This window comes from Bradyrhizobium sp. ORS 111 (assembly GCF_045571485.1).
Classification (GTDB): Bacteria; Pseudomonadota; Alphaproteobacteria; order Rhizobiales; family Xanthobacteraceae; genus Bradyrhizobium.
Genome location: NZ_CP120701.1, coordinates 170834 through 283147 on the forward strand (window position 1 = coordinate 170834; position 112314 = coordinate 283147).

110 protein-coding genes, 1 tRNA gene and 1 pseudogene (2 of these 112 only partly in view) are annotated in these 112314 nt (G+C 64.4%); 51 read left to right on the forward strand and 61 right to left on the reverse strand.

The features are described 5' to 3' along the window. From pyrF to dnaK, 5 genes are all read right to left on the reverse strand, one after another. Positions 1-28, reverse strand: the 5' portion of a protein-coding gene (gene pyrF, locus P6U30_RS00775; protein WP_407167685.1) for an orotidine-5'-phosphate decarboxylase. The gene continues 683 nt to the left of window position 1, outside the view; 28 of the gene's 711 nt are visible here — the first part of the coding sequence; its start codon is at positions 26-28; its stop codon lies beyond the left edge, outside the window. 6 nt (positions 29-34) lie between these two features. Beyond that, positions 35-613: an NADPH-dependent FMN reductase gene (locus P6U30_RS00780; protein WP_407167686.1), complete on the reverse strand. Its 579-nt coding sequence runs from the start codon at positions 611-613 to the stop codon at positions 35-37. A gap of 130 nt (positions 614-743) precedes the next feature. Beyond that, complete coding sequence (locus P6U30_RS00785; protein WP_407167687.1) at positions 744-1346, reverse strand: class I SAM-dependent methyltransferase; 603 nt, start codon at positions 1344-1346, stop codon at positions 744-746. Positions 1347-1437: 91 nt separating this feature from the next. After that, positions 1438-2574, reverse strand: a complete 1137-nt coding sequence (gene dnaJ, locus P6U30_RS00790) for a molecular chaperone DnaJ (protein WP_407167688.1) — start codon at positions 2572-2574, stop codon at positions 1438-1440. 144 nt (positions 2575-2718) lie between these two features. Further along, positions 2719-4620, reverse strand: a complete 1902-nt coding sequence (gene dnaK / locus P6U30_RS00795) for a molecular chaperone DnaK (protein ID WP_407167689.1) — start codon at positions 4618-4620, stop codon at positions 2719-2721. A 578-nt stretch (positions 4621-5198) separates the two neighbouring features. Here dnaK and P6U30_RS00800 point away from each other — a divergent pair. The 4 genes from P6U30_RS00800 (at position 5199) to P6U30_RS00815 (ending at position 8323) form a co-directional block, all read left to right on the forward strand. Then, the gene (locus P6U30_RS00800) at positions 5199-6137 is read left to right on the forward strand and encodes a hypothetical protein (protein WP_407167690.1); all 939 of its coding nucleotides are present in this window, start codon (positions 5199-5201) and stop codon (positions 6135-6137) included. Positions 6138-6238: 101 nt separating this feature from the next. Beyond that, entirely contained in the window at positions 6239-6949 is a 711-nt protein-coding gene (pncA, locus tag P6U30_RS00805; RefSeq protein WP_407167691.1) for a bifunctional nicotinamidase/pyrazinamidase, read from the forward strand. 21 nt (positions 6950-6970) lie between these two features. Further along, positions 6971-7825: a helix-turn-helix domain-containing protein gene (locus P6U30_RS00810; RefSeq protein WP_407167692.1), complete on the forward strand. Its 855-nt coding sequence runs from the start codon at positions 6971-6973 to the stop codon at positions 7823-7825. Positions 7826-7900: 75 nt separating this feature from the next. Further along, positions 7901-8323: a VOC family protein gene (locus tag P6U30_RS00815; RefSeq protein WP_407167693.1), complete on the forward strand. Its 423-nt coding sequence runs from the start codon at positions 7901-7903 to the stop codon at positions 8321-8323. Positions 8324-8644: 321 nt separating this feature from the next. On the opposite strand, the gene grpE is transcribed toward P6U30_RS00815, so the two are convergent. Both grpE and hrcA read right to left on the reverse strand, forming a co-directional pair. Beyond that, entirely contained in the window at positions 8645-9250 is a 606-nt protein-coding gene (gene grpE, locus P6U30_RS00820) for a nucleotide exchange factor GrpE (protein ID WP_407167694.1), read from the reverse strand. 102 nt (positions 9251-9352) lie between these two features. Next, positions 9353-10441: a heat-inducible transcriptional repressor HrcA gene (hrcA, locus tag P6U30_RS00825; protein ID WP_407152717.1), complete on the reverse strand. Its 1089-nt coding sequence runs from the start codon at positions 10439-10441 to the stop codon at positions 9353-9355. A 169-nt stretch (positions 10442-10610) separates the two neighbouring features. Here hrcA and rph point away from each other — a divergent pair, with 169 nt between their 5' ends. Genes rph through hemW form a run of 3 tightly spaced genes read left to right on the forward strand, consistent with a single transcriptional unit; the run spans position 10611 to position 13115 of the window. Continuing rightward, positions 10611-11324 (forward strand): ribonuclease PH, encoded by a 714-nt coding sequence (gene rph / locus P6U30_RS00830; protein WP_407149547.1) that lies wholly within the window; start codon positions 10611-10613, stop codon positions 11322-11324. A gap of 11 nt (positions 11325-11335) precedes the next feature. After that, entirely contained in the window at positions 11336-11971 is a 636-nt protein-coding gene (gene rdgB / locus P6U30_RS00835) for an RdgB/HAM1 family non-canonical purine NTP pyrophosphatase (RefSeq protein ID WP_407149548.1), read from the forward strand. Next, positions 11958-13115: a radical SAM family heme chaperone HemW gene (gene hemW, locus P6U30_RS00840; RefSeq protein WP_407167695.1), complete on the forward strand. Its 1158-nt coding sequence runs from the start codon at positions 11958-11960 to the stop codon at positions 13113-13115. The genes rdgB and hemW overlap by 14 nt, the downstream gene beginning before the upstream one ends. Before the next feature lie 207 nt (positions 13116-13322). Here the strand turns inward: hemW and P6U30_RS00845 are convergent, their stop codons facing one another. Next, the gene (locus tag P6U30_RS00845; RefSeq protein ID WP_407167696.1) at positions 13323-14522 is read right to left on the reverse strand and encodes a penicillin-binding protein activator; all 1200 of its coding nucleotides are present in this window, start codon (positions 14520-14522) and stop codon (positions 13323-13325) included. A gap of 220 nt (positions 14523-14742) precedes the next feature. On the opposite strand from P6U30_RS00845, the gene rsmI reads away from it, so the two are divergent. The 4 genes from rsmI (at position 14743) to P6U30_RS00865 (ending at position 18206) form a co-directional block, all read left to right on the forward strand. Continuing rightward, a complete protein-coding gene (rsmI, locus tag P6U30_RS00850) occupies positions 14743-15696 on the forward strand; it encodes a 16S rRNA (cytidine(1402)-2'-O)-methyltransferase (RefSeq protein ID WP_407167697.1) in 954 nt (317 codons plus the stop codon). Beyond that, entirely contained in the window at positions 15683-16066 is a 384-nt protein-coding gene (locus tag P6U30_RS00855; RefSeq protein ID WP_407167698.1) for a YraN family protein, read from the forward strand. Before rsmI ends, P6U30_RS00855 begins: the two co-directional genes overlap by 14 nt. A gap of 30 nt (positions 16067-16096) precedes the next feature. Continuing rightward, complete coding sequence (gshB, locus tag P6U30_RS00860) at positions 16097-17044, forward strand: glutathione synthase (protein ID WP_407167699.1); 948 nt, start codon at positions 16097-16099, stop codon at positions 17042-17044. A 190-nt stretch (positions 17045-17234) separates the two neighbouring features. Then, the gene (locus tag P6U30_RS00865) at positions 17235-18206 is read left to right on the forward strand and encodes an MBL fold metallo-hydrolase (RefSeq protein WP_407167700.1); all 972 of its coding nucleotides are present in this window, start codon (positions 17235-17237) and stop codon (positions 18204-18206) included. Positions 18207-18291: 85 nt separating this feature from the next. Here the strand turns inward: P6U30_RS00865 and fsrB are convergent, their stop codons facing one another. After that, positions 18292-19578 (reverse strand): siderophore utilization protein FsrB, encoded by a 1287-nt coding sequence (gene fsrB / locus P6U30_RS00870; RefSeq protein WP_407167701.1) that lies wholly within the window; start codon positions 19576-19578, stop codon positions 18292-18294. Between the two features lie 5 nt (positions 19579-19583). Beyond that, positions 19584-21575, reverse strand: coding sequence for a TonB-dependent siderophore receptor (locus P6U30_RS00875; protein WP_407167702.1), 1992 nt, complete (start codon positions 21573-21575; stop codon positions 19584-19586). A 701-nt stretch (positions 21576-22276) separates the two neighbouring features. Here P6U30_RS00875 and P6U30_RS00880 point away from each other — a divergent pair. The 4 genes from P6U30_RS00880 (at position 22277) to P6U30_RS00895 (ending at position 28381) form a co-directional block, all read left to right on the forward strand. After that, positions 22277-23815 (forward strand): YifB family Mg chelatase-like AAA ATPase, encoded by a 1539-nt coding sequence (locus P6U30_RS00880; protein WP_407167703.1) that lies wholly within the window; start codon positions 22277-22279, stop codon positions 23813-23815. 120 nt (positions 23816-23935) lie between these two features. Next, positions 23936-24403 (forward strand): hypothetical protein, encoded by a 468-nt coding sequence (locus P6U30_RS00885; protein ID WP_407167704.1) that lies wholly within the window; start codon positions 23936-23938, stop codon positions 24401-24403. A gap of 135 nt (positions 24404-24538) precedes the next feature. Continuing rightward, a complete protein-coding gene (locus tag P6U30_RS00890; protein WP_407167705.1) occupies positions 24539-26779 on the forward strand; it encodes a response regulator in 2241 nt (746 codons plus the stop codon). 387 nt (positions 26780-27166) lie between these two features. Continuing rightward, positions 27167-28381, forward strand: coding sequence for an IS4 family transposase (locus tag P6U30_RS00895; RefSeq protein ID WP_407167706.1), 1215 nt, complete (start codon positions 27167-27169; stop codon positions 28379-28381). A gap of 59 nt (positions 28382-28440) precedes the next feature. On the opposite strand, the gene coaA is transcribed toward P6U30_RS00895, so the two are convergent. The 7 genes from coaA to hisB all read right to left on the reverse strand — a co-directional run bounded on the left by coaA (position 28441) and on the right by hisB (position 33358). Further along, positions 28441-29397 (reverse strand): type I pantothenate kinase, encoded by a 957-nt coding sequence (coaA, locus tag P6U30_RS00900; protein WP_407149561.1) that lies wholly within the window; start codon positions 29395-29397, stop codon positions 28441-28443. 15 nt (positions 29398-29412) lie between these two features. Next, positions 29413-29736, reverse strand: a complete 324-nt coding sequence (locus tag P6U30_RS00905; protein WP_407149562.1) for a phosphoribosyl-ATP diphosphatase — start codon at positions 29734-29736, stop codon at positions 29413-29415. Between the two features lie 93 nt (positions 29737-29829). Next, positions 29830-30606: an imidazole glycerol phosphate synthase subunit HisF gene (hisF, locus tag P6U30_RS00910; RefSeq protein ID WP_407167707.1), complete on the reverse strand. Its 777-nt coding sequence runs from the start codon at positions 30604-30606 to the stop codon at positions 29830-29832. A gap of 9 nt (positions 30607-30615) precedes the next feature. After that, a complete protein-coding gene (gene hisA, locus P6U30_RS00915; protein WP_407167708.1) occupies positions 30616-31356 on the reverse strand; it encodes a 1-(5-phosphoribosyl)-5-[(5-phosphoribosylamino)methylideneamino]imidazole-4-carboxamide isomerase in 741 nt (246 codons plus the stop codon). A 145-nt stretch (positions 31357-31501) separates the two neighbouring features. After that, on the reverse strand, positions 31502-32152 hold the full coding sequence (gene hisH / locus P6U30_RS00920; RefSeq protein WP_407167709.1) for an imidazole glycerol phosphate synthase subunit HisH: 651 nt from the start codon (positions 32150-32152) through the stop codon (positions 31502-31504). Then, positions 32149-32679, reverse strand: a complete 531-nt coding sequence (locus P6U30_RS00925; protein WP_407167710.1) for a DUF2628 domain-containing protein — start codon at positions 32677-32679, stop codon at positions 32149-32151. The genes hisH and P6U30_RS00925 overlap by 4 nt, the downstream gene beginning before the upstream one ends. Before the next feature lie 85 nt (positions 32680-32764). Beyond that, on the reverse strand, positions 32765-33358 hold the full coding sequence (gene hisB, locus P6U30_RS00930; protein WP_407149567.1) for an imidazoleglycerol-phosphate dehydratase HisB: 594 nt from the start codon (positions 33356-33358) through the stop codon (positions 32765-32767). A gap of 181 nt (positions 33359-33539) precedes the next feature. Between hisB and hslV the strand changes: the two genes are divergently transcribed. The 4 genes from hslV (at position 33540) to P6U30_RS00950 (ending at position 37232) form a co-directional block, all read left to right on the forward strand. Next, positions 33540-34097 carry an ATP-dependent protease subunit HslV gene (hslV, locus tag P6U30_RS00935; RefSeq protein WP_407167711.1) on the forward strand — a complete coding sequence of 186 codons (558 nt, stop codon included), beginning with the start codon at positions 33540-33542 and terminating at the stop codon, positions 34095-34097. A 2-nt stretch (positions 34098-34099) separates the two neighbouring features. Continuing rightward, positions 34100-34585, forward strand: coding sequence for a GNAT family N-acetyltransferase (locus P6U30_RS00940; protein ID WP_407167712.1), 486 nt, complete (start codon positions 34100-34102; stop codon positions 34583-34585). A gap of 63 nt (positions 34586-34648) precedes the next feature. After that, positions 34649-35953: an ATP-dependent protease ATPase subunit HslU gene (gene hslU, locus P6U30_RS00945; protein WP_407167713.1), complete on the forward strand. Its 1305-nt coding sequence runs from the start codon at positions 34649-34651 to the stop codon at positions 35951-35953. 154 nt (positions 35954-36107) lie between these two features. Continuing rightward, a complete protein-coding gene (locus tag P6U30_RS00950; protein WP_407170650.1) occupies positions 36108-37232 on the forward strand; it encodes a hypothetical protein in 1125 nt (374 codons plus the stop codon). A 43-nt stretch (positions 37233-37275) separates the two neighbouring features. On the opposite strand, the gene P6U30_RS00955 is transcribed toward P6U30_RS00950, so the two are convergent. The 3 genes from P6U30_RS00955 to P6U30_RS00965 form a co-directional block, all read right to left on the reverse strand. Continuing rightward, on the reverse strand, positions 37276-37866 hold the full coding sequence (locus P6U30_RS00955; protein WP_407167714.1) for a Smr/MutS family protein: 591 nt from the start codon (positions 37864-37866) through the stop codon (positions 37276-37278). Then, entirely contained in the window at positions 37863-39338 is a 1476-nt protein-coding gene (locus tag P6U30_RS00960) for an MltA domain-containing protein (RefSeq protein WP_407170651.1), read from the reverse strand. The genes P6U30_RS00955 and P6U30_RS00960 overlap by 4 nt, the downstream gene beginning before the upstream one ends. 148 nt (positions 39339-39486) lie before the next feature. Beyond that, on the reverse strand, positions 39487-40191 hold the full coding sequence (locus P6U30_RS00965; RefSeq protein ID WP_407167715.1) for a Tim44/TimA family putative adaptor protein: 705 nt from the start codon (positions 40189-40191) through the stop codon (positions 39487-39489). A 410-nt stretch (positions 40192-40601) separates the two neighbouring features. Here P6U30_RS00965 and secB point away from each other — a divergent pair, with 410 nt between their 5' ends. After that, the gene (gene secB, locus P6U30_RS00970) at positions 40602-41090 is read left to right on the forward strand and encodes a protein-export chaperone SecB (RefSeq protein WP_407149573.1); all 489 of its coding nucleotides are present in this window, start codon (positions 40602-40604) and stop codon (positions 41088-41090) included. 69 nt (positions 41091-41159) lie between these two features. Here the strand turns inward: secB and dnaQ are convergent, their stop codons facing one another. The 4 genes from dnaQ to P6U30_RS00990 are packed head-to-tail and all read right to left on the reverse strand — an operon-like array spanning position 41160 to position 44005. Next, positions 41160-41879, reverse strand: a complete 720-nt coding sequence (dnaQ, locus tag P6U30_RS00975) for a DNA polymerase III subunit epsilon (RefSeq protein ID WP_407167716.1) — start codon at positions 41877-41879, stop codon at positions 41160-41162. A 29-nt stretch (positions 41880-41908) separates the two neighbouring features. Then, positions 41909-42508, reverse strand: a complete 600-nt coding sequence (coaE, locus tag P6U30_RS00980) for a dephospho-CoA kinase (protein ID WP_407167717.1) — start codon at positions 42506-42508, stop codon at positions 41909-41911. A 41-nt stretch (positions 42509-42549) separates the two neighbouring features. Next, the gene (locus P6U30_RS00985) at positions 42550-43158 is read right to left on the reverse strand and encodes a Maf family protein (protein WP_407167718.1); all 609 of its coding nucleotides are present in this window, start codon (positions 43156-43158) and stop codon (positions 42550-42552) included. Positions 43159-43168: 10 nt separating this feature from the next. After that, the gene (locus P6U30_RS00990; protein ID WP_407167719.1) at positions 43169-44005 is read right to left on the reverse strand and encodes a pyruvate, water dikinase regulatory protein; all 837 of its coding nucleotides are present in this window, start codon (positions 44003-44005) and stop codon (positions 43169-43171) included. A 445-nt stretch (positions 44006-44450) separates the two neighbouring features. On the opposite strand from P6U30_RS00990, the gene hemJ reads away from it, so the two are divergent. The 7 genes from hemJ (at position 44451) to P6U30_RS01025 (ending at position 52739) form a co-directional block, all read left to right on the forward strand. Next, positions 44451-44873: a protoporphyrinogen oxidase HemJ gene (hemJ, locus tag P6U30_RS00995; RefSeq protein WP_407170652.1), complete on the forward strand. Its 423-nt coding sequence runs from the start codon at positions 44451-44453 to the stop codon at positions 44871-44873. Positions 44874-45123: 250 nt separating this feature from the next. After that, positions 45124-46389 carry a transcription termination factor Rho gene (rho, locus tag P6U30_RS01000; RefSeq protein ID WP_407149578.1) on the forward strand — a complete coding sequence of 422 codons (1266 nt, stop codon included), beginning with the start codon at positions 45124-45126 and terminating at the stop codon, positions 46387-46389. Between the two features lie 289 nt (positions 46390-46678). Further along, positions 46679-48010 carry a tRNA uridine-5-carboxymethylaminomethyl(34) synthesis GTPase MnmE gene (mnmE, locus tag P6U30_RS01005; protein WP_407167720.1) on the forward strand — a complete coding sequence of 444 codons (1332 nt, stop codon included), beginning with the start codon at positions 46679-46681 and terminating at the stop codon, positions 48008-48010. A 178-nt stretch (positions 48011-48188) separates the two neighbouring features. Continuing rightward, on the forward strand, positions 48189-50072 hold the full coding sequence (mnmG, locus tag P6U30_RS01010; protein WP_407167721.1) for a tRNA uridine-5-carboxymethylaminomethyl(34) synthesis enzyme MnmG: 1884 nt from the start codon (positions 48189-48191) through the stop codon (positions 50070-50072). Positions 50073-50141: 69 nt separating this feature from the next. Then, entirely contained in the window at positions 50142-50807 is a 666-nt protein-coding gene (rsmG, locus tag P6U30_RS01015) for a 16S rRNA (guanine(527)-N(7))-methyltransferase RsmG (RefSeq protein WP_407167722.1), read from the forward strand. A 31-nt stretch (positions 50808-50838) separates the two neighbouring features. Beyond that, positions 50839-51690, forward strand: coding sequence for a ParA family protein (locus P6U30_RS01020; protein WP_407167723.1), 852 nt, complete (start codon positions 50839-50841; stop codon positions 51688-51690). A gap of 161 nt (positions 51691-51851) precedes the next feature. Continuing rightward, a complete protein-coding gene (locus tag P6U30_RS01025) occupies positions 51852-52739 on the forward strand; it encodes a ParB/RepB/Spo0J family partition protein (protein ID WP_407149583.1) in 888 nt (295 codons plus the stop codon). Positions 52740-52796: 57 nt separating this feature from the next. Here the strand turns inward: P6U30_RS01025 and holA are convergent, their stop codons facing one another. The 4 genes from holA to P6U30_RS01045 form a co-directional block, all read right to left on the reverse strand. Further along, entirely contained in the window at positions 52797-53825 is a 1029-nt protein-coding gene (holA, locus tag P6U30_RS01030; RefSeq protein WP_407167724.1) for a DNA polymerase III subunit delta, read from the reverse strand. A 114-nt stretch (positions 53826-53939) separates the two neighbouring features. After that, a complete protein-coding gene (gene lptE / locus P6U30_RS01035; protein WP_407149585.1) occupies positions 53940-54491 on the reverse strand; it encodes an LPS assembly lipoprotein LptE in 552 nt (183 codons plus the stop codon). Further along, on the reverse strand, positions 54478-57102 hold the full coding sequence (leuS, locus tag P6U30_RS01040; protein ID WP_407167725.1) for a leucine--tRNA ligase: 2625 nt from the start codon (positions 57100-57102) through the stop codon (positions 54478-54480). Before leuS ends, lptE begins: the two co-directional genes overlap by 14 nt. 313 nt (positions 57103-57415) lie before the next feature. After that, entirely contained in the window at positions 57416-59107 is a 1692-nt protein-coding gene (locus P6U30_RS01045) for a diguanylate cyclase domain-containing protein (RefSeq protein ID WP_407167726.1), read from the reverse strand. A 106-nt stretch (positions 59108-59213) separates the two neighbouring features. On the opposite strand from P6U30_RS01045, the gene P6U30_RS01050 reads away from it, so the two are divergent. Next, positions 59214-59918 (forward strand): YggS family pyridoxal phosphate-dependent enzyme, encoded by a 705-nt coding sequence (locus tag P6U30_RS01050; protein ID WP_407167727.1) that lies wholly within the window; start codon positions 59214-59216, stop codon positions 59916-59918. A gap of 135 nt (positions 59919-60053) precedes the next feature. Here P6U30_RS01050 and P6U30_RS01055 read toward each other — a convergent pair whose 3' ends face one another. Both P6U30_RS01055 and P6U30_RS01060 read right to left on the reverse strand, forming a co-directional pair. Continuing rightward, on the reverse strand, positions 60054-60839 hold the full coding sequence (locus P6U30_RS01055; protein ID WP_407167728.1) for a 2-keto-4-pentenoate hydratase: 786 nt from the start codon (positions 60837-60839) through the stop codon (positions 60054-60056). A 149-nt stretch (positions 60840-60988) separates the two neighbouring features. Beyond that, positions 60989-61528, reverse strand: a complete 540-nt coding sequence (locus tag P6U30_RS01060) for a L,D-transpeptidase (RefSeq protein ID WP_407167729.1) — start codon at positions 61526-61528, stop codon at positions 60989-60991. Between the two features lie 244 nt (positions 61529-61772). Here P6U30_RS01060 and P6U30_RS01065 point away from each other — a divergent pair, with 244 nt between their 5' ends. Together P6U30_RS01065 and P6U30_RS01070 are read left to right on the forward strand one after the other, a co-directional pair. Then, positions 61773-62459, forward strand: a complete 687-nt coding sequence (locus tag P6U30_RS01065; protein ID WP_280974802.1) for a response regulator transcription factor — start codon at positions 61773-61775, stop codon at positions 62457-62459. 57 nt (positions 62460-62516) lie between these two features. Beyond that, positions 62517-62957, forward strand: a complete 441-nt coding sequence (locus tag P6U30_RS01070; RefSeq protein ID WP_407167730.1) for a cyclic nucleotide-binding domain-containing protein — start codon at positions 62517-62519, stop codon at positions 62955-62957. Positions 62958-63012: 55 nt separating this feature from the next. Here the strand turns inward: P6U30_RS01070 and P6U30_RS01075 are convergent, their stop codons facing one another. From P6U30_RS01075 to P6U30_RS01090, 4 genes are all read right to left on the reverse strand, one after another. Continuing rightward, on the reverse strand, positions 63013-63828 hold the full coding sequence (locus P6U30_RS01075; protein WP_407149592.1) for an exodeoxyribonuclease III: 816 nt from the start codon (positions 63826-63828) through the stop codon (positions 63013-63015). 172 nt (positions 63829-64000) lie between these two features. Further along, a complete protein-coding gene (locus P6U30_RS01080) occupies positions 64001-64813 on the reverse strand; it encodes an outer membrane lipoprotein carrier protein LolA (RefSeq protein ID WP_407149593.1) in 813 nt (270 codons plus the stop codon). A 96-nt stretch (positions 64814-64909) separates the two neighbouring features. Then, on the reverse strand, positions 64910-67393 hold the full coding sequence (locus P6U30_RS01085; protein ID WP_407167731.1) for a DNA translocase FtsK: 2484 nt from the start codon (positions 67391-67393) through the stop codon (positions 64910-64912). A gap of 16 nt (positions 67394-67409) precedes the next feature. Then, the gene (locus tag P6U30_RS01090; RefSeq protein WP_407167732.1) at positions 67410-68636 is read right to left on the reverse strand and encodes an aminotransferase class I/II-fold pyridoxal phosphate-dependent enzyme; all 1227 of its coding nucleotides are present in this window, start codon (positions 68634-68636) and stop codon (positions 67410-67412) included. A 370-nt stretch (positions 68637-69006) separates the two neighbouring features. On the opposite strand from P6U30_RS01090, the gene P6U30_RS01095 reads away from it, so the two are divergent. After that, positions 69007-69684 (forward strand): GGDEF domain-containing protein, encoded by a 678-nt coding sequence (locus P6U30_RS01095; RefSeq protein WP_407167733.1) that lies wholly within the window; start codon positions 69007-69009, stop codon positions 69682-69684. Positions 69685-69926: 242 nt separating this feature from the next. On the opposite strand, the gene P6U30_RS01100 is transcribed toward P6U30_RS01095, so the two are convergent. The 8 genes from P6U30_RS01100 to P6U30_RS01135 all read right to left on the reverse strand — a co-directional run bounded on the left by P6U30_RS01100 (position 69927) and on the right by P6U30_RS01135 (position 76034). After that, positions 69927-70331: a GFA family protein gene (locus tag P6U30_RS01100; RefSeq protein ID WP_407167734.1), complete on the reverse strand. Its 405-nt coding sequence runs from the start codon at positions 70329-70331 to the stop codon at positions 69927-69929. 210 nt (positions 70332-70541) lie between these two features. Next, positions 70542-71990: an ammonium transporter gene (locus P6U30_RS01105; protein WP_407167735.1), complete on the reverse strand. Its 1449-nt coding sequence runs from the start codon at positions 71988-71990 to the stop codon at positions 70542-70544. Between the two features lie 39 nt (positions 71991-72029). Next, a complete protein-coding gene (locus tag P6U30_RS01110) occupies positions 72030-72368 on the reverse strand; it encodes a P-II family nitrogen regulator (RefSeq protein WP_407149599.1) in 339 nt (112 codons plus the stop codon). Between the two features lie 530 nt (positions 72369-72898). Further along, complete coding sequence (locus tag P6U30_RS01115) at positions 72899-73501, reverse strand: ATP-dependent Clp protease proteolytic subunit (RefSeq protein WP_407167736.1); 603 nt, start codon at positions 73499-73501, stop codon at positions 72899-72901. Positions 73502-73541: 40 nt separating this feature from the next. Next, complete coding sequence (locus P6U30_RS01120; protein ID WP_407167737.1) at positions 73542-73898, reverse strand: SRPBCC domain-containing protein; 357 nt, start codon at positions 73896-73898, stop codon at positions 73542-73544. Beyond that, a complete protein-coding gene (locus P6U30_RS01125; protein WP_407149603.1) occupies positions 73895-74209 on the reverse strand; it encodes an ArsR/SmtB family transcription factor in 315 nt (104 codons plus the stop codon). Before P6U30_RS01125 ends, P6U30_RS01120 begins: the two co-directional genes overlap by 4 nt. Positions 74210-74307: 98 nt before the next feature. Then, entirely contained in the window at positions 74308-75624 is a 1317-nt protein-coding gene (locus P6U30_RS01130; RefSeq protein WP_407167738.1) for an ammonium transporter, read from the reverse strand. A gap of 71 nt (positions 75625-75695) precedes the next feature. Further along, the gene (locus P6U30_RS01135) at positions 75696-76034 is read right to left on the reverse strand and encodes a P-II family nitrogen regulator (protein WP_407149605.1); all 339 of its coding nucleotides are present in this window, start codon (positions 76032-76034) and stop codon (positions 75696-75698) included. A 274-nt stretch (positions 76035-76308) separates the two neighbouring features. Between P6U30_RS01135 and P6U30_RS01140 the strand changes: the two genes are divergently transcribed. Beyond that, entirely contained in the window at positions 76309-77196 is an 888-nt protein-coding gene (locus P6U30_RS01140; protein ID WP_407167739.1) for a DUF4339 domain-containing protein, read from the forward strand. Between the two features lie 112 nt (positions 77197-77308). Here P6U30_RS01140 and tesB read toward each other — a convergent pair whose 3' ends face one another. After that, entirely contained in the window at positions 77309-78172 is an 864-nt protein-coding gene (tesB, locus tag P6U30_RS01145; RefSeq protein WP_407149607.1) for an acyl-CoA thioesterase II, read from the reverse strand. Between the two features lie 200 nt (positions 78173-78372). Between tesB and P6U30_RS01150 the strand changes: the two genes are divergently transcribed. Next, complete coding sequence (locus tag P6U30_RS01150; RefSeq protein WP_407167740.1) at positions 78373-79593, forward strand: ubiquinone biosynthesis hydroxylase; 1221 nt, start codon at positions 78373-78375, stop codon at positions 79591-79593. 63 nt (positions 79594-79656) lie between these two features. On the opposite strand, the gene P6U30_RS01155 is transcribed toward P6U30_RS01150, so the two are convergent. The 3 genes from P6U30_RS01155 to P6U30_RS01165 are packed head-to-tail and all read right to left on the reverse strand — an operon-like array spanning position 79657 to position 81367. Next, entirely contained in the window at positions 79657-80571 is a 915-nt protein-coding gene (locus P6U30_RS01155; RefSeq protein WP_407167741.1) for an alpha/beta hydrolase family protein, read from the reverse strand. A 9-nt stretch (positions 80572-80580) separates the two neighbouring features. After that, a complete protein-coding gene (locus tag P6U30_RS01160) occupies positions 80581-80778 on the reverse strand; it encodes a Trm112 family protein (protein WP_044586449.1) in 198 nt (65 codons plus the stop codon). A 46-nt stretch (positions 80779-80824) separates the two neighbouring features. Then, positions 80825-81367, reverse strand: a complete 543-nt coding sequence (locus P6U30_RS01165; protein WP_407167742.1) for a TetR/AcrR family transcriptional regulator — start codon at positions 81365-81367, stop codon at positions 80825-80827. A 99-nt stretch (positions 81368-81466) separates the two neighbouring features. On the opposite strand from P6U30_RS01165, the gene P6U30_RS01170 reads away from it, so the two are divergent. The 11 genes from P6U30_RS01170 (at position 81467) to P6U30_RS01220 (ending at position 91395) form a co-directional block, all read left to right on the forward strand. Further along, the gene (locus P6U30_RS01170) at positions 81467-81817 is read left to right on the forward strand and encodes a hypothetical protein (RefSeq protein WP_407167743.1); all 351 of its coding nucleotides are present in this window, start codon (positions 81467-81469) and stop codon (positions 81815-81817) included. A gap of 16 nt (positions 81818-81833) precedes the next feature. Next, the gene (locus tag P6U30_RS01175; RefSeq protein WP_407167744.1) at positions 81834-82637 is read left to right on the forward strand and encodes a crotonase/enoyl-CoA hydratase family protein; all 804 of its coding nucleotides are present in this window, start codon (positions 81834-81836) and stop codon (positions 82635-82637) included. After that, on the forward strand, positions 82634-83056 hold the full coding sequence (locus P6U30_RS01180) for a PaaI family thioesterase (RefSeq protein WP_407167745.1): 423 nt from the start codon (positions 82634-82636) through the stop codon (positions 83054-83056). Before P6U30_RS01175 ends, P6U30_RS01180 begins: the two co-directional genes overlap by 4 nt. A 44-nt stretch (positions 83057-83100) precedes the next feature. Continuing rightward, entirely contained in the window at positions 83101-83910 is an 810-nt protein-coding gene (locus P6U30_RS01185; RefSeq protein ID WP_407167746.1) for an SDR family oxidoreductase, read from the forward strand. A gap of 196 nt (positions 83911-84106) precedes the next feature. Continuing rightward, positions 84107-86644 carry an EAL domain-containing protein gene (locus P6U30_RS01190; protein ID WP_407167747.1) on the forward strand — a complete coding sequence of 846 codons (2538 nt, stop codon included), beginning with the start codon at positions 84107-84109 and terminating at the stop codon, positions 86642-86644. Positions 86645-86870: 226 nt separating this feature from the next. Beyond that, on the forward strand, positions 86871-87149 hold the full coding sequence (locus P6U30_RS01195) for a PepSY domain-containing protein (protein ID WP_407167748.1): 279 nt from the start codon (positions 86871-86873) through the stop codon (positions 87147-87149). A 10-nt stretch (positions 87150-87159) separates the two neighbouring features. Continuing rightward, positions 87160-87735, forward strand: a complete 576-nt coding sequence (locus P6U30_RS01200) for a cytochrome b/b6 domain-containing protein (protein ID WP_407167749.1) — start codon at positions 87160-87162, stop codon at positions 87733-87735. Between the two features lie 179 nt (positions 87736-87914). Then, complete coding sequence (locus P6U30_RS01205; protein WP_407167750.1) at positions 87915-89558, forward strand: hypothetical protein; 1644 nt, start codon at positions 87915-87917, stop codon at positions 89556-89558. Positions 89559-89623: 65 nt separating this feature from the next. Next, positions 89624-90094: an FMN-binding protein gene (locus P6U30_RS01210; RefSeq protein ID WP_407167751.1), complete on the forward strand. Its 471-nt coding sequence runs from the start codon at positions 89624-89626 to the stop codon at positions 90092-90094. Beyond that, entirely contained in the window at positions 90075-90986 is a 912-nt protein-coding gene (locus P6U30_RS01215; RefSeq protein WP_407167752.1) for an FAD:protein FMN transferase, read from the forward strand. Before P6U30_RS01210 ends, P6U30_RS01215 begins: the two co-directional genes overlap by 20 nt. Before the next feature lie 37 nt (positions 90987-91023). Continuing rightward, positions 91024-91395, forward strand: a complete 372-nt coding sequence (locus tag P6U30_RS01220; protein WP_407167753.1) for a hypothetical protein — start codon at positions 91024-91026, stop codon at positions 91393-91395. Between the two features lie 6 nt (positions 91396-91401). On the opposite strand, the gene P6U30_RS01225 is transcribed toward P6U30_RS01220, so the two are convergent. Both P6U30_RS01225 and trxA read right to left on the reverse strand, forming a co-directional pair. Continuing rightward, entirely contained in the window at positions 91402-92076 is a 675-nt protein-coding gene (locus P6U30_RS01225) for an LON peptidase substrate-binding domain-containing protein (RefSeq protein WP_407167754.1), read from the reverse strand. A 112-nt stretch (positions 92077-92188) separates the two neighbouring features. Next, complete coding sequence (trxA, locus tag P6U30_RS01230) at positions 92189-93109, reverse strand: thioredoxin (RefSeq protein WP_407149625.1); 921 nt, start codon at positions 93107-93109, stop codon at positions 92189-92191. 212 nt (positions 93110-93321) lie between these two features. On the opposite strand from trxA, the gene P6U30_RS01235 reads away from it, so the two are divergent. Together P6U30_RS01235 and P6U30_RS01240 are read left to right on the forward strand one after the other, a co-directional pair. Beyond that, positions 93322-93756 (forward strand): SRPBCC family protein, encoded by a 435-nt coding sequence (locus P6U30_RS01235; protein WP_407167755.1) that lies wholly within the window; start codon positions 93322-93324, stop codon positions 93754-93756. A gap of 183 nt (positions 93757-93939) precedes the next feature. Beyond that, a tRNA-Gly gene (locus P6U30_RS01240) sits at positions 93940-94014 on the forward strand. Positions 94015-94160: 146 nt separating this feature from the next. Here the strand turns inward: P6U30_RS01240 and P6U30_RS01245 are convergent. Next, on the reverse strand, positions 94161-94406 hold the full coding sequence (locus P6U30_RS01245; RefSeq protein ID WP_407167756.1) for a hypothetical protein: 246 nt from the start codon (positions 94404-94406) through the stop codon (positions 94161-94163). A gap of 406 nt (positions 94407-94812) precedes the next feature. On the opposite strand from P6U30_RS01245, the gene P6U30_RS01250 reads away from it, so the two are divergent. Beyond that, positions 94813-96090: a PQQ-dependent sugar dehydrogenase gene (locus P6U30_RS01250; RefSeq protein ID WP_407167757.1), complete on the forward strand. Its 1278-nt coding sequence runs from the start codon at positions 94813-94815 to the stop codon at positions 96088-96090. A 175-nt stretch (positions 96091-96265) separates the two neighbouring features. Continuing rightward, positions 96266-96844, forward strand: coding sequence for a c-type cytochrome (locus tag P6U30_RS01255; RefSeq protein ID WP_407167758.1), 579 nt, complete (start codon positions 96266-96268; stop codon positions 96842-96844). A gap of 603 nt (positions 96845-97447) precedes the next feature. On the opposite strand, the gene panE is transcribed toward P6U30_RS01255, so the two are convergent. The 4 genes from panE to P6U30_RS01275 all read right to left on the reverse strand — a co-directional run bounded on the left by panE (position 97448) and on the right by P6U30_RS01275 (position 101202). Then, positions 97448-98365: a 2-dehydropantoate 2-reductase gene (gene panE / locus P6U30_RS01260; RefSeq protein WP_407167759.1), complete on the reverse strand. Its 918-nt coding sequence runs from the start codon at positions 98363-98365 to the stop codon at positions 97448-97450. A 119-nt stretch (positions 98366-98484) separates the two neighbouring features. After that, positions 98485-99090, reverse strand: a complete 606-nt coding sequence (locus P6U30_RS01265; protein WP_407167760.1) for a 2-hydroxychromene-2-carboxylate isomerase — start codon at positions 99088-99090, stop codon at positions 98485-98487. A 95-nt stretch (positions 99091-99185) separates the two neighbouring features. Next, entirely contained in the window at positions 99186-100535 is a 1350-nt protein-coding gene (locus P6U30_RS01270) for an MATE family efflux transporter (protein WP_407167761.1), read from the reverse strand. Positions 100536-100614: 79 nt separating this feature from the next. Further along, positions 100615-101202 (reverse strand): DUF2239 family protein, encoded by a 588-nt coding sequence (locus tag P6U30_RS01275; protein ID WP_407167762.1) that lies wholly within the window; start codon positions 101200-101202, stop codon positions 100615-100617. Between the two features lie 131 nt (positions 101203-101333). Here P6U30_RS01275 and P6U30_RS01280 point away from each other — a divergent pair, with 131 nt between their 5' ends. Next, on the forward strand, positions 101334-101999 hold the full coding sequence (locus P6U30_RS01280; RefSeq protein WP_407167763.1) for a glutathione S-transferase family protein: 666 nt from the start codon (positions 101334-101336) through the stop codon (positions 101997-101999). Between the two features lie 8 nt (positions 102000-102007). On the opposite strand, the gene P6U30_RS01285 is transcribed toward P6U30_RS01280, so the two are convergent. From P6U30_RS01285 to P6U30_RS01295, 3 genes and pseudogenes are all read right to left on the reverse strand, one after another. Further along, entirely contained in the window at positions 102008-102433 is a 426-nt protein-coding gene (locus P6U30_RS01285) for a DUF1330 domain-containing protein (RefSeq protein WP_407167764.1), read from the reverse strand. A gap of 113 nt (positions 102434-102546) precedes the next feature. Further along, the gene (locus P6U30_RS01290; protein ID WP_407167765.1) at positions 102547-103020 is read right to left on the reverse strand and encodes a hypothetical protein; all 474 of its coding nucleotides are present in this window, start codon (positions 103018-103020) and stop codon (positions 102547-102549) included. A 118-nt stretch (positions 103021-103138) separates the two neighbouring features. Beyond that, a pseudogene (locus P6U30_RS01295) lies at positions 103139-103420 on the reverse strand (serine hydrolase); the annotation flags it as partial. Between P6U30_RS01295 and P6U30_RS01300 the strand changes: the two are divergent. Next, positions 103301-103606 carry a hypothetical protein gene (locus tag P6U30_RS01300; protein ID WP_407167766.1) on the forward strand — a complete coding sequence of 102 codons (306 nt, stop codon included), beginning with the start codon at positions 103301-103303 and terminating at the stop codon, positions 103604-103606. The pseudogene P6U30_RS01295 and the gene P6U30_RS01300 overlap by 120 nt on opposite strands. A gap of 373 nt (positions 103607-103979) precedes the next feature. Here P6U30_RS01300 and P6U30_RS01305 read toward each other — a convergent pair whose 3' ends face one another. The 3 genes from P6U30_RS01305 to ggt form a co-directional block, all read right to left on the reverse strand. Then, a complete protein-coding gene (locus tag P6U30_RS01305; RefSeq protein ID WP_407167767.1) occupies positions 103980-104876 on the reverse strand; it encodes an SDR family oxidoreductase in 897 nt (298 codons plus the stop codon). A gap of 179 nt (positions 104877-105055) precedes the next feature. Next, positions 105056-106354 (reverse strand): MFS transporter, encoded by a 1299-nt coding sequence (locus tag P6U30_RS01310; RefSeq protein WP_407167768.1) that lies wholly within the window; start codon positions 106352-106354, stop codon positions 105056-105058. Positions 106355-106539: 185 nt separating this feature from the next. Continuing rightward, a complete protein-coding gene (gene ggt / locus P6U30_RS01315) occupies positions 106540-108285 on the reverse strand; it encodes a gamma-glutamyltransferase (RefSeq protein ID WP_407167769.1) in 1746 nt (581 codons plus the stop codon). Between the two features lie 118 nt (positions 108286-108403). On the opposite strand from ggt, the gene P6U30_RS01320 reads away from it, so the two are divergent. Then, positions 108404-109783 (forward strand): MFS transporter, encoded by a 1380-nt coding sequence (locus tag P6U30_RS01320; RefSeq protein ID WP_407170653.1) that lies wholly within the window; start codon positions 108404-108406, stop codon positions 109781-109783. A 310-nt stretch (positions 109784-110093) separates the two neighbouring features. On the opposite strand, the gene purH is transcribed toward P6U30_RS01320, so the two are convergent. Together purH and P6U30_RS01330 are read right to left on the reverse strand one after the other, a co-directional pair. Next, positions 110094-111686, reverse strand: coding sequence for a bifunctional phosphoribosylaminoimidazolecarboxamide formyltransferase/IMP cyclohydrolase (purH, locus tag P6U30_RS01325; protein WP_407167770.1), 1593 nt, complete (start codon positions 111684-111686; stop codon positions 110094-110096). 363 nt (positions 111687-112049) lie between these two features. Beyond that, a protein-coding gene (locus P6U30_RS01330; RefSeq protein WP_407170654.1) for a heparinase II/III family protein crosses the window boundary here: on the reverse strand, positions 112050-112314 show its final stretch. Its footprint extends 1427 nt past the window's final position; the window shows 265 of its 1692 coding nt (coding positions 1428-1692); its start codon lies beyond the right edge, outside the window — the gene reads right to left on this strand; the stop codon is at positions 112050-112052.

A 112314-nucleotide genomic window follows, 5' to 3' on the forward strand; every position in this document is an offset into this window, starting at 1 on the left:
CTCTCGAAGCGATCTTGGCTGCCTGCATGTCACCTCACATCATCCGTTGGGAATGGTCGATCAACTGCCGCGTCAGCGCCCGCATCGCCTCGATATCGGCGTGGTGCTTCAGACGATCCATGTCGTCATAAGCCTGCTCCGCGAATGACAGGGCAAGCTGGTTTGGAATCACGGTCGCGTGGCACGCCGTGAGGATCAGCCGCAGCGCCGCCAGCGCGCGCGTGCCGCCGAGCCGGTTGCCGGAGGCCGCGGCGATCGCGAAGACGCGGTCGCGGAACACCGCGCCGCGGGCCTCATGCGGGTCCTGCACCCGGCTGACCCAGTCGATCGTGTTCTTCACCAGCGCCGGCACCGAGGAATTATATTCGGGCGTCACGATCAGCACGCCATGATGGGCGCCGATCATGCGCTTGAGGTTGACCGCATTCAGCGGCACGCCAGACTTGGCTTGCAGGTCGCCGTCATAGATCGGCAACGGAAAATCGGCGAGTGAGATGCGGGTGACGTCTGCGCCCAGTTGCACCAGTTCAAGCGCGGCGACCGCTGCCAGCTTGACGTTGAGCGAGCCGGTGCGAAGCGATCCCGGGATCACGAGGATTTTCAGCGCGGACATCTTGAAATCGCAGGTCGGGCGAGCGCCGCGCGACGGCGCAGGTGAGCATTTTCTCTGAAGATGCTCTTAACTAACATTCTGCGCGTATTCCATGCGCAAAACCGGCACCCGCTTTTGCGGAAATACCGTCTCAGCCCTTGCGGTACACCCAGACCCGCGCGGGCGGGATGTTCATCCAGATTCGCTCGGAAGCTTCCGTGGATACGCCCGGCAGCGATTTCGGGATTGGGGGCACGACCGAATAGGTGAACTGAATGAAGGGAGCGCCCGGTGCGAGCGCCACGAAGGCGTCGCGGATCAGCTTCAGGCGGGTCAGCATCGGCTTGGTGACGAGCGGCAGGCCGGAGACCACCGCCGAGGCGGGAGACTTCAGAACCTCCCAGAGCGCGTCGCGTAGCGCGTAGGCATCACCCTGGACAACCTTGGCCTGCGGATAGCGCTCGCGCAGCAATGCGCAGAAGCCCGGATTGTATTCGACCAGTACGAGCCGCTTCTGATCGACACCTTGCTCGATCAGTGCGTTGGTAATCGCACCGGTCCCGGGCCCAAGTTCGACGACCGGTCCTTCGGCATTCGCGTCAACATATTGCGCCATCGTACGGGCCAGCAGCCGCCCCGACGGCATCACCGCGCCCATATGCAGCGGCTTCTCAATCCATGAACGGAGAAAACGGACCTCGTCATCGAGACGGAGGGGCTTCTTCAACGCACGCGCGGACGATTGCAAGGGCATGTCGCTACCAGGCGGGACCGCACAATCGAGCGGTGTCAGAAAACAGTCACAAAGACGTATATGTCGAAGCCGTTACGGTCAAGCACGACGACTACTGCTGGGCGGCGCGGTTTCCGAAGAAGTCCTTGACCTTAGAGAAGAAACCCGCCGCCTCCGGCTGGGTTGCACCGGACGACAGCCTTTCGAACTCGGCCAGCAATTCTTGCTGCTTCTTGGTCAGATTCTGCGGCGTTTCGACCATAACCTGGACATACATGTCGCCGGTTTGGCGCGAGCGCAGCACCGGCATGCCCTTTGATGCGATGCGGAATCGCCGTCCGGACTGCGTGCCGGCCGGCACCTTCACCTTGGTCTTGCTCTTGTCGATGGTCGGTACCTCGAACTCGCCGCCGAGCGCAGCCGTCACCATCGAGATCGGCACGCGACAATGCAGGTCGGCGCCGTCGCGCTGGAAGAACTGGTGGGTGGTGAGGGACAGGAAAATGTAGAGGTCTCCGGGCGGGCCACCGCGGATGCCGGCCTCGCCCTCGCCGGCGAGACGGATGCGCGTGCCGTCCTCGACGCCCGGCGGGATGTTGACCGACAGCGTCCGGTCGCGGGTCACCCGACCAGAGCCGCCGCAGGAGGTGCAGGCGTCCTCGATCATCTGGCCGCGGCCCTGACAGCCGGGGCAAGTCCGCTCCAGTGTGAAGAAGCCCTGCGCCTGCCTGACGCGGCCGGCGCCGCCACAGGTCGAGCAAGTCTTCGGCTTGGTGCCGGCCTTGGCGCCGGTACCCGAGCAGGATTCACAGGTGACGGAGACCGGTATCTCGATCTGCGCGGTCTTGCCCTGGAAAGCTTCCTCGAGCGTGATCTCCATGTTGTAGCGCAGGTCGGCGCCGCGCTCGCGGCCGCCGCCGCGGCGCTGCCCGGCCATGCCGAATAGGTCTTCGAAGATGTCGGAGAAGGAGGAGGCGAAGCCCGCGCCGAAACCGGGACCGCCACCACCGCCCATGCCGTGCTCGAACGCCGCGTGGCCGAAGCGGTCATAGGCGGCGCGCTTCTCGCCGTCCTTCAACACTTCATAGGCTTCGTTGATTTCCTTGAACCGGACTTCGCTCGAGGCATCGCCTGGATTGCGGTCCGGATGCCACTTCATCGCGAGCTTGCGGAAAGCCGCTTTCAGCTTGGTCTCGTCCGCGTTCCGATCGACCTCGAGGGTCTCGTAGTAGCAGCGCTTAGTGGACATCCGTCAGTTCCGTTGGAAGTTCGTCGCCAGGGACCGCGCCTGTCGAAAAAAATGCCGCGATCGGCTTAACGAAAAATGACCCCCACCCCATCGAGACGCTCGGCGTGCTCTTTGGCGTGAGGGTCATCATCTCAAGCCCGCGCGTTAAGCAGACTTCTTGTTGTTCTTGTCGTCGTCGACCTCGGTGAACTCCGCGTCGACGACGTCATCCTTCGCAGCGTCCTTGGCCGCGTCGGCCTCGGCCTGCTGCTTGTACATGGCCTCGCCGAGCTTCATCGAAGCCTGCGCCAGCGTGTTGGTCTTGGCCTTGATCGCCTCGGCGTCATCGCCCTTCAGCGCTTCCTTCAGGTCGCTGACGGCATCCTCGATCGCGCGGCGCTCGGTGTCCGCAATCTTCGAGCCGTGCTCGGCCAAAGCCTTCTCGGTCGAGTGAACCAGGCCATCGGCATGATTCTTGGCGTCGACCGCCTCGCGGCGCTTCTTGTCCTCGGCCGCATTGGCCTCGGCGTCCTTCACCATCTTCTCGATGTCGGCATCGGACAGACCGCCGGACGCCTGGATCCGGATCTGCTGTTCCTTGCCGGTCGCCTTGTCCTTGGCCGAGACGTTGACGATGCCGTTGGCGTCGATGTCGAACGTCACCTCGATCTGCGGCATGCCGCGCGGAGCCGGCGGAATGCCCATCAAGTCGAACTGACCGAGCATCTTGTTGTCGGCCGCCATCTCACGCTCGCCCTGGAAGACCCGGATGGTGACGGCGTTCTGATTATCCTCGGCCGTCGAGAACACCTGGCTCTTCTTGGTCGGGATCGTGGTGTTGCGGTCGATGATGCGGGTGAACACGCCACCCAGCGTCTCGATGCCCAGCGAGAGCGGGGTCACGTCGAGCAGCAGCACGTCCTTGACGTCGCCCTGCAGCACGCCGGCCTGGATCGCAGCGCCGATCGCGACGACTTCGTCGGGGTTGACGCCCTTGTGCGGCTCCTTGCCGAAGAACTGCTTCACGACTTCCTGGATCTTCGGCATGCGGGTCATGCCGCCGACCAGCACCACTTCGCCGACTTCACCGGCGGTGAGACCGGCATCCTTCAGCGCCTTGCGGCACGGCTCGATGGTCTTCTCGACGAGATCGGCCACCAGCGCCTCGAACTTGGCGCGGGTCAGCTTCATCGTCAGATGCTTCGGACCGGTCTGGTCGGCCGTGATGAACGGCAGGTTGATCTCGGTCTGCGTGGTCGACGACAGCTCGATCTTGGCCTTCTCGGCAGCTTCCTTCAGACGCTGCAGGGCCAGCTTGTCGTTGCGCAGGTTGATGCCCTGCTCCTTCTGGAACTCGTCAGCGAGATATCCGACCAGACGCATGTCGAAATCTTCACCGCCGAGGAAGGTGTCACCGTTGGTCGACTTCACCTCGAACACGCCGTCGCCGATCTCGAGGATCGAGACGTCGAAGGTGCCACCACCGAGGTCGTACACCGCGATCGTGCCGGCCTTCGACTTGTCGAGGCCGTAGGCGAGCGCGGCAGCCGTCGGCTCGTTGATGATGCGCAGCACTTCGAGGCCGGCGATCTTGCCGGCGTCCTTGGTGGCCTGACGCTGTGCGTCATTGAAATAAGCAGGAACCGTGATGACGGCCTGATCGACCTTCTGGCCGAGATGCGCCTCAGCGGTCTCCTTCATCTTCTGCAGGATGAAGGCCGAGACCTGCGAGGGCGAATAGGTCTTGCCGTCGGCTTCGACCCAGGCGTCGCCGTTCGATGCCTTGACGATCTTGTAGGGAACGAGCTTCTTGTCCTTCTCGACCATCGGGTCGTCATAGCGGCGGCCGATGAGGCGCTTGACCGCAAAGAACGTACGCTCGGGATTGGTCACCGCCTGGCGCTTCGCCGGCTGGCCGACAAGCCGCTCACCATCATCAGTGAAGGCAACGATCGACGGCGTCGTCCGCATGCCTTCCGCGTTCTCGATCACCTTGGCGCTTTTGCCATCCATTACGGCAACGCACGAATTCGTGGTGCCGAGGTCGATCCCAATGACCTTACCCATGGTTTTCATATCCTTCTTGCTACGGCAGGTTGGTTGGGCCCTGACGGCGCTCCGTACCGAACCCCCAGACGTTCACATACTCGCGATATTGCGACGGTGAGCCTGATATAGGAGAGAGGGTCTGGCCCGCAAGGACTGGACGCAACGTTGAGGCCTGAAAAGACTGACGTTTGAAAGATTGTGTCAGCCCCGTCTTCGCGCTGGTTCAGCATCCAAACATGTTAACAAATCGGCAATGATTGCGAGCGCAACCGACGGTGCCGTGGCGCTCTGCCGGCGGCCCGCGTGTTGAGTGAACGCTCACAACGGGCGGGCGCCGGGCAGCGGGGAGGCGCGCTATTTGGCCGCTGACAGCATGCCGCTCGCGGGGCCTCCCTTCGAGAAGCACCGGGAAAGGCGCAAAAGTGCCCGCTTATCCGGCAAAACAGGTCCGGAATCGGGGCTGTACCGCCGGAATGGCTAGATAGCGACCCTGTTGCAGGGCCATCAAAACCGCTAAAAGCGGGCCGACTGGGTGAGGCCCACCCAGCCCTGCGTCGGAGCCATCGAACGGCCGCCGAGCAAACCGGTAGATCCCCATGACGCCCTTTCGCCTCCTCGCTGCGGTTGCCTTGCTGATCGCTGCCACGTGTTCTGCCTTCGCAGCCGACGCCGTGTTTCCGCCGGGCGCTCATGTCGGAATGAAGCCGCTGGTCGGCCTTGTCCGCGCGAAGACGTTCATCGGTTTCGAGACCGAAGACCAGAGCGTGAGGGTGCTGATCGCGGATCTGCCCGCGGATGCCTATGGCGAGGTGGTCAGCGCTTTCAAGGCCAATCCCGGCGGCAGCGGCGGGATCAAGCCGGAAAGCCTCGAGACGCCGGCCGGGCTCGGCTACTACACGATCGAGAGCGCGCGGGACGGCGCGACCAATGTGCGGCGCTACTCCATGATCCTGCCGGGCCCGACCTTCTCTGGCTATATCGCGGTGCAGGTGCCCGAGAATGCCGCGAAGATCTACACCGACGACGCCATCCGGCAGATGTTCGCGTCCGCCGTGGTCCGCAACGAGGTGCCGGTCGACGAGCAGCTCGGCCTGATGCCGTTCAAGGTCACCCAGCTTGCCGACTTCAAGAACGTCCGCATGGTGGCGCCGGGCGCGGCGCTGATCCTGGCCGACGGCGACGAGAAGAGCGGGTTCGAGGCCAAGCCCTTCATGATCCTTGGCGTCGTCGCCTCGACCGCAGCCTCGCCCGACGATCGCGGCCGTTTCGCCCGACAGGTCGCCACCACGATCCCCGGCGTCCGCGACGGGCGCATCACGATGTCCGAGCCGATCCGGATCGACGGCCAGCCGGGCTACGAGACACGCATCGACGCCACCAGCGGCAAGGACAATACGCCGGTGACCATCGTGCAGTGGCTGCGGTTCGGTTCGCAGTCGTCCGTGCGCATCATCGGCAGCTCGCCGCGGACGGACTGGGGGACGGCGTTCCCGCGCTTCCGCGCGGTGCGCGACGGCATTGAGCCGCGCGGCTGATCGCGCTCCTCCCAAGACGCGCCGAAGAAAATCGGACTTTCGCCGGCAGGCAGACGGAACTAGCCTCCCCGTGCGGTTTCACGCGAGCGGGGAGAGGAACGATGTTGGATCGACGGCGGCTGGTTGCAGGTCTCGGCGCGGCGGCCCTGGCAACCCTGGTTCCAGGCCGGCTTTGGGCAGCGGCGATCCGGCCCGATGATGCCTCGGCGCTGCTGGTAATTGACGTCCAGAACTGCTTCCTGCCCGGCGGCAGCCTTGCGGTGAAGGACGGCGAGCAGGTGGTGCCGGTGATCAACAGGATCGCCAAGAACTTCGTCAACGTGGTGATGACCCAGGACTGGCACACGCCGGGGCACGTCTCCTTCGCGTCAACCCATTCCGGCAAGAAGCCATTCGAGATGATCGACCTTGCCTATGGCAAGCAGGTGCTGTGGCCGGATCATTGCGTGCAGGGCACCGATGGCGCCGCACTGTCGAAGGATCTCGCAATCCCGCAGGCCGAGCTGATCATCCGCAAGGGCTTCCACAAGGATGTCGACAGCTACTCCGCCTTCACCGAGGCCGACGGCAAGACGACTACCGGGCTTGCCGCCTATCTGAAGGCGCGTAGCGTCAGCCGCGTGTTCGTGGCTGGCCTCGCCACGGATTTCTGCGTGGCCTGGACTGCGCTCGACGCCCGCAAGGCGGGCTTCGAAACCTATGTGGTGGAGGACGCCTGCCGCGGCATCGACACCCAGGGCTCGCTCGCCAAGGCGTGGTCCGACATGGACAAAGCCGGCGTCAAGCGCATCCAGTCAGCCGACATCGCGTAGGATTTTCCGGGCGAGGACCGCATGGCCGGTAGCACGGCGCCCATCGCATTCGACTTCGCCCGGCGGTCGCCGTCGCCGCACATGGCAAGCCTGATTGTCGGAATGACGGGTTATCGCGAGACAGCGGCGGGCCGGATTTCGCAGCGCCAGACCGCCCCGCTCATCGTTCCGCTGATTATCAGTTTCGGCACGCCGTTCCTGATCGGGCTCGCGCGCGAGCCCGACGCATCCGACCGACAGCTCAGCTTCGCCGCCGGCTTGCACGCAGGCCCTGTCTACATCGAGTCCGACGGGCGGGCCGAATGCGTGCAGGTGGATTTCACGCCGCTCGGTGCCTATCGCTTCTTCGGCGGCGCCGTCGCCGACCTCGCCGGGCGCATGGTCGATATCGGCGACGTGCTCGGCCATGAGGGGCGAAGGCTGCGCGAGCAGCTCGGCAGCACGACCTGCTGGCAGCGACGCTTCGACCTGATCGAGGGCTTCGTGCTTCGCTGCGCCGGCCACATGCCGTCGGCGGAGATCGTGTTCGCCTATCGGAGGCTGGCGCGGTCGGCCGGCACCATCGGGATCACGACGCTTGCCGCGGAGATCGGCTGGAGCCGCAAACACTTCATCGACCGGTTTCGATCCGAGATCGGCCTCGCACCCAAATCGCTGGCGCGCATGATGCGCTTTCACCGGGCCTGCAATCTCGCGCAAGACGGAACGGTCCGAGGCTGGGCAGGAATCGCGGCGGAAAGCGGCTACGCCGACCAGTCCCATCTCGTCCGCGAATTCGTCGAATTCGCCGGGGAACCGCCGACGGCCTGGGTGCGCCGCCTGGCGCTAACCGACGGCCGGTTGGCCCGATCCGGTGACCTGCTGATCGACGGGTAACAAACCTTCAAGCCGGCGCGGCCTCGCCTGGCGCATACTGGCGCCATCAGGCGAACAATGAAGGAGACCACAGCTATGAGCGACATCGAACCGCCCCGGATTTTCTCGACGCTGCGCTGCAGGGATGCTGAGGCAATGATCGACTGGCTGAAGGCGGTGTTCGGGTTCACCGAGCATGTCGTCTATCGCAAGGACGGCGTGGTCCAGCACGCCGAGCTCGCGTACGGCTCGTCCTTGCTGATGCTCGGCCAGAGCCGTGATGACGCCTACGGCAAGCTGGTCGGTGACATGAGCGGCCGCCGCACCGACTCGATCTACGTCGCGGTCAACGATCCGGACGCCCTGCACGCCAAGGCCAGGGCGGCCGGCGCAAAGATCGAGATGGAGCTGCACGACACCGACTATGGCAGCCGCGATTTTGCCTGCCGCGACCTGGAAGGAAATCTCTGGAGCTTCGGCACCTACTGGCCGAAGGCCCATGAGAAACCGCCGGCATGACGTGGCGGCGACCACGAGCTACACCGCTAGAGCGCAATGAAGTTAGTTCGAATCGGTTTTAGCCGCGCGCTCGCTTCACCTCTCCCCAACGGGGGAGAGGTCGATTTGCGAAAGCAAATCGGGTGAGGGGCTGCGGTGCTAACGAAAGACCGTAATCCCTCATCCGGCGCTGCGCCGTAGCCGAAGCCGCGCTTCGGCGTTCTCCTAAGGACGGCCGCCGAAGGCGGCCTATGCCTCTCCCAAGGGAGAGGTGAAGCACCGCCGCCGCTCCAGCTCAACCTGATCTCATCAAGCTTTAGCGTCCGTCCCACGGTCGGACGATTAGGCCGTGAAATCGGCGGCCGGGGCGGCCTTGGCGCCGCCCTTGGAGACACCGACCAGCGCCGGGCGCAGCACGCGCTCGCCGATCATGTAGCCGGCCTGCACGACCTGAACCACGGTACCTGACGGCACCGACGCGTCGGGCACTTCGAACATCGCTTGCTGGAAATTCGGATCGAATTTCTCCCCGATCGGATCGAATTTCTTCACGCCGTTCTTTTCCAGCGCGCTGAGCAGCGAGCGCTCGGTCAATTCGACGCCTTCGATCAGCGCTTTCAGGCCGGGATCGGCGGCTTCCTTGGCCTCGGCCGGAACGGCGTCGAGCGCGCGCTGCAGATTGTCGGCGATCTCGAGCACATCGCGGGCAAAGCCGGTAATGCCGTAGGTCTTGGCATCGGCGACCTCGCGGCGGGTGCGCTGACGGAGGTTCTCCATCTCCGCCAACGTGCGCAGCGTCTTGTCGCGCGCCTCCACCAGTTCCTTGGCCAGGGCCTCGGCCGACCCGACCTCGGGATCATCAGGCATGACGTAGGGCTTGGAGACCACAGGCTCACCCGTCGGCGCCGGATTGTCGGTATTGTCATTCGTCCGGTTCGGATCGGTCATGGCTTGCCTTCTCGAAAACTCGCGTCGGTTCAAATCTTGGGGATTGGTCAGGCGGGATATCGTGCTTTGGCGGCGAAAATCAAGCGGTCCCTCCGGCTTCGGTCAGCCGCCGAGGATCTTGCTCACGATGCGCGCGGCGTAATCGACCGTCGGGATCACCCTGGCATAATTCAGCCGCGTCGGTCCGATCACGCCGAGAACGCCGACAACCCGGCCCTGGGCATCGCTGTAAGGCGCCATGATGGTTGAGGAACCCGACAACGAGAACAGCTTGTTCTCCGAACCGATGAAGATCCGCACCCCCTCTCCGCGTTCGGCGCGGCCGAGCAAATCAATCACGCCGCGCTTGGTCTCGAGGTCGTCGAACAACGACTTGATGCGCTCGAGATCGTCGAGCGCATGCAGATTCTCGAGCAAATTGGCATGGCCGCGCACGATGAGCTGCCGATCCTCGTGCTCGCCGCCGGACCAGCTCGCGATTCCGGCCGCGACGACCTTCTGGGTGAGCTGGTCCAGTTCGGCCCGGCTCTGCGTCAACGCGGTCTCGAGCTCGAGGCGCGCTTCGGCCAGTGTGCGGCCCCGAATCCGTGCATTGAGGAAATTGCTCGCTTCGGTCAGCGCCGAAGAGGGAACACCTGGCGGCAGCGCCAGAACGCGATTTTCGACCTGACCGTCTTCGCCGACCAGCACGACCAACGCCTTCTCCGGCTCCAGCCGGACGAATTCGATGTGCTTCAGCCGCGCATTCGATTTCGGCGTCAGCACCACCGCCGCGGCGCGGGTCAGGCCCGACAGCCGCATCAGTGCTTCCTCGAGCGCAGCCTCGACCGTTTGCGCGCGACCGACCGAGGCAAGCTGGGTTCGGATCGACTGGCGCTCGTCCTCGGTGAGATCGCCGACCTGCATCAAGGCGTCGACAAAAAAGCGCAGACCGAGCTCGGTCGGCAGCCGGCCGGCGGAGGTATGCGGGGCATAGATCAGGCCAAGCTGCTCGAGGTCCGACATCACGTTGCGGACCGACGCCGGCGACAGCGGCAAGGCGATCAGGCGCGAGATGTTGCGCGAGCCGACCGGCTCGCCGGTCGCCAGATAGCTCTCGACGATTTGACGAAAAATGTCGCGCGAACGCTCGTTGAGCTGAGCCAGCCCCGCATGCGGTGCGATCAAGCCTATCGGATCGTGATGAGCCACACTCCAGTCCCTCACATTACCCCTAATTTGTCGATCCAGGAGGCCGGTGACAAGCATGCATTCGGCCCCAACAACCAGGCACCCACCGGGGGCCGAAAACCCTTGCCGCTGCCCGTTCCCCCTCCTACAAGCACGGCCAGCCACTTCTCTCGGATTTTTGGAGGACTTCATGCGGCCAAGCCGCCGTGCGCCCGATGAACTGCGTCCCGTGTCGCTGGAACGCGGCGTCGTCAAATACGCCGAGGGTTCCTGCATGGTGAAGTTCGGCGACACCCATGTGCTGGTGACGGCGACGCTGGAGGAACGGCTGCCACCCTGGCTGAAGGGTCAGGGCCGCGGCTGGGTCACGGCCGAATATGGCATGCTGCCGCGCGCCACCCTGGAGCGCACCCGACGCGAGGCCTCCGCCGGCAAGCAAGGCGGCCGCACGGTTGAAATCCAGCGGCTGATCGGCCGCTCGCTGCGCGCAGCCATCGATCTCGAAGCATTGGGCGAGCGCCAGATCACCGTCGATTGCGACGTGATCCAGGCCGATGGCGGCACCCGCACGGCCTCGATCACCGGCGCCTGGGTCGCGCTGGCCGACTGCATCAACTGGATGAAGACCCGCAACATGCTGAAGACCAACGTGCTGCGCGACAATGTGGCGGCGATCTCCTGCGGCATCTACCAGGGCACACCGGTGCTCGATCTCGATTATGCCGAGGATTCCGAAGCCGAGACCGACGCCAATTTCGTCATGACCGGCGATGGCCGCATCATCGAGGTGCAGGGCACGGCCGAGAAGACGCCGTTCTCGCAGGACGAATTCCTGGCGCTGATGGCACTGGCGCGCAAAGGTGTCGCGCGTCTGGTCGACTTGCAAAAGATCGCGGTGGCGTAGTCAGATTGGTTATGCATCGCCGAATCACCGGAAGGCTCGTGATCGCCACCCACAATCCCGGCAAGCTTGCCGAGATGCGGGAGCTGCTGGCACCGTACGGTGTCGAAGCGGTATCCGCCGGTGAGCTCGGCCTCGCCGAGCCCGAAGAGACCGGCGACAATTTTCGCGCCAATGCGGCGATCAAGGCGATCGCGGCGGCCAAGGCGACGGGATTGCCAGCCTTTGCGGATGACTCCGGACTCGTGGTCGACGCGTTGGACGGGGCGCCGGGCATCTATTCGGCGCGCTGGGCCGGCGAGGGCAAGGACTTCATGGCGGCGATGACGCGGATCGAGCGCCTGCTGCAGGAGCGCGGCGCTACCACGCCGGATCGCCGAAGTGCACATTTCGTTTCCGCGCTGTGCGTGGCGTGGCCGGACGATCATCTCGATGAGGTCGAGGCCCGCGTCGATGGAACCTTGGTCTGGCCGCCGCGCGGCACGGCCGGCTTCGGCTACGATCCGGCCTTCCTGCCTGACGGCCACGCGCGGACATTTGGCGAGATGACCAGCATCGAGAAACATGGCCTGCCGCCGCTCGGCCTTGGCCTGTCGCATCGCGCGCGCGCCTTCGTGAAGCTCGCGGAGATCTGCCTTGAGCCGCACTGAACGAGCAGCCTTCGGCGTCTACGTGCACTGGCCGTTCTGCCTGTCGAAATGCCCGTATTGCGATTTCAACAGCCATGTGCGGCATGCGCCGGTCGACGAAGAGCGCTTCGTGCGCGCCTTTGCTCGCGAGATCGAGACGACGGCGGCGCGCGTTCCGGGCCGCGAGGTCTCCTCGATCTTCCTCGGCGGCGGCACGCCCTCGTTGATGCAGCCGCAAACCGTCGGGGCGGTGCTCGATGCGATCGGCAAGCACTGGTCGGTGGCGCGCGATGTCGAGGTCACGCTCGAGGCCAATCCGACCAGCGTGGAGGCGACGCGCTTTCGCGGCTATCGCGCAGCCGGCGTCAACCGCGTCTCGCTCGGCGTGCAGGCGCTCGACGACGCATCGCTGAAGGCGCTGGGGCGCCTGCATACCGCGCGCGAGGCGCTCGATGCGGTGGCGATCGCGCGCTCAGCGTTCGATCGTTACTCCTTCGACCTGATCTATGCCCGGCCCGAGCAGACGCCGCGGACGTGGGCGAGCGAATTGAAGCAGGCGATCTCGGAGGCGGCCGAGCATTTGTCGCTCTATCAGCTCACGATCGAGGAAGGCACGCCGTTCTTCGGGTTGCATGCCGCCGGAAAGCTGCAGACGCCCGATGAAGCGACCGCACGCGTGCTCTACGACGTGACGCAGGAGGTCTGCGCGCGCGAGGGCTTGCCCGCCTACGAAATCTCCAATCACGCCCGTCCAGGCGCGGAGTGCAAGCATAACCTCGTCTATTGGCGCGGTGAGGAATATGCCGGCATCGGCCCCGGCGCACATGGCCGACTCGACATCGATGGTGTCAGGCACGCGACCGCCACGGAGCGACGCCCCGAGGCATGGCTGCTGAATGTCGAGGAGCGCGGTCACGGCGTCGTCACCGACGATAGCCTCAACAGCGAGGAGCGCGCCGACGAGTTTCTGCTGATGGGGCTGCGGCTCGCCGAGGGCATCGATCCCGAACGCTATGCGGCGCTGTCAGGTCGCCAGCTCGACCCGCACCGCATCGCCGTGCTGCGCGAGGAGGGCGCCATCGCCGTCGATGGCGACGGTCGGCTGCGGGTGACGAAGTCGGGCTTCCCGGTGCTCGACGCGGTCGTTGCGGATTTGGCGGCTTAGGCGCACGCTGCCGAAATATCGAAAACAACCCCATGCAAAGGAGCTGGCGGGTGCCGGCGCTTGACCCGTCGGGCAAATCAGGGATGGCCCGTGCCTGACGAGAATTAGAGCGTTTTCGAGCGAAGTGGATACCGGTTCGCGTGAAGAAAACGCGTCAAAACAAGAATCTAGAGCTTCGGTTCTGATTCAATCAGAACCGAAATTGCTCTAGGCGCCGAAGCTCTTTGGTGAGCCGGCGACGGCTGTGCTGCCACCCGATGCCACCTTCATGACGGCAAGGCCGCGTTCGTTGGTTCCGTCGGAGCGGAAACGGAACAGGCCGTCAATGCCGGCAAAGCCGGAAGGGTTGGTCAGCGTTTCCGGTGCAAAGCGCTGCGCACCCTGCGTACGTGCCAGCGCCGCGACCAGCGCGACGGCATCGTAGGCGAGCGTCGCGGTGCGCACCGGCTCGCCGCCGAACTTAGTGCGGTAGCGACCCGCGAAGCCGCGGAAGCCGGCCGGATCGGGCGCCGCATAGAGGCCGCCTTGCAAGACAGGGCTCGCGAACACACGCGGATTGTCCCATAGCCCCGTACCAAGGAGCTGGATGTTGTGCAGATTGGCGCCGGCCGCGGTCAGCGCATCGGCGGTGGCGACGACCGAATCGCCGTCGTCGGCAAGCAGGAGTGCATCGGCCTGACCAAGTGTCTGCGCCACATTCCGCGCCGGCGTCGCGCGATCGGCGCCGTATTTCTCGAACACGACGAGGCGGCCGTTCTTGCGACTGACCGCCTGCTTGAAGGCGGCCTCGACCACATTACCGTAGGCGTTATCAGGGACCATCGCTGCAAAGGAGCGCTTTCCGATACCGGACGCATAGTCGACGATGCGATTGATATCGGACTCCGGCAGGAAGCTCAGGAGATAGACGCCGCGGCCGGCGACGCTCGAGTCGGTCGAGAACGCGATCACGGAGATTCCGCGTTGCCGCGTCAGTTGCGCCGCGGCCGGCACTGAGCCCGCGAACAGCGGCCCGAGAATGATCTCGGCTCCCTCGGACAGCGCCTGCTGGGTTCCCTGCGCCGCGCCCTGTGCGCTGCCGCCATCGTCCTTGATCAGGAGCTGAATGTTCGGATTCTGAAACTCCGCCAGCGCCATCTCGGCGGCATTCCGCATCGACTGCGCGGCGACGCCCGCATTCCCCGTCGCCGACAGCGGCAGGACCAGCCCGACCTTGACCTGCCCCGTTCCGATCGCTTGCGGCTGTTGCGGCGGTCCTGAAGGCCCGGCCTCCGGGGTGGAGAATTGATTGAGCGTTTGCTGGATGCCCGAGCAGGCCGCCAGCAGGGGCGCACCCACGATAAGGCCAAGCGCGGTCCGCCGGGTCGCGCCCGACGGCGGTGACTTGCGGTGATGCGGGCGTACCATCGTCTCTCTTCTCTTGACCGACCGTGATCGGCCAGGATCTCCATCCAGCCCTGATCAGGCCGGTGGATTCAGGCATATTGTCGGCGAATAGTTAACCAAAACAAAAGGATTATGGCCGTGCCGGATGCTTGCCGGCAGGCTCCGGTTTCTCGGTTCGGCTGCGCTCAGCCACGCCGCTACTGGTGTAGCGCAAGCACGGCCGTCCCTCTAGATTGTCATTATGCGCACAAAAGCCAGTTCCTTGTACGGCCCCGAGGCCACCGCTGGTTCTTCGACCAGGACCTTTTCCGTCGGTGGCCAGATACTGGCGGCCCCCAAGGCGGCGCCAGGGCTGCATCTGGTGGCGACCCCGATCGGCAATCTCGCCGATATCACCCTGCGCGCGCTGGAAACGCTGGCCGGTGTCGACCTGATCGCCTGCGAGGACACCAGGATCACGCGCCGCCTGACCGAGCGTTACGCGATCGGCGCCGAACTGCAACCCTATCACGAGCACAACGCTGCGCAGGCACGACCGAGGATGCTGGCGCAATTGGCGCAAGGTGCCTCGATCGCACTGGTTTCGGATGCCGGCACCCCCTTGATATCAGATCCTGGCTTCAAGCTGGTGCGCGAGGTCTGCGCCGCCGGGCATCGGGTGATCGCAGTCCCCGGACCGTCGTCGGTGCTGACGGCATTGTCGGTCGCGGCGCTGCCGACCGACCGGTTTTTCTTTGAAGGATTCCTTCCGGCCAAAGAGCATGCTCGCCGAGCGCGGCTCGGCGAGCTCGCTAGGATCGATTCGACCCTGGTGATGTTCGAATCCGGCAATCGCGTGCAGGAGAGCTTGCGCGATCTCGCCGCGGTCATGCCCGGGCGCGATGCTGCGATCTGCCGCGAGCTGACCAAGCTGCACGAGCAGGTCACGCGCGCGCCGCTCGCCGAGCTCGCGGCGGCCGCGGATACGCTGGAAACGCGCGGCGAGTTCGTGCTGGTGGTCGGACCGCTGCCTGACGATGCCGGGGTGATGGATCAGGACGCGCTGGATGAGCTGTTGCGCGCCCAGCTCGCGCGCGGCAGCGTCAAGGATGCGGTTGCTCATGCCGTCGAACTTTCGGGCCGGCCGCGCCGCGAGGTCTATGCCCGCGCGCTCGAGCTCGCGAAGGACAGCAGGGACGGCGATGGCGAAGACTGAAGGCGCTTCCCCCGAACGCGTCGTGGCATTCCGCACCGGCATCTCCGCCGAAAGCCGCGCCGCCGCCTATCTGATGGCCAAGGGTTATCGCATCCTCGCCAAGCGCTTCCGGACCCCCTACGGCGAAATCGATCTGGTGGCACGCCGGCGCAGCCTGTTGGCCTTTGTTGAGGTCAAGGCCCGTCCCAGCCTCGACGAGGCCGCCTATGCGGTGACGCCGCGCCAGCAGCAGCGCATCATCAATGCTGCCCAGGCCTGGCTGATGGCGCATCCCGAACATGCCGAATTTGATCTCAGATTCGATGCCGTGCTGATTGCGCCGAAGAGCCTGCCGCGCCATCTGTTAGCGGCATTCGACGCAAGCCCTTAATGTGACCTCCAGACTCGCGGGATCAGCCCTATGAAATTGAACGTCGCCGTCCAGATGGATCCTATCGCGCGCATCAACGTCCGCGGCGATTCGACCTTTGCGCTGCTGCTCGAAGCGCAGAAGCGCGGCCACGGCATCTCTTATTACACGCCGGACAAGCTGTCGCTGCGCGGCGACGAGCTGGTGGCGCCGGTGCAGCTTCTCACTGTACGCGACGAGGTCGGCAATCACTTCACGCTCGGCGAGCCGAAGCGGGAGCCGCTCAACGCTTTCGACGTGGTGCTGCTACGGCAGGATCCACCCTTCGACCTCGCTTACATCACCTCGACCCATCTGCTCGAGCGCATCCATCCGAAGACCCTGGTCGTCAACGACCCGGCGGCCGTGCGCAACGCACCGGAGAAGCTGTTCGTGATGAATTTCCCGCAGCTCATGCCGCCGACCCTGATCTCGCGCGACCTCGACGAGATCAATGCGTTCCGCGATCAGCACGGTGCCGTCGTCATGAAGCCGCTGCACGGCCATGGCGGTGCCGCGGTGTTCCGTGTCATGCCGCAGGATATGAATTTCGGCTCGTTGTTCGACATGTTCTCGGTCACCTTCAAGGAGCCGTGGGTAATCCAGCGCTTCCTTCCCGAGGTGAAGCATGGCGACAAGCGCATCATCCTGGTCGATGGCGAATTCGCCGGCGCCGTCAACCGCGTGCCGGCGACCGACGATTTGCGCTCGAACATGGTGCGCGGCGGCGCGGCCGCGGCGACCGAGCTCTCGGACCGCGAGCGCGAGATCTGCACCACGCTCGGACCCGCGCTCCGCAAGCACGGGCTGATGTTTGTCGGGATCGATGTGATCGACGGCAATCTCACCGAGATCAACGTCACCTCTCCGACCGGTATCCGCGCGGTTCAGCGGCTCAACGGCCCCGACATCGCGGCAAAGATCTGGGATGTCATCGAGGCCAAGCGCGCCGCCAAATAAGCTTTCCTTATTCGATGCGGCACATTCCGGTTGCGCTCCAGATAGATCTCTGACGCGTCTTCCATCGCCTTATTCTTCTTGCCAGCTTGCGCGGGCGAGCGCAGCATCCTGTTGCCTGCGTCAGGTCAAGCGGCGGGCCGTCGCGGGCGACAACGCGAAATAATCTCATAAAGATTGTGGAGGAAGACGTATGACACTCAATGTCTCACGACGATCCTTGCTCGCGCTCGGTGCCGGTCTCGGCGCCAGCACCATGCTCGGCGGCACCGCGGTCGCGCGCGCGCCGAAGCTCGGCACCCAGACGCCCTATTGGCACCGCTTCGAGCTCGGCGATGCCGAGATCACCGTCGTATCGGACGGTCCGCTGCCGCTTGGCGATCCTTCCGGCACCTTCACCGGCGTGCCGAAGGAGCAAGTGAAGCAGATGCTCTCCGACAACTTCCTGTCGCCCGACAACGTCGTGCTCGAGCAGAACTCGCCGATCGTCAACACCGGCGACAAACTGATCCTGTTCGATACCGGCATGGGCACGTCGCAACTGTTCGGCCCAACCACCGGCCGGCAGCAGAAGAGCATGCAGGAAGCCGGCATCAAGCCGGAGGACATCGATGCTGTCGTGCTCTCGCACGCGCATATCGACCATATCGGCGGCATCGTCGATGCCAACAACAAGCCGCTGTTCCCCAACGCGCAGTACTATATCGCGCAAAGCGATCTCGATTTCTGGACCGACGAAGGCAAGATGGGCGGTGCGCTGAAGGACTTCATCGTCCACGCCCGCAAGAACCTGCTGCCGGTGAGGGACCGCCTGGTGTTCTTCAAGGACGGCCAGGAATTCCTGCCCGGCGTGCAGGCGATCGCAGCGCCCGGCCACACCGTGGGCCACACCATCTTCATGGTGAGCTCGGGCGGCAAATCCTTCGCCTTCCTCGGCGACCTCTCGCATCATGCGGTGCTGTTGCTCGAGAAGCCGCGGATGGAGTTCTCCTACGACACCGACCCGAAACAGGCGGCGCAATCGCGGGTGAGGCTGTTGGAGATGCTGGCGGCCAACAAGACGCCGGTGATGTCCTATCATTTCGCCTGGCCGGGCTACGGCCACGTGGCCAAGGCCGGCGACGGCTTCCGGTACTATCCGGAGCCGATGCAGATGACACTGTAACGAACCTCTTGAGGATACATTCGGGGGCGATCACCGTCCCCGAATGGTCCCGTCGAACGAGGTGCTCCAGATTGAGGCGTCCGGTCTATTCGGCCGGCGCGAAACGTTCTCCGGCGGGCGGCGCGACCTCTCGTCGCGAGGCGACGCGCGCTCGGCGTTTGCGCCACCAGATCACGACACCGGTCACCGACAGCGCCGCGACGACGAGCCCCATCAGCGAAATCAGGATCCGCCCGGGCAAGCCAGCGATCCGGCCGGAATGCAACGGAAACTGCATCTGCACGAAGACATCGGCTGCGGTGCCGACCCATGGCAGTCGCTCGCCGAGCGGACGGCCGTCCTCGCTGTCGTAATAGAGCTGGGCCGGGCCGACGCCCGCGGCGCCGTGCTCGTCACCGGGCTCGAAGAACGCGACGGCATAGACCCCGTGCGCCGGGCCGTAATTGATCGAACCGATCGGCGTCGTCCAGCCCCGCGCCTTGCCGTCGACGGCGGCGCGCGCGGCGATCTCAGCATAGGTCACCTTCGGCTCGATCGGATCGTCGAGATGGCGGTATGGCCGCTGCTCATAGGGGGTCGGCGTATAGCTCGATACGGTTTTCATCAGCGGCGAGAACACCTCGAAATAGAGATTCAGCGAGAATGCCGTGAACGCGATCACGAACAGCAGCGCCCAGGTCCATAGGCTGAAAGCGCGATGGATGTCGAAATTGATTCGATACGCGCTGCCGGAGGTCTTGATCTTCCAGGCCGGCGCCCAGCGAGCCCAGAAGCTCTTGCCCCGGCCCGCTGCCGCCGCCGCTTGTTGCGGCCTTGCGCGATGGCGCGACGGCAGCGTCAGGTAGAAGCCAACGAAGCAATCGATGGTCCAGATCACCGCGATGATGCCGAGGAAGCGCATGCCCCAGCGATCGCTGCCCCAAAATTCGGGGATGTGCATCGTATAATGCAGCTTGTAGAGAAACGAGACGAAGTTCTCGCGGCTGACCGGCCAGACCGCGCCCCAGTAGCGTCGCCCCAGTTCGGCGCCGGTGTTCGGATCGAGGAACACCTGGTTGTAGTCGAGGGTGTAGCGCTTGCCGGTCGCCGGATCGATCCGCGGCAGCACGAAGAACCATAGCGATTCGCCCTTCTCGGCCGTCATGAACATATGGACGACGCGGGCACGCGGATCGCGCTGCTCGATCAGCTTGACCAGCTCGACCGACGGGATGGCCGGTCCAGAACTCGTCACCTCGAACAGCTTCCTGTTGAGGACGTCATCGATCTCGTGATCCCACGAGATGATCGCACCCGTGACGCCCGAAAAAAACAGGAAGACCGCCGTGAGGAGCCCCGCCCAGCGATGCAGCCGTCCGAGCATCGGTCTCATGGCGATCACCATCGATAGGTCAGCTTCGCGATCGCCTTGCGGCCCTCGGCGTAGAAGCAGCTTGTGTCGCCGTAACAGGCGGCGACGTAGCGCGTATCGGCAAGGTTGGTGACGTTAAGCGAGAGGCGGTAATTGTCCCTGGTGTAGGCAACCAGCACATCGGCGACCGTGGAGGCCGGCACCTTGAAGGTGTTCGCGTCGTTGCCGAACGTCGATCCGACATAGCGGACACCAGCGCCGAACTGCACGCCGGCGAGCGGTCCACCCTGAACCGTGTAATCTGCCCACAGCGAAAAACGGTTAAGCGGCACGGTGGGCGGTGCCTTGCCGACGTTGACTGGATCCCTGGTGACGACCGCGTCAATGTAAGCGTAGCCGCCGCGGATATTGACGCCCTCGACGAGCGTCGCGGTGCCTTCGAGCTCAATGCCGCGCGATCTCACTTCGCCGGTCTGCTCGGCGAAGTAGGATGGCGGCGCGTAGGTGACGACGTTGGAGCGGGTCAGATCGAAGGCCGCCAGCGTGATCAGCGCGTTGACGCCGACCGGCTGATACTTGACGCCGACTTCGTACTGCACTCCGGTTTCCGGCTTCAGCAGCTCGCCGGCGGCGTTGATGCTCAGCACCGGCAGGAACGATTCCGAATAGCTGAAATAGGGCGCGATCCCGTTGTCGAAATTGTACATGACGGCGGCTCGGCCGGTGAACGCCGAGGCGTCCGTCGAGGTCGACGTCCGCGCCAGGTTGTTGTCGAGGCCGGTGGTGACGAAATCCTGCCGCCCGCCGAGCAAGAACGACAGCCGTCCGAGCTTGATCTGGTCCTGCAGATACAGACCCGCCTGCGACTGCTTGATGCCGGTGTCGTCGTATGGACCGTTGTTGGTCCAGCTATTGGTGTAGACGGGCGCGAAGACGTTGATCTTGCCGGTGCTGAAGCTGGAGGCCATGTCGCGGAACGACGTGTTGCGATAGTCGATGCCGAACAGCGTCGTGTGACTCAGGATGCCGGTGACGAACTTGCCTTGAAGCTGGTTGTCGACCGCGAAGGAATTGATCGTCGATGCGCCACCGGCGCCGCCGCGCGACAGCAGGCCGGCGGCTTCGTCGGCGGCCGAGGCATAGCCGGTGCCGTAGAAGCTCTTCTGCTCGTTGTGCATCCACGAATAGCGCAGGTTCTGGCGGAAGGTCAGCGCGTCGTTGATGTCGTGCGACAGCATGTAGCCGGCGGAAGATTGCTCGGTATCGAACTGGTTGAAGCCGGGCTCGCCCACGAAACGCGTATTCGGAATGAAGCGGCCGTTATTAGCCCATACGGTGCCGGACGGCGGCAAGAACTGCAGGCCCCAGCCTGTCCGCTCCTTCTGGTAGTTCGCCAGGAAGGTGATGGTGGTGTCGTCGTTCGGCTTGACCGTGACGGCCGGCGCGACGAAGACGCGGCTGTCCTTGGTGTAGTCGACCTGAGTCTCGCCGTCGCGCGCGACGCCGGTCAGGCGCCACAACACCGTACCTTCCTTGTTGGCGGGGCCGCCGACGTCGAATTCGCCCTGGTAGCGATTGAAGCTGCCGCCGGACAGCGACACCTCACCGAACTCGCGTGCGGTCGGAAGCTTGCTCACATAGTTGAGGATGCCGCCGGTGCCGCTGCCGCCGAACATCGCGGAGGATGGTCCCTTCAACACTTCGAGGCGCTCGGCGCCGTAAGGATCGAGCCCGAGGAAGTGCACGTAGTTGCTGCTGGGCAGCCGCAAGCCGTCGAGATAAAGGCCGGGCATCGTCAAGTCGAAGCCGCGAATCTGCAAGCCGCCGAAGCGGGTGTCCGAGCCGCCGTTGACGTCTCCGCTGACTCCGGCGGTGTAGCGCAATGCGGCGCCCACCGACTCCGCGCCCTGGTTCCTGATCTGATCTGTCGTGACGACCGAGATCGATTGCGGCGTTTCGAGCAGCGGCGTGTCGGTCTTGGTCGCAGTCGCCGAACGCGTGGCAACGAAACCGACCACCGGACCGCCGGCGCGCTCTCCCGCGCCAGACCCGGCAACGGACGCAGGCGAGTTCGTCTCGCGCAGTGGCTGCGGTGCGCGATTGGGACGGCTCGCGCGCGCGGCCGCCGCGCGACGGCTGGGCTTTGCAGCGGTCGTGTTCGTGCGCGTCTGAGGCGCATCCACTGTCACCGGCGGCAATGCCGATTGCGCATCGGCTTCTTCGATCGCCGCGCCGGTTACAAACGCGGCGGCGGTGCATAGACCGATCGTTCGCAAGACTGGATGTTGACGAATGGAATGCGAAACGAGTCTGTCGATCACGCGAAGGCGCCCCTGATGTCAGTCCGGATGTGGATTTGTGATCCGGCTCTACAGCGGGGAGCGCGAGAGTACAGATGTCGGTCGTTGGAATAGGTCGAGACTGCGCGGCGCCAAACGTGGTGATTGCTGAAACAGAAGGGAAATCGGCGACGCGCTGCGACAATGTGCCCGCGACGCGGCGGACGTTGTGGAGCGGCTCCTGCGGACCTTCGTCGATGCGATCGATGGTCAGGGTCACGCGTCGTTTGCATGACGATGCCGACACCATGGCTCCGATCCAGAGTTGGTGTGACGGCGATGCATGGGACACCGGGCAGCAAACACTCCAGTCGTTCCCGTAATGTTCTTGCACTTGGCGCCGGGTTCCGCTACCTTCGATTGCGGAAGATAGGGGCAGTATGGTCCAACGCGTTTCTACCGTCGCTTTTGAGGGGATCGAGGCCCGCGCGGTCGACGTGCAGGTGCAGGTCGCACCCGGCCTGCCGGCGTTTGCGATCGTCGGTCTGCCCGACAAGGCGGTCTCGGAGGCCCGCGAGAGGGTGCGCTCGGCGCTGATCGCCTCGGGCCTGGCGCTGCCGGCGCGCCGCATCACCGTCAACCTCGCGCCGGCCGACCTGCCCAAGGAAGGCAGCCACTACGATCTGCCGATCGCGCTCGGGCTGATGGCCGCGATCGGGGCGATCCCGCCGGACGCCCTCAACGGCTTTACCGTGCTTGGCGAACTCGGGCTCGATGGATCGATCGCGCCGGTCGCGGGTGTGCTGCCCGCCGCCATCGGCGCCAATTCGCGCGATGAGGGGCTGATCTGCCCGGCGGCGTGCGGCTCGGAGGCCGCATGGGCGAGCCCGGACATCCAGATCATCGCGGCGAACTCGCTGATCCAGATCGCCAATCATTTCAAGGGCACGCAGCTTCTGTCGCGCCCCCAGCCGAAAGTGCACGAGCGCGAGGAAGCGCTGCTCGACCTGCGGGATATCAAGGGCCAGGAGAGCGCCAAACGCGCGCTCGAGATTGCGGCCGCCGGCGGGCATCACCTGTTGATGATGGGCTCGCCGGGCGCCGGCAAGTCGATGCTGGCGGCACGGCTGCCCTCGATTCTGCCGCCGCTGTCACCGTCGGAGCTGCTTGAAGTCTCGATGATCGCCTCGGTCGCGGGCGAGATCCGCGACGGTGCGTTGACGGCGCGGCGTCCGTTCCGCAGTCCGCATCATTCTGCGAGCATGGCTGCGCTGACCGGCGGCGGCATGCGCGCAAAGCCCGGCGAGATCTCGCTCGCGCATCAGGGCGTGCTGTTCCTCGACGAGCTGCCGGAGTTTGATCCGCGGGTGCTGGATTCGCTGCGCCAGCCGCTGGAAAACGGCGAGGTCGCGGTGAGCAGAGCCAATCATCGCGTCACCTATCCAGCGCGGTTCATGCTGGTGGCGGCAATGAACCCGTGCCGTTGCGGCCATGCCTATGAGCCAGGCTATTCCTGCAAGCGCGGCCGACTCGACCGCTGCACCGCGGACTACCAGATGCGGATCTCCGGTCCGCTGATGGATCGCATCGATCTGCGGATCGAGGTGCCGGCCGTGACCGCAGCGGATCTGATCCTGCCGCCGCCATCCGAAGGATCGGCCGAGGTTGCCGCACGCGTCGCGGCCGCACGCGACATCCAGCGCGCACGCTACGCCGCGGCCGGCATGCCGCACGTGCGCACCAATGCGGAGGCGCCGAGCTCGCTGCTCGATATCATCGCGCAGCCTGACGCACACGGGCAGAAGCTGTTGCGGGAGGCGGCCGACAACATGCACCTCACGGCGCGAGGCTATCACCGCGTGTTGCGGGTGGCGCGCACGCTGGCCGACCTCGACGGCGCCGAGACGATCGGCCGCCTGCATCTCGCCGAAGCACTGTCCTACCGGGCGCTCGCCGACGATCTGCGCCGCGCCGCCTGAGCTGTCCCGTTTCGCGCCGGACACCGCTCCGCGTCAACGCGGTGGTAACGAGTTTTATTTACGCTCCGCAAACCATAAGTCCCCGCAACCTGCGGGAGCTCCGGTCGAGCGAGTAGCGTCATGTTGCGTTTCAAGGTTCTGGCCTCGGTGGTCCCCCTGGCCGCGGCCGCAGTGTTTGCCCGCGCCGAGATCTTGCCTGGCTCTCGGCCCTGCATCGAAGTCGGCAGCGCCGCGCTGCAGATCGCTTCGATCCCCTGGCTGGCCCAGCTTCACGTCAGCTTCACCGACGATCCCCGCCTTGCCACCGTCAGGGTCCGGATCGCCGACAGTGCCGAGAATGCCGATTTCACCGTGATCGACGACGTCGACGACAGCGAAGCCGGCGCCTGCGCGAGCAGCGCCATGCCGCAGTTGATCGCGATTTCCAGCGATCCGTCGCCAAGCGATCCAGTCATCTATCTTGCGCATGACGGCCCGTCCGACTATCGCGTCTTCGTGCAGTCGAAGACCTTCTCGGCGCGCGACGCCGCAGCGTTGATCGTCAGCGCGCGCGGCAGCCACCGCAGCCTCGAGGCGGCGTCGCTCTGATCTGGCGCGCCCCGAATTAACCCTTCGCTAACCCTGTTCTCGGGGCGGCAAGAAACCCTCGGCGGCCTCAAGCACTTTGCAACGTCGCCGGACGCATCGTGCCCGACGGATCAAGCTATCTCAGGGCCACCGTTGATGGGGCGTTTCCTCAGGATCAAGTTGCGCCTGCGTCGTTTCCTGCGACGCCATTCCTGGATCACGTTGATCGTCCGCTCGTTTATGATTTTCTCCGCGGCGTTCGGCGGCGCCTTTGGATTCATCACCGGCATTCTTTCGGATAAGAGCTACGATCCGCACCTGTTCGCCATCGGCGTCAGCTTCCTGTTCGCGCTCGCCTGCCTCTGGATCGTCACGCAGGGCATCCGGCTGCGCCTCATGCGCAAGAAGCTGCGCACGATCGCCTCGCACAACGAGGCAATGGCCGATCGCAATTGGGAACTGCAGGAGGCGGAGCAGCGCGTCAGCAATCTGTTCGAAGCCCAGGGCGACCTGATCGTGCTGCGCGACCACGAGGGCCGCATTACCTACGCCAATGACGCCTATTGCGAGTTGGCGCAGGTTCCGCGCGACAGCTTGATCGGCAGCGCGGTCTCGCTGAAGGTGCTCGAACAAGGCGAGGTCGCGCTCGAACCCAACGGCACGCGCGTCTACGATCAGAGGATCGAGGGACCGCTCGGTGCGCGCTGGATCGCCTGGCGCGAAGGTTTCGTTCGCAACAACGCCGGAATGCCGGCGGAGGTGCAGAGCGTCGGCCGCGACGTCACCGATCGCACCGAGACCGAGCGCGCGCTCGGCGAAGCACGCGATCAAGCCGATGCCGCCAACCGGGCCAAGTCACGTTTCCTGGCGATGGCCAGCCACGAGATCCGCACGCCGCTGAATGGGATCATCGGCATGAGCGGACTGTTGATGGATACATCGCTGACGCCGGAGCAGACGACCTATGTCAAGGCGGTCAAGACGTCGGGCGACGCGCTGCTCGCGCTGATCGAGGAGTTGCTCGATTATTCCAAGGTCGAGGCCGGCAAGATCGATCTCGAGCACCGCCCCTTCGCGCTATCCGGCCTGATCGAGGACATCACCGAGTTGCTGGCGCCACGCGCGCAAGCCAAGGGCATCGAGATCGCGGCCTATGTCGACGAACGTCTGCCGCTGCAGGTGATCGGCGACGCCGCGCGGCTGCGGCAGGTGCTGCTCAACCTCGCCGGCAACGCCATCAAGTTCACTGCAACAGGTGGAGTTGCCCTGATCGTCGAGCCCGGCATCTCGCCGAGCGAGATCAGCTTCCTGGTGCGCGACACCGGAATCGGCATCGCGCCGGAAGCCCAGCAGCGGATTTTCCGCGAGTTCGAGCAAGCCGACGAACGCATTGCGCGCAGCTATGGCGGCACCGGCCTCGGCCTCTCCATCAGCGACCGCATCGTCAAGCGGATGGGCGGGCGGATCGGACTCGCGAGCACGCCCGGTTCCGGCTCGACATTCGAGGTGTCGATCCCGCTTGCCGCGGCCGAGACCGGCGAGGCCAACACGTTCACTGCGCCGGATCTCTCGAACCAGTCGATCATGCTGATCGCGCCGCAGAGCATCGAGGTCGCGCTGATCTCGCGGCGGCTGGAGCGCTGGGGTGCACAGACCTCGATCGTAACCGATGCCGAGGTGGCCGAGGCGTTGTTGCCGGAGCGAAGCTGGCACGCGATCCTGATCGACCACGCGCTCGGTACCCCCGCGATGGAGGCGCTTGCCAATGCTGCCCGCAGCCATGCGGTCCACCGGATCGTGATGTTCACGCCTGCGACGCGGCAGGAACTGCTGGCATCCTCGACGCCCGCCTTCACCGGCTACCTGGTCAAGCCGCTGCGTGCGTCGTCGCTCGTCGCGCGCCTGACCGCATCGCCGGAAGTCGCGGCGCCGAGCCTTGCGATGGAAGCGCTGGCCGAGCCTGCAGCCGCGGCGGCCCAACTGCCCGACAAGGGACTCTCGATCCTGGTCGCCGAAGACAATGAGATCAACGCGCTCTTGATGCGCTCGCTGCTCAGCCGTCTCGGCCACACCGCGCTCATCACCACCAACGGCGAGCAGGCCATGGAATCCTGGTTGTCGGCCAAGTCCGCCGGCACGCCATATGATCTCGTGCTGATGGATATCCAGATGCCGCGCCTCAACGGCATCGAAACCACCAAGCGCATCCGCGCGCACGAAGCCGGCGAGCCCGGACGCCGGACGCCGATTCTGGCGCTCACCGCCAACACGCTGGTGGAAGACCGTTACGCCTGCTTCGAGGCCGGCATGGATGGCTTCCTGATCAAGCCGCTCGATCGCGACAAGCTACAAGAGGCACTTGCGGGACTGGCCGCCTCGCGGCATCTCGCGGCGTAGACGACGACAAATTGATCGTCGTCCCTGCGAAAGCAGGGACCCATAACCACCGAACCTTGCCATGCGAACGATTGCGGCCACAGCCAGCAGGCGACGAACACCTGTGGCTATGGGTCCCCGCGTTCGCGCTAGGGCATCTACACATCTTTGGGGCGCGACAGATTGACTCGGGACGGCATGATGTGCGGTCGCCGCAGCGACTTGTATGATTCTCTGTCTGGCGTTTTGATTCGAAGGAGCGCCAGAGATGCAGCAGGAACCGGATTTGTCCCTTGGCAAGTTTGGAGACGTTCGCCTTGATAAAAGGGGGCGGCGCTTCTCCGGGCTGTGCTTTGCACGCGCAACGTCTGTTTGCGCCAGATGGCGCAGGGCGACTGGGCTGCGAACATGGCGTTCTGGCGGTTTGTGAACAATCCACGGGTCACGACCGACAAGCTGGTTGAAGGCTGGAGCCTGCAGACGTCAGCCGCGGTCAGCGGGCGACATGTGCTGGCAATCCAAGATACCAGCGAGATCAAGTTCCACACCCGTCCGGGACATCGGCGCGGCTTGGGCAAGGTCGGCAAAGGCAACGCGCGTGGCGTGCTGCTGCATGCCATGATGGCAGTCGATGCCGACAGCGGGGTCTGTCTCGGGCTCACTGGCGGCAAGGTGTGGACGCGCAAGCGCACGGCGAAGATCGCTCACGAGAAGCGAGCCTTGGCCGACAAGGAGTCGGCGCGCTGGGTGACGACCGCTGAGCAAGGCCGCGATGTTCTGGCCGCAGCTGGTATGATCACCGTCGTCAACGACCGCGAGGGAGATTTCTTCGCCCACTGGGCGCTGACGCCCGCTGACAATGTCCACCTTCTGTCGCGCGCCATGCACGACCATGCGCTGGTCGATGGCGGCACGCTTTATCAGGCAGTCGGGCGGGCCGGCTTCTGCGGCAAGGCGGTGATCGATCTGCCGCAGCGGATGGATCGCAGCGCTCGCCAGGCCCACCTCTCCATGTGCTTTGGAACCGTTGTGCTCAAACGGCCGCAGCGCCCCGGCGTGAAAGACTTGGCGGAGGGCGTCAAAGTCAGCTTCGTCGAAGTCGTCGAGTTGCACCCCCCGAAGGGCGCCCAGCCCATTCATTGGTTGCTCCTGACCACCCATCCGGTCGCCACCGCCGCCGATGCCTGGCGGATCGTCTCCTGGTACAAGCAGCGCTGGATCATCGAGCAGCTCTTCCGCTCGCTGAAGAGCCAGGGTCTGCGCATCGAGGATAGTCAGCTCGACAGCGCTGAAGGCCTGATCAAACTGGTGGCGATCGCCACCAGAGTGGCATGTCTCGTCATCCAGCTTGTCCAAGCCCGCAATGGCGGTGAAGAATTGCCGGCCGAATTTGTGTTCACGCCGGACGAGATCGACGCGCTCAAGGCCATCAATAAAACCCTGAAAGGCCGCACCGAGCTCCAGAAGAACCACCATCGCCCCAACACTGCCTGGGCGGCGTGGATCATCGCAAAGCTCGGCGGATGGACCGGCTACGCCTCGCATCGCCCACCTGGACCAATCACCTTCCACATCGGGATGGCTCGCTTCCAAATCCTCGTATACGGCACCGCAAACGTGTAGATGCCATAGCGCGTTCGCGGGGACGACACCTATGATTTGGTCCGCTTGCGCGGCAACGGCTACAGCCGCCGCAGCGCCACCGATTGCACCACGTGGTCGGCGCCCTTCTTCAGGATCAGCGTCGCGCGCGGCCGCGTCGGAAGAATGTTGTCCTCGAGGTTGGCGAGGTTGGTGCGCTCCCAGATCGCGATCGCGGTTGCTGTCGCTTCCTCGTCCGACAGCGGCGCATAACGGTGGAAGTAAGACCGGGGATCGGTGAACGCGGTGTCGCGCAGCGCGAGAAAGCGCGTGATGTACCACTGCCGCAATGCCGATTCGTCGGCATCGATGTAAACAGAGAAATCGAAGAAATCGGAGACGAACGGCACCGCCTTGCCGTCGCGCGGCAGCCTTCCGGTCTGCAGCACGTTGACGCCCTCGACGATCAGGATGTCGGGCTGGTCGATCTCGACCCACTTGTTCGGCACGATGTCATAAGTCAGATGCGAATAGACCGGCGCGCGCACGCGACGCCGTCCGGCCTTGATGTCGCTGAGGAAGGACAGCAGCGTCGGCAGATCGTAGCTTTCCGGAAAGCCCTTCTTCTGCATGATGCCCTGCCGCTCGAGCACGGCATTCGGATAGAGAAAACCGTCGGTCGTGATCAGGTCGACCTTCGGCCGCGGCGACCAGCGCGCCAGCAGCGCCTGCAGCACGCGGGCGGTGGTGGATTTGCCGACGGCCACCGAACCGGCGACGCCGATGATGTAGGGCATCTTGCGATCGCGGATGCCGAGGAACTGGCGCTGCGCATAGTACAGGCGCTGCGTGGAATCGACGTAGATGGAGAGCAGCCGCGAGAGCGGCAGGTAGATGTCCTCGACCTCCTGCAAATCGAGGCGATCGTGCATCGACCGCAGGCGGTCGAATTCGCCGGGCTCCAGCGTCATCGGCGTGTCGTCGCGCAGACGCGCCCACTGCTCTCGCGTGAAGATACGATAGGGATTGTATTGCTGATCTGGTGCCCGGATATCCATGAGACCGTTCCTCGATCAATCGCGCTTGCGCGACGCCTTTTCTTCCAATCCGGACATCGACGTGCGCTTCTCCAGCGCCGCCTCGACATCCTCCAGCTTCACGCCACGGGACTTCAACAGAACCAGCAGGTGAAACACCAGATCGGCGCTCTCGGCGATGAGGTGATCGCGATCGTTTTCGATCGCGGCGATCACCGTCTCGACCGCCTCCTCTCCCAGCTTCTTGGCGCAATGCGCCGTGCCCTTGTCGAGCAGCTTACGGGTATAGGACGCCTCGCCGCCCGCTGCAGCACGGGCATCAATGGTGGCGGCCAGATCGTGGACCGTGAAACGCGACATTGACTCAACTCAACCGTGAGCACTCGGCACCGTCCGAGATGCACGCCCCAACTGGGCTTAGCATTTTTGTGACAAGGAGTCCTAGCTCAAGCGCTAGGGATCGAGCCGCATCGGCAGCCCGGCGCGCACCATGTGATCCTTGGCTTGGCGGATGGTAAATTCCCCGAAGTGGAAGATCGAGGCAGCCAGCACGCCAGTGGCATGACCCTCACGGACGCCATCGACCAGATGGTCGAGATTGCCGACGCCGCCGGACGCGATGACCGGTATGGGAACACTGTCGGCGATCGCTCGGGTCAAAGGCAGGTCGAAGCCCTGCCGGGTGCCGTCCCGATCCATTGACGTCAGCAGGATTTCGCCGGCGCCGAGCGCGACGACCTCTTGGGCATATTCGATGGCGTCGATGCCGGTGGCATTGCGTCCACCGTGGGTGAAGATCTCCCAACGGTCCGATCCGCCGGCGCGCTTGACCCGCTTGGCATCGATCGCGACCACAATGCACTGCTCGCCGAACTTTTCGGCCGCCTCCTTCACGAACTCGCGCCGGCTGACGGCAGCCGAATTGATCGAGACCTTATCAGCGCCGGATCGCAGCAGGGTCTTGATGTCGTCGACGGTGCGCACGCCGCCGCCGACGGTCAGCGGCATGAAGCAGGCTTCCGCCGTCCGCCGCACCACGTCCAGCATGATGCCACGGTTCTCGTGGGTCGCCGTGATGTCGAGGAAAGTGAGCTCGTCGGCGCCGGCGGCGTCATAGGCGATCGCGGCCTCGACCGGATCGCCGGCATCGCGCAGGTCGACGAAATTGACGCCCTTCACCACGCGCCCGTCCTTGACGTCGAGGCAGGGGATCACGCGAACCTTGAACATGGTCTTCTCCTAGGCCGCAGTCCGAGCGCTCTTGATCAGCTCAAGCGCGGCGGCCGGATCGAGCCGTCCATCGTAGAGCGCGCGGCCGACAATGGCGCCGGCGAGCTTTTTGGCGCGCGGCGCGAGCAGCGCCTTGACGTCGTCGATCGAGGCAAAGCCGCCGGAGGCGATCACCGGAATCGAAATACGATCGGCGAGCGCGATCGTGGCATCGAGGTTCAGCCCCTTGAGCAGGCCGTCACGGGCGATGTCGGTGAAGATGATGGCAGCGACGCCGGCATCTTCGAAACGCTGCGCGATCTCGAGCGCCGTCACGTGCGAGGTCTCCGCCCAGCCTTCGACCGCGACCTTGCCATCTCGCGCGTCGAGGCCGACGGCCACCCGGCCGGGGAATTTCTTCGCCGCACCCTTCACCAGTTCGGGATCGCGCACCGCGGCGGTGCCGATGATCACCCGGGTGATACCCTTGTCGAGCCAGGCTTCGATGGTGTTGAGGTCGCGGATGCCGCCACCGAGCTGCACCGGCATGGTGACGGCCTTCAGCATCGCTTCCACAGCGTGCGCATTCATCGGCTTGCCGGCAAAGGCACCATCGAGATCGACGACATGCAGATATTCGAAACCCTGCGCAGCGAAGCTGCGAGCCTGCGCCGCCGGATCGAGATTGAACACGGTGGCACGCGCCATGTCGCCCTGCTCCAGGCGCACACACTGGCCGTTCTTCAGATCAATCGCGGGAAAGAGGATCATGCTCTGTTGCCTGCTCCCTCCCCCCTTGTGAGGGAGGGTTGGGGTGGGGGGTAGCCGCGGACACCGTGCTTGTGACTTACCCCCCTCCCGAATGCTTCGCATTCGACCTCCCCCACAAGGGGGGAGGTAGCTAGAGGTACGGCCATCACGGCTTCCACTTCAAGAAATTCGAGATCAAGGCGAGGCCGAAGCGCTGGCTCTTCTCGGGGTGAAACTGGGTGCCAATGGCGGTGTCCTTGGCCACGATCGCGGTCACCGGCCCGCCATAGTCGGCGCGCGCCAGCACATCGGCTTCATCGGCGGCGGCAAGGTGGTAGGAGTGCACGAAATAGGCGTGCCGGCCCTTGGGACCGAGCGGCAATCGCTCCAGCACCGGATGCTCGCGGGCCAGATCGAGCGTATTCCAGCCCATGTGCGGGACCTTGAGGCTTTCATCACGCGGCTCGATCTTGACGACGTCGCCGGCGATCCAGTTGAAGCCCTCGGTCGTGACATGCTCCTTGCCACGCGTTGCCATGAGCTGCATGCCGACGCAGATGCCGAAGAACGGCCGCGCCTTGATCCGGACCGCCTCAGTGAGCGCTTCCAGCATGCCGTCGACAGCGTCGACGCCGTGCCGGCAGTCGGCAAAGGCGCCGACACCGGGCAGCACGATACGATCAGCGCGATACACCGCATCGGGATCGCGCGTCACCTTGATCGCTTGCGGATCCTCCATGCTGCGCGCGGCGCGCTCGAACGCCTTTGCCGCGGAATGCAGATTCCCGGAGCCGTAGTCGATGATTGCAACGGTCATCGCGATCCTCCTGGCTCTGGAAATAATCCGATAATGCTGCCTTGCGGCGGCAGTGGTGGTTTTGAGAACGGCTGGCCCGGAATAGTCCGCGTCGGCGGCGGGCCGCCGCGGTCGACCGACCATTGATCGTTGACGATGCCGCGATGGCGAGCGGCCCAGCGCTCGAAGAAGCGGCGCTCGGCGGCTTCCTCATCATCGGCCACGACGATGTCGAGCTGCCGCCATTTGCCCCGCGACAATGTCCAGCGTCGCAGGCTGGCCGCCTCGAATCCCATCAGCAGCATCAGCACCAGGTCGACGAAGAAGATCGCGCCGCGCCCAATGCCGAGCCTGGCCAGCCCGAAATCGATGGCGAAGCTGAGGATGATCCAGCCGACCAGCGCCAGCCACAGCCGGTTCCAGGCAAGCCAGATCACGCTCGCGACGGCGGCCCAGAAATGGAATCCATCGCGTACAAAAGTGAACTTGTCGGTCGCCGCAAGATCGGCGCTGTCAGCCACGGGGGCATGCACTGTGTAGACCGGCATCGAAAGCTCCGCCGAGGATAGTCCGTCTTCTTGAGCATGAACTGCCGGAAACCGGTACCTGGTTTTTCCGGACTATGCTCCAGTATCAGCCGCCGAGCTGACCCTTCGTCGAGGGCACCTCGCCCTGATTGCGCGGATCGACCGCGACCGCCGTTCGCAGCGCCCTGGCCAAACCCTTGAAGCAGGATTCGGCGATATGGTGGCTGTTCTCGCCATATAGGGTCTCGACGTGCAGAGTCACACCGGCGTTCATCGCGAACGCGTTGAACCACTCGCGAACCAGCTCGGTGTCGAACTCGCCGATCTTGTCGCGCGGGAATTCGACCCTGAACACCAGCATCGGGCGGCCGGAAATATCGATCACGACGCGCGACAGCGTCTCGTCCATCGGCATATGGATCGAGGCATAGCGGGTGATGCCGGCCATGTTGCCGAGCGCCTGCTTCATGGCCTGTCCGAGCGCGATCCCGACGTCTTCGGTGGTGTGGTGATAATCGACATGGAGATCGCCATCCGCCTTCACCGTGATGTCGATGCGCGAATGCCGGGCCAGGAGGTCGAGCATATGGTCGAAGAAGCCGATCCCGGTCGAAACCGTGGATACGCCTGCTCCGTCGAGGTTGACCGTCACCTCGATGTCGGTCTCCTTGGTCTTGCGCTTGATGGTTGCCGTGCGCATGAAAATGAGCTTTCCCGTGCCGAAAACGCCGGTCTTTTAACAGGCCGATGTCACCTTCGCTACTGCGGGATGACGTCGAATTGACCAGACTTCCGACCATGATGACCGGAATTTCTTGCCAAGTCGTCCGATTGTAACCCCCTGTCCGACCGCCTAAATCTGCCCCAGAGAGAGGTAACCTATGCAACCATCCCCAAACGAGCTGCCGGTCTGGCATGGCACCACGATTTGCACGGTCCGCAAGGGCGGCAAGGTGGTGATCGGCGGCGACGGGCAGGTCTCGATCGGCCAGACCGTGATCAAGGCCAACGCCAAGAAGGTCCGGCGGATCGGCAAGGGCGACGTGATCGGCGGCTTTGCCGGAGCGACCGCCGACGCCTTCACCCTGTTCGAACGGCTCGAGGGCAAGCTGGAACAATATCCGGGCCAGTTGACCCGGGCGGCCGTCGAGCTCGCCAAGGATTGGCGCACTGACCGCTACCTGCGCCGCCTCGAAGCGATGATGATCGTCGCCGACAAGGACGTCTCCCTGGTGCTGACCGGCACCGGCGACGTGCTGGAGCCGGAGGCCGGAATCATGGCGATCGGCTCGGGCGGCAACTATGCGCTTGCTGCCGCGCGCGCGCTTTTTGACACCGACAAGGACGCCGAGACCATCGTGCGCCGTGCGCTCGATATCGCCGCCGACATCTGCGTCTTCACCAACCGGAACGTAACGATCGAAACTGTCGGCGGCTGAGCGTGGCCGGTCTCTACCACTTTCGTTCGATGACGTCGGCCGACCTGCCGCAGCTCGAGCGGTGGCTTGCGTTGCCGCACGTCCGGGAGTGGTGGGGCGACCCGGCTGAGCAATTCGCCTTGGTCCGCGGTGACATCGACGAGCCCGCGATGGACCAGTTCATCGTCTCGGCCGACGATGGCGAATTCGGCTACATCCAGTGCTATGACGTAACGGCCTGGGAGTCCGGCTTCGGGCCGCAGCCAAACGGCACCCGCGGCATCGACCTCTTCATCGGCGAGCCCGGCATGATCGCGCGCGGCCACGGCTCCGCCCTGATCCGCGCTTTTGTCGACAGATGGCTGGCGCTGGAGACGCCGCGGGTGGTGACCGACCCCAATCCGGCCAATGCACGCGCGGTACGCGCTTATGAAAAGGCGGGCTTCCGCAAGACGACCATGATCGACACGCCCGACGGACCGGCACTGCTGATGGTCCGCGACAGATGATGCTGACGCCGCAGGTCCGGAACAGTGCTTGCCGACAGAGTTCTTTCAACCTAGCTAGAGCCAATGACCGACTTCTCCCCCCGTGAAATTGTTTCTGAACTTGATCGCTTCATCGTCGGCCAGGCCGATGCCAAGCGCGCGGTATCGATTGCGCTGCGCAACCGCTGGCGCCGGCTGCAGCTCGACGGTTCCCTGCGTGAGGAGGTTCTGCCGAAGAACATCCTGATGATCGGACCGACCGGCGTCGGCAAGACCGAGATCGCGCGGCGGCTTGCCAAGCTCGCGGGCGCGCCGTTCCTCAAGGTCGAAGCCACCAAGTTCACCGAGGTCGGCTATGTCGGCCGCGACGTCGAGCAGATCATCCGCGACCTCGTCGAGGTGGCGATCGCGCAAACCCGCGAGCGCAAGCGCAAGGACGTCCACGCCCGCGCCCAGCTCGCCGCCGAGGAACGCGTGCTGGATGCGCTGGTGGGGCCGGCGGCTAGCGCCGGAACGCGCGAATCGTTCCGCAAGAAGCTGCGCGCCGGCGAGCTCAACGACAAGGAAATCGAGATCGAGACACAGTCCACGGGCGGCATGCCTATGTTCGAGATTCCCGGCATGCCGGGCGCCCAGATGGGCGCTATCTCGCTCGGCGATATCTTCGGCAAGATGGGCGGACGCAGCAAGACGCGCCGCCTGACCGTCGAAGGCTCGCACGAAATCCTGGTCAACGAGGAATCCGACAAGCTGCTCGACACCGATCAGTTGGTGCAGGAAGCGATCAGCGCAGTCGAGAACAACGGCATCGTCTTCCTCGACGAGATCGACAAGATCTGCGTGCGCGAGAACCGTGCCGGCGGCGGTGACGTGTCGCGCGAAGGCGTGCAGCGCGACCTGCTGCCGCTGATCGAAGGCACCACGGTCTCGACCAAGCACGGCGCGGTCAAGACCGACCACGTCCTGTTCATCGCCTCCGGCGCGTTCCACATCGCGAAGCCGTCCGACCTACTGCCCGAGTTGCAGGGCCGCCTGCCGATCCGCGTCGAGCTGCAGGCACTCACCCGCGACGACATGCGCCGCATCCTGACCGAGCCCGAGGCGTCGCTGATCAAGCAGTATGTCGCGCTGATGAAGACCGAGGGCGTGACCCTCGATATCACCGACGCTGCGGTCGACGCGCTGGCCGACGTCGCGGTCGCCGTCAACTCGACGGTCGAGAATATCGGTGCGCGGCGGCTGCAGACCGTGATGGAGCGGGTGCTGGATGACATCTCCTTCACCGCGCCGGACCGCCACGGCGAGACCATCCAGGTCGATGCAGACTACGTCACGAAGCACGTCGGCGATCTCGCCAAGAATGCGGATCTGAGCCGGTTTATTTTGTAGGCATTACAGCTAAGATCGTCGTCCCTGCGAAAGCAGGGACCCATAACCACCGGCGACCATTGTCGAAGCGAGTAGCAGCTCCAGCCCACGCCAAGCGCATGGCTGTGGTTACGGGTCCCGGCTCGCGCTTCGCTTGGCCGGGACGACGATGAACCTGAATTCGGGACTGACGAAAAATCCCTGGCGCGTGATGCTTGGCGTCAACGCCGCCCTGCTGGTCGGGCTATTCTTTTACAAGATCACGCTGCGGCCGTTCGTCCCCTACATCCACCTGCTGGTCGACTACCACTACGGCTTCACCAAACGCGCACTGATCGGCGCAATCGTCTCCCTGTTCACCGACAAGGTGCCGGTGTGGCTGGTGTTTGCACTGGGTGGCGCCATCTGGCTGGTGACGCTTGGCCTGTTCGTCGAGCTGTTCCGCCGTACCTTCAGGCTCGACGACGCACATTGGCCGCTGTTCGTCTTCACCGCGGGATCGCCGTTCTTCCTGAAGAACTTCATGTTCTCGCTCGGCCATTTCGACATCTATGGCTGCGCGCTGACCATCGTGCTGCTGCTGATCCCGGCGCGCTCGATTTCCTATGTGCTGCTGGCCGCGCTGTTCTCGATCGTGCTGATCCTGATCCACCACATCTTCGTCCTGATGTATGTGCCGACGATTGCGGCCATCGTGGTGCTGCGCTTCTATCTGGTGCAGGGGGTGACATTGCGGAACGTAGTGGCGGGCATCGCGGCGTTGGCCGCGGTCGGCATTCTCTTCCTGGCCGCGCAGTTCCTCGGCACCGTCGACGTGCCCTACGACGAATTCCTCCGTCACCTGCAGAGCCGGATGGCCGATCCGTCGCGAACCGACCTGCTTGAGTTCGGCTATATCTGGTACCAGCCGCTGGCCAAGGAGATCACCGATACCTGGGCGCGCATGCCCTCGAACATCCTGGGCGTTCCGGTGTTCGCGCTGCTGATCTGGCTGCACACGCCGCTCTGGCGTTATTTCGCGCGCCTGATCGACGCGCTTGCAAGCGAGCGGCACCGCCGCATCGTGGTCGCCGCGATCATCATGATCAGCGCCGGCTTCTTCGTCATGTTCGTGATGGTGTTCGATTACTCGCGCTGGATCTCGAACTGGGCGGTCTGCATGTTCCTGATGCTGCACGCCGTGAAGACGCTGCCCGCTTCGAAGGAGGTGCCGGTGATCGCCTCAGACGATCGCAGGACCACGACGCTCGGCTGGATCGTCACGGTGATCCCGCGCGTCGGGATCATCAGGCCTTTTTAGCCATTTTTGGTTCGAGCATGATCTCCGGCACACGCGTTCCGGATCACGCTCTCGCGCGACGGACGCGGACATAGAGCGCGCCTTCGCCGCCATGGCCGATATGGGCTTCTTCGAAGCCGACGACGAGCGATCGGAATTCCGGCAGACTGAGCCATTCCGGCACCTGGCGCCGCAGCACGCCGCGCTCGGAGTCCGGGCCGCCGACCTTGCCCTTACCGGTGATGACCAGAACGAAGGTCAGCCCGTCGCTGTGAGCGCGCTGTAGGAAGGCGAACAGTACCCGATGCGCGCGCATCTGCGTCATGCCGTGCAGGTCGAGCCGCGCGTCGATCTCCTGCTTGCCGCGCGACAGCTTTGCGCGCTCGCGGCGGCCGATTGGCGCGAGCGGCGGCAAATGCGGGCGTGGCGCCGGTGCGGCCTTCGCGGGCGCCGGCTTGACCGGAACAGGCTTTGCCGGAACGTGATGCGCGCTCGGGTCAGCGGCGACGGCGGGCGCTTTGGCTGTGACCGGCCGCTTGCGCAGCGGCTTGACCTGTTTGGCCACGCTCTCCCAGAGCGCACGCTCTTCCTCGCTCAACGCGCGCTTGCGCCGCGACGGAGCGGAGAGGTCGAGGATCGGCGCGGGACGCTTCATTGATCGTCGCGATGGCGAGAGCGCCGCTTCTCCGGTTGCTGCGGGGCGCCAGGCCGGGCTGCCGGCAACGGCACCGGTTCTGCCACAGGCGCGGTCTGCACGACAGGGGCCACCGTCGTACCCGTCGTCGCCGGAGACGCAGTGGATCTCGTCGCGGCCGGGCCCTTGGCGGGATTGCGCGTGGCATTGCCGGTCGTGTCCTTCGCCGCACCCTTGGTCGCATCCTTGATCGCATCCTTGGCAACAGGCGCGTCCGCCGGTCTTGCCGCCGGCTTGTCCTTCAGCGGATCGGTCTGTGGGAACAGTCTTGCGATCGTGGCCGACGGCCGTGCGTCGGGAACCGGCAGCTTGCGCCCGCGGGCGACCGGATCGAGTCCCTTCGGGACCAGCATGACAAACTGCATGTTGTTCCGGAGCCGACCCGACACCTTCCCGGCATCCGCACCGGCGCCGAAATACAGATCGGCGCGGGCCGGACCCACGATTGCGGAGCCGGTATCCTGCGCGATCATCAACCGATGGAACGGCGTTTTCGACTGCTCGGATTCGATCGGCAGCACGCCCTCGATGAAGAACGGCGTGCCGTAGACATGCAGCGCCTTATCGACCGCGATCGAGCGGCCCGGCGTCAATGGCACGCCCTGCGCGCCGACCGCTTCATCCTTGTCGGAGAGCGGGACTTCGCGGAAGAAGATGTAGGAGCGGTTTTGCCGGCGCAGCTCCTTGGCGCCATCGGGGTTCTGCTCCATCCACTCCCTGATCTTCTGCATCGACATCTGATCCTTCGGGATGATGCCGCGATCGATCAGGATGCGTCCGACCGGCGTGTAGGGATAACCATTATGCGCATCATAATTGATGCGCAGCGTGGTGCCGTCGGCCAGCTTGATCCGCGCCGAGCCCTGGATCTGCGCGAACAGGAGATCGGTTTGGCTCTTCAGCCAGCAGATCTCCAGGCCGCGGCCGGCAATCGCGCCGTCCTCGATCTGGCCGCGGTCGTAATAAGGCACGAGCTTGCGCCGGCCGATCTTGCGATACACCGGGCCGCTGTTGGGCAGGCCGACCGAATCCTGTGTCTTGCCGCGCACGAACAGGTTGGATGGCCGGCGATAGACCGGAACGTTGTACACATCGGTCTGCGTGCGCGAGCCCTCGAGCACCGGCTCGTAATAGCCGGTGACGAAGCCCGCGTCTTCGCCGAGCCGCGAGATGCGCAGCGGCACGAAGTTCTGCTCGAAGAACTCCTTTGCTCTGGCGCTGTCGGTGGGCTCGAGCCGCTTGGCGATCCGGCAGGGATCGCGCAGCGAGCTGCCGAGCGCCTTCGATTCCGCAGGCAGCCCCTGCTGCGCCGCGATCGGCTTGCAACTGGTCCGAAACGCCTTGTAGGCGGCAAGATGGTCGTCGTCGTTCCAGCCGGGGATCGTGGCCCAGGTCAGCGGCTCATACTGGCTGCCGCTGACCTGGAGCGGCAATTCAAGCTTCGGATAGGGAATTTGGCGCACGAGCTCGTGCCGCGGCGGCACGCGCCATTTCGATCGGTAATGTGCGGCTATCGCTGCCGTGGAGCACAGAATCGCGAGCGCGCAGCTCGCAACGGCAAGGCGCCCATAGCCGAGATGTTTAGTGAGCGCTTCCAGTGCCAACCAGCTTCCAGTTCGGATCGCGGGACGTCGAGTCACGGGCGAAAGTCCAGACATCGGTGATGTCGGCCACCTTGTCCGGGCTGCCGTCGACAATCGTGCCCGCCTTGTCGCGCGTGACCGAAATCATCTGCGACACGAAGCGGACCGTCAGTTGCGCCGTGCGATCGCGCGTTTCAGCGCTGACGATCTCGGCTTTGTCGATCGACACGAACCGCGTCTCGGTTTTCTGCTCGTGCTTCTCACGGTCCTTGATCGCGGCCTCGAAGCTTTCATAGACCTCGGTCGATAATAAATCCTTGAGGGCGCGGCGGTCGCCATTGGCGAAGGCCAGCACGATCATCTCGTAAGCCGAGCGGGCGCCCGAGAGGAAATGTCGCGGATCGAATGAGGAGTCCTGGGCGACCACCGCATCGAGACCCTGCGCCAGCGGCGTGCCGGGATCGGCGATTCCCTTCCAGCGGTCGGTCGGTTCAGACGGCTCCACGCGCGCCGTGGTCGGCTGATCGATCACCGATCCCGGGATCGGAACGACGTTGTTGTTGTCCTGGCCGCGTTGCACGACGTTGGGCGCGGCGCGATCATAGGGCGGCCGCTCGCTTCCGGTGCGCTGTCCAAGGACACTGCGCAGGCGCAGGAAGATGAACACAGCCAGCGCCAGGAAGATGATGGTGTAGATATCCACGTCGATTTCGCTTTCTGGTCTCTGCCGGCAACGGGCCGGCCGTAGAGCGTTCCCGGTGCGGGAACGGCAGAGATTACATCACCGTTTGAGTCCGCAGCATGTAGGCACGAAACTGTGCCCGGCCAATGGCGCTTTTTGGCACGGGCAATTGTAGCGCGTTTTACCGCCGGGGGGAAACCCGTTCCTGCCCAGAAATCACGCGTATTCAATAATTTAGGAAGCCGTTAAGAGATTGGTGGATCGAACTTGCGGACGGCGGCAGACAAATCGTGCAGCCGCGTCCTTTGTCTCGTCGTCCTTGTCGAGCGCGCCGGGCCTATGATAGCCACTCGCGCGGCATCGGATTTCCAATACTTTGACGCGTGCCGTCGGACATCCTGTCCATCGAGCGCCGCTTCAGGAGACATTTCATGACCAACGGCAACGGCGCACCCGTCGAGCAGGCTCCTCCCCAGCTCAACGTGCTGGCGCAATACACCAAGGACCTCTCGTTCGAGAACCCGAACGCTCCGGCCTCGCTCGGCCCGCAGCAGCAGCAGCCGGCGATCAACATCCAGATCAACGTCGCCGCCAACAACATCGCGGACAACGACTTCGAGGTGATCCTGTCGATCGAGGGCAAGGCTGAGAGCGCCGGCAAGGTGATGTTCAGCTTCGACTTGGCCTATGCCGGCGTGTTCCGGATCGTGAATGTTCCGCAGGAGAACCTGCACCCGCTGGTGATGATCGAGTGTCCGCGGCTGCTGTTCCCGTTCGCGCGCGAGATCGTTGCAACCTCGGTCCGCGACGGCGGCTTCCCGCCACTGATGCTCGATCCGGTCGATTTCGTCGGCCTCTACCGCCAGAACATGGAGCGGCAGGCTGCCGCGCAGGCGGCATCCGGCGTCAAGCCGAGCTGAGCCTGGCTTTCAGGCAAACCTAGTAGCCAAGCAAATTCGGCTCTGATCCCAATCAGGGCCCAATTGCTTTCAAGCGGCCGGCGCAGCCACGGGTACGGGCGGCAAATAGTCGTTCCAGATCGGCTTGTCGCCCAAGGTGGCGACAAAGGCCCGGTGGATCTCGCGATCGGCAGCGCTGATCCGGGGTACAAGCGGAATCTCACGCTGCCGCCGCGGCGTATCGCCGTAGCTGCCGATGCGGGCATCCGACGCCTCCGACGCCAGGATGAGCTGCGACTGCCGCGCTCCGATCAGATCGATATAGACTTCGGCAAGCAGCTCGGCGTCGAGCAACGCACCGTGCTTGGTGCGGTGGGAATTGTCGATCGAGTAGCGTGAGCAGAGATCGTCAAGCCGGTTCGACACACCGGGATGCTTGCGCCGCGCCAGCAGCAAGGTGTCGACCAGACGATCCTTCGGAATCGTTGCCCGCTTGATGCGATCGAGCTCGGCGTTGATAAAGCTGACGTCGAACGACGCGTTGTGGATTACGAGCGGCGTGTCGCCGATGAACGCCAGGAACTCGTCAACCACCTCGGCAAACAGCGGCTTGCTGGCCAGGAACTCGGTCGAGAGGCCGTGCACGGCGAATGCCTCTGCCGGCATGTCGCGCTCGGGATTGATATAGACGTGGTAGGTCTGCCCCGTCGGCATGCGATTGAAGATCTCGACGCAGCCGATCTCGACCAGCCGGTCGCCGCGCAGCGGATCGAGGCCAGTGGTTTCGGTATCGAGAACGATTTCGCGCATGACGTGAGGAATTCCGAAAAGCGGCCGAATCAGGCGCGCCGCTTCGGCATCTTAGCAACCTCGGCCAGAATGTCGCGGATACGCGTCCGCACCGGGTCGAGCCCGTGCGAGGTATCCACCACGAAATCCGCCCGCTTGCGCTTTTCGGCGTCCGGCATCTGCTTGGCGATGATGGCGTCGAGCTTGGCGGCATCCATCGTGCCGCGCGCCAGCACGCGCTCGCGCTGCAACTCCGGCGAAGTGGACACGACCACCACGGCATCGACGCGCTTTTCGCCGCCGGTCTCGAACAACAGCGGCACGTCGACGACCACCACGGGAGCGCCGGCGGCTTCCGCGTCGGCGAAGAACCTCTGCCGAGATGCACCGAGCATCGGATGCACGATCTGCTCGAGCTGCTTCATCGCCGCCGCATCATGCACCACGCGTGCGGAGAGTTTCGCACGGTCGACCTTGCCATTGACGGTCGTCCCGGGAAACGCCGCCTCGATCGCCGGCGCCGCTTGCCCTTCATACAACTGATGGACGGCCGCATCAGCGTCGTATACCGGCACGCCGGCTTCCGCGAACAGTTTTGCGGTTGTGGATTTTCCCATCCCGATCGAGCCGGTCAGTCCAAGGATCAACATCGGATCAACATCTTTCCGTCGCCATGCCTGTCAACAGCGTCTCAGACCGCGAGCAGTCTCTCGCCGCGCAGGAACGCAAGCAACGACAATAGCGGCAGGCCGAGAATGGTGAAATGGTCACCCTCGATGCGCTCAAACAGATGCACGCCCAGGCCCTCGAGCTGATAGGCACCGACGCTGGTCGTCACCGCGGTTCCGGCATGGTCAAGATACGCATCGATCTCGCCTTCGCTGAGCCGCCGCATCGACATGCGCGCGACGCTTACATCGGCAAACAAGGTTTTTCCGTCACGCGCAACCGAGACGGCCGAGTGCAGTTCATGGACCTGGCCCGCGAGCAAGCCCAGTTGCTCGGCGGCCTGCGCCCGGCCGGCCGGTTTGCTGAACATCCGCTGTCCCAGCGCCAGCGTCTGGTCGGCGCCGACGACATAGCGTCCGGGCCTTTGGCGGGAGATGAACAAGGCCTTCTCTCGGGCCAGCAGCGAGGCGATCTCACCCGGCGCCGACAGACCGGACTCCTTCTGCACCGCGCGCTCGTCGATATCGGCCGGCAGGGTCTCGACGTCGAAGCCGGCATTTTCGAGCAGCATTTTGCGCGCGCGGCTTTGCGAGGCCAGGATCAGCTTCTGTTGTCCGCGCCAGATGGTCATGACGTAACGATCATTCCGACGGCCGCGCGCGCTGGCGGTCGGCATAAAGCTTGATCACCGCGGCCGCCGTTTCCTCGATCGAACGGCGCGTTACATCGAGCAGGGCCCAGTTGAACTTCGCGCTCAAGCGACGCGCGAAGGCAACCTCATCGGCTACCGCCTGTTTGTCGATGTAAGTGTCGTTGTCGTGATCGCCCATGCTGAGGAGACGGTTCTGCCGAACCTGAATCAAGCGCTCCGGCGTTGCGTGCAAGCTGACGACCAGCGGCTTCTTCAGGGTTTCGAGCTGGTGCGGCAGCGGAATGCCCGGCACCAGCGGCACGTTCGCGGTGCGAATGCCGCGGTTGGCGAGATAGATCGAGGTCGGCGTCTTCGAGGTGCGGGAGACACCGACCAGAACGACGTCGGCCTCCTCGAGGCCTTCGACATGCTGACCGTCGTCATGCATCATGGTGTAGTTCAGCGCATCGATCCGCCGGAAATATTCCGCGTTGAGCACGTGCTGCGCGCCAACCCGTCCCGTCGTTGCGGCACCCAGATACGCCTCGAACAATTGCATCACCGGCCCGATGATCGACAGGCTCGGTACATTGATCTCCTTGCACTTGTCTTCGAGACGGCCGACCAGATCCTTTTCCAAAAGCGTGAACAGCACGATACCCGGCGATTCCTCGATCTCGTCGAGCACGCGATCGAGCTGCTTCTGGCTGCGCACCAGCGGATAGACATGCTCGACCGCGGTCACGTTGGCGTATTGAGCGGCGACCGCGCGCGCCACGGTGATCAGTGTCTCGCCGGTCGAATCGGACACCAGATGCAGGTGGAAATAATTGGAGTTCGTCGGCACCAAAACTCCTGTCTAGTTTGTGAATCGTTGTGGAGACCGAGGAGGAGAATCCGGAGCCGCCGGGCGGCCTCGGGATATCTCATCCCTTTCTTCACAGCGCCTCACAAAAGAATAAGTCGATGTCATGGGAGCGATGATAGTGGGTAGGTGTGGATTTGTCTCTTCATAAGCTGACCACAGGTCAGCGCAAGCAATTGAGTCAGAGCGCCAAATCTCAATGGGCATGCCGGTGCGCCAGAATGTTGAGGGATGTGAACAAGCCTGCAAGAACGACTGGACCGCGTTGCGTGAGTCAAATCCACCGTCATTCAGACTCAAACCTTAGATTCTAAAATTAATAGGTTTAGGAGAGACGAGCTTGCGGATATGTATCCGTCCCTCGTTCGCAGCGCTTTGCTCGCAACGCTGAGACCACCCGAGCCGTTCCTTGAAAGGCAGCCCCGCCATGTATGAGTGGATCAAGGCCCTGCATATCATTGCCGTTATCTCGTGGATGGCGGGCATGCTCTATCTGCCGCGGCTGTTCGTCTACCATTGCGAAGCCGAGCCCGGCTCGAAGCAGTCCGAGACGTTCAAGGTCATGGAGCGGAGGCTTTTGAAAGCGATCATCAACCCTGCGATGATTGTGACCTGGCTCGCCGGGCTTTATCTGGTCTGGTCCGGACACTGGTACCTTTCGGGTTGGTTTCAGGTCAAATTTACGCTGGTGCTGATCATGTCCGGCGTTCACGGCTTTTTGGCCCGCTGCGTCAAGGATTTCGCCGCGGACCGGAATCACCGCAGTCAGAAATTCTATCGTATTATCAATGAGGTACCGACGATCCTGATGATCTTCATCGTCATCATGGTGGTCGTCAAGCCGTTCTAGGGGCCGCAATGCCCAAGAAGCCGCTTCAGTCCTTCTTGCGGAGCTCGAATCGATTTTCTATATAGGCTTTATCCCACCCTACGCAGGCGGATGTGGTCGCGTTTCGGTTCGTTTTGGGCCGGCGCCGCATCAGGTTTGAAGCCCCAACGGCACTTTCCTGGCTGAGACCTGCGGACCTTCCTTTGGCGTCCGCTTTTTCCAAAGCCACCTCGCATCCCTTCCCTACTTACTTCCTCACAGGACGACCCCCATGCGGGAAATCAAACTCCAGGACCTCAAATCGAAAACGCCGGCTGAGCTCGTCTCGTTTGCGGAAGAGAACGGGGTCGAAAACGCCAGCACCATGCGCAAGCAGGAGCTGATGTTCGCCATCCTCAAGCAGCTCGCGATCGCCGAGACCGATATCATCGGTGAAGGCGTCGTCGAGGTTCTGTCCGACGGTTTCGGCTTCCTTCGTTCGCCCGACGCGAACTATCTGCCGGGTCCCGACGACATCTACGTCTCGCCCTCACAGATCCGCCGTTTCGGCCTGCGCACCGGCGATACCATCGAAGGCCACATCCGCAGCCCGAAGGAAGGCGAACGCTACTTTGCGCTGCTGAAGGTCAACACGCTGAATTTCGAAGATCCCGAGAAATCCAAGCACAAGGTCAATTTCGACAACCTCACGCCGCTGTTTCCCAATCAGCGCTTCCGCATGGAGCTCGAGGACTCCACCAAGAAAGACCTTTCTGCCCGCGTGATCGACATCGTCGCACCGATCGGCAAGGGCCAGCGCGCCCTGATCGTGGCGCCGCCGCGCACCGGCAAGACGGTGCTGATGCAGAACATCGCGCACTCCATCACCGCCAATCATCCTGACTGCTATCTGATCGTGCTCCTGATCGACGAGCGTCCGGAAGAAGTCACCGACATGCAGCGCTCGGTGAAGGGTGAGGTGGTGTCGTCGACCTTTGATGAACCCGCGGTTCGTCACGTCCAGGTCGCCGAGATGGTGATCGAGAAGGCCAAGCGGCTCGTCGAGCACGGCCGCGATGTGGTCATCCTGCTGGACTCGATCACGCGCCTCGGCCGCGCCTACAACACGGTGGTGCCGTCATCCGGCAAGGTGCTGACCGGCGGTGTCGATGCCAATGCATTGCAGCGCCCGAAGCGCTTCTTTGGCGCCGCCCGTAACATCGAGGAGGGCGGTTCGCTGACCATCATCGCGACCGCGCTGGTCGATACCGGCAGCCGCATGGACGAAGTCATTTTCGAAGAGTTCAAGGGCACCGGTAACTCCGAACTGATCCTTGACCGCAAGGTCTCGGACAAGCGGACCTTCCCGGCGATCGACATCGCCCGCTCCGGCACCCGCAAGGAGGAGCTCATCACCGATCCGCAGGTGCTGAAGAAGATGTATGTCCTGCGCCGCATCCTCAATCCGATGGGCACCATGGATGCGATCGACTTCCTGCTCGACAAGCTCCGGAACACGAAGAACAACGCCGAATTCTTCGATTCGATGAATACCTGAGGCTGCGGCCCGGGCAGGCGCTCCGTTCAAGCGGAGCGCCTTTTTTGTTGCGGTCATGTTGCAGCAGACCTGCAGCATGGCCCAAGGGCATTAATGCTTCATTTACCGGATAACATTTTGATTTTACTTAATAAATCTTGTGAACTAGGCGCCTTGACGCAGTAGAATGAGCTGCCCGCAGCGAAATTGCTGCGGAAATGCTGCAGTGGTCGAACATTTGTTGCGGCGCAGCATTTCTAACTAACGATCGCGCGTTGTCCTTATAAAAAGACCGGGAACAAATAGGCGAATGCATCCACGCGACCAAACCATCTTCGCGCTGTCGTCCGGGCGGGCACCGAGTGCGATCGCGATCATCCGAGTCTCTGGCCCAATGGCCGAGTCGGTCATTGCAGGTCTCGCCGGCAGGACGCCGATGCCACGGATGGCGACCCGTGTGCTGCTCCGTGATTCCGACCATCAACCGATCGATGACGCGGTCGTGCTCTGGTTCCCGGCACCGTCGAGCGCGACCGGCGAGGATGTTGCCGAATTTCACGTCCATGGCGGACGCGCGGTGCTGGCGGCGATGTTCGGCGCGCTCGCGGCCTTCGACGATGTCCGCCCCGCCGAGCCTGGCGAGTTCACGCGGCGGGCCTTTGAGAACGGCAAGCTCGATCTGACCGAAGCCGAGGGTCTTGACGATCTGATCCATGCCGATACTGACCGCCAGAGGCGCCAGGCGCTGCGCCAGTTGAAGGGTCTGCTCGGCGATCGTGCGCGGGACTGGCGCGAGCGGGTCATTGCGGCGTCCGCATTGATCGAAGCCGGCATCGATTTCTCCGACGAAGGCGACGTGCCCGACGAGCTGATCGCGCCGGCGCTGGCGAAGATCAGATCGCTTCACGACGAGATTCAGGAAGTCCTTGCGGCGCAGGGGCAGGGTGAACGGCTGCGTGACGGCCTGGTGGTGGCGATCGCTGGTCCGCCGAATGTCGGCAAGTCGACCCTGGTCAACCAGCTCGCACGTCGCGAGGTCGCGATCGTCTCGCCGCATGCCGGCACCACGCGCGATGTCATTGAGGTTCAGCTCGATCTCGACGGCTATCCGGTGACGGTGATCGACACGGCCGGCATCCGTGAGACCGAGGACCCGGTGGAGCAGGAGGGGGTCCGCCGCGCGCGGGCGCGGGCCGCGGAAGCCGATCTCGTCCTCTGGCTAACCGATCGCGCGGACAAGGTGGGGGCGCACGAAGGTGCGACGCCGGTCTGGCTCGTACGCAACAAGGTCGATCTCGATGGTGCGCGATCGGGCGGACCGGGCGGGGGCCCACATCCGCAATTCAGGATCTCGGCAGCCCGTGGCGATGGGATCCCCGAGCTGATCGCGGCGCTGGTTGGCTTCGCGCACGACTATTTCGGCACCAGCGAAGGCGGTTTGATCAGCCGGGCACGGCAGCGCAAGTTGCTGGAGGAGACCATGCAGTCGCTTCGCCGCAGCCTCGAGGTGATCGGGCAGGGCGAAGAGTTGGCGGCCGAGGAGCTCCGCAGCGCGGCCTTTTCCCTCGGCCGGCTGCTTGGTCGGGTCGACGTCGAAGACATTCTCGACGTCATCTTCCGCGACTTTTGCATTGGAAAGTAGGCCGCCAGCCGGGTTGCGAGTAAATCGTTTCACGTGAAACATCATTGACGCCTGTTGGCCGCCTCTAACGTTTCACGTGAAACAGACCACGCGCTGGAACCGTTTCGTTTCACGTGAAACAACGGGTCACGCAACTTCGTTCTTCCGGCATTCATGACTCCGCGATAGAAGTCCCGCCATGATTACTCGGGCGGATACTTTTGACGTCATCGTCATCGGCGGCGGCCATGCCGGCTGCGAGGCTGCAAGCGCGGCTGCCCGGATGGGCGCGAAGACCGCCCTTGTGACTCACCGTTTTTCGACGATCGGCGCGATGTCCTGCAATCCCGCCATTGGGGGCCTCGGTAAGGGGCACTTGGTACGCGAGGTCGATGCGCTCGATGGTCTGATGGGCCGTGTCGCCGATGCCGGCGGCATCCAGTTCCGGATGCTCAATCGCCGCAAGGGGCCTGCGGTCCGCGGGCCGCGGGCCCAAGCCGACCGGAAGCTTTATGCTGCGGCGATGCAGGCTGCGATCACCGAAACCGCAAATCTGAGCGTGATTGAAGGTGAAGCTGACGAACTGATTATTTCCGGCGGGCGCGTGACCGGCATTCGGCTGGCTGACGGCCGGACGTTTTCGACCGGCGCCGTTGTGATTACGACCGGAACCTTTCTACGCGGTCTGATCCACCTCGGCGAAAAGAACTGGCCCGCCGGCCGAGTCGGTGAGGCGCCGGCGATGGGGCTCTCCGCGTCCTTCGAACGGATCGGCTTTACCCTGGGGCGGCTCAAGACCGGAACCCCGCCACGGCTGGATGGCGGCACGATCGACTGGTCCGCGGTCGAAATGCAGCCCGGAGACGACCCGCCCGAGCCGTTTTCGCTGATGACCGACCGGATCACGACACCGCAGATCCAGTGCGGCATCACCCGGACCACCCCGGCGACCCACGAGGTGATCCGGGCCAATGTCCATCGCTCGCCGATGTATTCCGGCCAGATCAAGAGCACCGGACCACGCTATTGTCCCTCGATTGAGGACAAGATCGTCCGCTTCGGCGATCGCGATGGCCACCAGATCTTCCTGGAACCGGAAGGGCTCGACGACAGCACGGTCTATCCTAATGGTATTTCGACCTCGCTGCCGGAAGAGGTCCAGCTCGCGATCCTCGCTAGCATTCCGGGTCTTGAGCGGGTGAAGATGGTCCGGCCCGGCTATGCGATCGAATACGATCATGTCGATCCGCGTGAGCTCGATCCGACGTTGCAGACTAAGCGTCTCCAGGGACTGTTTCTGGCCGGGCAGATCAACGGCACCACGGGCTACGAAGAGGCGGCCGGGCAGGGCATTGTTGCCGGGCTCAACGCCGCATTGGCCGCTGGTGGCGCTGACCCGATCGTGTTCGACCGCGCTGACGGCTATCTCGGTGTCATGATTGATGATCTCGTCACCCGCGGGATCACCGAGCCCTATCGGATGTTCACCTCGCGCGCCGAATATCGGCTGACGCTACGGGCCGATAACGCCGACCAGCGGCTCACCGACAAGGGCATCGCGCTCGGATGTGTCGGAGCGGCGCGCGCGGAACGTCATCGGACCAAGATGGCGGCGCTGGAGGCCGCGAAAGCCTTGGCGAAGTCGCTTGCGATTACGCCGAATGAAGCCGCCAAGCACGGGCTGTCGCTCAATCGCGACGGGAACCGCCGCTCCGCCTTTGAACTGCTGGCCTATCCGGAGGTCGAATGGCCTGCGGTCCGGGCGATCTGGCCCGAATTGTCGGCCATTGAGCCAGCCATCGCTGTGCATCTTGAGATCGACGCCAAGTACGATGTCTATCTGAAGCGCCAGACCGCTGACGTCGACGCCTTCAGGCGCGACGAAGGGCTGGTGCTGACCGACGTCGATTATGCCGATGTGCCGGGACTCTCGAATGAAGCGCGTGCCAAGCTGCAGAAGGCGCAGCCGCGGACGATCGGACAGGCGGGCCGGATCGACGGCATGACCCCGGCCGCATTGGGGATCCTGGCCGCCTATTTGCGTCGCGAGGCGCGCCACAAAACCGCGAAGGCATCCGCGTAGCCGGGCAATCCATCGCTTACCCGGGGTGGTTTCTGCATTACTGGGTGAGCACGACCGACATTCAAGGGTATGGCTTCAGCTTCGCAATCTTCAGAGCTCCAGGTCTCTTCCGGCGACAAGGCTGCGGCGCTTGCGCTGACCCCCGTTTCACGTGAAACGGAAGCTCGGCTCGATCGCTATGTCGCGCTCCTGTTGGAGTGGCAGACCAAGACTAACTTGGTCGCGCCATCCACGCTCCCGAATCTCTGGACCCGCCATATCTCCGATTCGCTGCAGCTTTTGAGCCTCGCGTCCTCGGCGAAGTCGTGGGTCGATCTCGGCAGCGGCGGGGGCTTCCCCGGCGTGGTGCTGGCCTGCGCGCTCGCCGAGACGCCGGGGGCATCGATTCATCTGGTTGAGCGAATCGCCAAGAAGGCGGCATTCTTGCGTGAGGCGATTCGCGTGACGGCGTCACCGGGCACCGTGCATCTCGCTGACATCGGGGATACTGTGGATAGAATCTCCAGTCCGATCGATTGCGTCACCGCGCGGGCGCTGGCTCCGTTACATCAACTCATCGGCTTTGCGGAGCCGTGGATCAAAAAGGGCGCGACGGCGCTGTTTTTGAAGGGGCAAGATGTAGAGGCCGAATTGACCGAGGCCACTAAATATTGGAATATTGAACCAAAGCTTCATTCCAGCCGTACCGGCGGACACGGCTGGATCGTCGAACTCAGGTCAATCGAGCGGCGCTAGGGGTCTCCGCGACAGCAAGTGGTATTTTGGTATGACTGTGATGGATGAGGTTTATCAAGAGGATAGGGCGCCGCAGCCGGCCGGCCATCCACGCATCCTGTCGCTCGCCAACCAGAAGGGCGGGGTCGGTAAGACAACCACAGCGATCAATCTCGGTACGGCACTCGCGGCGATCGGTGAGCGGGTTCTGGTCGTTGATCTCGACCCGCAGGGCAACGCCTCGACCGGCCTCGGCATTGATCGCCGCAACCGCAGTTGCTCGACCTATGACGTGCTGGTCGGTGAAGCACCGCTGCGCGATGCGGTGGTTGCGACCGCGGTGCCGCGGTTGCACATCGCGCCTTCCACGATGGACCTTTCCGGTCTCGAGCTTGAGCTCGGCACCACGCCGGGCCGTGCGTTCCGATTGCGCGACGCGATCGCGGGGCTCAACAACAATGTCTCGCCGGACGCCGACTACACCTACGTGCTGATCGACTGCCCGCCTTCGCTCAACCTGCTCACCGTGAATGCGATGGCGGCGTCGGATGCGATCCTGGTGCCGTTGCAGTGCGAGTTCTTCGCGCTCGAGGGTTTGTCGCAATTGCTGCAGACCGTGGAGCAGGTGCGCTCGACGCTCAATCCGAACCTGTCGATCCACGGCATCGTGCTGACCATGTTCGACTCGCGCAACAATCTCTCCAACCAGGTCGTCGCCGACGTGCGCCAGTTCATGGGAGCCAAGGTCTACGACACGATGATCCCGCGCAACGTGCGGATCTCGGAGGCGCCGTCCTATGGCAAGCCGGTGCTGGTCTACGATCTCAAATGTGCCGGCAGCGAAGCCTATCTCAAGCTCGCCACCGAGGTGATCCAGCGCGAGCGCGAGCTGCGCACGCATTGAGCCATCGTTCGTAGGGTGGGCAAAGCGAAGCCTGCCCACCACCGCGAGCACGGCAAGGATTGGTGGGCACGGCGCATGCGCGCCTTTGCCCACCTACGAGCCGATGCAACTGAAGTTCTATGTCCGGAGTACTGCGCGTGAATCCAAGGGAGTCCGCAACAATGGCCGATGAAGCGCGTTCGCGTCTGGGGCGCGGGCTTGCAAGCCTGATCGGGGATGTCGGCGGCGAGGCCGCGCATGTCGAGCGGCCGCGCGCGCAGCGCAAGGTGCCGATCGAATTTCTCAAGGCCAACCCGCGCAATCCGCGCCGCACCTTCGCCGATACCGAGCTCGGCGAGCTCGCCGATTCGATCAAGCAGCGCGGCGTGATCCAGCCGATCGTGGTGCGCGCGATCAAGGGCGTGCAGGACCGCTACGAGATCATCGCCGGCGAGCGCCGCTGGCGCGCCTCGCAACTCGCCGGCCTGCACGAAGTGCCGATCGTTCCGGTCGAGGTCAACGATTCCGATGCGCTCGAGATTATGATCATCGAGAACGTCCAGCGCGAGGACCTCAACGCGATGGAGGAGGCGCAGGGCTATCACGCGCTCGCCGACGAGTTCAAACGCAGCCAGGAAGACATCGCCAAGATCGTCGGCAAGAGCCGCAGCCACGTCGCCAACATGATGCGGCTGACCAAGCTGCCCGCCGAGGTGCAGGCGCTGATCGCCAAGGGCGATCTCTCCGCCGGCCACGCCCGCGCGCTGATCGGCGTGCCCGATCCGCTCACGGCGGCGAAGCGCATCGTCGCCGAAGGCCTCAACGTCCGCCAGGCCGAAGCGCTGGCGCATGAGGAGGGCGTGCCGGAGCGCAAGCCGCAAAAGCCGCGTGCCAGCGCTGCCGCCAAGGCCAGCAAGGACGCCGATACCCTGGCGCTGGAGAAGCGTGTCAGCGACGCGCTCGGGCTTGCCGTCACCGTCAACCATCGCGATCCCGGCGGCACCGTCCAGATCAACTACCGCAACCTCGAGCAGCTCGACGAGGTGGTGCGGCGGCTCGAAGGCGGTTAGGCCCTCCAATCCGCCTCATTGCGAGGAGCTCGCAATGACTATTCCCAATATCCTGCCTCACCCCCGCCGCTTCGCGTTCGCCGCGATCGACAGCAGGGCGCGTTGTCCGATCACGGCGGCAAGCGCAGCCTGCTTGCGCATCTCGAGCGCGGCGGTCGCGAGCTGCTCGATCACGGTCACCAGCCGCGGCGGGCTGAAATTGCGTAGCGCGATCTCGACCGCAGCCTTGCGCGAGAAGTGCAGCCGCGGAAATCCGCCTTCCAGCACGGCGGTGACAGGCGTGCCCTCGGCGACCGCGAGCGCGGACTTGTGCAGCCACGCCGCGTGGCGCTGCGCGGCCGAGATGATCACGCCGGGATAGGTGCCGGCGACCATCGCCTTGGCGAACTCGCTCTCGACCAGCGCGGCATTGCCGGCAAACGCGCCGTCGACGATCGGGTCGAGCTTCAGCTCGGAGGCGTCGGAGACGACGGTCATCACGTCGTCGAGCGTGATCTCACCCTTGCCGTGCGCGAACAGCGCGAGCTTGCGCAGCTCGTTGCGCGAGGCCTGGCGGTCACCGCCGAGCAGCGACATCAGCACCGCGCGTGCATCCGGCGCCAGCCGCAAATTGGAGATGCGCAGCTCGTCCTCGATCAGCTTGGTCAGATCGCGCTCGGTGTCCGGATAGCAGCCGATCGCGACCGCGTTCTTGGCGCGCTCGCACGCCTTGCGCAGCGGCGACTCCGGCCTCAGCTCGCCGGCCTCGATCACGATGCGGCAATCTTTCAGCGGCGAATCGGCCAGCGTATCGACGCCGCTGGCAAAGTTGCGTGAGCCGGCGCGGACGCGAATGGCGCGGCGGCCGCCGAACAGCGGCACCGTCATCGCTTCATCGACCAGCCGCGAGGGCTCGGCGGCGAGCTCGTCGCCATCGAGCCGCACCAGCGAGAACGGATCGTTGGGATCGTCGACCGCCGACGCCATCAGCGCGTCGGCGCGCTCGCGCACCAGGCCTGCATCCGGCCCGTACAGCAGGATGATCGGGCGGCCGGCGTCGGGCCGGGCGAGAAAGCTGTCGATCTCTTTTCCGCGAAGCGCGACCATCTAGCCCAGAATGTCATTCCGGGGCGGCTTGTCAGAGGCGAACCCGGAATCTCGTTCAATGATTTGCCAAATTCCGGGTTCGCGCTTCGCGCGCCCCGGAATGACACTGGTATCTCAGGTCCCGGCCGAGAAGAACGACGCCAGCCGGGTCTGGATGTTGTCGGCGATCTCCTGCGCGGCGCGGTCCTCGGCGTCGCGGAAGGCGCGCGAGCGCGCGAAGCGCTGATAGGAACCGGGCATGTCATAGGACACGCGCGAGAACGTCGTGCCGGTCATCACCGACTTGTTGGAGGCGATCTCGATCAGGTTGAACTGCGCGTCGATGCCGTAGTTCTCGCTGGTCGGCAGCGCGGTGGCCGGGTCGATCATCAGCGAGGAGCGGCTGGTGGTGAACCTCAGGACAAGCCGATGGGTCGGCGGCATGCCGGTGGCGTTGCCGTAAAGCTTGAAGGCGAGCGCGTTGCGGATCTCGACTCCGACCCGCGCCTCGCGCGAGGCGTTCGGCTTGTCGACCGGCGGAATCTCGACGCCCATCAGCTTTTCGCGCAGGTCCGGCGTCCCGTCGGAATGCTCGGCATACATCGGGCGAAAGCAGCCGGCCGTCAGCGCGGCCAACGCAGCCACGGCAATCAACCGGGCAGCGATCCTGATCCTAGCCGACGACATTCACGATCCTCATGGGCACTACGATCACCTTGCGGACGGGTTTGCCGCCCAGGGCGACTTTTACCGCATCGAGCGCCAAAACGGCAGCCTCTATATCCGCATTTTGGGCGGTGCGTGGCACAGTAACATCACCCCGCTTCTTGCCGTTGACCTGGACGACCAGGGTCACGCTGTCTTCAACCAGCAAATCGCGCTCGATTTGAGGCCAACCGGCCTCCGATACCAGCCCGCTCTGGCCCAATACCGCCCAGCACTCCTCGGCCAGATGCGGCATCATCGGCGAGAACAGATGGACCAGGATGGTCGCGGCCTCCTTGACGGCCCAGGCAAGGTCGGGCGCCGGCTTGCCCCCCCTCCCCAATACCTCGGACAGCGCATTGGCGAATTCGCGGATATGAGCGAGGCAGACGTTGAAGTGCAGCCGCTCGATGCCCGACGAGACCTTGTCGAGCGCCCCATGCGCCGCCTTGCGCAAGCCAAGCGCTTCGGGCCCGAAGGTCGCCGGCCGCGCTGCCGGCGCGGACTTCGCGATCTCGGCCGATTCGTTCACCAGCCGCCACAGCCGCTGCACGAAGCGCGAGGCGCCCTGCACGCGCTCGTCGCTCCAGATCACGTCGCGATCCGGCGGCGAGTCCGACAGCATGAACCAGCGCGCAACGTCGGCGCCGTAGCTTGCGATGATGTCGTCGGGGTCGACGGTGTTCTTCTTCGACTTCGACATCTTCTCGATCGGACCGATCTCGATGTCCTCGCCGGTCGCCATCAATACCGCGCGGCGGCCGTTGCCGCCGATCTCGACCTTCACCTCGGCCGGCGTGACATAGGTGCCGTCGGCCTTCTGGTAGGTCTCGTGCACCACCATGCCCTGGGTGAACATGCCGGCAAACGGCTCCTTCATGTCGATGTGGCCGGTCGCCTTCATCGCGCGGGTGAAGAAGCGGCTATAGAGCAGATGCAGGATCGCGTGCTCGACGCCGCCGATATACTGGTCGACCGGCATCATCCGGTTGGCGACTGCCGGCGTGGTCGGCGCGGTCTCATTCCAGGGATCGGTGAAGCGCGCGAAGTACCAGGACGAGTCGACGAAGGTGTCCATCGTGTCGGTTTCGCGCACCGCCTTGCCGCCGCATTGCGGGCAGGTGACGTGCTTCCAGGTCGGGTGATGGTCCAGCGCGTTGCCCGGCTTGTCGAAGGTCACATCCTCCGGCAGCGTCACCGGCAACTGGTCGTCGGGCACCGGCACCACGTCGCACTTGGGACAATGGATCACCGGGATCGGGCAACCCCAGTAGCGCTGGCGTGAAATGCCCCAGTCACGCAGGCGGAAGTTCACCTGCCGCTCGCCAACCTGCGCGTTGCCGCGCACTTCGCCTTCCAGGCGCTTGGCAACCTCTTCCTTGGCCTCTTCGATGGTCATGCCGTCGAGGAAGCGCGAATTGATCATGCGGCCATCGCCGTCATAGGCGGTGTCGGTGATGACAAATGTCTTCGGATCCTGTCCTTCGGGGCAGACCACCGGCGTGTTGCCGAGGTTGTACTTGTTGACGAAGTCGAGGTCGCGCTGGTCGTGCGCCGGGCAGCCGAAGATCGCGCCGGTGCCGTATTCCATCAGCACGAAGTTCGCGACATAGACCGGCAGCTTCCAGTTCGGATCGAACGGATGGACCGCCTTGATGCCGGTGTCGAAGCCCTGCTTCTCGGCGGTGTCGATGATCTCCTGCGCGGTGCCGATCTTCTTGATCTCGGAGATGAACTCGGCAAGCTTCGGGTTCTTCGCGGCCGCCGCCTGCGCCAGCGGATGGTCGGCGGAGATCGCCATGAACTTGGCGCCGAACAGCGTGTCCGGCCGCGTGGTGAAAATCTTCAGCTCGGTCTCGCCGGCCGGCGTGGTTGCCGCATCCAGCGCAAAGCGGATCAAGAGGCCCTCGGAGCGGCCGATCCAGTTGCGCTGCATCAGCCGCACCTTGTCAGGCCAGCGGTCCAGACTATCCAGCGCCTCCAGCAGCTCCTCGGAGTACTTCGTGATCTTGAAAACCCACTGGCTCATCTCGCGCTGCTCGACGACGGCGCCGGAGCGCCAGCCGCGGCCGTCGATCACCTGCTCGTTGGCGAGCACAGTCATATCGACCGGATCCCAGTTCAGCTTGCGCTTCTCGCGCTCGGCGAGACCGGCGCGCAGCATGTCCAGGAACATCTTCTGCTGATGCTTGTAGTAAGAGGGATCGCAGGTCGCGAACTCCCGGCTCCAGTCGAGCGACAGCCCGATCGACTTGAGCTGCTTCTTCATCGCGGCGATGTTGTCGTAGGTCCAGGCCTTCGGCGCCACCTTGCGCTCGATCGCGGCATTCTCCGCCGGCAGGCCGAACGCATCCCAGCCCATCGGATGCAGCACGTTGAAGCCCTTGGCGCGCATGTAGCGCGCCAGCACGTCGCCCAGCGTGTAGTTCCTGACGTGCCCGATATGGATGCGCCCGGACGGATAGGGAAACATCTCGAGCACGTAGTATTTCGGCCGCGTATCGTCGTTCTTCGAGGCGAAGATCGCCTTCTCATCCCAGGTGGCTTGCCAGCGGGGCTCGGATTCACGGGCGTTGTAGCGTTCAGAGGTCATGAAATCGCAGGGCTTTGGGTGATTTTCGGGTCCCATCAAAGGACGGCGGACTAGGCCACAAAAACGCCCACGGGGTCAACGGTTTGGGTCCTGTCAAATGCTCATCCCTCGCGGCCTGGCCCTGCCGCCGCCGCAGGAGGAGGGTGGGGTTAGTTGCGGCGCCTCGCAATTGCCTGTCTTGGGCACCCTGAAGGAACTTGCTCGGTGTCGTCACCCGCGAAGGAGGGTGACCCAGTGTTCCAGAGACGCCGGTGCTGGAGCCGAGAGGCCGCGGCTCGCTCCACTGCGTCGTCCCGGCCTAGTGCTCCGAGGCTCAACTCGCCAGCGCCATCCCCGCTTCGTCGAGCTTCTGCACGAAGCCATGCTCGACCACCGCGTTGCGGCCGCCGCGTTTCGCGGCATAGAGCGCGGCGTCGGCGGCTTCGATCAGATCGCCGGGACGGACGGTGTCGTTCGGCTTCGTCGTCGCGACGCCGACGCTGACGGTGACGATGGCATGGCTCGAGGTCGAGTGCGGCACCGCAAGCCCGAGGACCGCGGTGCGCACGGTCTCGCCGACCGCGAGCGCCCTCGCCGTGTCGGCGTTCGGCAGCAGCAGGCAGAATTCCTCGCCGCCGTAGCGGCCGGCAAAGCCCATCGTGTCGGCGGCGATGCCGGACAGCGTTTCGCCGATCCTGGTGAGACAGGTGTCGCCTTCGGGATGACCGTAGGTGTCGTTGTAGAGCTTGAAGTGATCGACATCGATCATCAGCAGCGAGAGCGCGCAGTCATATTGCTGCGACTTCATCCACTCGAAGTCGAGCCGGCTCTGGAAGCCGCGCCGGTTGGCAAGGCCGGACAGCGCGTCGATCGAGGCCATCACCGTGAGGCGGTCATTGGAGGCAAGCAGCTCGCGCTCGCGCTGGCTGAGCTGCGCGGCCATCGCATTGAAGGCGCGCGCCAGTGGAACGAACTCCGACGGCAGCTTGTGCTTGGCGACGCGCGCCGACCAATCGCCCTCCCCGAACCGGCGTGCCATGCCGGTCATCACTTCGATCGGCCTGATGATGAGCTTCTCCGCGCCGACCAGCGCGCCCAACAGCACGAACAAGCAGACGAAGCCGAGCTGCAGATAGGCGGTGCGGATCTCGCGATTGATCGCCGCCGTCACCTTGGCTTCATCCATGCTCACGATCAGCCGTGACTGCGTTCCGGCGATGCGGGCGAAGCTCAGCGTGCGCTCCGCGCCATCGGTCGCCGTGAACGACACCGAGCCTGCAGGCTCGTCGTAGCTCAGCGCCTTCTCCGCGATCGCTGCCATCAGCGGAACAGTGTCGAGCGAGCGCCCGACCAGGCTCGCATGGTCCGGTGGTGCGGCGATCACGACGCCGGTGCTGTCGACCAGCACCGCCGACATGCCCGGTTGTCCGCCGAGATTGCCCATGATTTGCGACAGCCAGTCGATGTTGATGCCGGCGACGACGACGGCATCTTCCTCCGGATTGATCGCGGCCACCGGATAGGCCGCCATCATCATCGCACGGCCGTTGGTCTTGCCGAACAAATAATCGCTGAAGACGAAGCCGCGTGTGTCCTGCGCCTTCTTGAAATAGTCGCGGTCGCCGAGATTGATCCCGACCTGGGCATTGAGCGTGGAGCATTGCACGACGCCGTCGCGGGACGCGAACATGATGCTGCGGATCCATGGCAGGACCGTCGGCAGGCTTGCGCGCAGCACCTCGCAGCTCCGCGCGATGCCGCCGGAAGCTCGGATATAGGCGGCCGACTTCAGCATGGTCTCGACAGAGGAAACCACCTCGCGCTGGGTTTCGGCGGCATGGCTGGTCAGATTGGCGTAGACTTGCGCCGCCTGCGCGATCTGCTTGGTGCGGAATGCGTTCAGCGTACCGACTCGATCGAGCATCAGGGGAACGACCAGCAGCATCGCAAGCAAAGCCAGCCGGGCACGAATGCCCAGAAGCTTCTTGAGTTTCACCCGGTTGCGGTTGAAAATCGTGCGCGACATTTTTCCCTTGCCCGGCGCCAAGGTAGAATGAAGGGCTTCAAAAAGCCTTTCCCGAATTTGGTAAAATTCGACCCAACCCCCCGGTCCGTCAGAAAACGATACAAACATGCCGCAAAGCCCGACCACGCCGTTAACAGCTCATTCACCAAACGGCCTCGCCGCCGTCGAGCAGGAGGTCGTGCGCGCGTGCAAGGAAGCGCGTCGCGATCGCGCCTCGGTGACGCTGATCGCGGTGTCGAAGACGTTCCCGGCCGACGCCATTTCACCCATCATCGATGCGGGGCAGCGCGTGTTCGGCGAAAATCGCGTGCAGGAGGCGAAGGGCAAGTGGCCGGCATTGATGCAGTCCCATCCCGGACTGGCGCTGCATCTGATCGGGCCCTTGCAGTCGAACAAGGCCAAGGAGGCCGTTGCGCTGTTCGATGCGATCCACTCCGTCGATCGTCCGAGCATTTGCGAAGCATTAGCCAAGGAAATCAAATCCCAGCACAAGCAGCCGGAATTGTTCGTGCAGATCAACACCGGCGAGGAGCCGCAGAAGGCCGGCGTCGCACCGCACGACGCCGATGCGTTCATCGCCGCGTGCCGCGAGAAGTACGCTTTGCAGATCTCGGGGCTGATGTGCATCCCGCCGGTCGACCAGGCGCCGGCGCCGCATTTCGCACTCTGCGCCAAGATCGCTGCACGGAACGGCCTGACCAGCCTCTCGATGGGGATGAGCGCGGATTTCGCGGTGGCAATCCAGATGGGCGCCACCCATGTGCGCGTGGGCTCGGCGATTTTCGGGGCGCGGACGGTGCCGCACGGTTAGCTGTCGCCCCTGCGAAGGCAGGGACCCATACTCCGCGGCCATCGCAAAGGGCACACGGTTAGATCAGCGCGCAACAATTAAGCTCGGTGGTTATGGGTCCCTGCTTTCGCAGGGACGACATCGCTTGTGTGGCGTCTATTCGAACCGCACCGACACTTTTCCGAGCACGCCGAAATCCGCCGCGAAGACATCACCGGCTGCAATCGGCAGCGGCGGGTGGCAGGTGCCGGTGGTGACCACCTCCCCTGCCCGCAACGTCAGCCCGAGTCCGCGCAGTTCGTTGGCGCACCATGCCAGCGCCACGCGGGGATCGCCGAGCACGTTCTTGCCGTGGCCGGTGTAGTGCTGACCACGCAGCGCGATGGTCGGCCGCTCCTCGATCAGATCCATCGCGCGCCAGTTGGCTGAGGTCGCTGGCCCAAGCACAAACAGATGCGCGCAGGCATTGTCGGCGATCAACTGCGCTTCGCCGGCTATGGTGAAATCGGCGAAGCGCGAATCCGGAATCTCGATTGCGGGATGCAGCGTGCCGACCGCGTCGAGCACCTCCTGCACGCTGTAGGGCGCCGCACGCGGCGGCAGATCGCGCGCCATCCGGAAGGCGAATTCCGGCTCGCCGACGCGCATTTCGTTGCCCGTCATCGATGCCGTGCCGCCATCGGCGATCACGGTCTCGGCAAGGATGCGCCCAGCCAAGGGGGCGGCGACGTTGATGTGCTTCTGGCCGGCCTCGCTGGTCGCCGCGATCTTCCAGCCGAACAGCTTTTCACGCGACGTCTTCTCCAGCGCAGCCTGCACGGCGTAACCCTCGGCGCGGTCGCGCGGCCGAAGCGCGGTGTCGAGCGCGCCGAGCTTGGTGCCGGCGCGCCAGTGTTGGTGCAACATCCTTGATGCGGTGGCGATTTGATCGGCGTCGAGCATTGTCGAATTCCTGAATGGAGCGATCGTGTTGGCTGCTACCCCTCATCCAGAGGAGCCGCGGAGCGGCGTCTCGAAGGATGTAGGCCGCAGACGGGGCCTCATGGTTCGAGACGCGCTGCGCGCTCCTCACCATGAGGGTAGATGGCAGACTACCCAATAATGATCTTCGTCCGCGGACTCATCCGTCGCAACACACGCAGCATCGACATTTTCGTCATCGAGACGCAGCCGGCGGTCGGCGAGAAATTGGGGCGCGCCAGGTGCAGGAACACCGCGCTGCCACGGCCAACGATGCGCGGCGCGGCGTTGTGGTCGATTTCGACAATGAAGTCGTAGAGGTGATCAGCGCGGGTCAGGCGGTCGCCGGGCTCCGCGCCGTCGAGGCGGATCGGCTGGTTGTAATGACGATCCCGCGGATCCTCGCACCAGGCATCCTCGGGGCGGATCGGCCGGGTCGGCAGGAACGTCTTCGGCCGCAAGTGGCGGTCGGCGCGCCACCACAGCCGCCGGGGATGAAAGACGCCGCGCGGCGTGCCGCCGTCGCCCTCGCGCTTGTTGGCCAGAATGCCGCCACGTCCGAGCGCGACCGGCACCGTCCAGCCATCGGCGCTCAGCCAGCCCCGGCGCGGGTCTCCGGCGGCGCGATGGACGTGAATGGCGGAGAGCGGGCGATCACGTGCATCTGTCATATAAGTGATTGAAATAGCTCGCCTTCCCCTAAGAATCATTCCAATCCAAACTTGCCTTGGCAGCCCCAATTGATCTATCTGGCAGGGTTACAGGACATTCACCTCCCGCTTGCCGATTTTGCGATAAACTACCCTTGCCTTGTGAATCGGTAACAATCGCCTACCTGAACCCATATCTACCCCAAGTCTCGGCCATGAGCGTCCCAGCTTCTGTCCGCCCCGCCGCCCCCGAAGGATTGTACCAATGGCCAATGCCCGCAAGATCTTGATCGTGGATGACGATACCGATCTGCGCGATACGCTGGTCGAGCAACTGTCGCTGCACGAGGAATTCGAGGCCTCCGCAGTCGATACCGGCGCCAAGGGCGCCAGCGCTGCCAAAGCCAACTCCCCCGATCTGGTCCTGATGGATGTCGGCCTGCCGGATACCGACGGCCGCGAGGTGGTGCGCTCATTACGCAAGGGCGGCTTCAAGGCCCCGATCATCATGCTCACCGGCCACGACACTGATTCGGACACCATCCTGGGCCTGGAATCCGGCGCCAATGATTACGTGGCAAAGCCGTTTCGATTTGCGGTGCTGCTGGCCCGGATCCGGGCGCAGCTTCGCCAGCACGAGGCCAGCGAGGACGCGGTGTTCTCGGTCGGCCCCTACTCTTTCCGGCCCGGCTCGAAGATGCTCACCGGCGCCAATGCCAAGAAGGTGCGGCTGACCGAGAAGGAGACCGCGATCCTCCGCTTCCTCTATCGCGCCGGCCAGATGCCGGTGTCGCGCGAGACCTTGCTGCAGGAGGTCTGGGGCTACAATTCCGGCGTCACCACCCACACGCTGGAAACCCACATCTATCGCCTGCGCCAGAAGATCGAGAAGGACGCGGCCAACCCGGAAATCCTGGTCACCGAAGCCGGTGGCTACAAGCTGGTGCCGTGATACGCTTTGCGCTTGACGATTCGTGAAATCGAGGCGCACTCCGGTTCCCGACCCTGAATGTCGATCGATGATGATGTAGCCCTGCTCGAGCGGGTCCCGACGATGCGTCTGTTGGGTGGTACCTCCTTGCGCATGCTGGCGATCGGCTCCGAGCAACGCGATTTCGAAGATGGTGACGTGCTGTTCAAGGCGGGCGACGCGGCCGACGCCGGCTATGTCGTGCAGAGCGGGACGTTCCGCGTCGAGGAAGGCGGCGCCGAGATCGTCGCCGGCCCCGGCGCGCTGATCGGCGAGCTCGCGCTGATCGTGGCGATGAAGCGACCCTCGACCGCAACCGCGCTCGAACGCGCTTCCGTGATTCGCATCGCGCGCAGCCTGTTCCAGCGCGTGCTGGAAAGCGACCCCGCCGCGGCGCGACGGCTGCGCGACGACCTCGCGACACGCACGAGCCAGCTCGCGAGCGATATCCTGATGGCGGGCGCGAAGCTGAATACGTAGCTGGTGAAATTGAATTGACGGCCGCGCCGCATGCTCCACCGGCCGCAGCCTCGCCTCAGACCTCCAGCACCGCGGTCACCGGCACGTGGTCGGACGGCCGCTCCCAGCCGCGGGCGTCGCGGGTGATCTTGAAATCACTGACCTGGTCCTTCAGCGCGCGCGAGACCCAGATGTGATCCAGCCTGCGGCCGCGGTCGCCCACGGTCCAGTCGGCGGCGCGGTAGCTCCACCAGGTGTAGACCTTTTCCGACATCGGAATCCGCTCGCGCGCGACGTCGAACCATTCGCCGTGCATCTGCGCGGCGAGTAGCTTCTCGGTCTCGATCGGCGTGTGCGAGACGATCTTCAGGAGCTGCTTGTGCGACCACACGTCGTTCTCATGCGGCGCGACGTTGAGGTCGCCGACCAGGATGTGGCGGTCGTCGCCGCGCGGATGCAGCGGCTCGCAGGCTTTCATCTCGTCGAGGAATTGCAGCTTGTGCTCGAACTTCGGATTGAGCGCGGGATCGGGGATGTCGCCGCCGGCCGGCACGTAGAAATTATGCAGCACCAGCGGCTTTGCGAGCTGCGCCTTCTCGCCGAACGACACCGAGATGTGACGCGAATCGATCTTGTCGCAGAAGGTCCTGATGTCGGTGCTGTCGAACGGCAGCTTCGAGATGATGGCGACGCCGTGATAGCCCTTCTGCCCGTTCAGCGCGACGTGCTCATAGCCGAGCCGCTTGAAGCGCTTCAGCGGAAACGCGTCGTCGATGCATTTGGTCTCCTGCAGGCACAGCACGTCCGGCCGCGCCGCCTTGATGAACTTGGCGACGGTATCGATGCGGAGCCGCACCGAATTGATGTTCCAGGTTGTGACGGTGAAACGCATGGGAGCCGCGTCTTAGCACGGTTCGCCCCGCGGATTTCAATTGTCCACAGGCCGGGATCCGTGGTGCGTGACGAGCGTAGGGTGGGTAGAGCGAAGCGAACCCCATCATTGCCGTATCGCCACACGATTGCGATGGGTTTCGCTGACGCTCTACCCATCCCACGCGAATCGGCTACCCCGGCGAGGTGCCCGGGTAGGTCGTGAAATCGATCTTGAACAGCGACGGATCGGGCTTCTGGGTCGCGTCGAGATTGTAGACGGCAACCGTGGTGTCGTAGCCTTGCGGATCGGTGACGGTCCACTGCTTCAGCTTGCCGTCCTTGGCGCCGACCATGAGCATCAGCCGGGAGGTGCCGACCAGTGCCTGCTTCTCCTCGATGGTGACGCTGACGTACACGTCGTCGGCGGTGACGCTGACGACATTGGTGTCCTTCATCAGGTCGATGCGGTCGGACAGCAGGTAACGCAGCGGAGTCTGCGACAGCGGATAGATGTCCTGGGTCGCGAGCCTGCGGTCGCGTACCGCGACCGACGAGCCGTCGGCGATGATCTCGACCGGGCTCGGATCATCATATTCGAAGCGCACCTTGCCGGGCTTCTGGATGTAGAAATCGCCCTTGGTCTTGGTGCCGTCGGGCCCGACCTGGACGAAATTTCCGACCAGCGTTTGCAGCGACGACAGGTAAGCCGAGACCTTCGCAGCTTGCGCCTTCTGGTTGGCGTCGAAGGTCTGGAAGATACTGGCGGGCACGTTGCGACGCGGATCGGGGATGATCGGCGTCGGCTCCTGGGTCGTGCCCGTGGTCTGCGGGCCCTTGTCCTGCGCGCTCATCTGCGTGCCGGCGTCCCGGCCCTTCTTGGGCGCAGGCTTCGGCGTCGGGACGTTCTGGGCGTCCACCGCGGTCATGGTGGTACCGGCGATCGCGGCGGAGACGAGGAGCGCCAGCGCGTAGCGCATGCCGCGGTGAGTGAGATGCTTTTCCATCAGATATGTCAGGTCTCTGTTCGACGCTCGTCCCGCTTGAGCGATCCTATAGCGCCTCATCCGAGGGAGATATGGTTTTTCCGTGATGATCTCAGATCAGAACTGGCCTTCTTCTTCGCCGACCAGAATTTCGCGCTTTCCGGCGTGATTCGCCGGGCCGACGATGCCCTCAAGTTCCATCCGCTCCATGAGCGATGCGGCGCGGTTATAGCCGATTTGCAGGCGGCGCTGAATGTAGGAGGTTGACGCCTTGCGATCGCGCTTGACGATCGCGACTGCCTGCGTGAACAGGTCGCCGCCGCCGTCCCCACCCATGCCGGTGGAATCGAACACCGCGCCGTCCTCGTCGGTCGGCTCTTCCGCGGTCACCGCTTCCAGATATTCCGGCTGGCCCTGCGTCTTCAAATGACGCACCACCTTCTCGACTTCCTCGTCGGAGGCGAACGGGCCGTGCACGCGACTGATGCGGCCGCCGCCCGCCATGTAGAGCATGTCGCCCTGGCCGAGCAGTTGCTCGGCACCCATTTCACCCAAGATCGTGCGGCTGTCGATCTTCGACGTCACCTGGAAGGCGATGCGCGTCGGGAAGTTCGCCTTGATCGTGCCGGTGATGACGTCGACCGACGGACGCTGCGTGGCCAGGATCACATGCAGGCCGGCGGCGCGTGCCATCTGAGCGAGGCGCTGCACCGCGCCTTCGATGTCCTTGCCGGCGACCATCATCAGGTCGGCCATCTCGTCGACGATGATGACGATGTAGGGCAACGGGTCGAGGTCGAGCTTCTCTTCCTCGTAGATCGCCTTGCCGGTCTCCTTGTCGAAGCCGGTGTGCACGGTGCGCGTCAGCTCCTCGCCCTTGCCCCTGGCCTCGACCAAGCGCGCATTGTAGCCGTCGATGTTGCGCACGCCGAGCTTGGCCATCTTCTTGTAGCGCTCTTCCATCTCGCGCACGGCCCATTTCAACGCCACCACCGCCTTCTTCGGATCGGTGACGACTGGCGTGAGCAGATGCGGGATGCCGTCATAGACGGAGAGTTCGAGCATCTTCGGATCGACCATGATCAGGCGGCACTGATCCGGGCGCAGCCGGTAGACCAGGCTGAGGATCATGGTGTTGATCGCGACCGATTTGCCGGAGCCGGTGGTGCCGGCGATCAGCATGTGCGGCGTGCGCGCGAGATCGATGATGACAGGATCGCCGCCGATCGTCTTGCCGAGACACAGCGGCAGCTTGGCGACCGACTCGGTGCTCTCCTTCGCGACCAGCAGCTCGCGCAGATACACCTTCTCGCGGTGCGCGTTCGGCAGCTCGATGCCGATCGCGTTGCGCCCGGCGACCACGGCGACGCGAGCCGACAGCGCACTCATCGAGCGCGCGATGTCGTCGGACAGGCCGATCACGCGCGACGACTTGATGCCGGGCGCAGGCTCGAGTTCGTACAGGGTGACGACCGGACCGGGATTGGCTTTGACGATTTCGCCGCGCACGCCGAAATCCTGCAGCACGCCTTCCAGCGCGCGCGAATTATTTTCCAGCTCGGCCTTGCTGAGCGGCTGGCGGTCGCTCGCCTTCGGCGCGGTGAGCACGGAGACGGACGGCAATTCGAACTTGTCGGAGGATTTTTTCTTGACGCGCGGCTCGGCCTTCTTGCGCGGGGCGCGGGAAACGGGAGCCTCCTCCTCTTCCTCCTCGTCGTCGTCGAAAGCGTCGGTGTCGTGCTCGACGTCCTCGTCGTCGTCCTCGGCCACGGGCGCGATCGACGGCGCGGCGCGGCCGCCGCCGAGATTGGGCTCCTGACGCTCGAACGCCGCAGCGCGGCCCTGCGGCGCGCTCGAGACCAGCGATTTATAGGCTTTGGTGAGCAGCCAGCCGAGCCGCGCCTTGGCGCTCATCATCGCGTGGAACAGCCAGCCGAGCGAGATCGAGCTGCGATCGTTCTCCTCTTCCTCCTCGACGAACGGCTCGTCGTCGTCGGTGATCTCGGTCAGCTCCGGATCGCTTTCCTTGGCGCCCCAGCCGCAGGCGAACAGGAAGCAGCCGGCCATCGCGATAAACAGGATGAGTCCGAGCACGACGCGATAGATGAAGCCGGGCGGCCCGAACACCACGGCGGGCGCGCGCACCAGCGCATCGCCGACCACGCCGCCGAGCCCGGTCGGTAGCGGCCACGCAGTGTTGTGCGGCCAGCAGCTCGCAAACCCCGCCGCGATCGCCGTGCACAGCACCCAGCAGCCGAGCCGCAGCGCCTCGCGGTCGAACGGGCGATGCGTCAGCATCCGCCAGCCCCACACCGCGACCGGCAGCATCAGCATGATTGCGCCGAGCCCGAGGATCTGCATCAGCAGATCGGCGCCGATCGCGCCGGGATAGCCGACGACGTTGCGGATCGCGCGCGAGGTGGCGTGGCTCAGAGAGGGATCCTGCACCGACCACGTCATCAGCGCCGCGGCGACGACGCCGGCGAGCGCGATCAGCCCGAGCCCGGTCAGCTCACGCAGCCGCCGCGCCAGCGACTCGCGCATGGAGTGCGGCAAATGGCCGACCAGGGGGATGACACGTTCGATCGCTGCCATGCTCAATCTTCGCGCTTCGCGATTAATCCAGAGTTTCGACCAGCCGGTGCAACGCCTCGGCCGTGGATTCACTGTCGGAGACAAGCGCGAGTCGGATATAGCCCGCGCCCGGGTTGGAACCGTCGTTCTGCTCGCGCGCCAGATAGCTGCCGGGGATCACGCGGACGCCGGCGTCGCGATAGAGTCTGATCGCAGCGGCCTCGTCGCCGCCGCGCTGCGAGACGTCGAGCCAGACGCAGAAGCCGCCTGCTGGGCGCTTGTAGCCGTAGCGGTTGCCGAGGATCTGATCGGCGAGATCGAATTTGATGCGATAGAGCCGGCGGTTCTCCTCGACATGCGCCTCGTCGCTATAGGCGGCGACCGCGACATGCTGCAGCGGCACCGGCACTTGTGGCGCGGCGACGTTGCGTAGCTCATGGAACGCGGCCAAAAACTTTTTGTCGCCGGCGGCGAAGCCGACCCGCATGCCCGGCAGGTTGGAGCGTTTCGACAGCGACTGGAACGCGACCACATTGGTGAAGTCGGGCCCGGCACATTCCAATGCACTGCCCGGCGCCTCGCGGGTGTAGATCTCCGAGTAGCACTCGTCGCTGAGAATCATGAAGCCAAAGCGGTCGGCGAGCTCCTTCAGACGGGTGAAGTAGGCGCGCGAGGCGACCGAACCTTGCGGGTTGGCGGGCGAGGCGATGAAGAAAGCTACGGTGCGCGCCAGCGTCGCTTCGTCGATCGCATCGAGATCGGGCAGGAAGCCGTTGGCGAGCGTGGTCGGCAGATAGATCTGCTCGCAGCCGGCGGCGCGGGCGCCGGCGCCATAGGCGGGATAAAATGGGTTCGGCATCAGGATCGCCGGCCGTCCCTTGCGCGGGGCGACATAGCGTGCCGCGGTGATCGCGGCGAAAAACAGCCCCTCGCGGCTGCCGTTCAGCACCAGAACCTCGCTCTCGGGATCAACCGGGCGCGGCAGCCGGAACCGGCTCGACAGCCAAGTCGCGACCGCCCGGCGGAACGGCTCGATGCCCTTGGCGATCGGGTAGCGGCCGAACTCGGCGGTATGCTTTGCCAGCACCGGCCCGACGAAATCGGGAACCGGGTGCTGCGGTTCGCCCAATGACAGCGTGATCAATGGTTTAGCCGGCTGGTAGGGCGCCAGCAGCTCGGTGGTACGCAGGAACGGGGAACGCTCGGACTGGCCGGCGGAAGCGACATTGCCGGCGCCCTGCGCCGCGCCGGATGAGGCGGTCATTGCCATGTTTGAAGCGCCAGCACTTTCACTGCGGTCGGGAATGGGAAGGGGCCGACCGTAAACTGATCCAATCACCATAGATAGGGCGAGGTTAAGACGCGATTAACCATCGGCGGCTCGGCGTGATCTGCGAGGTGGGGCCGATGAAAGTCGGAAGCGAGCATGCATTTGCGTCTCGCGCTTTACCCGCCATTAAGGCCGTATCGCGCTGCACAAGTTCCTTCAGCAATTGGCAAGATGCCTCGGACGAATGATCCGCCATTCGGAAGTCGCAGGGGACATGGCCATCAAGATCGAGACACACGGCGATGTGGTGCGCCGCACCGGCAAGGTCATGGCGGTCGCAGCAGTGGCGAGCGCGGTGATGTCGTTCACCATGGTCGCGCTGGCGTTCGGCTTTGACTTCGCTGCGCCGATCACGGTCGGGCAGATGCAACTCTTCGGACTGACGGCGGGCGTCTTCATCGCGTTGTCGCTGAGCGGCGGCATGTCCTATCGTTCGGGGCGTTTGATGCTGGAGCTGGCGCAGACCCGCCGCGAGCTCGCGCAGATCTCCCAAACCGATCAGTTGACCGGCCTCTTGAACCGGCGCGGCTTCGACGCCGCGGCCGCGAGCGCGCTCGATCGGGCGGAAGCCGATGGCGCGTCGGCGGCGGTGCTGATGTGCGACATCGACCATTTCAAGTCGATCAATGACCGCTACGGGCACGATATCGGCGACAGGGTGCTGGTCGAGATCGCCGACGTGCTGCGCCAGTTCGCGATTCGGCGCGGCGCTCTGGTGGCGCGCTACGGCGGCGAGGAATTCGCCGTCGTTCTCACCGGGCTCAGTGGTGAGCAGGCCGCGCACCGCGCTGAGGAAATCCGCCGCGACTGCGCAGGCCGAACGATCCTCGATGACGTTACGCCGCTCCCGGTGACGATCAGCATCGGCTTCACCGTCAAGGCGAGTGGGTTCGAGCTGGGCGAGCTGATGCGCACGGCCGACCAGGCGCTCTACAGCGCCAAGCGCCATGGCCGCGATCGCGTTGAGCACGCCCGCGACGCGGCGTGACCTGGTTGTTTGGTCGGTCCTTCCATGATTCGTCATGCCCGGCTTGACCCGGGCATCCATCAATCGGCAAAGAGTCTTGCGAAGCGGGATGGATGGCGAGTCAAGCCCGGCCATGACGGGCACAGCGATCTTCTGTAACCCGGAACGCAGCGGAGCGAAATCCGGGGCAGTCTCGCCCGCGAAGACACTGTTCCCGGATCGCGCTGCGCTGCATCCGGGGTTACGCGCGCGATGTGCGCGGCTCAGTGCGCCGGCAGCTTCTCGAATGCCGGCATGCCGTCGGGCACGTGGTGGTAGGCCTGCTTGTCGCAGGTGTAGATCGCGACCTGTGGATTGAACAGCTTTGGATCGTCGAAGGTGCCGACCTTCAATATCGCGGCGGGGAGGCCGGGCGCTTTGGTCGCCAGATGGGTGCCGCACTCGGGACAGAACTCGCGCGTCACGGCGCGGCTGAGATCCTTGCGCGTGAACTGCTTGGGCTCGCTCGCGGTGTATTTGAATCCGCCGATTGGCATCGCCACGAACATGTTCGGCCCGCCGCCGGTGATGTACTGGCATTCCCGGCAATGGCATTGCGCCGCCATCATCGGCTCGCCCTCGGCCTCGTAGCGCACCTTGCCGCAATAGCATCCGCCTTCGACCCTCATGACGTCCTCCCTGTGTTTGTTGTTCTGTTGTCCTCTCGGCCTGCCGTTCCACAATGGCAGTCGATTTCGACAATAGTTTCTCAAGGGAATGAAAAAAGAAAGGGGCTCCAACTTGCGCTGGAGCCCCTCAACGGTCCGGGCATTGCCGGGTATGTGCCCGGACCGTAGTTCTGGGACCGACCGCTTGGGGAGGTCGCGTCCCGGGAGAACTCACATGTTGTAGGCGCGCTCGGTGTGCTCGGTGATGTCGAGGCCTTCACGCTCGGTCTCGACATTGGCGCGCAGGCCGACGATCACGTCGACGATCTTGTAGAGGATCGCCGAGCCGATGCCCGACCACACCAGCGTGGTGCAGACGCCCCAAACCTGCGAGAGCATCTGCGCGGCGAAGTCGTAATCGGCGACCTTCGGCGGGATCGCGGTGTAGTCGATGATGCCGGCACCGCCGAGCGCCGGGTTGACCAGGATGCCGGTGCCGAGCGCACCAACGATGCCGCCGACGCAGTGGACGCCGAACACGTCGAGCGAGTCGTCGTAGCCGAGCGCGTTCTTCACGACCGTGCAGAAGAACAGGCAGACCACGCCGACCACGAGGCCGAGCACGATCGCGCCCATCGGACCGGAGAAACCGGCCGCCGGCGTCACCGCGACGAGACCTGCGACCGCGCCGGACAGCGCGCCGAGCAGCGAGGGATGGCCCTTGATGATCCACTCGGCGAACATCCAGGACAGCGCCGCCGCGGCCGTGGCCACGAAGGAGTTGGTCATGGCGAGTGCGGCGCCGCCATTGGCTTCAAGGTTCGAACCGGCATTGAAGCCGAACCAGCCGACCCAGAGCAGCGAGGCGCCGATCATGGTCATGGTCAGCGAGTGCGGGGCCATCAGCTCCTTGCCGTAGCCGGTGCGCTTGCCGATCAGCAACGCGCCGACCAGGCCGGCGATGCCGGCGTTGATGTGCACCACGGTGCCGCCTGCGAAGTCGATCGCACCCTTCTTGAAGATCCAGCCGGCATCGGCGTTGATCTCGTCGAGCTTGGCCTGGGCCGCGGTCTTCGCCGCACCGTCAGCAGCCGCGGCGAGCGCCTTGGCGGCATCCTGGATCGCGTCCGGACCGGGCCAGTACCAGACCATGTGCGCGATCGGGAAGTAGATCAGCGTCACCCAGAGCGGGATGAACAGCGCGATCGCCGAGAACTTCATGCGCTCGGCAAAGGCGCCGACGATCAGGGCGGGCGTGATCGCCGCGAACGTCATCTGGAAGCAGACATAGACCAGTTCCGAAATGTTGGCGTCGACCGAGAAGGTCGCCGCCTTGGAGTCCGTGGTCACGCCCATCAGGAAGGCCTTGGAGAAGCCGCCGATGAAGTCGGAGCCGCCGGTAAAGGCGAGGCTGTAGCCGTAGAGGGCCCAGAGCACGGTGACGACGCAGACCGTGTAGAACACCTGCGCCAGCACCGAGAGCATGTTCTTGGAACGGACCAGACCGCCGTAGAACAGCGCGAGGCCCGGGATGGTCATCAACAGCACGAGCACCGTCGAGGTGAGCATCCAGGCGTTGTCGCCCTTGTTGATGGTTGGCTCGGCATGAGCGGCAGTCGCGGCGAAGATGCCGACTGCGAGGGCCGCCAGTCCCGCGCCTGAGGGACGCTTGAACGTCATGTTGTCTTACTCCTGAGGTCGTATGGTTTGAGCGCGAAATCAGAGGGCCGCGGCATCCGCCTCGCCGGTGCGGATGCGCACCGCATGCTCGAGGCTGATGACGAAGATCTTGCCGTCGCCGATCTGTCCGGTCTTGGCGGCTGAAGTGATGGCCTCGATGGTCTTGTCGACCTGATCGGAGCCGATCGCGACCTCGATCTTGATCTTGGGCAGGAAGCTCACCGCATATTCGGCGCCGCGATAGATTTCCGTGTGGCCCTTCTGACGGCCGTAGCCTTTGACTTCCGTCACCGTGAGACCGTGAACGCCAATGGCGGTCAGGGCATCACGGACCTCTTCGAGCTTGAATGGCTTAATGATCGCCATAACAATTTTCATGAGTCCTATCCCCGCTTGGGCCCGGCGCGAAACACCGGGAGAATTGCGACTGAGGTTCACCACGCGGAGAGCATCCACTACGCGGGCACAGCCGGGACCCTTAGAATCAAATGCCGTGCCAGATCGGACGGCTCAGCTAATGGATTATGAATCCGGAATTTTTCCCGCTTAGCGGGAGATGTTCGGCACTGCGCCATTCCGCCGCGCCTAAAATATCATCAGCCCTGTTCAAAACGCGGGCACGACAGACTCCGGACACAATTCTGCCCAGCGGCGGAGCAGCCCGCCGAAGTGCTGGCGGAACTTTCATCTTGATTGCAGAAGGGCTCGGAACCTCCCCTTGCAAAGGGGAGGTCGCTTTGCTCGCCAGAGCAAAGCGGGTGGGGATCTTCTCTCTCCGCATACAGCGTCGCCTGCGGCTGGACCCCCATCCCGACCTTCCCCCTTTCAGGGGGAAGGGGACGATGGAGCTGTCGCCCGAGCCAATGACTGCGCGAACGCGCCGGCCACGGGCTCTGCGAGATCTCGGTTCAGGCCGCCTCGCGTTGCGCAAGAACCCTGTCGATCAATCCCCAGTCGAGCGCCTGCTGCGCGGTCATGAAGTGATCGCGGTCGAGCGTCCGCTCCACGTCCGCTTCGCCGCGCCGGCAATGCTGTGCGTAGAGCCGGATGATGCGTCGCTTGGTCTCCTGCATCTCAGTGGCGTGGATCAGGATGTCGGAGGCCTGGCCCTGGAAGCCGCCGAGCGGCTGGTGCATGTGCAGGCTGGCATTCGGCAAGGCGGCGCGGTGACCGGGCTCGCCGGCCATCAGCAGGAACGAGCCCATCGAGCGCGCGGTGCCCATGCACAGCGTATGCACCGGCGCCTTGATGAACTGCATGGTGTCGTACATCGCAAGCCCGCTGGTGATCACGCCGCCATAGGAGTTGATGTAGAGATTGATCGGCTTGTTCGGGTTCTCCGCCTCCAGGAACAGGAGCTGCGCGCAGACCAGCCCGGACATGGCGTCGTTGACCTCGCCGTTCAGGAAGATGATGCGCTCGCGCAAGAGCCTCGAATAGATGTCGAAGGAGCGTTCGCCGCGGGTGGATTGTTCGACGACCATAGGGACGAGTTGCAGCATGTCGCGCATCGGCGATCTCCCTTTCAGCAGGTGATGAAGTCGTTTGCCGTCAGGCCGCGCGCATCAGGCAGCGGCCGTTGCTGTTGGCTGCCTGCGGCAGCGGTCGTCTGGCGTCGCAGGCCACCTGAATGATGCGAAACCGGGTGCCGCCGGCCTCGTTCGGCTCGATCCGGAAAGTGACGTGGCTCTCGCGAAACGGCGGCTCGGACTCGCGGAGCCGGTAGCGCACCTCCTCGCCCGCGACCGACGATTCCGGCTCGGCTCCGGCAAGGTCGGCATCGGGCAACCAGCGCTGGCGCAGCGCGGGAATGGTCACGGCGCGCCAAACCTTTTCCGGCGGCGCATCGAGCTCATATTCGAGCACCAGGGCGGGGTCGGCGCGGTCGGCCTCAACTGCATCGCTCATTGATCCATGTCCTTCAGCAAGTCGGTGAGTGCTTCGATGCGCTTCGGCCAGTAGGCGCGATAGCGCGCAAGCCATGTCCCGATGGTGGCGATCCCGTCCGGGTCGACTTCATAATTGACGAAGCGGCCCTGCCGCTGCTCGCGCACCAGGCCCGCCGCGCGCAGCACCGCGAGATGCTGCGACATCGCCGGCTGGCTGATCTCCAAGCCGTCGCGCAAGGCGCTGGCATTCAGGCTTCCGCCAGCGAGCTTTTCAAAGACCTTTCGGCGCGTGGGATCGGCCAGCGCCTTGAAGATGTCGGCTTCGATCATATCGACACATAAGCATACACTTATGTGTCATGCAAGCCCGAAACGAGCGGACCAGGGCGGGCGCGGCCGCGTCACGCGAACCGTCTAAGCCCGCCGCCTCACTGCAGCGCCTCGCCGTGCTGGGTGATGTCGAGGCCCTCCAGCTCCTGCTGCACCGAGACACGCAGCGGGACGAAGGCGCTGACCAGCTTGAGCAGCACGAAGGTTATGCCGCCGCACCAGACCAGCGTGACGGCGACGCCGTAGAACTGGATCAGGAACTGCTTCGGGTTGCCCTCGAGCAGCCCCGAGGTGCCGCAGATCGCCGACGCTGCGAACACGCCCGCCAGCAGCGTGCCGGTCAGGCCGCCGATGCCGTGGACGCCGAACACGTCGAGCGAGTCGTCATATTTGAAGCGGTGCTTCAGCCAGGTGCAGGCCCAGTAGCAGACCAGGCCGGCAATGATGCCGATGATCACGCCGTGCCACGGCGCGACGTAGCCTGAGGCCGGCGTGATGGTGCCAAGGCCGGCGACAGCGCCGGAGATCATGCCGAGCACCGACGGCTTGCGGCGCGTCGCCCATTCGATGCCGCCCCAGGTCAGCGCACCCGCGCAGGCCGCAAGATGGGTGGCGGTGATCGCCATCACCGCGCGCGAATTGGCCGCGAGCGCCGAGCCGCCGTTGAAGCCGAACCAGCCGACCCACAGCAGGCCGGTGCCCATCACGGCGAGCGACAGATCGAACGGCGACAAGTTGTCATGGCCATAGCCCTGGCGATTGCCCATCACCTTGGCCGCCACCAGGCCGCTGACGCCGGCAGAGAGATGCACGACGAGGCCGCCGGCGAAATCGAGCACGCCGGTCGAAGCGAGGAAACCGCCGCCCCACACCCAATGCGCCAGCGGCACATAGGCGAAGGTGAACCAGCCGATCGAGAACAGCACATAGGCCGAGAAACGCATGCGGTCGGCGACCGAGCCCGCGACCAGCGCCACCGTGATGATCGCGAACGTCATCTGGTACAGCATGAACAGCGCTTCGGGGATCGTCTTGGCTGCCGGGTTGATGCTGTCCATCGTCAGGCCCGCGAGGAACCAGCGGTCGAGCGAGCCGAGCCAGGGACCGTCGCCGACAAAGGCCAGCGAATAGCCGAAGGTGACCCAGAGGATCGAGACGATCGCCACCGCCGCGAGGCTCTGCGCCATCGTCGCCAGCACGTTCTTCTTGCGCACCATGCCGGAGTAGAACAGCGCAAGCCCCGGAATCGTCATCATCAGCACCAGCGCGGTGGCGACGATCATCCAGGCGGTGTCGGCGGCGTTGACGGTCGAACTGGCCGAATCCTGCGCGAAGGCCGGCGTGCCTAGCGCAAGCAGGATTGCAGCATTGATCGGCGCAGCGATTTTCGCTGCACGAAGAGCCCGTGCCCTCATCATCATTCCTCGGCGTGGGGTGTTTTTTGCGCGCCGGCGTCGTTGCCGGCGGCGGTCATGAACGTGAAGTCTCAGAGCGCGTCGTTGTCGGTCTCGCCGGTGCGGATGCGCAGGGCGTGGTCGATCGGCGTCACGAAGATCTTGCCGTCGCCGATCTGGCCGGTGCGCGCGTGCTGGGTGATGACGCTGACCGCTTTCTCGGCGAGGTCGGAATCGACCGCGATCTCGATCCTGAGCTTGGGCAGGAAGTTCACGACATATTCGGCGCCGCGATAGATCTCGGTGTGGCCTTTCTGGCGGCCATAGCCCTTCACCTCGGTCACGGTCATGCCGTGGACGCCGATCGCTGTCAGCGCCTGGCGCACCTCGTCCAGCTTGAACGGTTTGATGATCGCGACGACGAGTTTCATGGTCAGGCCTTCATTCCCTTGAGGTTTTCCGCATGCGCCCTGTTCCCTGGGCGTCACCCGCCGACCAGGCGGCCAGCGTCCTGCGTCCACCAAATCTGGCATCTTTCTGGGCACATGGCACAAAAAACTTGCAGGTTGAAGGGGAAAACGTGCCCAGCGCGTGGGCTCCGTCACTATACGGGATCAGAACCCTCGGCCAGAATGCGACTTTCCCACTGGCCGGCGACCTCGCTGGCTCATTCTCCGCTGCGTTCCCGCCCCGAGGACGACAAACATGCCGAACCGAACCTGGTTTTATGCATCGGAAGGCCAGCAGAGAGGTCCCCTGCCGGAGGCGCAGCTCCGCGACCTGATCGCCCGCGGGACGGTGCGGGCCGACACGCTGGTCTGGACCGAAGGGATGGCTGGCTGGCAGAAGGCGAATGACGTTCCGGGCCTCATGCTAGGTGCCGCCGCGTCGCCGGCATTCCCGCAGGCCGGCGGTCCGGCGGTGGCCTCGGCAAGCTACGGCGGCGGACAATTGTCGATCGATTTCGGCATCTGGCAATTCATCTGGCGCACGGTGGTGTTCGCGATCGCAAGCGCCTTCGTCATTCCGCTGCCATGGATGCTGGTTTGGTACCTCAAATGGCTGGTCCCGTGCGTGCACGTGCCCTCGCGGCCAAATCTCAGTTTTGAGGGGAGCGCAATGACGGTCGTGCCCTGGTTCTTCGGCGCGGTTGTGCTCATTCTCGCGGTGTCGATGCTCGAGAGCCAGTTGCTCAATCTTCTGATCGCCCTGGTCGAGATCGCGTTGTACTGGCTGTTCCTGAAATGGCTGGTCGCCAATATCGCCTCCAACGGGCAACTGCTCGGGCTGACCTTCACCGGCTCGTTCTGGGCCTATCTCGGCTGGACCCTGCTGGCGGCGATCTCGTTCATCACGATCATCGGCTGGGCGTGGGTCTATGCCGCCTGGACGCGCTGGTTCTGCCAGAACATCCAGGGCACGCGCCACGACGTCACCTTCAACGGCACCGGGCTGGAATTCCTGCGGCGCGGCATCGTGACCTTTATCGGCATCGCCTTCGTCATCCCGATCCCATGGGTGTATCGCTGGATGATGCGCTGGATCGCGTCGCAGACCGCGCTGGTGCAGCGAGGCACGCAGCCGGGCGTGTAACCGGTATGAGGATGACCTGCGCGCAAACGCCGCCAGTTTGCACTGGGGATCAGGTTCTTGTTTGACGCGTTTTCTTCGCGCGAACCCGGGGCCCGCTTCGCTTCAAAGCGATCTACGCCTTGCGTTCGCGCACCGAGCCTTCCTGTGCGACCGAGGCGACCAGCGTCCCGTCGGGCTTGAAGATCAGGCCGCGCGTCAGGCCGCGGCCTGATTGCGCGCTCGGCGAATCCTGCGCGTAGAGCAGCCATTCGTCGGCGCGGAACGGGCGGTGAAACCACATCGCGTGGTCGAGGCTCGCCGGCATCATGCGCTTGTCGAACAGCGTGCGGCCGTAGCGGGCCATCACAGCATCGAGTAGCGAAAAGTCCGACGCATAGGCCAGTGCGCACATGTGCAGCGCCGGATCGTCGGGCAGCTTGGCGGCGGTGCGGATCCAGACATGGATGCGGCCATCGTCGATCTTCTGGCCGAAGTAGCGGCCGAGCTCGACCGGGCGCAGCTCGATCGGCCGATCGGATTCGTAGTAGCGGCGGATGAACTCCGGCATCTCCTTGAACATCGGCTGCTTCGACACTTCCTCCGCGGTCAGCTTCTCCGGCGGCGGCACCTCGGGCATCTTCTCCTGATGGTCGAACGCGCCCTGCTCCTCGGCGTGGAACGACACCATGATGGAGAAGATCGCATTGCCGTGCTGGATCGCGGTGACGCGGCGGGTGGTGTAGCTCTTGCCGTCGCGCAGGCGCTCGACCTGGTAGATGATCGGAATCTGCGGATCGCCGGGCAGAATGAAGTAGCAATGGATCGAGTGCGGCAGGCGGCCCTCGACGGTGCGGCACGCGGCGACCATGGCCTGTCCGATCACCTGGCCGCCGAATACGCGCTGCCAGCTCGTCTTCGGGCTGTTGCCGCGGAACAGATTCACCTCGAGTTGCTCGAGATCGAGAATGGACAGCAGGTCGATCAGGCTCTTGGACATGGACGCGCTCTCGTTTGTCATTCCGGGCGCGCGCCAGCGCGAACCCGGAAATCTCGCCGCAACAATCTCGAGATTCCGGGTTCGATGCTGTCGCATCGCCTCGGAATGTCGGTAACGGCCTTGTTTCACGCCCCTGTTTCGCCCAGCTATTATCAGGTAGCAAGCACAGTCTGAGAGCGCCAAACGCGCAAAGGAAGGGCATGCCGGGACAGCGAAGTATTGTCATCTGCGGGGGCGCGTTTGCCGGGCTGGCGCTGGCCGTGGCGCTCCGCCAGGGGCTCGGGCCTGACGTGGCCGTCATTGTCGCCGATCCGGCACTGGGCATGCGGCCAAGCCGCGACCCGCGCGCGACCGCGATCGTGGCCGCCTGCCGGCGGCTGTTCGAGACGCTCGGCGTCTGGGGCCAGGTCGCACCGACCGCGCAGCCGATCACGGACATGGTGGTCACCGATTCCAAGCTGCAGGACGCCACCCGCCCGGTGTTCCTGACCTTCGCCGGCAATGTCGCGCCCGGTGAGCCGTTCGCGCATATGGTCGAGAACCGCCATCTGATCGATGCGCTCGCGGCGCGCGCCGAGGCCGAGGGCGTCGAACTGCGCGCCACCGCGGTGTCGAGCTATGACGCCCGGACCGACGGCATCAGCGTGACCTTGGCCGACGGCACCATGGTCGATGCGAGCCTGCTGGTGGCGGCCGACGGCGCACGCTCGAAGCTGCGCGAACGCGCCGGCATCGCGACCCATGGCTGGGAGTACGATCAATCCGGCATCGTCGTCACGGTCGGACATGAGCGCGCGCACAACGGCCGCGCCGAGGAGCATTTCCTGCCCGCAGGTCCGTTCGCAATCCTGCCGCTGACCGGCAATCGCTCCTCGCTGGTGTGGACCGAGACGCGCAAGGATGCTGCGCGCATCGTGGCGTTGAGTGATGAGGAATTCCACGCCGAGCTCGAGCAGCGCTTCGGGCTGCGTCTCGGCGAGGTCAAGGCGCTCGACAAGCCGCGCGCATTTCCGCTCGGCTATTTCGTCGCACGCTCCTTCATCGCCGAGCGGCTGGCGCTGATCGGCGATGCCGCGCATGTGATCCACCCGATCGCGGGGCAGGGCCTCAACATGGGCCTGAAGGATGTCGCGGCGCTGGCCGAGGTCGTCGTCGACACGGCGCGGCTCGGCATGGATCCCGGTCAAGCAGATGTGCTCGAGCGCTATCAGCGCTGGCGGCGCTTCGACACCATGGCGATGGGCGTTGCCACCAACTCGCTGAACGTCCTGTTCTCCAACGAATCGACGTTGCTGCGCACCGTGCGCGACATCGGATTGGGCCTTGTCGACCGCGCGCCGCCGCTGAAGGAGATGTTCATCCGCCAAGCGGCGGGACTGTCGGGTGAAGTGCCGCGGCTGTTGAAGGGCGAGGCGCTGTAAACCTTGTAGATGGGGGACCGGGGGGCCCGTTACCCCATCTACGAACGTGCGACGACAATCAACTCAGTCCTGCGCGACAAAATTCGCCACCGCATCGATCATGGCAGCATCGAGCGGCCGGTCGGGTTGGTTGTAGCTGGCGATGTCGTCCGCCGCGTCGGTGACGTCGACCAGCACATGGTTCATGTCGGGCAGCCATAATGACTTGGCCGCGATGTCGGCGGCGGTGAGCGCGAGGAAATCGACGCGCGCCAGTTGACGGTCACGGCCGCCTGCGATGATCAGCGTCGGCCCGGTGATCTTCCGCATCGGATCGATCGGATCCTCGTTGAAGGCGGAGGCCATGCCGGGTTGCATCGACGGCGCAATCGCAAGCCCCGCCGGCGGTGGATCGACAATCTGTCCGGCCATGATGTCGTCGATCGCCTTGGCGAGCGGCGCGTATTTGTCCGCAGGTAGCTGCTTTTCGAGCTGCGCCTTCAGGAGGTCACCCTGCTTGCGCGCCGCCGTCGCGAGCAGCACCAGCCGATCGACCGGCGAGCGCTGCACGGCGAGCAGCGCAACCAGGCCGCCTTCGCTGTGCCCGACCACTGCGAGCCGAGAGAATTTGCCGCTTGCGCGCAGGTACTCGATCAGCGACACGGCGTCGTCGACGAAATCCTTGAAGCGAAAATCCTCCGGGCGGCCGAATTCCTTCTTCCAGCCGCCTGCGCCGCGCTTGTCGTAGCGCAGCGTCGCGATGCCGCGCGCGGCCAGTTGCTCGGCGAGCTTCTTCAGCGTCGCCGGCTTGAGCTGCGGCCCGTTGCCGTCATGATCGGTCGAGCCGGAACCGGCGATCAGGAGCGCGACCGGCGGCTTCGCGACACCGGGCGGAACGGTCAGCACTGCGTCGATCGGCCCGATGCGCATCCTGCTCTCGTCGGCTGCCGCGCTTGCCAGCGAAGCGAGCAAGAGCATCAATGTGACGATCGCCCGCATGCCGTCGTGCTAATCGATCTTCCTCGCCTCTTCCGGCAGCATGATCGGGATGCCATCGCGGATCGGATAGGCGAGCTTGGCGGAACGCGAGATCAGTTCCTGTTTGGTCGCGTCGAATTCCAGCGGCCCCTTGGTGATCGGGCACACCAGGATCTCCAGCAGTTTCGGGTCGGCGGTGCTCTCGAGATGGTCGGGCGTTGAATTCATCGGTGTCTCCGGCTGGTTGTCATCTAGCATACTCGATCGCACGGTGTCATGACGGCGGCCTGGTCGCCATCCGCAACAATTCCTCGAGCACGGCCTGCTGCTTGTCCTGCGGCAGCGCCTGATCGGACAGCGCGAAACCGAGAAACGTCCAGTAAAGAATCTGGGCGCGAGCGCGGGCAACGGCGTCGGGCAGGCCGACCTTCTTCAGCAGGCTCTCGATATAGTCGAGCCGGCGGCGGTCGATTGCCTGCACGGCTGCGCGCGCGGCGCCGTCATGCGCGGCCCAGCTCCGCACCGCCCGCTCCAGCGCGAGCTTGCTGATGAAGGTCAGCCGCAGCAGCACGGCCACGGGATCCTCGCCCTTGGCCGCTTCGATGCCGGCGATGATCTGTTCCGCAGCGACGTCGCGCCAGCGCCTCAGTACCGCGGCGTGGAACGCGCCGATATCGGCGAAGTGCCAGTAGAAGCTGCCGCGCGACACGCCCATCGCCTTGGCCAGCGGATCGGCCTTCAGCGCGGTGAAGCCATTCTTCGCCAGGGTCTTCAGACCCAGATCGAGCCAATCCTGCGCCGAGAGCTGATCGGCCATGGTTCCCCCTGTCGTGCCTGCCTCCACACCATACACAAGTGTATTGACAGCGGCCAGCGCCGAGACCATAACCATACACTACTGTATGGAGGCGGTCCGATGCGTGATACTCTGCTGCAAGGCGCCGGTGCCATCGCGATCATCATCAGCCTGATCCATGGCGCGCTTGGAGAGACGAAGGTCTTCGCCCGCGCCACGGTGGAGCCGCCGCGGCTGCGTCTGCTGCTCCGCCTGGTGTGGCAGGCCGGCACGGTCGCGTGGATCGGCGGTGGGGTGCTTCTGGCCGCAGCGCCTGCGATGGCGGCCGACGCTGCGCGGCACTGGATCGTGGCCACGCTCGCCGTGGTGTTCGGCTGCGCCGCACTGGCCAACGCCATCGCCACGCGCGGGCGCCACTTCGGCTGGATCGGCATGAGCGCCGTGGTGGCGCTCGCCGTCGCCGGCTATTAACGCCGTGGCGCCGATCATGGATGATCGTGTCCATCTCAGTATCGCCAACGGCATCGCCGAGGTTCGTCTCAATCGCCCGGCCAAGCTGAACGCCCTCGATCCCGCGATGTTCAGCGCGATCGCGGACGCCGGCGCTCGGCTCAAGAACGATCGCAGCATCAGCGCCGTGGTGCTGTCAGGCGAAGGCGAGGCGTTCTGCGCCGGGCTCGACATCGAGCGTCTGGTCGCAACAACCGAAGGCGAATCCATTCTGCCGTTCGCCGACCTTGGCCAGCGCACGCACGGCATCGCCAATTGGGCGCAGCACCTGGTGTGGCTGTGGCGGGAGTTGCCGGTGCCGGTCATCGCCGCGGTTCACGGCATCGCGTTCGGCGGCGGCTTCCAGCTCACGCTGGGCGCCGACATCAGATATCTCGCGCCCGATACGCGGCTCGCCATTGTCGAGGCCAAATGGGGATTGGTGCCGGACATGGCCGGCACGCAGCTAATGCGCCATCTCGCCGGCGAAGATGTCGTCCGCGAGCTGACCTATACCGCCCGCATCTTCTCGGCGCAGGAAGCGCTCGCCTTCGGCCTCGCCACGCGAATTGTGGAGGATCCGCGCGACGTGGCGCTCGCGACCGCACGCATGATCGCAGACCGCAGTCCGGATGCGATCCGCGCCGCCAAGCGGCTGCTCAACCTCGCGGTCGGCTGCGATGCGGCGACCGGGCTCGCGGCCGAGACCGCCGCCCAGGCCACGCTGCTCGGCACGCCGAATCATGTCGAAGCTGTCAGGGCCAATCTCGAACATCGCACACCGCAATGGAGCTTCACATGACCGCCGGTCCTGGATTCGATCTGCCGCGTCTCATCGCCACCAACGCGTCGGCTGCCTTCAATCGTCTGATCGGGCTCGATGTCGTTGCGGCCGATGACGGCGCGGCTGAGTTGCACATGCCGTGGCGCGACGACTTGACCCAATATGCCGGCCATTTGCACGCCGGGATGATCGCGGCCTTGCTCGATACCGCCTGCGGCTTCGCGGCGGCGACGGTCGTGGGCGCGGTGACGGCATCGCATTTCTCGATGAACTGCCTGAGGCCGGCCGCGGGCCGCCGCTTTGTCGCGAGGGGCCGAACGGTACGCGCCGGGCGCAAGCAAGTATTCGCTCGGGCGGAGCTGTTTGCAGAAAACGACCAGGGCGAGCTATCGCTCGTCGCGACCGGCGAGACCGTGCTCGTTCCGCTCGGCGGATGAGACGATCAGCGCGCCGTATGCGCGCAATCGATGGAGCACTGGACATGACGCTCGTTCTCGTCACCGGAGGCACCGGCCATCTCGGTCGTGACGTCGTCAGCCGGCTGCTTCACGCCGGGCACCGGGTGCGGGTGCTCGCGCGTTCGCCGCGGCCAGGGATGGAGGTCGAATGGGCGATCGGCGATCTCGCGACCGGGGAGGGCGTACATGCCTCCTTGAAGGGCGTGCACACGGTGATCAATGCGGCGACCTTTTCGCCGATCGCGCGGCGGGGCGGCTTCAGGCCGGTCGATTTCTTCGCGTCTCCCTCGGCCGTGGACGTCGAGGGAACCGGTCGGCTGCTGGCGCTGTGCCGTAACGCAGCGGTGCAGCATTTCCTTCACGTCTCGATCGTTGGCCTGGATGACGCGTCGTTGCCCTATGCCCGCGTGAAGCTTGCAGGCGAGCGCCTGGTCCGCAGCTCGGATCTGCCGTGGTCGGTGGTCCGCGCGATGCCTTTCTACTATCTGCTGGCGAACATGCTCGCCGGACTGTCATGGCTACCGCTCTGGCCGGTGCCCGCGACGATGTTCAATCCGGTCGATACGTCTGACGTCGCCGAGTATCTCGTCAGATGCGCGTTCGACGGACAGCGCGGTGTGCGCGCCGAGATCGGTGGTCCGGATGATCGCGACGGCAGCGCGTTCGCGCGCGACTACCAGAAAGTCCGCGGCATACGCCGGCCCATCCTGCCGATCAGGCTTTCGGAGAAGACGGCGCGCGGCATGGGTTTTGTCGTGAGCCGAGGCGTGCGCGGAACGTTGTCCTGGATGGATTGGTTGAACCAGCAATCGGCCGTGCGTCAAAGCGCGTGAAAAACGCGGTCGCACCGCGATGATACAACGCCGCACCGCCGTCCGGTGCCGGCCATCACTAAATTTATGGGGTCATCAATTTCGCGGCGGATTCGGCTTACGCGCGGATAACCATGCCGCAGAAAGCCCGGAAAAATTATCGAGACGAAAACTCGATCGGACTATCTGTGGAAGCAGACAATCATGAGCCGACCCGATGTACCGTATTTTTACGTGCATATCCGGTGAGCATGACTGGCGGCTGGTTCTGCTTGCCGGCCTCGTGTGCTTCGTCGCCAGCGTTGTTGCCGTCAACATTTTCCACCGTGCGATCGCCTCGCAAGCGAGGACGCGCCTGATCTGGATCGCGATCGCGGGGGCCGCAATCGGTTACGGAATCTGGGCGACGCATTTCATCGCCATGCTCGCCTATGAGCCGGGAGTCCCGACCGGCTACAGCATCGCGCTGACCGCGCTGTCGCTCGCCGCGGCGATGCTGCTGACGTCCGGCGGCCTAGGCTTTGCCGTCAGCGGGTCGAGCCGTTGGCATGCACCGGTCGGTGGCGCGATTATCGGCGCCGGCATCGCCAGCATGCACTATCTCGGCATGTGGGCGCTCGAAGTGCCGGGCCACGTGGCGTGGTCGATCGACCTTGTCGTCGCCTCGATCGGGCTCGGCATGCTGTTCGGCTATGCGGCGCTGGCGATCGCGGTCCGCTACCAGGACCGTTGGATGACGACCGCAGCCGCGCTGCTGCTGACGCTTGCGATCGTGTCTCATCACTTCACGGCGATGGGCGCCGTCGAGATCGTTCCCGATCCGCGGTTGGCTCCGGACGCGCTGTCGCTCTCTCCCGCCTTCCTTGCCGCGACGATCGCCGGCGTGGCGCTGTCGGTGCTCGGGATGAGCCTGGTCGGCGTGCTGGCGGATCGTCGTCTTGCGCTGCGCACGCACCGTTTCGAGGAAATCATCAACCAGCTCTCGCTCGCACGCCAGCAAGTCGAGGCCTCGCAGCGTGAGTTGCAGGAACAGAAGCTGCGGCTCGATACGGCTATCAACCACATGGGCGAGGGCCTCTGCATGTTCGATGCGGAAAAGCGCCTTGTCGTGTGCAACGAGCGCTATGCCAATATGTACCGGCTGCCGCCCGAACTGCTCCGGCCCGGGACGCTCCACCGCGACATCATCACGCATCGCATCGTGAACGGCATCCTCAAGGGCGAGACCAGCGATAGCGCCGCGACGCAGCGCCTCGCGACGTTGAATGCACTGCCGGCCAACGAGATCAACAGCCGGGTCGACGAGCTTGCCGATGGCCGGCTGATCTGCGTCACGCGGCAGCCGATGATTGGCGGCGGCTGGGTGGCGACACATCTCGACGTCACCGAGCAGCGCCGCTCCGAGGCCAAGATCACCCACATGGCGCAGCATGATGCGCTGACCGACCTGCCCAACCGCGTGCTGCTCAAGGAGCGGATGGCGCAGGCCTTGTCGGCGACGGGTCAGGGCGGACCGAGTCTTGCGGTGCTGATGCTGGATCTTGATCGCTTCAAGGACATCAACGACACGCTCGGGCATCCCGCCGGCGACGCGCTGCTGCAGGCGGTGGCCGCGCGGCTGCGCCGCTGCGTCAGCGAAACGGCGCTGATCGCCCGTCTCGGCGGCGACGAGTTCGCCGTGATCGACTTCGTGACCGATCCAGTTGCGGACGCAGGCCAACTCGCCGAGAGGATCAGAACGGCGCTCAGTGAAGCCGTCGATCTCGGCCATCATCGGGTGATCACCACGACCAGTATCGGCATTGCGATCGCACCGCGCGATGGCGCCGATTCGGACGAGATTCTCAGGAGCGCCGATCTCGCGCTCTATTCGGCGAAGAGCCGCGGACGTGGCTCATACCGCTTCTTCGAACCGGAACTCGATCAGTTGCTGCAGGCCCGGCGCAGCCTCGAGCGCGATATGCGCCACGCGCTGCTGAACGGAGAGTTCGAGCTGCACTACCAGCCGTTCATCAACGTCGCGAGCGGCGAGACCAGCGGCTTCGAGGCGCTGCTGCGATGGAATCATCCGCAGCGCGGCATGATCCCGCCGGCAAAGTTCATCCCGCTGGCGGAAGAGACCGGTTTGATCGTGCCGCTCGGGGAATGGGTGTTGCGAACGGCCTGCGCCGAGGCGGCGAAATGGCCCTGCGATCTCAAGATCGCGGTCAATCTGTCACCCGCCCAGTTTCGCAGCCATGAGCTGGTCCCTGTCGTGATGCGGGCGCTGGCGAGCGCTGGAATTGCCCCGCAGCGGCTCGAGCTCGAAGTCACCGAGACCGCCATCATCCACGACAGCGAGGCAGTGTTCACGGCGCTCGGTCAGTTGCACGATCTGGGGGTGCGGATTGCGCTTGATGACTTCGGCACCGGATATTCGTCACTGAGCTTCCTGCAGCGATTTCCATTCGACAAGGTCAAGATCGACCGCAGCTTTGTCTCCGAGTTGTCCGCGGCGACGGACGAATCGCGCCGGATTGCGCGTGCGGTGGTCCGGTTCGCCGTCAGCCTCGGCAAGACGACGACGGCCGAGGGCGTGGAAACCCGGGAGCAGTTCGACATCCTCCGCGACGATGCCTGCGCGGAGGTGCAGGGCTTCCACTTCAGCCCGCCGGTGCAGGGCGCCATGGTCGCGCAGATGATCGGCGAACGGGCGTCGGCGACGGTGGAATACCCCGTCGTTCCTCGCCGTGTCGTCGCGGGCGCCGCGTCCTGACCCCGAGCTAAAGCTGCGAATCGGGCCGCGTGAGGCGTAAGGCCGCAGCGGGCCGCCGGATGCTGGTTTGCATGCGGAGACTACTGCGGTTTTCGCAGCGGCTAGAATCTCTCTAATGCCCTACAAGCCCCGCGTCACATTGACTTCGTCATCACCTCCGCGTCCTTCGGTTGCCGCGCCGTGCGCGGCGCGTTTCGCGCGTCATTGAAACCGGGAGGAGTTATCCGTGAAGGTCATTCGGAGTGCTGTGCTTGCAGCGTCTGTGTTGGGGCTGATGGGATCGGCGGCGTTTGCCGACGGCTACAAGAACTGCACCAAGCTCGACAAGGCGTCGTGGAAGCCGGCGAGCGAAGCTGAAGCCAAGGCCAAGGCGACGGGCTACGAGGTACGCCGCTCCAAGATCGAGGGCTCCTGCTACGAAGTGTACGGCGTCAAGGATGGCAAGCTGTACGAGTTGTTCTACAGCCCCGAGGATCTCAGCCTGAAGCACACGATCGCGAAGTGAATTGGGGTCGATGGCAGAGACCGTGCCAGCACCGCACAATCCGTCCGCGCAGCGCACCGCGTCGCGGACGGTGCAGGTCTGGGATCTGCCGCTGCGGCTCTGGCACTGGGCCCTCGCGGCTCTTGTCCTGATCGCATGGTTCACGCCGAACGGCCATGACCGGCTGCACCGGCTGGCTGGCTACAGCGTGATCGCTCTGCTGGCGTTCCGGCTGATCTGGGGCTTCGCCGGCACGCGGTATTCGCGGTTCACGATGCTGGCCGCGAGACTGCGCGCGGCGCCACGCTACATCTGGAATCTGCGCCGCGGCGTCACCGGCCGCTATATCGGGCTCAATCCTGCCGGCTCTGCAATGCTGGTGGCGCTGCTGACGCTGCTCGCGATTTCGGCGATCACGGGTGCGATGCAGGTCACCGTGACCTTCTTCGGCGTCTGGTGGGTCGAGGACACCCATGCCTATGCCTCGGATGCGGTCGCCATCCTGGTTGTGTTGCACGTCTTGGGTGTGGTCGTGATGGGCATTCTTCAGCGCCAGAACCTGGTGCAAGCGATGATCACAGGACGGAAGCTGATCCGCAGCCGCTGAGAAGCGACGTCGCTCCGCCGGGCCTCGGGTTAGTTTTTTCTTATTCTAATTCCAAAGTGGAGAAATTCTAACCGCCGTCTGGCTCTCAGGCGGTTTGAAACGTACCGAAATACTTCTCGGTGGTGTTAGGTGCGCCCAATTGTCGCGGGCTTTCGCGTCCGCGGATCAGGAGGGGGCGCATGCTGTCACAGCCTTACACGCACTTGGAAGCATCGAAATTCGGGCCGGGCTTTCGAACGCGAGCCGCGCTGCTCGCGGCGACCGCGCTGTCAATCGTCACCGGCAGCGGCGCCTTTGCGGCGGACGATAGCGCGAACGAGGCGCTGCTGAAAAAGCTCGACAAGATGGAGCGGCGCATCGAAGCGCTCGAAGCCGAGTTGAAGCAGAAGGACAGCCGTCTGCAAGCGGAGGCCGGCACCAAGTCCTCATCGCGGCCGGGTTCGGTCCGCAGCGCCAACGCCACGGCGTCGTCCACCGACGCAAAGCAGACGCCGGACGCCAAGCAGGAAGCAAACGGAGCCAAGGGCAAGCCCGAGGCCCAATCCGCAGAGGCGCCGGCCAAGCCGATGCTGAATCTTCCGCCGCTGCCGGCGGCGGGAGACAAGCCGATTCTCGGAGTGGCGGACTCACCTGTGCCTGGCCTCAGCATAGGCGCGTATGGCGAGGTCAAGTTCGGTTCGGTGCAAAATCCGGCTGCCAACGGCCAGTGGCAGAACGGCTTCGATGCGCAACGCTTCGTCCTGTTGCCGACCTACGCGATTACGCCGAACATCATCTTCAACGCGGAGATCGAGTTCGAGCATGCCGGATCGGGCTTTGACAACGACGACAAGCTGCACGGCACCGCCGAGATCGAGCAGCTCTGGGTCGATTTCAAGATCCTCGATCAGTTCAACTGGCGCGCGCCCGGCATCGATCTCGTGCCGATCGGCTACATCAACCAGCATCACGAGCCGACGCAATTCTACAGCGTGAACCGGCCCGAATTGTACAACGGCCTCATTCCATCGACATGGAAGGTGCCGGCGAGCAGTGTCTACGGCACCATCAGCGAGGATCTGAAGTATCAGGTGATGGTCAGCACCAGCAACGAGGACTTCGGCGATTCCTTCGACAACCGTACCGACGCCAGGACGGTGCCGCCTCCCGGAACACCCTACGTCGCAGGGATCGACGGCCTGAACGGGCTTGGGTTCTCCAGGCCTCCGCTCGGCGACTTCCAGCAACTCAACAATGCCGTGGCTGTCTCCGGACGGCTCGACGTCACGCCCACGGTCCTGCCCGGCTTCGCCGGAAGCGTAAGCGCATATTACTCGCCGAACACGACGCCGCGCGGGGCGCATGACGATTTCGGCAATTTCCTCGGCCACTCGAGCCTGACGATGTTCGACGCCGAATTCCGCTACCGCGTCCCCGACACCGGTCTCGAGCTGCGCGGCGAATATGTCCGCGCGGAATTCGGGCATCCGGAAAACTTGCGTGCCAACAACGATTCCGATCCTACCAACAATGTCGGCAGGACGATGTACGGCTATTCCGGCGAGATCGCCTATCATGTGCCGCTCGGCACCATTCTGAACAGCGAATGGGAGGCGGTGCCGTTCTATCGCTATACCTACCAGAACCTGCAGACCGGCGGCTTTGCCGGTACCGATGCCAACCTGCCGACCGGCGCCGGTCAGCGACAGTTCCACACCGCCGGATTTGCGCTCTTCCCATCACCGAAGATCGCGCTGAAGGCGACCTATCAGCACGTGATCGATAAGAGCATCACCGGTGCGATGTCGGATTCATTCCTCGGTGGTGTCGGATTCTTCTTCTGAGATCGGTGCGGCGCCCCGGGACGGGCGCCGCTGCAAGACAACAAACGATGGGAGTCGCGTGAAAGATGACGTGGGTTCGATATACGCTGCCGGCGGCGGCACTCGTGTCGATTGCTTCGCCCGCCTATGCCGTTCAATACCTGTCGATCGAGGAGGCGCAAAAGCAGGCATTTCCATCGGCGACGCACTTTACTGAAGTCCAGGCGGGACGCGTCTGGAAGGCCGAAGCCGGCGGCAAGGTCGCGGGCTTCTTCGTCTTCGACCGGGTCATCGGCAAGCACCTGTACATCGATTATGCGGTGGCGCTGACGCCGGGCGGCGCAGTGCACAAGGTCGAAATCCTGCAGTACCGGGAATCCTATGGCGGCGAGATCAGAAGTCCGAGCTGGCTGGCGCAATTCGTCGGGAAGACCAGTGGCAGCGCACTGAAGATCAATGGCGACATCAGGAATATCTCCGGCGCGACGCTGTCATCGACGCATGTGACCGAGGGTGTGAAGAGGATCCTGACCGCCTATGCCAATCGCCTTCGATAGCATCCGTCGTGCGCGGCCGCTGCTCGGCACCTTCGTCGAGATCGAAGTCGCCGCCGCGGCCGGACCGGACACGGCGGCCGCCATCGACGCCGCATTCGATGCAGTCGCCGAGGTTCATCGGCTGATGAGTTTTCACCAGAGCGACAGCGACGTCAGCCGCATCAATCGGAACGCCGGCATTCGTCCGACGCGCGTCCATGCCTGGACGTTCCGGGTGCTGGAGGCAGCGCTCAAGATGCATCGATGCTCCAAGGGTGTTTTCGATGTGGCCGTCGCACCTGCGTTGCAGGCCATGGGTCTGCTCCCTGGATTGGACGACGCGCCGATCACCGTGTCCGAGGGTCGCCTCACCGAGGCGATCGAGCTTTCGCCCGACCACACCGTGCGCCTTTTATCACCGGCGAGCGCGATCGACCTCGGTGGGATCGCCAAGGGCTTTGCCGTCGATCGCGCAATCGAGGTGTTGCGCGGCTTCGATATTCCGGGCGGGCTGGTCAATGCCGGCGGCGACCTTCGGGTGTTCGGGCAAGGGCCGCACACGGTCCATCTGCGCCATCCGGGCGACCCGCTCCGCTTGCTCGCGCGCATCGAGCTGACCGATGAGGCGCTGGCCTCGACGGCGCGTCGATTCGATCTGATTGATGGAGCGGCTCCGGGGGTATCCGCGATCATCGATCCCTTGACCGGCAAGCCGCCCGGCGCCATTGCCGGTGCCACGGTCCGGGCGCCGTCATGCATGATCGCCGATGCGCTCACGAAAGTCGTCATGATCTCCGGAACCGGCGCCGGCGACGTGCTCGCGCATTACGGAGCGAGCGCCTTGTTGATCTCGGTCGACGGGGAGATGCAGATCACCTCCGACTGGCCTCAGGCGGTGCACCTTGCGGCTTAAGCGTCCGTTTCGCTATTCCATCTACGCAGCGTTCGCGGTGCTGACGCTGACGGGCGCCGGCTGGCTCGTGGCGGATTGGCAAAAGAACATCGCCGGCGACGAGATCTGGCAGCAGACCGCGGCCACGATGCTGATGGTGCATGGCGGTGCGGCCATGCTGGCCTTGTTGCTGCTGGGCGCTCTCATTCCCGTGCATTTGCTACGCGCCTGGCGAAGCCGGAAGAATCGGATTTCCGGATCGATCATGGCGACGTTCAACGCGGTGCTGATCGTGACCGCCTTTGGGCTGTATTACCTTGGATCGGAGGAGGTGCGGCCCTGGACGAGCTGGATCCACCTGACAGCGGGATTTGCTCTTTCCCTGATGCTTCCGCTCCACATCTGGCTGGGTCGGCGGGAGTTGTGGTGAGGGGTCTCACTGCACCGGCGGGTCGCCACTGGTGCGCTTCTTGGCGAGATCCATCTCGGTGACGGCGATCAGGATCTCGGCGCGGGTCTTCAAGTCGGGCGCCTCGAGCATCGCCTGCTTCTCGGCGGGACCATAGGGCGACATCATCGCCAGCGCGTTGACCAGCGCCTCGTTGGGTGCGGCCTCGATGCCTTCCCAGTCGACCTTCAGATTGTTGGCTTCCAGGAAATCGGCGAGCACCTCGAGCAGCGCCTTGCGGTCGACCGCCTCCTCGCCCTTGCGCGCGGTGAAGTCGTCAGTGAAGGAGAAGAAATCGACCTTGCACTGCCGGTAGGGCGTCTGCACGGCCAGTTCCTCGACCACCTTGAACCGTGCGACACCGGTCAGCTCGAGGATGTAGCGGCCGTCGCCGGATTCGGCGAGCTGGGTGATCCGGCCGGCGCAGCCGACGCGGAACAGCACCGGCTTGGCCTCATTCGGCGAATGCGTGACGTCGGGCTGGATCATCCCGATCAGGCGGTGGCCGTCGCGCAGCGCGTCGTCGACCATCGCGAGATAGCGCGGCTCGAAGATATTGAGCGGCATCTGGCCGCGCGGCAGCAACAGCGCGCCGGGCAACGGGAATACCGGGATCACTTCGGGAAGCTCGGCGGGCCCGCGGTACTCGGCGTTGATCGGCATCTGCAGTTCCGCTGTTACAGGCGCGGCCTGGGCATGATCCAGAACGGATTATCGCGGCTTTCCGACAGGATCACGCCCACACAACAATCCCAACCGCGCGTCGACCTGCGCTCTAGGAGAACAGGATGGTCGACAACCGCTTGCGGCCCTCGACCGTTGCCTCGTCGGCGCCGCCCCACGCCTCGAACAACTGCACGAGCTGCTTACGCGCGCCGTCGTCGTTCCACTTGCGGTCACGCTTGACGATGGCGAGCAGTTGCTCGGTCGCTTCGGCGCGCTTGCCCATCGCGTTCAGCGCGGTCGCGAGATCGAACCGGGCCTGATGATCGAGCGGGTTTGCGGCGACTTTCTGTTCGAGTTCGGCGATCGGGCCGACCGACTGCGCTTGCTCGGCGAGATCGATCGCAGCCTGCACCGCCTTCACCGCGGCGTCATTGCGCTTGGATTCCGGAACCATCGCGAGGGTCTGCTTGGCCTGCTCCATCGCCCCCGTCGTGACATAGCACTTGGCGAGGCCGGCCAGCGCGGCGATGTTGGTGGCATCGTGCGCCAGCACTTCGGCGTAGATCTGCGCGGCCGCGGCGGCGTCACCGTCCGCGAGCACAGCTTCGGCTTCCTTCAGGATCTCGGCGAGATCGGGTTCGCCCGCGGCAGGCACGCCCTTGGTGATCTTCTCGATGAAGGCATTGACCTGGCTTTCCGGCACCGCGCCCATAAAGCCGTCGGCCGGCTGGCCGTTGACGAAGGCGATCACGGCCGGGATCGACTGGATGCCCATCTGGCCGGGGATCGCCGGATGGTCGTCGATGTTCATCTTGACCAGCTTGACCCGGCCCTTGGCATTGCGGACCGCTTTTTCCAGCATCGGCGTAAGCTGACGGCACGGACCGCACCAGGGCGCCCAGAAGTCGATCAGGACCGGCTGACGGCGCGATTCCTCGATGACATCCTTGACGAAGGTCTGGGTCGTCGTTTCCTTGATCAGATCGGGCGCTGCCTGGGGCGTTGAGCCGCCCTGCTCCATTATCGTCACGTTGTCCTCGCCTGGTCTTGAATGAGGTCAGAAAATCCGGGGGCGTTCTAGCACGCTCCGCGTGGCCGGTTCAGCCGTTCTGTCTGGCTAAATGGCGGCCGGACGACAAATTTCAATCGTTTGCCGCACGTCCCGTTCCCTCGGAGATCGGGTGGGTTTTCGCCGCGCGGCGGCCGAACATGGCGCGGTCGAGGCAATCCGGGAAGAGCACCATGGCCAAGGCCTATTACAGCACCGTGTTCGAGCAGCCAGCCGGCGAGGTATGGAAAATCATCCGAGATTTCAACAACTACGCGGTCTGGGTGCAAGGCGAGGGAACGAGCGAGATCGAGGACGGCAAGTCCGGCGACACCATTGGAGCGGTGCGCAACGTGGTCTACCGGGAACGGCGGATTCGGCAGCGGCTGCTGGCGCAATCCGACATCGACTGCTTCCAATCTTATGAATTCGCCGGCCCGCCGACCCTGCCGCTGACCGATTTCGCCGCCACCTTGCGGGTCACCCCGGTCGTCGACGGCAACCGCGCATTCGTCGAATGGTGGGCGATCTTTGATTGCGAGCCGGAGCGCCGCGCCGAGTTGACGCGGACCTTGGCCGGCTGGTTCGAGACCTGGCTCGAATCGCTCCGCGATGCGATGGCGGTCTGAGGCCGGTTCCCGGTCCAAAAGCATAGAAATCGTAATGAGAAGCGGCTTCGGGCCGATTCGAGCTCAATTTTTAAGGAAACCGAGCGATTTCGTCGCGCTTTGACCGCGCTCTTGTGTTGCATTCGCCCAAAGCATTTGGCATAGGTCTGCCGTTGCCGGCGAGCAATCGCCGCCATCTCGGATGCGGGTGTAGCTCAGTGGTAGAGCACGACCTTGCCAAGGTCGGGGTCGAGGGTTCGAGCCCCTTCGCCCGCTCCAGAGTTTCTCGCTGACCGAGCTGACAGTCTGATGAAGGCCCGCCCACCGCAGCGGGCTTTTTTGTTTCCGAGCGAGGGCTTCGACCTCTGCCTGGAGCGGACACGGAGCCCATGAAAAAATGAAAGCTCAATAAGCGAGGCGCAGAGTCACCGCTCGCGTCCAGGCTGGCTTGCTTTAGGAGACACGACGATGGCGCCAGCACTGGGGTGATGATCGTCGGCGAGCGCTCCCTGCCGTATGCCATCACCTCGCATTCGTCCATCAAATAAGAACGGCCGTACGCCACTCGCGCTGGCAGCGGCCGACGTCTGCGATTGTCCGAGCTTGGTGTCTTGCGCATTGGCCGCGGTCGCCGCCAGTGCCAATCCAAACGCGATTGCCAGTTTCGACATGGCGGGCTTCTCCTCTTGAGAGTTGGAGCAATGCGCGGCGACACGACACGGTTTCGGTGAGCGTGGGTGACGAACTGGGCGCCAGGATGGCGGGCAGATCGTCGTGGCCGCCTCATACGCGCAACCGCTGCTCCGTGGTTGCGCATGCGATCCGTGCGCCACAGACGTTAGCTTCACCAGGATATTGCGTTGCAGCGCGCTTGCCTCTTCTGCAAGCACATCGTGCACGACTTTCGCCTCAACCTGTTTTGACTGCGATGCATTCGATGCATCCGCTTCTCAGCGTCGTCGGATGTGCTACCATTTTGCCGTCTGACCTACCTTCCAGACCGCCACAATCATCTCTCAGGGCGTTCAAAATCAATAACAGGGCAAGCTGCAACGGCTTGCATAGGGGAGTGACGCGATGAAATCGGCTTTCAATCGATCCATACTTGCGTTCGCGGCGATCGCGCTGCTGGCGGGGACGACCTTCGCCAGTGCGCAGCAACAAACGGACAAAAGTCGTCCGTTGAAGAAATACGAATCCGGCACCAAGGAATTCTGGACGCATCCGCCGGATGACTGGTTCCTCGGCGATGAGACCGAGGCGCAGAAGGGCCTTGCGCCACCCTCCGGTCCGCCCACCGGCTCCTCAGACTCCGAGCTAGCGGCGACGATCAAGAAGATCAAGCTGCCGCCCGGCTTCAAGATCGAGGTCTATGCGTCGAACGTGCTCGCTGCCCGCCAGATGGCGTGGGGCGACAAGGGCACGCTGTTCGTCGGCTCGTTCGGCCTTGGCAACGTCTATGCGATCAAGGACAACAACGGCAAGAAAGAGGTCAAGACGATCCTCAAGGGCCTCAACATGCCGACCGGGCTCGCCTTCAAGGACGGCGCGCTCTACGTCATCGCGGTCGACAAGCTGATCAAGTACGACAACGCCGAGGCCAATCTCGACAATCTCGGCCAGGGCAAGGTGGTGTATGACGACATGCCGTCCTATGCGGCGCATGGCTGGAAATACATCGCCGTCGACAAGGACGGCTGGTTCTACATTCCGTTCGGCCCGCCATTCAACATCGGCATTCCACCGACCAGCGTGTCGCAGATCCGCCGCGTCGATCCGAACACCGGCAACGCGGAGATCTGGGCGCTCGGCGTCCGCAACTCGGTCGGCGGCGACGTCGATCCGCGCACCGGCAAATACTGGTTCACCGAAAATGCACGCGACTGGATCAGCGACGATCTGCCGAGCGACAAGCTCAACATGATCGACAAGATCGGCGAGCACTTCGGCTATCCCTATTGCCACCAGGGCGACCTGCCGGACCAGAAGTTCGCGATGGGTCACAAGTGCTCGGAGTTCACGCCGCCGGTGGTCAAGCTCGGCGCGCACGTGGCTCCGCTCGGCATGAAGTTCTATACCGGCAATCAATTCCCGGCCGACTACAAGAACAACATCCTGATCGCCGAGCACGGCTCCTGGAATCGACACAAGTACCAGGGCGCCCGCATCGTGCGCGTGATCGTCGGGCCTGACGGCAAGAACGCCAAGCAGGAGGTGTTCGCCTCCGGTTGGATCGAGGGCGACCAGGGCTATCTCGGCCGTCCCGCCGACATCCTGCTCGACAAGGACGGCTCGATCCTCGTCGCCGACGACTGGGCCGGTGCGATCTATCGCATCAGCTACAGCAAGAAGTAACGGCTGAACTGGTGTGAGGCTGCGGCCGCCGCATAGGCGGCCGCAGCCTCTGTTATCGCCGCGGAGCCACCTCGTCATGCCCGGACTTGATCCGGGCATCCATCCAACAAAATCCTTGAGCAAGCCCGATGGATTGCCGGGTCAAGCCCGGCAATGACAGCCGGAGAAACTGACAATGCGAGTGACGTCGTTTGCAATGCTAACCGCGGCAATCCTCCTCGGCTCGTCAGCCCACGCCGCCGATGTCGCCGCCGGCAAGGAGAAGGCTGAGCTCTGTGTCGGCTGTCACGGCGAGAACGGCATCTCGCAGATGGAGAACATTCCCTCGCTCGCGGGCCAGCTCGACCAGTACGTCCAGTGGCAGCTCGTGTTCTTCCGCGCCGGCGCGCGCAAGAACGAGCAGATGCAGCCGATCGTCGAGCAGCTCAACAACGAGGATATCCGCAATCTCGGCGCCTATTTCGCCTCGCTCACCCCGTTCAAGGGCGGCAAGGACGACAATCCGGACTTGTCGGAGAAGGGCAAGCAGGCCGCGGCCGGCCGCCGCTGCGCCTCATGCCACACCGATACCTTTGCCGGCACCAAGGCGGTGGCGCGCATCGCCGGCCAGCGCGAGGAATACCTCGTCAAGGCGCTGCACGACTACAAGTCAGGCCAACGTTCCGGCGGCGCGCAGGCGGCGATGGCCGACGTGGCGTATCCCTTGAGCGACGAGGAGATCACCGCGCTGGCGCATTATCTGGCGCATCTCTAGCCACGACAATGGTGTCGTCCCTGCGAAAGCAGGGACCCATAACCACAGGCGCCATTCGTTTCGAAAAATGGCAACCGATACTTCCTCAACCGATAGGCCGCGGCGTATGGGTCCCGGCTTTCGCCGGGACGACGCGGGGAAAGAGTCACCCCCGCTGCTTCTCATACGCTTTGAGATGCGTATACGCCGTGCGCAGCTCGCGCTGGCGCATCATCTGGCGCATCTCTAGCCACGACAATGGTGTCGTCCCTGCGAAAGCAGGGACCCATAACCACAGGCGCCATTCGTTTCGAAAAATGGCAACCGATACTTCCTCAACCGATAGGCCGCGGCGTATGGGTCCCGGCTTTCGCCGGGACGACGCGAGGGAAGAGTCATCCCCGCTGCTTCTCATACGCTTTGAGATGCGTGTACGCCGTGCGCAGCTCGCGCTGGCGCATTATCTGGCGCATCTCTAGCCACGACAATGGTGTCGTCCCTGCGAAAGCAGGGACCCATAACCACAGGCGCCATTTGTTTCAAAAATGGCAACCCATACTTCCTCAAACCGATAGGCCGCGGCGTATGGGTCCCGGCTTTCGCCGGGACGACGCGGGGGAAGAGTCATCCCCGCTGCTTCTCATACGCTTTGAGATGCGTGTACGCCGTGCGCAGCTTCGGCACCGGGATCTTGGCCGCATCCGCGCGCACGATCAGGTCTCCGATCACGTGATCGGCCTCGACCGGCAGACCCGCCTTGATGTCGCGGAACATCGACGCGGTCATCGGCGAGCCCTCGGTGGTGAGCAGTCCGCGGGTGCGCTGGAAGAACGGGCCGCCCGGCATATGGCCGGCGTCGGCCGCGATCGCGCTGCATTCGTCGAGGATGCCGAGCAGGAAGTCCTTGCCCCCGGGCGCGGCGAGGATGTTGCCGACCGACGTCCGCATCAGGCATGTGGAGGCGGCGAGCGAGGCGAGGAACACCCACTTCTCCCACATGTCCTGCATGATGTGGTCGCTGGCGGCCGCGCCGTTGACGACCGAGACGGTGTCCGCGATCGCGCGCACCCGATCCGACATCCCACCGGCGCGCTCGCCGAAGTTCAGCGACTGCATCGGTTGAAGCTGCACCACCTCGCGCGCCTCGTTCAGCGTCGCCGCGATCGCGCAGAGCCCGCCGAGCACGTGGGATGCACCGAATCTCTTGTCGAGCGCGTCGAGATGCAGCATGCCATTGAGCAGCGGAATGATCACGGTCTTGTCGCCGACCGCCGGCGCAAAGGACTTGATCGCATCGTCGAGATCGAATGCCTTGCAGCTCAGCAGCACCACGTCGAATGTCTCGGAGAGCTTGTCGGCCTGCACAGTCGGCGGCTTCTTCAACGTGACGTCGCCGTTCGGGCTCTTGATCACCAGGCCGGCCGAGGCCAGCTCGGACGCGCGCTTGGGGCGCACCAGGAAAGTGACGTCGCGGCCGGCCTCAAGCATCCGGCCGCCGAAATATCCGCCGATCGCACCGGCGCCGACCACGAGAACGCGCATGGGATTTAGTCCTTCTTTGTTGTCGCCCAGGGAGGCGGACGAATAGCGAACGGGAAGTGGCGAATTGCAAGGGATATTAGCTGGCTATTCGCTACTCGCTATTCGCCATTTCGCTCATCTCACTTTCCCGACACCATTTCCTCGACTTCGCGGAGCTGCTCCTTGCCGAAGAACATCTCGTTGCCGACGAAGAAAGTCGGTGAGCCGAACGCGCCGTGCTCGACCGCCGACTGCGTGTTGGCGATCAGCTTCGCCTTCACGTCGGCGTCCTGCGCGCGGGCGAACAGCTTGGCGGCGTCGAGGCCGGACGAGGCGATGGCTTTGCCGGCGACATCGAGATCGTCCATCTTCTTCGGCTCGACCCACATGTGATGGAAGGCGGCCTCGATATATTTGTCGTACACGCCCTCGAGCTGGGCGGCGACCGCCGCGCGCATCAGGTTCAGCGTGTTGACCGGGAAGAACGGATTCCAGGTGTAGGGCTTGACGTTGAAGCGCTTGAGGAAGCGTTCGGTCTCGACCTTCTGGAATTCGGGCTTGTTCTTGACGCCGGCGAGCGTCTCGGCCGGCGACTTGTTGTTGGTGGCCTTGAAGATGCCGCCGAGCAGGATCGGCACATATTCGAACTTGACGCCGGTGCGCTGCTCGATCGCCGGGATCGCCTCATGGCTGAGGAAGGCGTTGGGGCTGCCGAAATCGAACAGGAATTGCGGGTTCTGGCTCACGGCGTCTCTCCCTCGGCTCATGGTAGCATGGACCTGCTGTCGCAGGCAGCATCAGCAGAATATGATAGTCATCATGTGAGTCGCAGTGCGCGATGTCAAATCAGACGCTTGATCGTCTGCTTGCGCCATACCAAGCCGTAATAGGCCATCTGCAGCACGAACATGGTTGCAAACGTGACCGGATAGGCGATCCAGACGCCCCGGACGCCGATCGCGCGGCTGAGCAGGACAGCGACCGGCACCTCGACAAGGGCAATCGCGACGACCGAGATCAACAGCGGCATCCACACCGTGCCGCCGGCACGCATCGCTCCGGAAAACGCCGTCGCCATGCCGAACAGCACGATGCTCCATAGCACGATGTGAAGCAGCTCCTCGGCGAGCGCCAGCACCGCGGCGTCGACGATGAAGAACCCCATTAAGGGTCGCGCGAACAGGTAGCCGAGCACGACCAGTCCGCCGGTGAGGGCAAGGTTCATCTCGAGACCGGTCCTGACAATCGCGCCGACCTGTTCGGGAGTGCCGCGGCCGATCGCCTGCGCGCCAAAGATCGACACGGTGATCGCGATCGAGATCGCTGGAAACTGCACATAGCCGATCACTTGGTTGACCGCGCCATAGGCGGCGGTGGCGTCCGAGCCGAAGCCGTTGACGAGGCCGAGCAGCACCAGCTCGGCGAGCGAGATCACGACCATGCCGATCGCGGTCGGAATGCCGAGCCGCAGCACGATGCGCAGCAATGTGCCGTTGGGCCGCATCGCGCGCAGAAATGTGGCGTCGAACGCCAGCGCATGGCGCCGCCGCAGCATGTGGATGTGCAGCCACAGCAGCGTGACCAATCCCGAGACCGCGGAGGCAACCGCGGCGCTGGCGACGCCGAGCATCGGCAGGCCGAGCCAGCCGCGAATCAGCGCCGGCGTCACCACCAGGCCGACGATGGTTGAGACGGTCAGCGCGATCAGCGGTGTCACGGTGTCGCCGACGCCCCGCATCATCGCCGTCAGCAGCAGGAATGCGAAGGTCACGGGCATGAAGATCATCATGATCCGCGCGTAGGACACCGCGGCGTCGAGGACGTCAGGCGGCGTGACGAGCGCGATCAGAAGCGGCCGGGTGAAGACGCCCCCGAGGATCGCGATCGCAGCCGCCAGCAGCAGCGTCACCGTCATGGTGGTGCCGGCGACTGCCTTGACGCGATCGGGCTCGCCGGCGCCCCAGGCCTGGCCGATCATCACGGAGGCGCCCGCGCTCAAGCCGATCACGAAGGCGATGAAGAAGAACATCACCGGGAAGAACACGGACACCGCGGCGAGCGCGTCGACGCCGATCATCTGGCCGAGATAGACGCCGTTGATGGTGCCGAACAACGATTGCAGCACGTTGCTCAGCAGCATCGGCGCGAGGAAGAACAGGAAGGCTTTGCGCAGCGACGGAGGTTTGGACACGTTTAATTTCCAGGACAGGAGTTCGTCGCGTTAGAGAAGGACGTTGCGTTGAATTGGTCTATCGGCAGGTGCGTCGCACCTAGCCTGCTTGATCACCGTAGGCGAGGGCGACCGCATGGTCGCGGATATCGGCCGGCCAGTCTGCGATCAACGTCGCAAAGCGCCGCCGGTCATGCGCGAACAGGGCGCGGATCGCGTCCTCGTAATGCGGGCGGTTGCCAGCCATCGTGGTCATGAAGCGATAGGCTGCGTCCTGGGCAAGCCGTGTGCGATCCTTGTCGCCGCTCGCGCGCCGCGCCTCGTCGATCAGCTTGCGGATCGCGACCGACGCGCCGCCTTTCTGCTGCGCCAGCCAGTCCCAGTGTCGCGGCAGCAGCGTGATCTCGCGCGCGACGACGCCGAGCTTGGGGCGGCCGGGCCCGCGCGGCGTAGCGGGCGCGGCGGGCTCATCCGCCGCCGGGACCTCAAGCTTCGGCAGCCGCGCCAGCACGTCGTCGATCGAGCCGCGGAAATCGATGTCGACAAGTGCGGAGGTGCGGCCGTCGAACACCAGGATCGCGGCGTCCTTGCGCCGGTCGTGCACTTGCTTGGCGGCGCGGGCAACCTCGGGAAGGCCGCCGGCCGCGACGCGGCGATCCCCATCGAAGGCGATATAGGCTGGATTCATTGGCGGTCTCTCCGATTGCGCGACATACTGCCTGGGCCATTCGAGGCGGCCAAGACGCGTGCATCTCGACTTTCTTGCGTCAGACTGGCACCAAGCGCTGCTTGACCGCGCTGACATCGGAGGGGACGCCCATGCTGACGGTTCATCATCTCAACAATTCGCGCTCGCAGCGCGTGCTCTGGCTGCTCGAGGAACTGGGCGTGCCCTACGAGATCGTGCGTTATCAGCGGCAGCCCGACATGCGCGCGCCCAAGGCGCTGCTCGCAGTGCATCCGCTCGGCAAGTCGCCTGTCATCACCGACAGCAGCAACACGATCGCTGAATCCGGCGCGATCCTCGAATACATCATCGGCACCTACGGCAATGGCCGGCTGATTCCGGCCGCGAACACGCCGGAGCGGCTGCGCTACACCTATTGGCTGCATTACGCCGAAGGCTCGGCGATGCCGCCGCTGCTGCTGAAGCTGCTGTTCACGCTGATGCCGAAGCGGGCGCCGGCACTGCTGCGGCCATTGGTGCGCAAGGTCTCCAATCAGGCCCTCACCACGCTGGTCAATCCGCAACTCAAGCAGCACATGGCCTATTGGGAAGGTGAGCTCGGCAACAGCGAATGGTTCGCCGGCAATGAATTCACCGGCGCCGATATCCAGATGAGCTTTCCGCTCGAAGCCGCGGCCGCGCGGGGCGGGCTCGAGGACGGCCATCCGAGGTGCATCGCGTTCCTCGAACGCATTCATGCGCGCCCGGCCTATGCGCGGGCGCTGGAGAAAGGTGGGCCGTACCAGGTCGGCCGATAGTGCCTTGCTCATCGCGGCAGCTCGATCAGCGGAAGCAGCCGCGAATCCGACAGCGCCGCCGTGCGATGGCCGATGCCGGCGAGATAGGCCTCCGCCACCGCAAAGGCGAGAAACGCCCCGCGGCTCTTCTGGCGGATCAGCATCGCGCGGTCCCAGTGCTCGCCTTCAGGCCCGATCAGGAACGGGCCGCCTGCGCCCATGAACAAGAGATCGCCGCCGCTCTTCCGCAGCAAGGGCAGCGTGTGCGCGATGTAGCGGTCGTAGGCCGCAGCGCCCGTGATCGGCTGCGGCGGAGCCAGCTCGGGGCTCGTCGAATAGTCGGCGATCTCGCGGAAGCGCAACAGGTTCAGCATCACCAGCTCGCCTGCGATGTCTCGCTGGGCAAAGGCGCGGCCGGCATCCCAGGTCGGCTCCAGATAGCAGGCAGTATCCATGTTCGGTCGTCCGGTCGGTTTCCAACTGACGCGGTTTTACCCGGGTGTAATCGCGTTGTCAATAATACCCGGATATAAATGATTGGCTGATCCGAGGGAGCGCCGAGCTCCTGCTATTCCTTGATCGCCGACAGCACCTCGGCGATCAGCCTTTCGACGCCGCCACCGGATGGACCGGTGGAATCCCCGAGGCGCACGATCACCAGGTTTCGCGACGGAATGATCGCGATACGCTGATCGAGGAAACCCGCGGCAAAGAAGGCGTCCGGCGGAATGCCATCCCTGAGCCGTTTCGCTGCGCCTTTGGCCGCGCTGCGATTGGTCCAGAACCCGGCGCCGTAATCCGTATCGAGGGTCGCGCTGGCGGAGAAATCCACCCAGTCCTCGTTGAACAGACGCACGCCGCCGACCTGGCCGTTGTTGAGATAGAGCATGCCGAACCGCGCCCAATCGCGCGCGCTGGCAAGCATGTTGGAGGCGCCTTGCAGCGTTCCGGATCCGTCGAATTCGAGCGTCACCTGGCGCATGCCGAGCGGATTGAACAGTTCGCGCCAAGCAAAGGCGAGCGTCTGTTCCGGCCCGCCCACGACATCGCGAATGATCCCAGCCAGGAGCTGGAATGAGCCGCTGGAATAGTGCCACCGCGTCCCCGGCGGCGCGATCAGGGGGCGCTTTCGCGGCGTAGCCGGTCATGTCCTCATCCAGATACATCCGGCTGGCCTCGTCGAAGCCGAGGTAAGTTTCGTCCAGTGCGAGCCCGGACGTCATCCGCATCAGCTGCTCGATCGTGATCGCACGACGGAGATCATTTGCGCCCTGCCATTGCAGGATCGGCGCGGCCATCGCGGGCTGGATGAGATTCTTGCGTTGAAGAATTCCGATCAACGCATTCACGGCCGACTTGCTGAGCGAAAATCCGAGCAGTTGCGTGTCGATGCCAACTCCCGGCGCATAGCGCTCGGCGATGACCTTACCGTTGTGAACCACCACCACGGCCTTGGTCCTGCGCGACACTTCTCCTGCGGGCTCCTCGAACGCGTGATCGAGCGCAGCCACGAGCGCGGCGTCCGCCGGCTCGACAACCGTCGGAGGGGCGATGTCCGGCAACAATGGCGGCGACGTCGGATTTCTCAGCGCGTCGAGATCGCTCCGGAGCAGGTGGGGCGGTCTTGAGCCGAGCCGCAAGGTGCAACCAAAGCCCGGGCGAAATGTGGCCTGCCCATGCACCAGCCCCATCACCGATGTGTCGACCACTTTGGCCGCTGGATCGACCCGGTAGCTCAGCACGTGCCGCCACGGCCGAACGCTGGAGATGTCGGCAATCGCCGCAAAATTGGCATCCGCATCGAGCCCCGACACGAAGGTCCTGATGCAGACATTGTGCGCGACGAAGTCGGCGATGATGCGGGCCGCCTTGTCGGCACGAAAATAGCTGCCGGCAGCAACAACCGTGGCCGGCAGCAACATCGCCAACGCGATCCAGATCCGAGCGCGCACGTGGCACCTCTTGTGACGCTCCGCGCTCCCACAGCACGGCGATGATGTTTTAACGGGAAGTCTGTACGCTGCCGGCCGAGGGCAGGGGCTGCACTGTGACACCGGGCGGCGGCACGTCGTCGTCGGGCACAAAGAAATCCGACATCAGCGGCACCGACGCGTCGACGCGATAGCGCTCGAAGTCGCGCACGCCGTTGGCGTAGAGCACCTTGTCGTCGATGCAGAAATGGCCGGTGAATTCGCGCGACGGCCGGGTGACGATCGCATAGGCCGCATCGCCCACGATCTCCGGCGTGCGGCTCGCGCGCATCATGGCGTCGCCGCCGAGCAAGTTGCCGACCGCGGCGGTTGCGATCGTGGTGCGCGGCCACAGCGCGTTGACGGCGATGCCCGTGGATTTCAACTCGCCCGCCAGCCCGAGCACGCACATGCTCATGCCGTATTTCGCCATCGTATAGGCGGTGGAACGCTCGAACCATTTCGTCTTCATGTCGAGCGGCGGCGACAGCATCAGGATGTGCGGGTTCTCCGCCTTCGTCAGATGCGGGATGCAGTATTTCGACACCATGAAGGTGCCGCGCGTGTTGATGCCCATCATCAGGTCGAACCGCTTCATGTCGGTCGCCTGCGAGGTGGTCAGGCTGATGGCGCTGGCATTGTTGACGCAGATGTCGATGCCGCCGAACTCTGCGACGGTCCGGTCGATCGCCGCCACCACCTGCGCCTCGTCCCTGATATCGCAGATCAGCGGCAGCGCCTTGCCGCCGGCGGCGCGGACCTCGTCGGCGGCGGTGTAGATCGTGCCCTTCAGCTTGGGATGCGGCTCGGCGGTCTTCGCCGCGATCGCGACATTGGCGCCATCACGCGCAGCCCGAAGCGCAATCGCCAGCCCGATGCCGCGGCTGGCGCCCGAGATGAACAGCGTCTTGCCTTTGAGGGACGTCATGGGAGCACTCCGTTATGGACGCACTGACAGAAGGCTCCCTCCCCCCTTGCGGGGGAGGGCGGGGAGAGGGGTAAGCCACATACACCGCCTTCGCGGCCACCCCTCTCCCTAGCCCTCTCCCGCAAGGGGAGAGGGAACGACGGAGCAAGCGCCGCGGCCACCGCGCAACGACGACAGCGCTACGCATCCGCGTGCAGCACGCGGCCGCGCGTCTCCGGCAGCGCGTAGGCGGCGAGGAAGAATACGCCATAGGCCGCCACTGCGAAGATCGCGATCGCGTTGGCAAGTGATGTCGTGGTCGACAGTGCGCCGACAAGGTAGGGAAACAGCGCACCGACGCCGCGGCCGAAATTGTAGCAGAAGCCCTGGCCGGAGCCGCGCAGCCGCGTCGGGTAGAGCTCGGTCAGGAACGCGCCCATGCCGGAGAAGTAGCCGGAGGCGAAGAAGCCGAGCGGAAAGCCGAGGACCCAGAGCACTTCATTGGACAGCGGGAGCTGGGTGTAGAGCAGCACCACCGCGATCGCGCCGAGCGAGAAGATCAGGAACAGGTTGCGCCGGCCGATACGGTCGGCGAGCCAGGCCCCGACCAGATAACCGATGAACGAGCCGATGATCAGGGTCGCGAGATAACCGGTGGAGCCGACCACCGAGAGCTTGCGCTCGGTGGTGAGGAAGCGCGGCACCCAGAAGGTGATGGCGTAGTAACCGCCCTGCATGCCGGTGCCGACCAGCGAGGCCAGGATCGTGGTCTTCAGGATCGACCCGTGAAAGATCTCCCACAATGCAGCGGGTCCGCTGCCGGACGCGCGCTGTTGCGCCAATGTCGCCGCCGAAATCTCGGGCTCGGTGACATAACGGCGGAGATAAAACACGAGCAGCGCCGGCAGCGCGCCGATCACGAACATCCAGCGCCACGCCGTCTCCGCAGGCAGAGCCGAGAACAGCACGGCCTGCGCCAGCACGGCAAAGCCCCAGCCAATCGCCCATCCGGACTGCACCGAACCGACCGCGCGTCCGCGATATTGCGGCCGGATCGCTTCGCCCATCAGCACGGCGCCCGCCGCCCATTCGCCGCCGAAGCCCAGCCCGAGCAGTGCGCGAGCGATCAGGAGCTGATCGAAATTCTGCACGACGGCGCAGACCAGCGAGAAGAAGGAGAACCAGAGGATGGTGAATTGCAGCGTCCTGACCCGGCCGATGCGGTCGGAGAGATAGCCGCCGAGCCAGCCGCCGACCGCCGAGGACAACAGCGTCACCGTGCCGGCGAGCCCTGCGGTGCCGGCATCGACCTTCCACAGCGCGATGATGGTGCCGATGACCAGCGGATAGATCATGAAATCCATGCCGTCGAGCGCCCAGCCCGCGGCGCAGGCCCAGAACGTGCGCCGTTCCTGCACATTCATGTCGCGATAGAAGGCAAGAAGACTGCTGTCCTGGATCTCCGCAACCTCTATCGAATCGGATTCAGCTCGACTCATACGTGTTCCCTTGGGGGCCATTGTCGCCGGCAATTCCGAAATCCGCGGCCGGCTCGCGCGGAAGCGGGCAATTTACCGCGATGCCGCAGGGTGGGCAAAGGTGCATTTGTGCCGCGCCCATCACCTGATGCCGTGCTCGCGATGGTGGGCCCGCTGTCGCTTTGCCCGCCCTACAATTGACGGTTTCACTGTCCCGCCGCCTCCGAGCCGCGCGTGCGCGGATCGGGCGCGCCGAGCAGACCGTTGGGCGTCACCAGTATCGAGTTGGCCGAGGAGTAGCCGAGCGGTTCAACCAGTCTGTGGCCCTTGGCCTTCAGCTCCTCGAGCACCTGCTCGGGAAAGCCGCGCTCGATCCTGACCTCGTCGGGCAGCCATTGATGATGCACGCGCGGCGCCGCAACGGCGGCGGCGATGTCCATCTTGTAGTCGATCACGTCGACGATGATCTGCGTCACCGCGGAGATGATGCGGCTGCCGCCCGGCGATCCCGTCACCAGCACCGGCCTGCCGTCCTTCAGCACGATGGTCGGCGACATCGAGGACAGCGGTCGCTTGCCGGGGCCGGGCAGGTTGGCCTCGAAGCCGACCAGGCCGAAGGCGTTGGAGGCGCCCGGCGCTGCGGTGAAATCGTCAAGCTCGTTGTTGAGCAGCACGCCGGTGCCCTCAGCGACGAGGCCGACGCCGTAGGGGAAGTTCAGCGTGTAGGTATTGCTGACGGCGTTGCCGCCGGCATCGACGACGGAATAGTGCGTGGTGTTGTCGCCCTCGTGCGGCGGCTTCGCATTCCGCACGTCGGTCCAGGGAGTGGCACGGGCGAGATCGATGGTCGCGCGCTGCTTCGCGGCGTAGTCTTTCGAAATCAACAATTGCGTCGGCGCATCGACGAAGGCGGGATCGCCGAGATAGCGCGCACGATCGGCATAGGCGCGCTTCATCGCCTCGATCATCACATGCAGCGAGGCTGCCGAACCCTGCTTCATCTCGGATATCGGAAAGCCCTCGAGGATGTTCAGGATCTCCAGCAGCACCACGCCGCCCGAGGAAGGCTGCGGCATCGAGACGATGTCATAGCCCCGATAGGTGCCGCGGATCGGCGGGCGGATGACCGGCTGATAGGATTTCAGGTCGTCGAGGCTGATGATGCCGCCGGCATCACGGATGCCCTTGACGAGCTTCTCGGCGACTGCGCCTTCGTAGAAGCCGCGCGGGCCCTGCGCCGCAACCGCGGTCAATGTCGCGGCAAGATCGCTCTGGATCAGCCGATCGCCCTCGTGCAACGGGCTGCCGTCGGGATGCGAGAAAGTCCCGGCCGAATTCGGCCAGCGCGACATCCGGCGATACATGTCGTTCAGCGTGTCCGATGTATCGTCGGTGACGATGAAGCCGTCGCGCGCGAGCGCGATCGCGGGTTGAATGATCTGCGCCAGCGTGAACTTGCCGGAGCCGTATTTCTCCAGCGCCAGCGCAAGTCCGGCAACAGTGCCGGGCACGCCGATGCCGAGCGCGGAATAGCGCGATTTGTTGGGGTCCGGCTTGCCGTCGGCGCCCAGGAACATGTCGCGCGTCGCCGCCTGCGGTGCGGTCTCGCGGTAGTCGATGGTGACGTCCTCGTTGCGTCCGGCTAGATGAATCACCATGAAGCCGCCGCCGCCGATATTGCCGGCGCGCGGATAGGTGACCGCCATCGCAAAGCCGGTGGCGACCGCGGCATCGACCGCATTGCCGCCTTGCCGCAGGATGTCGGCGCCGACCCGCGCGGCGATTTTCTCCTGCGCCACCACCATGCCGCTTTCGGCCGGAATGCTGCGAATTCCGTCAGCGGCCGGCGGCATGTAGAAGCGGCGCTGCTCCTGGCCGAGCGCCGGCGCAGCGAGACCGATCAACAGGAGAGCGGCAAACAACCGTCGCGATATCGTTGCGGTCCGCGTCATCGGAGCCCCCTGCTTTTTCATTCGACGTGACATTCGCAAAACAAGCTCATGCTATATGGGGACGGCTTCGCGAGGCAAAACGCCTGTTCGTGACTCGATTTGAGGAATCTTTATGACGATGGCGGTGACGGCACAGACAGGCATTGACGAGGTGAAGACTTATCCGGGGCGCGCCGCAGTCATTAGCTGGATCTTCTTCGACTGGGCCGCGCAGCCATACTTTACGCTGATCACGACCTTCGTCTTTGCGCCCTATTTCGCGAGCTTTGTCGCATCCGATCCGGCGAGCGGCCAGGCGATGTGGGGCTTTGCCACGGCAGCCGCCGGGCTCGCGATCGCGTTGCTGTCGCCGGTGCTGGGCGCGATCGCCGATGCCAGCGGCCGCCGCAAGCCGTGGATCGCAGGCTTTGGTGCGCTGCTCGTGATCGGCGCGAGCGCGATGTGGATCGGCAAGCCCGGCAATCCCGATGTCATTACCGTGCTGCTGCTTGCCTATGCGATCGCCAGCGTCGGCGTCGAGTTCGCGACCGTCTTCAACAACGCGATGATGCCGACGCTGGTGCCGCCGGACAGGATCGGGCGGTTGTCGGGCACCGGCTGGGCCACCGGCTATGTCGGCGGCATCCTGAGCCTCGTGCTGGTGCTCGGCTTCCTCGCCGCCAACGCCGAGACCGGCCGCACGCTGTTCGGCTTCACCCCGCTGTTCGGTCTCGATCCCGTCACCCATGAGGGCGATCGCATCACCGGGCCGCTGACCGGGCTGTGGTTCATCATCTTCGTGGCGCCGATGTTCCTGTTCACGCCGGACTATCCGGCCAAGCGCCGGCTGCGCGATGCGGTCGGCGAAGGTCTGCGCGAGTTGCGGGAGTCACTGGCGAGCCTGCCGAAGCAGAAATCGATGGCGCGATTTCTGCTCGCGAACATGATCTACACCGATGGCTTGGTGTCGCTGTTTGCCTTCGGCGGGATCTATGCGGCCGGCACCTTCGGCTGGGACACGATCCGCATCGGCACGTTCGGCATCATCCTGGCGATCGCCGGCACGTTCGGGGGCTGGATCGGCGGCAAGCTCGACGATGCGTTCGGGCCGAGACGGGTCATCACGGGCAGCCTGCTGATCCTGCTGTTTGCGATTGTCGCGATCCTCACCGTGAACAAGGATTCCATCCTGTTCATCGCGGTCGCGCCTCCAGTGCCCGGCGGTCCGTTGTTTGCCGGCGCCGCCGAACGCGCCTATCTCGTGCTGGGTTGCTTGATCGGCGCCACCGGCGCGCCGCTGCAGGCCGCCTCGCGCTCGCTTCTGATCCGCCTCGCGCCGAAGGATCGCATCGCGCAGTATTTCGGCCTGTTCGCGCTGACCGGGAAGGTGACGTCGTTCATCGGTCCGCTCCTGATCGGCGCGATCACCGCGGCGACCGCGAGTCAGAAAGCCGGTATCGCAGTGCTGGTGGTGTTTTTCGTCGTGGGTCTGACGCTGCTGGCGAAGGTGCGGGAGTAATAACTACCGTCGTCCCGGCGAAGGCCGGGACCCATAGCCACCGGCCTTGCCTGGTGAGAGATAACTAACCCCTGCGCGCCTTCGATAGATCACCCGGTATGGGTCCCTGCTTTCGCACTAGGGCATCTACATGTCTTCCGGAGTCTTCTCAACGACTTAGCTTAGCAACGCAGAGAAACGCCGCACTTTTGCTAAGCTCTGCTCGCGAAATGGCGTCATCGAGTGGCAAGCAAGTCCTTGATCGAGAGTCACTTTTCGGTCCGGAAAAGATGTGTAGATGCCCTAGTGCTTTCGCAGGGACGACGGAAAATCAATGCCGGAAGTGGCGCACGCCGGTGAACACCATCGCGATGCCGTGCTCGTCGGCGGCCTTGATCACCTCGTCGTCGCGCATCGAGCCGCCAGGCTGGATCACCGCGGTGGCGCCGGCCTCGATGCAGGCGAGCATGCCGTCGGCAAACGGGAAGAACGCGTCGGAGGCGACCACCGAGCCTTTGGTCAGAGGCTCCGCCAGCTTCAATTCCGCCGCTGCGTCCAGCGCCTTGCGTGCGGCGATGCGCGCGGAATCGACCCGGCTCATCTGGCCGGCGCCGATGCCGACGGTGGCGAGATCCTTGGCGTAGATGATGGTGTTCGACTTGACGTGCTTGGCGACGCGGAAGGCGAATTTGAGATCGCGCAGCTCGGCATCAGTCGGCGCGCGCTTGGTCGCGACCTTCAGGTTCATGTCCTCGACCACGGCATTGTCGCGGCTCTGTACCAGAAGGCCGCCGGCGACCGTCTTGGCGGTGAGGCCGACCGCGCGCGGGTTCGGCAGGCCGCCGGCGAGCAGCAGGCGCAGGTTGCGCCGGCTCGCGATGATCGAGATCGCCTCCTCGGTCGCGTCGGGCGCGATGATCACCTCGGTGAAGATGCCGATGATGGCGCGCGCGGCGTCGGCGTCCAGCGTGCGGTTGACCGCGATGATGCCGCCATAGGCCGAGGTCGAGTCGCAGGCGAGCGCGCGACGGTAGGCGGTGGCGAGATCGGGCCCCTCGGCGACGCCACACGGATTGGCGTGCTTGACGATGACGCAAGCCGCGGTGCGGCTCGGATCGAATTCGCCGATGCATTCATAGGCCGCATCGGTGTCGTTGATGTTGTTGTAGGATAGTTCCTTGCCTTGAAGCTGGCGCGCGGTGGCGACGCCCGGCCGCTTGTCCGGTGTGGCGTAGAATGCCGCGGTCTGATGCGGATTTTCACCATAGCGCAGCGACTGGATCAGCCGGCCGCCGAAGGCGCGGAAGTCCGGCGCCTTGGTGTCGAGCTGCACGGCAAACCAGTTCGAGATCGCGGCGTCATAAGCCGCGGTGCGCGCGTAGGCCTTGGCGGCCAGCCGCCGGCGCAGGCCAAGCGAGGTCGCGCCCTTGTGCGCGGCGAGCTCGTCGAGCACCGCAGAATAGTCCTGCGCCTCGACCACGACAGCGACGTCGTCATGGTTCTTGGCCGCGGCGCGGATCATCGCGGGGCCGCCGATGTCGATGTTCTCGATGCACTCCTCGAAGCCGGCGCCTTTGTCGACGGTCGCCTCGAACGGATAGAGATTGACCACCAGAAGATCGATCGGCGCGATGCCGTGCGCGGCCATCGCCGCCGCGTGCTCCTTGTTGTCGCGGATCGCGAGCAGGCCGCCATGCACCTTGGGATGCAGCGTCTTGACCCGGCCGTCCATCATTTCGGGGAAGCCGGTGAGATCGGAAACGTCCTTGACCTTCAAGCCTGCGGCGGCGATGGCCTTGGCCGTGCCGCCGGTCGAGACCAGTTCGACGCCATGGTCGGCAAGCGCCTTGGCGAAGTCGATCAGGCCGGTCTTGTCGGAAACGGACAACAGAGCGCGGGTCACGCGGCGAAGCTGTTCGGTCATGCTGGAAATCCCTGGCTGTTAAGGCAGCCGGTAGCATGGTTTGGTGCGGTACGAAACCAGTCTCCGAGGCCGATTCCTGGGAAATCGGTGGTGATTTGACTGAATTTTTCAGGTTGCCTGCCTTTGTCGGCCCGCAGCTCGTCCAAAGGGGCACACTCATTCCTTCCCCGTCATCCCCGCGCAAAGGCTTCGCCTTTGTCGCTGGAGGTGCGAGCTCTCGCGAGCCTCGAAGGATGTACGGCCCGGCTTGTGGCCGAATTCATCTTTCGAGGCTCGCTCCGCTCGCGCCTCAGGATGACGGGTCTGGTATGAGCCGCGTTGCCGGCATCGCTGAAGGTAGATCGGACGAACAATCTTCACGCCCTACAGCGGCAGTTCCGGCTCACGGCGGGCATTGCGCCGCGCGTTGGTGGCGGAAGCCGAAGTCGAGGAGCGCACGAAGCTCCAGCGCACCGTTGACGCCTGCCGGGCATCCTGCCGGATCACGATCTGGGAGGTGCGGCGCGGGCCGTCATTGCCGGCCAGGAACACGCTGTCCTCGAGATCGACCTTGTCGTCGAAGGCCTCGAAGGTCCAGACATCGCGATTGGGCAGCACCAGCATCACGCCGCGCGCGTCCGACAAGCGG

What these genes read in the sequence shown, in the direction of transcription:
- P6U30_RS00780 (WP_407167686.1), bottom strand. Translation starts at nt 613, where the DNA reads ATGTCCGCGCTGAAAATCCTCGTGATCCCGGGATCGCTTCGCACCGGC.
- P6U30_RS00785 (WP_407167687.1), bottom strand. Translation starts at nt 1,346, where the DNA reads ATGCCCTTGCAATCGTCCGCGCGTGCGTTGAAGAAGCCCCTCCGTCTC.
- dnaJ (WP_407167688.1), bottom strand. Translation starts at nt 2,574, where the DNA reads ATGTCCACTAAGCGCTGCTACTACGAGACCCTCGAGGTCGATCGGAAC.
- dnaK (WP_407167689.1), bottom strand. Translation starts at nt 4,620, where the DNA reads ATGGGTAAGGTCATTGGGATCGACCTCGGCACCACGAATTCGTGCGTT.
- P6U30_RS00800 (WP_407167690.1), top strand. Translation starts at nt 5,199, where the DNA reads ATGACGCCCTTTCGCCTCCTCGCTGCGGTTGCCTTGCTGATCGCTGCC.
- pncA (WP_407167691.1), top strand. Translation starts at nt 6,239, where the DNA reads ATGTTGGATCGACGGCGGCTGGTTGCAGGTCTCGGCGCGGCGGCCCTG.
- P6U30_RS00810 (WP_407167692.1), top strand. Translation starts at nt 6,971, where the DNA reads ATGGCCGGTAGCACGGCGCCCATCGCATTCGACTTCGCCCGGCGGTCG.
- P6U30_RS00815 (WP_407167693.1), top strand. Translation starts at nt 7,901, where the DNA reads ATGAGCGACATCGAACCGCCCCGGATTTTCTCGACGCTGCGCTGCAGG.
- grpE (WP_407167694.1), bottom strand. Translation starts at nt 9,250, where the DNA reads ATGACCGATCCGAACCGGACGAATGACAATACCGACAATCCGGCGCCG.
- rph (WP_407149547.1), top strand. Translation starts at nt 10,611, where the DNA reads ATGCGGCCAAGCCGCCGTGCGCCCGATGAACTGCGTCCCGTGTCGCTG.
- rdgB (WP_407149548.1), top strand. Translation starts at nt 11,336, where the DNA reads ATGCATCGCCGAATCACCGGAAGGCTCGTGATCGCCACCCACAATCCC.
- P6U30_RS00845 (WP_407167696.1), bottom strand. Translation starts at nt 14,522, where the DNA reads ATGGTACGCCCGCATCACCGCAAGTCACCGCCGTCGGGCGCGACCCGG.
- rsmI (WP_407167697.1), top strand. Translation starts at nt 14,743, where the DNA reads ATGCGCACAAAAGCCAGTTCCTTGTACGGCCCCGAGGCCACCGCTGGT.
- P6U30_RS00855 (WP_407167698.1), top strand. Translation starts at nt 15,683, where the DNA reads ATGGCGAAGACTGAAGGCGCTTCCCCCGAACGCGTCGTGGCATTCCGC.
- gshB (WP_407167699.1), top strand. Translation starts at nt 16,097, where the DNA reads ATGAAATTGAACGTCGCCGTCCAGATGGATCCTATCGCGCGCATCAAC.
- P6U30_RS00865 (WP_407167700.1), top strand. Translation starts at nt 17,235, where the DNA reads ATGACACTCAATGTCTCACGACGATCCTTGCTCGCGCTCGGTGCCGGT.
- fsrB (WP_407167701.1), bottom strand. Translation starts at nt 19,578, where the DNA reads ATGAGACCGATGCTCGGACGGCTGCATCGCTGGGCGGGGCTCCTCACG.
- P6U30_RS00880 (WP_407167703.1), top strand. Translation starts at nt 22,277, where the DNA reads ATGGTCCAACGCGTTTCTACCGTCGCTTTTGAGGGGATCGAGGCCCGC.
- P6U30_RS00885 (WP_407167704.1), top strand. Translation starts at nt 23,936, where the DNA reads ATGTTGCGTTTCAAGGTTCTGGCCTCGGTGGTCCCCCTGGCCGCGGCC.
- P6U30_RS00890 (WP_407167705.1), top strand. Translation starts at nt 24,539, where the DNA reads ATGGGGCGTTTCCTCAGGATCAAGTTGCGCCTGCGTCGTTTCCTGCGA.
- P6U30_RS00895 (WP_407167706.1), top strand. Translation starts at nt 27,167, where the DNA reads ATGGCGTTCTGGCGGTTTGTGAACAATCCACGGGTCACGACCGACAAG.
- coaA (WP_407149561.1), bottom strand. Translation starts at nt 29,397, where the DNA reads ATGGATATCCGGGCACCAGATCAGCAATACAATCCCTATCGTATCTTC.
- P6U30_RS00905 (WP_407149562.1), bottom strand. Translation starts at nt 29,736, where the DNA reads ATGTCGCGTTTCACGGTCCACGATCTGGCCGCCACCATTGATGCCCGT.
- hisF (WP_407167707.1), bottom strand. Translation starts at nt 30,606, where the DNA reads ATGTTCAAGGTTCGCGTGATCCCCTGCCTCGACGTCAAGGACGGGCGC.
- hisA (WP_407167708.1), bottom strand. Translation starts at nt 31,356, where the DNA reads ATGATCCTCTTTCCCGCGATTGATCTGAAGAACGGCCAGTGTGTGCGC.
- hisH (WP_407167709.1), bottom strand. Translation starts at nt 32,152, where the DNA reads ATGACCGTTGCAATCATCGACTACGGCTCCGGGAATCTGCATTCCGCG.
- P6U30_RS00925 (WP_407167710.1), bottom strand. Translation starts at nt 32,679, where the DNA reads ATGCCGGTCTACACAGTGCATGCCCCCGTGGCTGACAGCGCCGATCTT.
- hisB (WP_407149567.1), bottom strand. Translation starts at nt 33,358, where the DNA reads ATGCGCACGGCAACCATCAAGCGCAAGACCAAGGAGACCGACATCGAG.
- hslV (WP_407167711.1), top strand. Translation starts at nt 33,540, where the DNA reads ATGCAACCATCCCCAAACGAGCTGCCGGTCTGGCATGGCACCACGATT.
- hslU (WP_407167713.1), top strand. Translation starts at nt 34,649, where the DNA reads ATGACCGACTTCTCCCCCCGTGAAATTGTTTCTGAACTTGATCGCTTC.
- P6U30_RS00955 (WP_407167714.1), bottom strand. Translation starts at nt 37,866, where the DNA reads ATGAAGCGTCCCGCGCCGATCCTCGACCTCTCCGCTCCGTCGCGGCGC.
- secB (WP_407149573.1), top strand. Translation starts at nt 40,602, where the DNA reads ATGACCAACGGCAACGGCGCACCCGTCGAGCAGGCTCCTCCCCAGCTC.
- dnaQ (WP_407167716.1), bottom strand. Translation starts at nt 41,879, where the DNA reads ATGCGCGAAATCGTTCTCGATACCGAAACCACTGGCCTCGATCCGCTG.
- coaE (WP_407167717.1), bottom strand. Translation starts at nt 42,508, where the DNA reads ATGTTGATCCTTGGACTGACCGGCTCGATCGGGATGGGAAAATCCACA.
- P6U30_RS00985 (WP_407167718.1), bottom strand. Translation starts at nt 43,158, where the DNA reads ATGACCATCTGGCGCGGACAACAGAAGCTGATCCTGGCCTCGCAAAGC.
- hemJ (WP_407170652.1), top strand. Translation starts at nt 44,451, where the DNA reads ATGTATGAGTGGATCAAGGCCCTGCATATCATTGCCGTTATCTCGTGG.
- rho (WP_407149578.1), top strand. Translation starts at nt 45,124, where the DNA reads ATGCGGGAAATCAAACTCCAGGACCTCAAATCGAAAACGCCGGCTGAG.
- mnmE (WP_407167720.1), top strand. Translation starts at nt 46,679, where the DNA reads ATGCATCCACGCGACCAAACCATCTTCGCGCTGTCGTCCGGGCGGGCA.
- mnmG (WP_407167721.1), top strand. Translation starts at nt 48,189, where the DNA reads ATGATTACTCGGGCGGATACTTTTGACGTCATCGTCATCGGCGGCGGC.
- rsmG (WP_407167722.1), top strand. Translation starts at nt 50,142, where the DNA reads ATGGCTTCAGCTTCGCAATCTTCAGAGCTCCAGGTCTCTTCCGGCGAC.
- P6U30_RS01020 (WP_407167723.1), top strand. Translation starts at nt 50,839, where the DNA reads ATGACTGTGATGGATGAGGTTTATCAAGAGGATAGGGCGCCGCAGCCG.
- P6U30_RS01025 (WP_407149583.1), top strand. Translation starts at nt 51,852, where the DNA reads ATGGCCGATGAAGCGCGTTCGCGTCTGGGGCGCGGGCTTGCAAGCCTG.
- holA (WP_407167724.1), bottom strand. Translation starts at nt 53,825, where the DNA reads ATGGTCGCGCTTCGCGGAAAAGAGATCGACAGCTTTCTCGCCCGGCCC.
- lptE (WP_407149585.1), bottom strand. Translation starts at nt 54,491, where the DNA reads ATGTCGTCGGCTAGGATCAGGATCGCTGCCCGGTTGATTGCCGTGGCT.
- leuS (WP_407167725.1), bottom strand. Translation starts at nt 57,102, where the DNA reads ATGACCTCTGAACGCTACAACGCCCGTGAATCCGAGCCCCGCTGGCAA.
- P6U30_RS01045 (WP_407167726.1), bottom strand. Translation starts at nt 59,107, where the DNA reads ATGTCGCGCACGATTTTCAACCGCAACCGGGTGAAACTCAAGAAGCTT.
- P6U30_RS01050 (WP_407167727.1), top strand. Translation starts at nt 59,214, where the DNA reads ATGCCGCAAAGCCCGACCACGCCGTTAACAGCTCATTCACCAAACGGC.
- P6U30_RS01055 (WP_407167728.1), bottom strand. Translation starts at nt 60,839, where the DNA reads ATGCTCGACGCCGATCAAATCGCCACCGCATCAAGGATGTTGCACCAA.
- P6U30_RS01060 (WP_407167729.1), bottom strand. Translation starts at nt 61,528, where the DNA reads ATGACAGATGCACGTGATCGCCCGCTCTCCGCCATTCACGTCCATCGC.
- P6U30_RS01065 (WP_280974802.1), top strand. Translation starts at nt 61,773, where the DNA reads ATGGCCAATGCCCGCAAGATCTTGATCGTGGATGACGATACCGATCTG.
- P6U30_RS01070 (WP_407167730.1), top strand. Translation starts at nt 62,517, where the DNA reads ATGTCGATCGATGATGATGTAGCCCTGCTCGAGCGGGTCCCGACGATG.
- P6U30_RS01075 (WP_407149592.1), bottom strand. Translation starts at nt 63,828, where the DNA reads ATGCGTTTCACCGTCACAACCTGGAACATCAATTCGGTGCGGCTCCGC.
- P6U30_RS01080 (WP_407149593.1), bottom strand. Translation starts at nt 64,813, where the DNA reads ATGGAAAAGCATCTCACTCACCGCGGCATGCGCTACGCGCTGGCGCTC.
- P6U30_RS01090 (WP_407167732.1), bottom strand. Translation starts at nt 68,636, where the DNA reads ATGGCAATGACCGCCTCATCCGGCGCGGCGCAGGGCGCCGGCAATGTC.
- P6U30_RS01095 (WP_407167733.1), top strand. Translation starts at nt 69,007, where the DNA reads ATGGTCGCGCTGGCGTTCGGCTTTGACTTCGCTGCGCCGATCACGGTC.
- P6U30_RS01100 (WP_407167734.1), bottom strand. Translation starts at nt 70,331, where the DNA reads ATGAGGGTCGAAGGCGGATGCTATTGCGGCAAGGTGCGCTACGAGGCC.
- P6U30_RS01105 (WP_407167735.1), bottom strand. Translation starts at nt 71,990, where the DNA reads ATGACGTTCAAGCGTCCCTCAGGCGCGGGACTGGCGGCCCTCGCAGTC.
- P6U30_RS01110 (WP_407149599.1), bottom strand. Translation starts at nt 72,368, where the DNA reads ATGAAAATTGTTATGGCGATCATTAAGCCATTCAAGCTCGAAGAGGTC.
- P6U30_RS01115 (WP_407167736.1), bottom strand. Translation starts at nt 73,501, where the DNA reads ATGCGCGACATGCTGCAACTCGTCCCTATGGTCGTCGAACAATCCACC.
- P6U30_RS01120 (WP_407167737.1), bottom strand. Translation starts at nt 73,898, where the DNA reads ATGAGCGATGCAGTTGAGGCCGACCGCGCCGACCCCGCCCTGGTGCTC.
- P6U30_RS01125 (WP_407149603.1), bottom strand. Translation starts at nt 74,209, where the DNA reads ATGATCGAAGCCGACATCTTCAAGGCGCTGGCCGATCCCACGCGCCGA.
- P6U30_RS01130 (WP_407167738.1), bottom strand. Translation starts at nt 75,624, where the DNA reads ATGAGGGCACGGGCTCTTCGTGCAGCGAAAATCGCTGCGCCGATCAAT.
- P6U30_RS01135 (WP_407149605.1), bottom strand. Translation starts at nt 76,034, where the DNA reads ATGAAACTCGTCGTCGCGATCATCAAACCGTTCAAGCTGGACGAGGTG.
- P6U30_RS01140 (WP_407167739.1), top strand. Translation starts at nt 76,309, where the DNA reads ATGCCGAACCGAACCTGGTTTTATGCATCGGAAGGCCAGCAGAGAGGT.
- tesB (WP_407149607.1), bottom strand. Translation starts at nt 78,172, where the DNA reads ATGTCCAAGAGCCTGATCGACCTGCTGTCCATTCTCGATCTCGAGCAA.
- P6U30_RS01150 (WP_407167740.1), top strand. Translation starts at nt 78,373, where the DNA reads ATGCCGGGACAGCGAAGTATTGTCATCTGCGGGGGCGCGTTTGCCGGG.
- P6U30_RS01155 (WP_407167741.1), bottom strand. Translation starts at nt 80,571, where the DNA reads ATGCGGGCGATCGTCACATTGATGCTCTTGCTCGCTTCGCTGGCAAGC.
- P6U30_RS01160 (WP_044586449.1), bottom strand. Translation starts at nt 80,778, where the DNA reads ATGAATTCAACGCCCGACCATCTCGAGAGCACCGCCGACCCGAAACTG.
- P6U30_RS01165 (WP_407167742.1), bottom strand. Translation starts at nt 81,367, where the DNA reads ATGGCCGATCAGCTCTCGGCGCAGGATTGGCTCGATCTGGGTCTGAAG.
- P6U30_RS01170 (WP_407167743.1), top strand. Translation starts at nt 81,467, where the DNA reads ATGCGTGATACTCTGCTGCAAGGCGCCGGTGCCATCGCGATCATCATC.
- P6U30_RS01175 (WP_407167744.1), top strand. Translation starts at nt 81,834, where the DNA reads ATGGATGATCGTGTCCATCTCAGTATCGCCAACGGCATCGCCGAGGTT.
- P6U30_RS01180 (WP_407167745.1), top strand. Translation starts at nt 82,634, where the DNA reads ATGACCGCCGGTCCTGGATTCGATCTGCCGCGTCTCATCGCCACCAAC.
- P6U30_RS01185 (WP_407167746.1), top strand. Translation starts at nt 83,101, where the DNA reads ATGACGCTCGTTCTCGTCACCGGAGGCACCGGCCATCTCGGTCGTGAC.
- P6U30_RS01190 (WP_407167747.1), top strand. Translation starts at nt 84,107, where the DNA reads ATGTACCGTATTTTTACGTGCATATCCGGTGAGCATGACTGGCGGCTG.
- P6U30_RS01200 (WP_407167749.1), top strand. Translation starts at nt 87,160, where the DNA reads ATGGCAGAGACCGTGCCAGCACCGCACAATCCGTCCGCGCAGCGCACC.
- P6U30_RS01205 (WP_407167750.1), top strand. Translation starts at nt 87,915, where the DNA reads ATGCTGTCACAGCCTTACACGCACTTGGAAGCATCGAAATTCGGGCCG.
- P6U30_RS01210 (WP_407167751.1), top strand. Translation starts at nt 89,624, where the DNA reads ATGACGTGGGTTCGATATACGCTGCCGGCGGCGGCACTCGTGTCGATT.
- P6U30_RS01215 (WP_407167752.1), top strand. Translation starts at nt 90,075, where the DNA reads ATGCCAATCGCCTTCGATAGCATCCGTCGTGCGCGGCCGCTGCTCGGC.
- P6U30_RS01225 (WP_407167754.1), bottom strand. Translation starts at nt 92,076, where the DNA reads ATGCCGATCAACGCCGAGTACCGCGGGCCCGCCGAGCTTCCCGAAGTG.
- P6U30_RS01235 (WP_407167755.1), top strand. Translation starts at nt 93,322, where the DNA reads ATGGCCAAGGCCTATTACAGCACCGTGTTCGAGCAGCCAGCCGGCGAG.
- P6U30_RS01245 (WP_407167756.1), bottom strand. Translation starts at nt 94,406, where the DNA reads ATGTCGAAACTGGCAATCGCGTTTGGATTGGCACTGGCGGCGACCGCG.
- P6U30_RS01250 (WP_407167757.1), top strand. Translation starts at nt 94,813, where the DNA reads ATGAAATCGGCTTTCAATCGATCCATACTTGCGTTCGCGGCGATCGCG.
- P6U30_RS01255 (WP_407167758.1), top strand. Translation starts at nt 96,266, where the DNA reads ATGCGAGTGACGTCGTTTGCAATGCTAACCGCGGCAATCCTCCTCGGC.
- panE (WP_407167759.1), bottom strand. Translation starts at nt 98,365, where the DNA reads ATGCGCGTTCTCGTGGTCGGCGCCGGTGCGATCGGCGGATATTTCGGC.
- P6U30_RS01275 (WP_407167762.1), bottom strand. Translation starts at nt 101,202, where the DNA reads ATGAATCCAGCCTATATCGCCTTCGATGGGGATCGCCGCGTCGCGGCC.
- P6U30_RS01280 (WP_407167763.1), top strand. Translation starts at nt 101,334, where the DNA reads ATGCTGACGGTTCATCATCTCAACAATTCGCGCTCGCAGCGCGTGCTC.
- P6U30_RS01285 (WP_407167764.1), bottom strand. Translation starts at nt 102,433, where the DNA reads ATGGATACTGCCTGCTATCTGGAGCCGACCTGGGATGCCGGCCGCGCC.
- P6U30_RS01305 (WP_407167767.1), bottom strand. Translation starts at nt 104,876, where the DNA reads ATGACGTCCCTCAAAGGCAAGACGCTGTTCATCTCGGGCGCCAGCCGC.
- P6U30_RS01310 (WP_407167768.1), bottom strand. Translation starts at nt 106,354, where the DNA reads ATGAGTCGAGCTGAATCCGATTCGATAGAGGTTGCGGAGATCCAGGAC.
- ggt (WP_407167769.1), bottom strand. Translation starts at nt 108,285, where the DNA reads ATGACGCGGACCGCAACGATATCGCGACGGTTGTTTGCCGCTCTCCTG.
- P6U30_RS01320 (WP_407170653.1), top strand. Translation starts at nt 108,404, where the DNA reads ATGGCGGTGACGGCACAGACAGGCATTGACGAGGTGAAGACTTATCCG.
- purH (WP_407167770.1), bottom strand. Translation starts at nt 111,686, where the DNA reads ATGACCGAACAGCTTCGCCGCGTGACCCGCGCTCTGTTGTCCGTTTCC.